Genomic DNA, 92,210 nt, shown 5'->3' with positions numbered 1-92,210 from the left:
CCACACGAATTGCTTGATTCAGTTGTTAAAGAGCGGTTGGTTAAGCTTTCGCTCAACCGAGGCGCGCATTCTACAGCAGCCTCTGTTGCTGTCAAGCGGTTATTTTAAGATGTTTTCAAAGTTTCCTCTGTAACATCAACCACTTGCGCTTTCGATCTCTCGTTAGCGGGAGGCGAATTCTACAGCGTTACACGCTGCTGTCAACACCTCATTTCCTGCTTCGATGACTTGAAGCTGACACCGCCGAAAACCGTACAACTCATTGAATCTCAAGGAGTTTTCCGTTTCGACTGCGCCGGAAGTGGGGCGAATTATAGACAGTTGCGTTTTCGAGTCAAGGGTTAATTGATCAAACCTATCAATTAACCCTGAACCAGCCTTACTCCGCTTTTAGCGTGATGCGCGCAAAAGCCTTCTTGCCGGCCTGACACACATGAGTCGAGCCCAGTACATATATATAGGTGCGATCAACAACCTCACCATCTATACGCACACCACCCGACCCCAGCAGGTCTCGCGCCACGGCAGAATTCTTCACCAGCCCCGCCTTATTAAGGACGGCGGCAATCGGCATATCCTCAGAAGCAGTCAACTCAACCTCTGGCAGATCATCAGGCAGCTCGCCATCTTTCATGCGATTGCCGGCACCACGGTGCGCATTGGCAGCAGCCTCTTCCCCATGGAAGCGAGCCACAATTTCTTCAGCCAGCTTGATCTTGATATCACGAGGGTTAGCACCGGCGTCAACCTCAGCCTTGAATGCATTGATTTCGTCCATGGAACGAAAGCTCAACAGTTCAAAGTAGCGCCACATCAGAGCATCAGGTATGGAAACCAGCTTGCTGTACATCACACCTGGCGCCTCCTGGATACCGACATAGTTACCCAAGGATTTGGACATCTTCTTGACGCCATCCAACCCTTCAAGCAGAGGCATTGTCACAATGCACTGTGCTTCCTGGCCGTAGCCACGCTGCAGCTCACGCCCCATCAGCAAGTTGAATTTCTGATCTGTACCACCAAGCTCCACATCTGCCTTTAAAGCCACAGAGTCATAACCCTGTACAAGCGGATAAAGAAACTCATGAATAGCGATAGGCTGATTAGTGGTGTAGCGCTTATCAAAATCGTCGCGCTCAAGCATACGAGCAACGGTGTATTGAGAGGTAAGACGAATGAAGTCTGCTGGCTTCATTTGATCCATCCAGGTGGAGTTAAAAGCCACCTCGGTTTTGGCAGGATCAAGAATCTTGAATACTTGGGTCTTGTACGTCTCGGCATTATCGAGCACTTGCTCTCGCGTCAACGGCGGACGCGTAGCACTTTTCCCGCTTGGATCGCCAATCATCCCGGTGAAATCCCCTATAAGGAAAATCACGTGATGACCCAGCTCCTGGAACTGACGCAGCTTATTAATCAGTACGGTGTGCCCCAAGTGCAGATCCGGTGCTGTAGGGTCGAATCCAGCCTTAATACGCAACGGCTGACCGCGCTTGAGCTTCTCAACCAATTCAGACTCGACCAGTACCTCTTCGGCACCACGCTTTATTAGCGCTAGCTGCTCTTCTACCGACTTCATATCAGACCCGTAAGGCTCAAATTCAAAGGGAACCAACATACAAGATCAGAGACTAATTACAAGTTTTGACCGGCATACGGCCCACTATCCGTCGGTGAATAGCTCGTAGACTTGCTTCAAGGGTGATTTGGTTATATTTTATACAGTTATTTCATCTTCACCGTGCCAGTCATCTTTTCCAATTCATCCTTTATTCAAAGTCAAATTATCTATGACCAGTCAGCCGCCTAAAGCGCCACCGCTTTATCCGAAGACCCACCTGCTCGCAGCAAGTGGTATCGCCGCCCTTCTAAGCTTGGCTTTGCTGGTATTTCCTTCCAGCGAAGTTGAAGCCAAAAGAACGAACCTCAGCCTTGAGCTGGAAAGCCCTGCTGAGCAACTGACACAAGAACAAGACGCTTCCGATCTCGTTCAAGCCACAAATGAAGTGAGTCCGCCTCCATTTGCCGAAATTGACCCGCCTCAAAACTCCACGGTTAAAGCTGAAGAAGACAAATCTCCCAGCCACCGCGAAGTCCTCGTAGCCAAAGGCGATACGCTCTCTACGCTTTTCGAGAAAGTCGGCCTGCCTGCGTCTGCAGTGCATGAAATTCTGGCCAGCGACAAGCAAGCCAAGCAGTTCAGCCAATTGAAACACGGGCAAAAGCTCGAGTTCGAAATGACCCCAGACGGCCAGCTGAACAACCTTCACAGCCAAGTTAGCGACCTTGAAACCATAACCCTCAGCAAAACCGCTAAAGGCTATTCATTTCGTCGTGTAACGACATTGCCGACAGTACGCTCTGCTTATGTGCACGGCGTCATTACCAGCTCCCTTTCTGCATCTGGCCAACGCGCAGGATTACCTCACAGCCTGACAATGGATATGGCCAAGGTATTCGGCTACGACATTGATTTCGCTCAGGACATTCGCCCTGGCGATCAGTTTGAAGTGATCTATGAACAGAAGGTCGTCAACGGTAAAACCGTAGGCACTGGGAACATTCTTTCTGCCCGTTTTACCAACCGCGGCAAAACCTTTACAGCAGTGCGCTATACCAACAAACAGGGCACAAGCAATTACTACACCGCTGATGGCAACAGCATGCGCAAGGCCTTCATCCGCACACCTGTGGATTTCGCCCGAATCAGCTCGCGTTTCTCAGCAGGTCGCAAACATCCAATTCTTAACAAGATTCGTGCACACAAGGGCGTCGATTACGCAGCCCCACGTGGCACGCCAATCAAAGCAACCGGTGACGGCAAGGTACTCCTGGCGGGACGCCGTGGCGGCTACGGCAACACCATCATCATTCAGCATGGCAATACTTACCGTACGCTTTATGGCCACATGCAAGGCTTTGCCAAAGGCGTGAAGACGGGCGGCTCCGTGAAGCAAGGCCAAGTGATTGGCTACATCGGAACAACTGGACTTTCGACCGGCCCTCATTTGCATTACGAGTTCCAGGTCAACGGCGTACACGTTGACCCTCTTGGCCAAAAGCTACCCATGTCTGATCCGATAGCGAAAGCAGAACGTACGCGCTTCCTGCAGCAAAGCCAGCCATTGATGGCTCGCATGAATCAGGAAAAGGCCACCCTCCTGGCCTCGAGCAAGCGCTAAGCAATGGCTCTCTATATAGGCGTGATGTCCGGAACCAGCCTTGACGGTATGGACATCGCGCTGATTGAACTCGGGGCGAACATTACACTGCTGGCCACTCATTACATCCCTATGCCCGAAGACCTCCGCAGCGAGCTGCTGAGTCTATGTGCCAGCGGGCCGGACGAAGTGGCACGTAGCGCCATTGCAGAAAACCACTGGGCAAGGCTAGCTGCCCAAGGGGTCAATGACCTGCTCTCGCAGCAAAAACTCGCCCCTGAACATATCCGCGCCATAGGTAGCCACGGTCAGACCATACGTCACGAGCCCGCCCAAGGCTGGACAGTGCAAATTGGTAATCCCGCTTTACTGGCTGAGCTAACAGGCATAAGCGTGGTCAGCGATTTTCGGCGCCGAGATGTCGCCGCCGGCGGACAAGGAGCACCTCTTGTTCCTGCATTCCATGAAGCCCTGTTTACACATGGATCCGCTAATCGTGCGGTATTGAACATTGGCGGCTTCAGTAACTTAAGCCTGATAACAACAGAAAAACCTGTCGCAGGATTCGATTGCGGCCCAGGGAATGTTCTGCTTGATGCCTGGATACAAGATAAGAAGGGTGAGCTGTACGACCGCAGTGGTCAGTGGGCAGCCAGTGGCGATATAGAACCACTGCTTCTTGAGTCTCTGCTGCGCGACCCTTTCTTCCAGACCCAAGGCCCAAAAAGTACCGGCCGAGAAGTATTCAACCTCAAGTGGCTGAAACAGCATCTACTGGCTCTGCCTAGCTTTGCCGCTAAAAACGTCCAGGCAACCCTCCTTGAGCTCACCGCATTGACCATCGTGCAGTCACTGCAAGCGGCTCAGCCACACACAGATGAACTCCTTGTTTGCGGTGGAGGCGCTCACAATGCGGCACTCATGACTCGCTTGAAGCAATTGCTCCCGGACACTGAGGTCAATAGCACAATGGCCAGAGGTGTTGATCCTGACTGGGTTGAAGCCATGGCTTTTGCGTGGCTTGCCCACTGCTGCCTTGAAAACATCCCCACCAATCGCCCCAGCGTTACGGGCGCACACGGCCTGCGTGTACTGGGCGCGATCTATCCGGCCTGACAACGGCCCACTAAAGGCCAGTTAGCAAAACGCCGCGAATCTACGCGGCGTTGAGTGTGACACCTACTCTGTGCAATCAGATCGAAAACGAAGACCCACAACCACAAGTAGTGGTGGCATTAGGGTTTTTGATTACGAAACGAGAGCCTTCCAGACCTTCCTGATAATCCACCTCGGCACCTGCCAAGTATTGGAAGCTCATTGGGTCAACCACCAAGCTAACGCCCTCGCGCTCAACAATGGTGTCGTCATCGGCTACTTCTTCATCGAAAGTAAAACCGTATTGAAAACCGGAACAACCGCCGCCCGTTACGAAAACTCGCAACTTCAGACGATCATTACCCTCTTCATCGACCAGGCTCTTCACCTTGTGCGCAGCACCTTCAGTGAATTGCAAAGCCATGGGGGTGAAGGATTCGACGCTCATGCTGACTATCTCCCGGCGCTGTGCCGCCATAATGCGTGATGACGCGCATTATCCGCTTCTCCCAGAAAAGCGGTCAACTATTTGAAGAGCAGCGGCAAGTTTTCAGCAACAAGCTGCAAGCTAGAAACCGAAAATTCTCTTCCCTAGCAGCTTGCAGCTGCTTCTAAGGCAACATCCCTGCATGAGAAAGGCCAAGACGCTCGTCAAGACCGAATAGGATATTCATGTTCTGAACAGCCTGACCCGAAGCCCCTTTGACCAGGTTATCGATAACCGACAGCACGACAACCAGATCTCCTCCTTGCGGACGATGTACCGCAATCCGACATACGTTGGCACCCCGAACACTACGGGTTTCCGGATGACTGCCCGCAGGCATCACGTCGACAAAAGGCTCATTGGCGTAGCGCTTCTCGAACAAAGCTTGCAGGTCGACAGCATGGTCAACCACCGTCGCGTAGAGCGTGGAGTGAATACCACGGATCATCGGGGTCAAATGCGGCACAAAGGTCAAGCCGACATCCTTACCGGCTGCACGGCGCAAGCCCTGACGAATCTCGGGTAAATGCCGATGCCCTTTAACGGCGTAGGCCTTCATGCTCTCTGACGTTTCGGCATATAACGACCCCACGCTGGCACCACGTCCTGCGCCACTTACACCGGACTTACAGTCAGCAATGAGCATGGAGGTATTGGCCAGCCCTGCTTCCAGCAAAGGCAGGAAGCCCAATTGAGTTGCCGTTGGATAACAGCCCGGCACAGCAATCAATCGAGCTTGCTTGATTTGCTCGCGATTAACCTCTGGAAGACCGTAAACCGCTTCCTTCAACAACTCAGGTGCACCGTGCGGCTGACCGTACCACTTGGCCCACTCATCGGCGTCCTGCAAACGGAAATCAGCGGAAAGATCGATTACCTTGGTGCCTGCTGCCAGTAGTTCACCTGCCAGCGCATGGGCGACGCCGTGGGGCGTGGCGAAAAACACAACATCACAGGCAGCCAGCGTTTGTGTATCCGGGACACTGAAAGCCAAGCCGTCGTAATGACCGCGCAGGTTGGGATACATATCGGCAACTGGCAGGCCCGCTTCAGATCGAGAAGTGATTACAACCACCTCAGCCTGGGGATGCTGAGCCAGCAAACGCAGTAATTCGACTCCGGTGTAACCCGTGCCGCCGACAATACCGACCTTGACCATAACCTGCCCTCAACGAAACAACTGGAAAGCCTCTGATAATAGGGACAGAGCGCCCATGCGACAACTGCCAAGGTGACTCCCGGGCGCTCTACTACTACTATTTGCCCTACCGTGAACCTGGGAATAACTAAAAATGCTTTATCTATGGCTCAAGGCCTTTCATATCATCAGCATCGTCTGTTGGTTTGCCGGGCTGTTTTACTTACCACGCCTGTTTGTTTACCACGCTCAAAGCGAAGACTCTGTCAGCAAAGAGCGATTCAGCCTGATGGAGCGCAAGCTGTATCGCGGCATCATGGGCCCAGCAATGATCGCCACACTCATCTTCGGCGGCTGGCTGCTCTACCTTGCTCCAGGCTTCCTCAGCCAAGGGTGGATGCACGCCAAACTGACGCTGGTATTTCTGCTCATCGGTTACCACCACATGTGTGGCGCACAGGTAAAACGCTTTGCCCGTGGCGAAAACACTCGTAGCCATGTGTTCTATAGATGGTTCAATGAAGTACCGGTGCTGTTCTTGATTGCTATCGTCATTCTGGTGGTGGTCAAACCGTTCTAAAATCCCCCCCTTCTGCGAGGTCTTCAATGTCACTGCCCGTCCAGCTTGAACAATGCTTGCGTCTGCCGGTAGTGGCAGCCCCCATGTTTCTGATTTCCAATCCACAACTCGTGCTGGCCTGTTGCGCTAATGGCGTTGTAGGCAGTTTCCCTGCACTCAATCAACGCGAGAGCAGTGGTTTCAAGGCATGGCTGGAGGAAATTGAGGCGGGTCTGGCCTCATTGAAAAATCCAGCGCCCTACGCGGTTAACCTGATTGTGCATAACAGCAACCCGCGCCTACAGGCTGATCTGGCGATCTGTATCGAGCACAAAGTCCCCATCGTCATCACCAGCCTGGGTGCAGTGAAAGAAGTTGTAGATGCTGTTCACAGCTATGGTGGCCTGGTGTTCCACGACGTCACTACCCGACGCCATGCCGAGAAGGCCGCTGAAGCAGGAGTCGATGGCTTGATCGCCGTGGCGGCAGGAGCGGGCGGACATGCAGGCACATGGAGCCCTTTTGCCCTGGTGGCTGAAATTCGCCAATTCTTCGACAAAACGGTGTTGCTTGCAGGTTGTTTGAACCATGGCCACGAGATCTTGGCGGCGCAAGTCATCGGGGCGGATCTTGCCTACTTAGGCACGCGGTTTATAGCTACACAAGAAAGTCATGCACCTGACGAATACAAACAAATGGTTCTGACATCCCGAGCAGTCGACATCGTTCACACTGCTGCCGTTTCGGGTGTACCGGCAAGTTTCATGCGCCAAAGCCTCGAAAATGCAGGCTTTGACCTCGCCACATTGCAAGTTAAAAGCGAGAGCAGCACCGGTACCCGGCTCAAACCACTCAACGACGAAGCAAAAGCATGGAAGACCGTTTGGTCTGCTGGCCAAGGCGTAGGTGCCATCAATGATGTGCCTACTACGCAGCAGTTGATCACTCGACTCGATACGGAATACCGCGAAGCTATAAAGCGGGTGAATCGACTTCCTGATTGCTAAGCATCTTATTGAGACTCTGAGCCCGCCCTTTAGGCGGGCTTTTTTTTGAACGATAAATCTCCCCCAGTAACAAGGAAGCCTAGATGTCAGAACATGACCTGCAAACGCCCCCTGAAGTGCAGTACGCAAAACTGGAGTTTCTTGGCTTTGAAGCTCGGATAGGACGTTTACGCCTTATCGTTTGGCAACTGGGCTTGGCATTAATTTATCTGTCCTTATGCTCAGTTGGTCTTTTGATGGGATTGCAGTCGCCGATCATTTCTCTCGGGATTATCGGGGTCGGATCTATTCTTTATGTAATATTTAGCATCAGAATTACCGCTCAACGCTTGCACGACTTAAATTATTCCGCGTGGATGTTGCTATTCCAACTGGTGCCTATCGCCAACCTGATCTTCGGAATCATGGCGGTAGTGATGCCTGGCACCCCAGGCTCGAATCGCTTTGGAGCCCCTCCTCCGCCAAACAGCCGGACAGTTAAAATCGTAGGCTCGATTTTTGTCTTCATCTACTGTGTATTCATTGCCGGCATTGGTGCAATTGCAACCTCTCCACTGGCCTACATTTTCATCAGCGCAGTGAACAGCTTGAGCCTGTAGACTCTGTTTCTTTAAGAACGCGTTAACGCCAGGGACGTCATTGTCACCGGACAGCACCGTTGCGATGGAGAACAGCATGACCCGTTACGCTTTAATCACTGGTGCTTCCAGCGGTATCGGCCTGGCCTTGGCTGAAGCCTTGGCACGCCGTGGCCGCAGCCTGATTTTAGTGGCCCGCCAACGTGACGCACTCGAAAGCATTGCGCTCGAGCTGACCCAACGTTTCGGCGTCGAGGTGTTGTTCCGGGCCTGCGATCTGGGCGAACCGTTGCGTCTCTCTGGCTTTCTGCTGGAACTTGAAGAAGGTGATCGTCAGATCGACCTGCTGGTCAATTGTGCTGGCATTGGCACCTGTGGCCCCTTCCTGGCGCATGACTGGAGCGCGGAACAAGACCTGATCGAACTTAACATCCTCGCGCTTACCCGGTTGTGTCACGCAATCGGCAATATGATGGCGGTGCAAGGTGGTGGGCAAATTCTCAATGTGTCTTCCATCGCGGCCTTTCAGCCTGGTCCGTGGCTGAGCACGTACTACGCAAGTAAAGCGTATGTCCTGCACTTTTCCGAAGGTTTACGTGAGGAAGTAAAGAAAACGGGCATCAAAGTATCGGTGCTTTGCCCTGGCATTACCCGTACTGGCTTTTTTGAAGCGTCCAAGATGAATGCAGAGGCGATCAAGCAAAATTCCGCTTGTATGACCCCCGAAGAAGTTGCGCTTTACACGGTGCGCGCGCTGGAAAAAAACAAAGCACTCATTATTCCGGGTCGACGGAATCGCTGGCTAACACGCATCCCGCGTGTGCTGTCACGATGGATGACACGAAAAATAGCGGCCTCTGTGAACAAATCCTATTGCCCCCGTTAACGCGACTGGGCGTAACTCGCTCTGCTGAGTACACTCAGACCGGACTTCACTCACGGAGACACTGCTTTGGATACCCTGTTTACCAAGATTATCAACCGTGAAATACCTGCAAAGATCATCTATGAAGATGATCAAGTACTCGCTTTTCACGATATAGCTCCACAAGCACCGATTCATTTTTTGGTTATCCCCAAAAAACCGATCCGTACCCTCAACGACCTGACCGAAGAGGACAAGCCACTGGCAGGGCATATCCTGTTCACTGCCCAACGGCTCGCCAAAGAGCTGGGCTGCGAAGACGGGTTCCGGGTGGTAATGAACTGCAATGAAAAAGGCGGACAAACGGTCTACCACATCCATATGCACGTTCTGGGTCAACGTCAGATGAACTGGCCGCCGGGCTGATTGAACGCTGCGCCATACCGTGGGTGCACTGCTGCGCCCACGTCTGCAGAACATCCCGTGCAGCCCCTTGCACCTGGATTGGGGTAAACTGGCCTCCGTGATTTTTTCCGGAGGTAAGCATGACTACCCAACGTCACTACTCGCCGATTGACCGTCTACTGTTACAAGCCGATACCGCGATGCGCACATTGCTGCCCTTCAGTGGCCAACCTCACCGCCCGTCGCCCGCCATTGTAAAACCCGAGCACCCGCTGGATGACAAGGCAGCACGCCATGTTGCCGGATTAATGCGCATTAACCATACCGGCGAGGTCTGCGCCCAAGCGCTGTATCAAGGCCAGGCCTTGACCGCCAAGCTGCCACAGGTACGCGAAGCAATGGAGCACGCGGCCGAAGAGGAGATCGATCACTTGGCGTGGTGCGAGCAGCGTATTCGCCAATTAGGCAGCCACCCTAGCGTGTTAAACCCTCTGTTTTACGGCATGTCTTTCGGGATTGGCGCAGTGGCGGGTTTGATTAGCGACAAAGTAAGCCTGGGGTTTGTAGCAGCGACCGAAGATCAAGTGTGCAAACATCTTAATGAGCACCTTGAGCAACTCCCTGCCGAAGACGAAAAGTCTCGCGCGATTCTCGAGCAAATGCGCATAGACGAAGCCCACCATGCTGAATCCGCATTACAAGCCGGTGGCTTCCGCTTTCCCGCGCCAGTCAAATTTGGTATGAGCCTGATGGCCAAAGTCATGACTAAAAGTACCTACCGCATTTAACGGTCAGGCATTATCTGTCGCGCCAGAAGCAAAAAAGGCGACTACCTTTCGGTAGTCGCCTTTTTAATAACTGAAATTTTACGCCATGTTCCTGGCATAAAAGATTTCGAGCATTTCATGCTTCACGCGCTCGGTCACCTGAGCCCGTTGTTCAACCGATAGATTGCTGGTCGCATCGCCGAACAAGTAGTTGTCCAGTTCAAAGTCTTTAAGCAACATCTTGGTGTGGAACAAGTTCTCTTGGTACACATTCACGTCGGTCATCTGATAACCGTCACGGGTGTCTTCAGAAAGGTAATTCTGAATTGAATTGATCTCGTGATCGATAAAGTGCTTTTTACCTTCAACGTCACGGGTAAAACCACGCACGCGGTAATCGACAGTCACGATATCTGAATCAAACTGATGGATCAGATAGTTGAGAGCTTTAAGCGGTGAAATAACGCCGCACGTCGACACATCAATATCCACACGGAACGTCGCAATCCCATCGACCGGATGAATTTCCGGATAGGTATGCACCGTGATATGACTTTTGTCGAGGTGAGCCAGAATGGTCTCGGGCAGCGGACCTGGGGATTCTTCAATTTGGCTTTCGGTCGGAATCACCGGCTGCTCTGAAATCAGAATTGTCACGCTGGCGCCCTGGGGATCGTAATCCTGACGAGCGATGTTCAGGATGTTGGCACCAATGATATCAACCACATCTGTAAGGATCTGCGTCAGGCGTTCTGCATCGTACTCTTGATTGATGTACTCAACGTATGCCTGCTGGTCTTGCGGGGTTTCCGCGTAGCAGATGTCATAGATGTTGAAGCTCAAGGTCTTTGTCAGGTTATTGAACCCGTGGAGCTTGAGTTTGCTTTTCACCGTTATAAAACTCTCTATGTCGATGCGGCTCGGCCGCGTGATCCAGCATGCCCGTCAAGTGCGTGGACGCACCTGCGTAGGACGGTTAACACCTCTTCGCGATGGCGATTTTGGTTATCTGTTCGGGCATGTGACCGGAAATATTCCCGGCCACGACCCTTAAAAAAGTGGCGCATTATGCAGACCTCGGCGACCGTTCACCAGAGCCTGCAATGCATTTATGAAAATTGAATGATCACTCAGCCCAATTCAACAATTTCATAATCGTGGCTAATGGCTACACCCGCAGCGCCCAACATGATCGACGCAGAGCAATACTTCTCCGCTGACAGTTCAATTGCACGTTTAACCTGAGCTTCTTTAAGACCACGACCTTTAACGACAAAGTGCAGATGGATCTTGGTAAACACTTTCGGGTCTTCAGTGGCACGTTCGGCTTCAAGGAACGCTTCACAACTTTCAACGGCCTGGCGTGATTTTTTGAGAATGCTGACCACGTCAAAGTTGCTGCATCCGCCAAGACCCAGCAGAAGCATTTCCATCGGTCGTACACCTAGATTACGACCACCGCTCTCGGGCGGCCCATCCATCACGACGACGTGGCCGCTGCCTGACTCGCCCAGAAACATGGCTTCGCCAGCCCATTGAATGCGTGCCTTCATCACCCAGACTCCACTGCTTTAAAAGGGGCGCCAGCTTAGCACAGCGTCCAAAATACAGGGCTGACCACGCATATACCTTTAACCTACACGATGTAAGGAAAATTCTGCCTACCGGACAGAATCTGTCTGTTAAGCTGGCGCCAATTCACTGGCGCCAGCCAGCCAGCGCTCTCTATAAAAATAGATCCAGCCCCTACTGTGCATGCTTTTGGGAAACAACCATGGTTGCTTTTACCCCCCTATCCAAGATCAAAAACCTAGACAAATTTTTGACTCAATGCCAACGCAAACGCTATGCGGCCAAGAGCAACATCATTTGCGCGGGCGAACAGTCACACACACTGTTCTTCATTATCAAAGGCTCGGTAACCATTGTGATCGAGGATGATGGCAATCGTGAAATGATCATCGCCTACCTAAATTCGGGTGATTTCATTGGTGAGCTGGGTTTGTTTGAACACGCCGGACAGATACAGAAACGCAGTGCCTGGGTTCGAGCGAAGACCGAGTGTGAAGTTGCGGAAATTAGCTATGCGAAATTCAGAGAATACGCACAACAAGAACCGGAAATTCTTTTCGCTATAAGCGAACAAATCGCACAGAGATTGCGAAACACCACGCGCAAAGTGGGCGATTTGGCATTCTTTGACGTCACAGGTCGAGTGGCACGCTGCTTACTTGAGTTGTGTAAACAACCCGACGCCATGACTCACCCGGACGGGATGCAAATCAAAGTAACCCGACAGGAAATCGGTAGAATTGTGGGCTGTTCGCGAGAGATGGTGGGGCGTGTGCTCAAAGATCTGGAAGAGCAGAATCTGGTGAGCGTCAAAGGTAAAACCATGGTGGTATTTGGTACACGCTAAAGGTCGAAGACAGGCGCCAGTATTTGTTGGTAGCTGGCGCTCAACCGCTCAAAGAAATCGGGATTATTAAACACTTCGTGTAATGCGATATGGCTTTCGGCCCGACAGTTTGGCTCAAGGCCGCAGCGCTCATTGAAACGATTGACGGCAGCCACCATCGACTCTCGCTCGTTTTCTACCAGTAATGCCCCGTGAACCAGACCGACAGGCCGCTGACCGCCTTGGCTCTGACGCCAGCGTTGGGCCGTCCCCACCAGCTTGCGCCCATTAAGATTGACGTTGTAGCGACCGTCACAAAATGCGCCCTCAACTTCGCCAACAGAAGCCTGCGCACCCAACTCGGTCAGTAACTCGCAGAGCGGATTGCACAAACGCAGATAAGCCGTCTCAATGCGGGCACGATCGTCCTCACTGCGAGGCGGCGCGTAAACCAGAGCGATATTGATTGTTGAAGGGGATTGCGGCACAGGTTCGCCGCCCGTCTCACGCAACAGAATCGGCCAACCACTAGCCGCCAGTTCAACGCTGGCTTGCTCAAAGTCGGGTAAGCGACTCAAACGACGCGGCATGACTAACGCCCTATCAGTGGGTTGCCAGAACAGCAGGCCCGCACGGCGCTCCCCTGCACACACCGAAGCCAACAAATCCTGCTCTGCTTTAAGCCCGGCTTCGACGGTGAGTGCCTGGATGAGTGTCATTAACATCCCTGATAGCTACCAACAGGCGCGGCCCAAGGGGCAACGGAAAATACCCTGGCGCAGGCTCTTTCAAGCCTGCGCCAGCGACTAAAAAACTGCGCGGCGTATCAATCCAGCGTAGAACCTGTGATCTGGATGTTGCGCTCAGGGAAGAACAAACGTTGCAACTCGTTCCCCGGATTTTCAGCACGCATAAAGGCTTCACCCACCAGGAATGAATAAACGTCACTGATTTCCATCAGCTCAACATCCGCCCGATTGAGAATTCCGCTCTCGGTAATCACCAGCCGATCACGCGGGACACGTGGCAACAGGTCAAGAGTGGTTTCCAGGCTGACATCAAAGGTGTGCAAATTACGATTGTTAATCCCCACCAGCGGTGTATCAAGGATTTTCAGTGCCCGTTCCAGCTCAGCGCCGTCATGCACCTCAACCAGTACATCCAGACCCACACCTTTGGCAACCGACGCCAATTCAGCCATTTTCACGTCATCCAGCGCGGAGACGATCAAGAGCACGCAGTCAGCGCCCAACGAACGGGCTTCGACAATCTGATACGGGTCAATCATGAAATCTTTGCGGATAACAGGCAGTTTGCAGGCTGCACGAGCTTGTTGCAGGTAAGCGTCAGCACCTTGGAAGAAGTCAATGTCAGTCAGCACGGACAAACAGGTCGCACCGCCGGCTTCATAGCTTCTGGCAATGTCGGCAGGCACGAAGTCCTCGCGAATGACGCCTTTGCTAGGGGATGCCTTTTTAATTTCGGCAATCACCGCAGGCTGCTTCAACTTGGCCTGCGCCAATAGAGCCTTGGCAAAGCCGCGTACAGGGTCAGCCTGAGCTGCCATACGTTCAAGTTCAGCCAGACTCACCCGCGCGCTGCGCTCGGCGACCTCCTGAACTTTTCGCGCCAGAATTTTTTCCAGAACGGTAGGCACACTCATGCTTCATTCTCCTGTTTGAAAACAGCGGTAAAGGCACCCAGCTCTTCAAGTTTCTCTCGAGCCAACCCGGTATGCAGCGCATCGTGTGCCAACGCCACACCTTCTTTAAGTGTGTAGGCAAGGTCTGCCGCATAAAGCGCAGCACCGGCATTGAGCACGATCATGTCGGCTGCTTTTTGTCCGGCCTCTGTTTTACGGCGCCCCAAGGCGTCACGAATCAGCTCCAGAGATTGTTCGGGGCTGTCTATCACCAGACCAAACAGGCTCTGACTCTTGATACCAAAATCTTCGGGCTGAACCCAATACTCAGTAATTTCGCCTTTACGCAGCTCTGCAACATACGTTGGCGCTGCAAGGCTGAACTCATCCAGGCCATCTTGCGAATGCACCACCAACACATGTTTGCTGCCCAAGCGTTGCAACACTTCAGCCAAGGGACGGCACAACGCCTGATTGAACACCCCGACCACTTGATGCACAACGCCGGCCGGATTCGTAAGCGGGCCAAGCATATTAAAGAGTGTGCGCATGCCCAAATCGCGTCGGGCAATGGCTGCGTGCTTCATTGCACCGTGATGGCACTGGGCAAACATAAAACCAATACCCACGCTGTCGATGCAGCGAGCCACTTGAACCGGAGTCAGATTGAGGTAGACGCCTGCTGCTTCAAGCAAATCAGCGCTGCCACTTTTACCCGACACTGCGCGGTTGCCGTGTTTGGCGACCGTGCAACCAGCGGCTGCGATAACCAATGCAGAGGCTGTAGAGACGTTGAAAATATTCGCACCATCCCCGCCGGTGCCGACAATATCGACCACACCGTCGAGGGTTTTGAGTTCAACCTTGTCTGCCAACTCGCGCATCACCGTTACGGCACCGACAATTTCGTCGATGCTTTCACTCTTCATGCGCATGCCCATCATGAAGGCGCCAATCTGCGCTTCGGTGCATTGACCGGTCATGATGTCGCGCATCACATCGCGCATCTCTTCAGTGCTCAGATCGAGATGTCCGACGATGCGGGTCAGGGCTGTCTTGATATCCATAAAAAGTCCTTAGCGCATGCCGCCGGTTTGTTTGAGGAAATTGGCAAACAGCTCATGGCCTTGCTCGGTCAGGATCGACTCAGGGTGAAATTGCACCCCTTCGATGTTCAGCGTTTTGTGACGCAAGCCCATGATCTCGTCTACCGAGCCATCAGGTTGCTGCGTCCAGGCCGTCAACTCCAGGCACTCGGGCAAGGTATCGCGCTTGACCACCAAAGAGTGATAACGGGTCACGGTCAGCGGGTTGTTCAGCCCTTGAAATACACCCTTATCAAGGTGATAGACCGGGCTGGTTTTGCCGTGCATCACTTCTCTGGCACGCACTACATCGCCGCCAAAAGCCTGGCCGATGGATTGATGCCCCAGGCATACACCCAGAATCGGCAGCTTGCCGGCGAAATGCTTGATGGCTTCAAGCGAGATACCCGCCTCATTCGGTGTACACGGACCCGGCGACACTACGATGCGCTCTGGTTTGAGCGCTTCGATCTCAGCCACGGTCAGTTCGTCGTTGCGCACCACCTTGACGACGGCACCCAGCTCGCTGAGGTACTGCACTACGTTGTACGTAAAAGAGTCGTAATTATCGATCATCAACAACATGGCAAAGCTCCTCAGGCGTCAGTCGTGGGGGTTTGTTCAGCGAGCGCTACCGCGCGAAACATCGCACGGCGTTTGTTCAGCGTCTCTTCCCACTCCAGCGCAGGCACCGAGTCAGCCACAATGCCGCCACCCGCTTGCACATGCAGCTCACCGTTTTTGATCACTGCGGTACGAATGGCAATGGCCGTGTCCATGTTGCCATTCCAGGCGAAATAACCCACTGCCCCGCCATATACACCACGCTTGACGGGCTCCAGTTCGTCGATGATTTCCATCGCCCGAATTTTGGGTGCCCCGGACAAAGTGCCCGCGGGCAGAATGGCACGCAGCGCGTCCATTGCCGTCAGCCCGCTTTTAAGCTGACCCGTAACGTTGGACACAATGTGCATAACATTGGAGTAACGCTCGATTACCATTTTCTCGGTGAGTTTGACCGAGCCGGTTTCAGAAACGCGCCCCGTGTCGTTGCGCCCAAGGTCAATCAGCATCAAGTGCTCGGCGATTTCCTTGTCGTCACTCAACAGGTCTTTTTCCAATGCCAGATCGGCTTCTTCGGTCGCACCCCGAGGGCGCGTGCCGGCGATCGGTCGCACGGTAATCAGGTTGTCTTCTACCCGTACCAGCACTTCTGGCGAACTGCCCACCACGTGGAAGTCACCAAAGTTGAAAAAGTACATATAAGGTGTCGGGTTGAAGCAGCGCAGCGCACGGTACAAATCGATCGGCGCAGCCTTGAAGTCGATGGACATGCGTTGCGACGGCACCACTTGCATGCAATCACCCGCAAGGATGTAGTCCTTGATGGTGTCGACAGCTTTTTCGTAGTCGTCCTGCGTGAAGCTGGAGCGAAACACCGGATCAGCCGCTTGCTGGCGGGTGAAATCCAGACCGCGTCGAGGTGCCATCGGCTGACGCAACTGTTCAAGCAGCGCCTCAAGACGGGCCTGACCTTCTTCGTAAGCGTCTGGCTGAGCAGGATCAACCAGCACAATCGCGTGCATCTTGCCGGCCAGGTTGTCGAATACCACCACTGCATCCGACACCATCAACAGAATGTCCGGCACGCCCAGTGGATCAGGGTTCGGGCATTTACCCAAACGCTTCTCCACATAGCGCACACAGTCATAACCGAAGTAACCCACCAGGCCACCATTGAAACGCGGTAAACCCGCAATGGTCGGTACGTTGTAACGGGCTTTGAAAGCTTCGACAAACGCCAGTGGGTCTTCGGATTCGTGTGCTTCGATTTCTACACCATCCTGGGTCACCCGGATCTGGTGCTCATGCACACGCAACACGGTGCGGCACGGCAAGCCAATGATCGAGTAACGGCCCCACTTCTCACCGCCCTGCACCGACTCCAACAAATAGGAGTTGGGCTGATCGGCCAGTTTCAGGTAGATGGACAGCGGCGTGTCGAAGTCGGCCAGGGTTTCGCGGGCCAACGGGATACGGTTGTAGCCAGCAGCGGCCATGCGCAGGAATTCTTCGCGGATCATGAGGTGCCTCGTGGTCTGAGGGTAAAACGGTCAGGTGTGCAAACGTGCCGACTCAGCGGCCAGATTCAAGTCAGGCGCGCCAACGCCAACGGGCCAGGGCCTTGATAACTTTCATCCAGAGTTTGCGAGTGACCACCACGATGGAATCTCTTCGAGAGGGGTGAACGGAATTGCCCAACGTTATATCAGGTGCAGAATCTAAGCAACCGGCTATCAGCTCTTGCAGGTTGTCGATGACCATATCCGGCGACTCTTCTTCAATCGGACGACCGTGATTGTAGCCATAACTCAGTGCCACGCAGCGTACGCCAGCGGCTTTGGCAGCCAGCACGTCATTGCGTGAATCGCCGATAAAAAGTGATTCTCGTGGTGTCACACCCGCCATTTTCATCACAAATAACAGCGCAGCCGGGTCGGGTTTTTTTTGCGGCAGGGTATCGCCGCCGATAATCCAGCGAAAAAACCGTCCCAGCTTGAGTTCATCCAGCAAGGGGGCGACGAAACGCTCAGGCTTGTTGGTGATCAGGGCCATTTCAACGCCCTGTTTTTGCAACCACTTGAGGCTTTCACGCACCCCCGGATAGACCGTGGTGTGTCCATGACCGCCCTCGTAGGCCGTCATGAAAATCTCCAGCGCTTGCTCGGCTTCGGCGTCATCAACGCCCGATGCCTCGATATTGCCCGCCAGTGCGCGGCGCACCAACATCGGTGCACCGTTGCCAATCCATATCCGCACGTTTTCTATACCGGCGGGTGGGCGACCGAGCGTGTGTAGCATCGTTTCCACAGCAGCGGCCAGATCCGGCACGGAATCAATCAGGGTGCCGTCCAGATCGAACATCACCAGCTTGGGCAGTTGCCCTTTAAGCAACTGCTCGAAGCGACTCATGGGCGCGCCAACGCAAGCTCGGCGCGCATTTTCTGGATGACTTCTTCGTAGTTCGGGGTGTTGAAAATCGCCGAACCGGCGACGAATGTATCAGCACCGGCCTCTGCGATTTCACGGATATTAGCCACGTTGACGCCGCCGTCGATTTCCAGGCGAATATCACGGCCCGACGCATCGATCAGTGCGCGCGCTTCACGCAGTTTGTTCAGCGTGCCGGGGATAAACTTCTGCCCGCCAAAACCTGGGTTAACACTCATCAGCAAGACCATGTCGACCTTGTCCATTACGTACTTGAGCACGTCCAGCGGCGTGGCTGGATTGAACACCAGACCGGCCTTGCAGCCACCTTCGCGGATCAATTGCAAAGAGCGGTCGATATGCTGGGTCGCTTCTGGGTGAAAGGTGATAAAGGTCGCGCCGGCTTCGATAAAGTCGCCGATGATGCGATCAACGGGGCTGACCATCAGATGCACATCGATGGGTGCGGTGACGCCATACTTGCGCAGGGCCGAACACACCATCGGGCCAATGGTCAGGTTGGGGACGTAGTGATTGTCCATGACATCGAAATGCACGATATCAGCGCCAGCGGCGAGCACATTGTCGACTTCTTCGCCAAGACGGGCGAAATCGGCAGAGAGAATCGATGGGGCAATAGCGAAGGGCTGCATAACGCACCTTTAATGAGCAAAACACGGTGGCGCGCATTGTATACCGCCGACCCGTTCGCGCTATACATTTCCCCCCGTAGCAGTTGCCGAAGGCGACGTTCGGCCGCAGGCCGCAAACCCTGAAGATCCATTTTTCATGACAGGTTGGTATCACCCATTTCACGAGCGCTGCGCACTCGGACGCAGCCTTCGGCAGCTGCTACGAGGTGGTGTAATACTTGGTCAAGGGTTGCTTCAGTGGCAAGTATGTAAGTGATCTAGGTTAAGAAAATCAATCACGGAGGGCAATGGATTGCCAACGTCAAAGAACGCTTACCGCCTGCGTATCGGCCGCCACTCTGAGCAGGGCCGCCTTTATCTTCTAACCAGTACCACCCAACAAAGACGGCCCATTTTCAAGGACTTTCATTTAGGCCGTCTTGTTGTGGAGCAATTCAGGCAGGCGCATGACGAAGGGGTCGTGACATCCAAGGCTTGGGTTGTGATGCCTGATCATTTCCATTGGCTGATCGAACTTAATGATAAAACGCTCGCAGAAGTGATGTGCCGCGTGAAGTCGCGCAGCAGCGTAACGGTTAATCAGGCTTGCCGGTCATCCGGCCGACTGTGGCAAAAGGGTTATCACGACCGAGCTTTACGCGATGAGGAGGATATAAAAGACATCGCCCGCTACATCATCAAAAACCCGATCCGCGCACGATTGACCACGCGAATCGGTGATTACCCCTTATGGGATGCTTGCTGGATGTAAGCCTTACGCCTGCGCCGTGCGCAGTTTCTCACTGCGACCGCGCAACCATTCCAGCGTGAGCAGCAACACGACCGAAAAACCGATCAACAACGTCGCTGCTGCAGCGATGGTAGGGCTGAGGTTCTCGCGGATACCGCTGAACATCTGCCGTGGCAAGGTCGCTTGCTCAGGCCCGGCCAAAAACAGCGTTACTACCACTTCATCAAAAGAGGTGGCAAAGGCAAACAGCGCACCGGATATGACACCCGGCGCAATCAGCGGCAATGTCACCCGGCGAAACGCTGTCAGCGGTGAAGCGCCCAAGCTCGCCGCCGCTCTGACCAGGTTGTGGTTGAACCCTTGCAAGGTCGCTGACACGGTAATGATCACAAACGGAACACCCAGCACGGCGTGCACAACGATCAGCGAAAAATAACTGTTGCCCAACCCCAACGGGGCGAAGAACAAATAGCTGGCCACACCGATAATAACCACCGGCACTACCATGGGCGAGATCACCAGCGCCATGACCAGCGCTTTGCCGGGGAAGTGCCCACGGGTCAGGCCGATCGCCGCGAGCGTACCGAACACCATCGCCAGTACCGTCGCAGCAGGGGCCACGATGACGCTGTTTTTCAACGCCCGCATCCATTCCGCAGAGCCAAAAAAGTCCTGATACCAATGCAATGAAAATCCTTGCAGCGGGTACACCAGAAAACTGCCCGAGTTGAATGACAGCGGGATGATCACCAACACCGGCAAAATCAGGAACAGCAAAATCAACCCGCACAGGATGCGCAAACTGTAAAACCACACCCGCTCAATCGGGGACATGTAGGGACTCAGCATCGCAACCTCCTCAGCTCAAACGCAGGCGTGTGGCGCCTACCAGCCAGTTGTAAATCAGGTACAGCACCACGGTCGCCAGCAGGAGCAAGCCGCCCAACGCTGTCGCCATCCCCCAGTTGATGCTCGTGTTGGTGTAAAACGCCACGAAGTAACTGACCATTTGATCATTCGGACTGCCCAACAACGCCGGGGTTATGTAGTAGCCAATCGCAATGATGAACACCAGCAAGCAACCCGCGCCAACACCCGCGTAGGTCTGCGGGAAATACACCCGCCAGAAGCTGGCAAATGGATGACAGCCCAGTGAGATGGCCGCGCGCATGTAAGTGGGAGAAATACCTTTCATCACGCTGTAGATCGGCAAAATCATAAAAGGCAGGAGGATGTGCACCATCGAGATGTAGACCCCGACCCGGTTGAACACCAACTCCAGCGGTTGATCGATCAGGCCCATGCTGATCAACGCGCTGTTGATCAGGCCGCCCGATTGCAGCAACACAATCCAGGCCGCGACCCGCACCAGTACCGACGTCCAGAACGGCAACAACACCAGAATCATCAGCAAGTTGCTTTGACGCGCCGGCAAGTTAGCCAACAAATACGCCAACGGATACGCCAGCACCAGACAGATGCAGGTAATCACAAACCCCATCCAGAAGGTGCGGGCAAAAATATCGAGGTAGATCGACTGATCCGGCGTCGCCTGAGCGATTTCGCCCAGATCATCGATACGGTGATCGACTGCTGCCAGCAGGTAAAACGGTGTGACGCTTGAGATGTTGCGCTTGATGGCCTGCCAATACGCCGGGTCGCCCCAGCGCTCATCAACATTTTCCAATGCATCTTTATAAGATTCGGGGGCAGTCTTGAACGGTAAAGCCTTCGCGGTTTTCATCAGCAAGCTGCGGTAGCCGGCCAACTCCATGTTCAGGCGCTTGGATAAATCCCCTAACACTTGATTTTTGCGCGCCTCAGCCAAGTCTTCGCTGAGTGCCCGGTAAACCGGCTCCGCCGGTAAGCCTTTACCGTCCCAACCCGCCACCGCCACGACCGTGCGCGGCAAACCCTCAACCACTTCAGGGTTGCCGACGCTTTTGTAGAGCAGTGCTGCGATCGGTACCAGAAATACCAACAGCAAAAAAATAACCAACGGCGCAATCAGGGCCTGTGCTTTCCAGCGGTTCACCCGCTCGGCATGCGCAAGACGCTTCTTCAACGTGGGGCTGGAGACCTCGTTCAGGGGAACGGCGATGGCCATGGCAAACTCCGGAAATCTTTAAACGATGGCGGCGCGATCCTTGCGGGCGCGCCGCGTATCAGCGCTGCTTACTTGGCAGCCCAGGCGTTGAAACGCTGCTCCAGTTGCTCGCCGTTATCAGCCCAGAAGCTGACGTCAATCTGCACTTGGTTGGCAATGTTCTGCGGGGCGGTCGGCATCTCGGCTTGAACATTTTCAGGCAGTAATGCCATCGCATCCTTGTTCGCCGGGCCATACGCGATGTTTTGCGAATAAACGCTCTGCTGTTGCGGTTGCAGGGTAAAAGCCATGAACTTCTTCGCGGCCGCGGCCTTGTCAGCACTCAGGCCTTTAGGAATAGCCCAGGCATCGAAATCATAGATGCCGCCATTCCAGACAATCTTGAGGTTGCTCTCTTTTTGCACGGCAGCGATTCGGCCGTTGTAGGCAGAACTCATCACCACGTCACCAGAGGCCAGATATTGCGGCGGCTGTGCGCCCGCTTCCCACCATTGAATGCTTGGCTTGAGTTCATCCAGTTTTTTAAAGGCGCGGTTCTGGCCATCTTTACTGGCCAACACGGTGTACACATCCTTGGGTGCAACCCCGTCCGCCATCAGCGCGAATTCGAGGGTGTACTTGGCGCCTTTACGCAGGCCACGTTTACCGGGAAAGGTTTTGGTGTCCCAGAAATCAGCCCAACTGGTGGGGGCGGTTTTTAGCTTGTCGGCGTTGTAGGCCAGTACGGTCGACCACACAAAGAAGCCGGCGCCGCATGTCTGGATGGCACCTTTTACGTACTGCTCCGGATTACCGAACAGCGCCGGGTCCAGCGCTTCAAACATATCTTCATCACAGCCACGGGACAGTTCAGGCGATTCAACCTCGACCAGATCCCATGAAATACTTTTGGTATCAACCATGGCCTTGATTTTGGCCATTTCACCGTTGTACTCACCGGCGATGATTTTGCCATCCCCTTTGGCTTCCCAAGGGGCATAGAACGCTTTGACCTGTGCGGCCTTGTTCGCACCGCCAAACGAGACCACGGTCAGGTCGGTGGCCGCCAGTGCATTGGCGGCGAACAGCAAGCCCAAACTCAGGGCCGTTAACTTAAAGGTTGCTTGCATCGTTACTCTCCACAGGGTTGGTGAAGCCGGGGCGATTAATTCGCCTCTATGAGGGGGTCCAGCGCACGTACGTGTTCAACATGCCAGCCCAGCGGTACCACATCCCCAACCGCAAGGGTCGGGTCCAGCTCGGCAATCGGCTGTTTCACAAAAAAATCGGTCTTGCCGCAGACTTCCATCCGTACCCGAACGTGGTCGCCCAGGTAGATAAATTCTTCGACCCTGCCCGAAAACCGGTTAGCGCAGGACTGGCTGGAGCCGTTGAGACTGATGCGCTCGGGACGAATCGACAACGTCACCGGATCGCCCGTACGCCCGACATTCACCGCCAACGCCTGGACCTTTTCACCACGGCTCAATTCGATAACGCAGCGATCACCCTCCTGACTGTGCAAGCGGCCATTGAGGCGGTTGTTTTCGCCAATGAAATTGGCCACAAAGGTGTTTTTCGGTTCCTCGTAGAGACTGCGCGGCGGAGCGATCTGCTGGATTTCCCCTTGATGGAACACCGCCACCCGATCCGACATGGTCAAGGCTTCACCCTGATCGTGGGTCACGTACACCACGGTCACGCCTAGACGTTGGTGCAGGTGCTTGATCTCCATTTGCATGTGCTCACGCAGTTGTTTGTCCAAGGCACCCAAGGGTTCGTCCATCAACACCAGTTGCGGCTCGAACACCAATGCCCGCGCCAGCGCCACCCGTTGTTGCTGGCCGCCGGACAGTTGAGCCGGATAGCGCTGAGCAAAGGCATCGAGTTGAACCATGCTCAATACGCGCTTGACCCGCTCACTGATGTCCGTTCGATTGAGGCCGCGCACCGACAAGGGAAACCCCAGGTTTTCGGCCACGGTCATATGCGGGAACAATGCGTAGTTCTGAAACACCATGCCGATGTCACGCTTGTGCGGGGGCACGTTATTGATCGCACGCCCTGCCAGCAAGATTTCACCGGCGGTGGGCGTTTCAAAACCGGCCAGCATCATCAGGCTAGTGGTTTTGCCCGAACCGGAAGGCCCGAGCAAGGTCAGGAACTCGCCTTTGCGAATGTCCAGATTGAGGTCTTTGACGATCAGGTTTTCGCCGTCATAGCTTTTTTGCACGCCACGAAAGCTGACCAAAATATCATTCGACCCAGCGCTTGCACCGACCTCACCCATAGCCACACCTTCTGTTTTGGACTGCTGTGGCTCAAGCCTAAAGAAGCCGTCAGCCCACAGAAATCGGGGCACAGGAGAGAATGTCATCAGCAGGATGGAAGGGTTGTTGTAGGGGATCCCCTACAGGAATGTCGTAAATGGAACGCTGGATACAGCCGCGCTCAACAATAAGGCTGAAGATCGTGTTGAAAGGGTCGTAAATAGACACGCAATATCGAATCCACAGCCCCCGTAGCAACTGCCGAACGCTGCGTCCGATTGCGTAGCGCGATCGTAAAACGGAGTACACGGGCGTCCTGACACAATGCGCCAGAGGGTGTTTTACGGCGACTTCGTCGCCGGACGCAGCCTGCGGCAGCTGCTACGAGAACAGGTGTTAAACCAGCTTATGCTCCATCGCGTATTTCACCAGCTCGGCCAGTGAGGTGATGTTGAGTTTTTGCATTAACCGCGCTTTGTGGGTGCTGATGGTCTTACTGCTCAATGCCAATTGTTGGGCGATGTCGTTGACGTTGGCGCCTTGAGCCAGTCGCTCGAACACTGAAAATTCACGCTCGGACAGAGACGCGTGTAAAGGGCGTTCATCGGTCAAGCCCACCTCGAAAACCATGCGATCCGCCAGTTCCGGGTCGATATAGCGCCCACCGGCTGCCACTTTTCGAATCGCCGTCAGCAGTAACGCCGGATCGCTGTCCTTGGTCGCATACCCCGCCGCCCCGAACTTCAGCGCCCGGGCAGCCATTTGCGCTTCGTCATGCATCGACAGCACCAAAATGGCCGGTGGGTTGTTCAACGCGCGTATACGCGGAATGGCTTCCAGCCCATTAACGCCAGGCATGGAAATATCCAGAAGCACCACCTCACAAGGCACATGGCGCAGGGTTTCCAGCAATTGCTCGCCATTACTGGCTTCACCCACCACCAACAAGTCTTTGGCCAGGCCAATCAATTGCTTGATGCCCTCGCGCACAATGGTGTGATCTTCAGCTACCAGTACACGAATCACGGCTACTTCCTTATCAATGATCACTAAAGGCGTTGGGTTAACGGCACTCGCACACTCAACAGGGTTCCCTCACCGGGCTGGCTGTGCAGGGTCAAGGTGCCTCCCAGCATCAATACCCGCTCGCGCATACCGACCAAGCCAAAGGAGGTCGGGCGGTCGTTCACGGGTATAAACCCCCGACCGTCATCGCTGATGCTCAGGCACAGCGTTTGCCCCTCAACACACAAGGTCAACTCAACGGTATGCGCATGCGCATGGCGCATCACATTAGTCAGCGCCTCCTGCAAAATTCTGAACAGCCCGACTTCTTTGGCGGCACTGAGCGGCGGCAAATGCTCAGGCACCTGCACCAGACAGGGAATGTTCGTACGCGCCTCAAAGCGTCTGGCCTGCCACTCAATGGCAGAGCTGATCCCGGCATCGAGAATGGGCGGACGCAGCGCGGTAGCCACGTCTCGCACCAGCTGAAACAACTGGGCAATCAGTTTTTTCATGCTGTTGAGCCGCTCGCGCAACCCCGGATCAAGGTCGGCATAGGCCAATTCGCACATCGAGGTTTCCAGCTTGAGTACGGTCAGCATCTGACCCAACTCATCATGCACCTCGCGGGCAATCCGGGCCTTCTCTTCTTCGCGCACGCTTTCGAGGTGGGCCGACAACTCACGCAATTGACCGCGGGAACGGTCCAGCTCCAGCTCGATGCGTTTGCTGTCGCTGATGTCCCAAACGATGCCATCCCATACCACGGTGCCATCGCCAAGACGCCGGCTGATCGCTTTGATCTCAGCCCAGCGTTGCTGGCCTTGACGGGTCACAATCCGCCCTTGCCACGACCAGTCACTGTCACTGTCCACCGCTATGTCCTGCACTCGATGGTAATCCGCCTTGTCATCCGGATGCACCAGACTGCGTAAACCCACCTCACGCTGACGTAACGTCGCTGGCGAATAGCCCGCCAGGTTTTCGCTGCCTTCGCTGATATAAGGAAAATCCAGTTCACCGGTCAACAAAGAGCGCTCCAAACGGAACACCAACCCCGGAACATTGGCCGCGATCCCTTGCAAGCGAGCATCACTTTCCTGCAGAGCCGCTTGTACACGGCGCCGCTCGGTCACGTCATTGAGGTACACCACGAGGTATTCCGCATCCTTGAAGCGCAGAAAGCTCAAGGTCACGTCGGCCGGAAACTCACTGCCATCGGCCCGCACGCAATGCGTTTCGAAGCGCTGCACAGCGATGTCATCGGCGCGCGCGCGCCGCCATAACGTCAACCAGCGATCCATCGTCAGGCCGGGTTCAAAATCCTTCAAAGGCCTGTCCAGCACCGCGCCCGCCGAGCAACCCAACAGGTCTTCGGCGGCCTTATTGGCGTAGCGAATGTGACTGTCCCAGTTGACCCAGAGAATACCCACCGGGCTTTGATCAATTGAAAACTGGGTCAAACGCAAGGCTTCAGCGCTGGCGGCACTCTGTACGACCTCTTCACGCGCCTTCAGCAAAGAATGCTCCAGCGCACTCTGTTGCCGGCGCTGCCACACCACAAGGGTGAGGCTCGCCAGCAACAGCGCACCGATGAGCATACAGAGGCTCTGCCAAAAGCCGGGCGACTGACCCGCATGCGGGTATTTAGGTTGTAGCCACTGGCTGTGTAGTTGTTCCATATCGCGGGGAGGAATCGCATGCAGCCCACGTTCCACAATGGCAGCCAACTGCGGCCAGTCCTTGCGCGTGGCTACTCGCAGCAGTTGCGGAAACCCTACATCGCCCACCACCGCCAGACCTGCAAATTCGGGCTCTGCCGAAAGGCGGGCCAATTGAGCTTCGTCGATCACCGCATAAGTGGCCTGCTGACTCAGCAACAACTGCAAGGCCTGACGCTCCAGCGGGACGCCTTGTAAATTGAGCCCAGGGTAACTGGCGCGTAAAAAGTCAGCCGTAACACCGGGCATGCGCACTGCCACACGGGTTTGGCTGTCAATGCGCTCAAGGTCAACCGTTCCACCGCCAGTACGCTCCCCCACAAGCAACTGCGGAACTCGCATATAAGGATCGGAAAACAGCCACAAATGTAAGCCTGCCGGGGTCTGTGTCAAACCCGGTGCAAGATCGATCTCACCTCTACGAGCGGCCTGCTCAAGCTGTGCAAGATCAGGATAGTTACGCCAGACCAGCTCGATGCCCAAGCTCTGCGCCAGCCATTTCATCAGCTCTACATTCGCCCCGGACAAGCGCTGCATGCGCTGGTCGAATGTGGCATAGGGCGCCTGCAACACCAGCCCTACGCGCAACTCTTTATGCTGCGCCAGCCACTGCTGTTGTTCGGTATCCAATTGCGCGGCAGGTATGGACGCAGCCTGGCCTATCAAGGGCAGTGATAACCAGCCGATAACCAACAGACAGCAAAAACGCTTCATCTGAATACTCACACCCTGACAAATACTGACCAACCCATTAGGGTCTGTTCCCGTTTCATTGCAGCCACGACGCGGCTTGCAATGAAAAGGGAACAGACCCTAGGCTACCGGGATTACTCCTGGCCTGGACTAACCGATGTCTTTTTACCGTCTGGCACTTGCAACCGTGTCTCTGTCGTTGATGCTGCCCTGCGCACTCCCTGTGCTGGCCGCCGATGCGCCCCCCGAAACCGAACCCACGATTGCCGAGCCAGAAGTTCGCCCATTGCTGCAAGAACGCAGTCAAGAAGACGCAACCGCCCTTGAGCGGCAAGTGGCGCAAGACGAGCAGCAACTGTTGCAAGCAGGCCAGGACAGCTTTCTTGCACTCTGGAAGCCGGCCAACAGCAGCGAGCCCAGTGGTGCCGTGATCATTGTTCCGGGTGCCGGCGAAAACGCTGACTGGCCCGTCACTGTCGGCCCATTACGACGCAAACTGCCGGACGCCAACTGGGCCAGCCTGAGCCTGAGCCTGCCCGACATGCAGAGCACCGCCAGCCAGCCTCGCCCTGTCGAGCAAGAGAAACCTCCTACAGAACCCGCGCCGAACAGTAGCAGCAAAGACGCCAGCACCACAGCCAAACCCATCGAGCAAGCCGCCAGTGCTGGCACCGACAGCACCGCAACACCCTTGCAAACAAGCGAGTCATTCAAGGCCATGATCACCGCCGATGCTGCGCGAATCTACGCACGCATTGACGCGGCCCTGGCCTTTGCCCAGCAACAAAACATGCGCACGGTCGTGTTGCTGGGCAACGGCACCGGCGCTTACTGGGCAGCCCGTTATATCAGCGAAAGGAAACCGCCACAGATCGCCAAGTTAATCCTGGTGGCTGCCGCAACGCCTGATCAGGTGAAGCCAGAATTGAGCCAACTGACTCCCAACCTCACGGTGGGTTTACTCGATGTCTTCTATAAAGACACCGTGCTGGCACGCAAGAGCGCTTTGCAACGCCTGCAAGCGAGCAAGCGAGCGAACCGGCAGAATGTTGTTCAAGTAGGATTGATCGCCATGCCCGGCAACCGGGAAGCAGAGCAAGAGCAGTTAATGCGCCGAGTGCGAGGCTGGCTCAGCCCGAAGCCAGCCGCTAACGAAAGCCACGCTGCTCGCGAATAAGCGCGTAGGCGTGATGTAGCTCACGGGTTGTTTCCGTGGCCTCGCGCACTTGAGCTGCGCTGGCCCCGCTGCCGGCCACTTTGTCCGGGTGGTGACGACTGAGCAAACGCCGGTACGCACGCTTGATTTGAGCCGGCTCGGTATTGGCGGTCACGCCAAGTAACGCCAGCGACGCTTGATAGGTGCCACCCCGAGTTGCCGGTGGCCTTTTCTGGGGGCCGTAATCCGCGCCAAGGGCCTGCACTTGTTGAGCGCTCCACCCCAACCATCGCCCCCAGAGCAGAATCAACTCACGCTCTTTTGGGTCGACTCGGCCGTCCGCCCACATCATCCGGAAACAGGCACGCAGCACACCTTCAGCCGCATGCGGTTGGCTGCTCAACCGCCGCAAGTACCCACGTAGAGAGTCGCTTGCGCTCTTGCCGCGGCTGAATGCGACAATCGCTCTTTGCTGCGCGGGGCCGCTCATATCGAGCAAGCGCATTTCCTGACGCGCTTGCTCGATATGCTTGTCCACCACCCGCCCACCGCTTTTGGCCAGACGCCCCAGCAGCACAAACAGCAGCTCATCATTACGCAGCGCTGGCCGACCGCCCAGGCGCTCTCGCAAATGCGCCCAACTGTGCAGCTGCAGACGACGGTCCAGCGTCTGCCCCAATAAAGCGCCCAACATGGCCCCCGGAATGCTGGCTATTAAATAGCCGGCACCGGCTCCGATCAGAGTCCCTGGCCACAGCATCTTAGTCCTTGCCCTTAATCAACGATTCAACCTCAGCTAAACGCTCATGAGTGCCTACATCTACCCAATGCCCCTGCAAACGCTCGCCTGTCACGCGCCCGGCCGCCATGGCATTGCGCAGTAACGGTGCCAGTTTGAAGGCACCCGCTTCGGCACCTTCGAACAACGCCGGGCTCAGTACGGCAATACCGCTGTAGGTCAGGGTGTCACTACCCGGCTGGGCATCGAGCACCTGTGTACCCGCAAGGCAGAAGTCGCCCGTGGGGTGGTGCGCCGGGTTGTCGACCAGCACCAGATGCGCCAGCCCCGTCAAAGGCGTGCGCAGACCGGCGAAGCTGTAGTCGGTCCAGATGTCACCGTTGACCACTGCAAAAGGTTTATCGCCCAACAGTGGCAATGCTTTAAAAATACCGCCGCCGGTTTCGAGCGGTTCTCCTTCGGCCGAGTACCGAATGCTGACGCCAAAGCGCGAGCCATCGCCCAGGTGGTCTTCTATTTGCTGGCCCAGCCAAGCGTGATTGATCACGATCTCGGTAAAACCCGCCGCCGCGAGTGCTTGCAGGTGGTACTCGATCAATGGCACGCCGCCCACGCGCACCAGTGGCTTAGGTGTGTGCAGGGTTAAAGGACGCAAGCGTTCGCCCTTGCCCGCGGCCAAAATCATCGCTTTCATTGCACGGCCTCAGGCGACGCTGGCAGGCTGGCGAACAACTCAGCCAGCTCGGCCAATTCCGGGCGGCGCGCTACAACGGCTTCTATATAAGAGAAGAAGCGCGGCACATCGGCCAGATAACGCGGTTTGCCGTCGCGGTGGCAGATGCGGGCAAAGATACCGATCACTTTCAAATGCCGCTGCACACCCATCAGATCGCTTTCACGCCAGAACGCATCAAAGTCGTCGCCCACGGGAATACCCAGTGGCGCTGCCAGTTGCCAGTAATCTTTGAGCCAGGTGTGCACACGCTCCTCTGGCCAGCTGAGAAAGGCATCCTTGAACAGGCAGGTGATGTCATACGTCACCGGGCCATACACCGCGTCCTGAAAATCCAGTACGCCGGGGTTAGGAATACTGAGCATCAGATTGCGCGGCATAAAGTCGCGGTGCACCAAAACTTGGGGCTGCGCCAGCGCACTGTCGATCAACAGCGTGCTAACCCGCTGCCAGAGAGCCTGTTGCCGCTCATTGAGCTCAATGCCCAAGTGGCGACGCACATACCATTCGGGGAAGAGCTCAAGCTCTCGACGCAGCAAGGCCTCGTCATAGCAGGGCAACGGCGCATCCATCGGCAACTGCTGGAAGGCCAGCAACGCCTCAATGGCGTCCTTGAACAAACCTTCAGCGTTGTCGCTGTTGATCACGTCCAAAAAGGTTTTATTGCCCAGATCGTTAAGCAACAGGAACCCGCGTTCCAGGTCTTGAGCATAAATTTTCGGGACATTTATCTCGCTGATTCGTAATAAATCGGCAATGTCGACGAAAGGTTTGCAGTTTTCCTGGGGGGGCGGCGCATCCATCACAATAAAACTGCGGCCCTCGCCCTCCCAGCGAAAATAGCGCCTAAAACTCGCGTCACTGCTGGCGGCAGTCAACGTGGCCGGGGGTACAGCGCCCCAACCCTGCGTCGAAAACAAGGTTGCCAACTGCTCATCGAGCCAAACTTTCAGGTGTTGCAAGCGTACATCTTGGTCAGGCATTACAAGGGTCTCCGACGGCGCTAGCCGTCAAGCGGGTCATGCTTTATTATCCAGAATCTTTTCCAGACCATCGATAGGCGTGCGGTCCCCCACCGCGGGCTGATGGCACGCAGGAAGCCCGGACTAATAAGATGGCATTGAAATCCCCCGCGTTTCGTAAAAAATTTCCGTTGCTGGTAACCGGCAGTTTGCTGGCCATGCAACCCCTAGCCATGCCGTTCGCTGTTGCCGAGGAGCAGTATGACTGTTCCGTGTCGGCTTCGGGAGGCTGGGATTGCACGCCGAAAACGACGGCTGCGCAATTACCGCCCCGTCCAGCGCACAGCACTGCTGTGGCCGATGCTACAGGCGAGGTGAGCGAGCAAGAAGCTCCTGTCCCGCTGGTAACGTCAGCCAAGGGCCGTGGCCTGCAGGCACGCAGTGCCGACTACAGCCACCTTGACTGGGTGCCTCGCGACAAGCTCACGCCTGCACAGCTGGCCGAAACCGGGCCTTATTGCTCGGGTTCGTATGTCGAGCCTATTCGTCCGGGCATGAATGACACCACCAGCAAAAGCGACTCGCCGACGTTTGTGGGCGCCAAAGCCTCCCGCTATGAGCAGGAATCGCAGGTTGCAACCCTGGCCGGTGACGTTGTGATGCGTCAGGGCAGCATGCAGGTCGAGGCCGATGAAGCCAGCCTGTATCAGGCAGAAAGCCGCGGCGAACTCAATGGCAACGTCCGTCTACGTGACAACGGTGCACTGATCGTCGGCGATCACGCTGACGTTCAGCTGGACACCGGCGCTGCCAAGGTCGACAACGCCGAGTACATCTTGCACAAGTCGCGCATCCGCGGCAGTGCGCTGTATGCCAAGCGTGCTGAAGACGCCATCATCCGTCTCAAGGACGGTACGTACACCACGTGCGAGCCGAACAGCAATGCCTGGCAGCTCAAAGGCAACAACATCACGTTGAACCCGGCCACCGGTTTCGGTACGGCCACTAACGTGACGTTACGGGTTAAAGACATTCCGGTCTTCTACACCCCGTATATCTATTTCCCGATCGACGATCGCCGCCAGTCCGGTTTCCTGCCGCCGTCTTTCAGCAGCAGCACCGACACCGGCTTTACGCTCGTGACCCCGTACTACTTCAACCTGGCGCCAAACTACGATGCCACGTTGTACCCGCGTTACATGACCAAGCGCGGTCTGTTGATGGAAGGCGAGTTCCGCTACCTGACAGAGTCCAGTGAAGGTCAGTTTGGCGCCGCGTACTTGAACGACGACGAAACCGAACGTAAGGATCAGTCGGATTACACCGACAAGCGCTACATGCTCAACTGGCAGCACAAGGGTGGCCTGGATTCGCGTGTATTGACGGAAGTCGACTACACCAAGGTCAGCGACCCGTACTACTTCCAGGATTTGCAAACCGATCAGATTGGCGTTGAAAACCGCGACTACCTGAACCAGCAAGCGGCCGTCAGCTATCGTGGCGACTCGTACACGGCCAGGCTGAACGTGCACGCCTACCAGTTGTCGACCGTGACCCAGATCACGCCGTACAACCAGATGCCGCAGCTCACCTTCAATGGTGCCCTGCCGTATCACCCGGGTGGCGTGAACTTCAACTACAACACTGAGCTGGTGCGGTTCGAGCGCGATCTGGAAAATGGTGATTACACCAACGAAGATGGCACTGTAGCCCCACGTCTCGACAACAACGTCAGGGGTCTGGCACGCGCCAACGGCACCCGTCTGAATCTGGCACCGTCCATGAGCTTGCCGATGACGGCTAGCTACGGCTATGTGACGCCGACCCTCAAGTACATGTACACCCAGTACGACCTTGACTTGGATAGCAAGGGCAAGAGCACGCTGGCTGCTGGCGACAAATTCGACAGCTCGGTCAACCGTAGCGTCCCTATCGCCAGCGTCGACAGCGGCCTGTACTTTGACCGCAACACCAACTGGTTCGGCACCAACTATCGCCAGACGCTGGAACCGCGTGCGTTCTACCTGTATGTCCCTGAGCGCAATCAGGAAGACATCCCGGTTTTCGACACCAGCGAAAGCACGTTCAGCTACTCCTCGCTGTGGCGCGATAACCGCTTCTCCGGCAGTGACCGTGTAGGCGATGAAAACAAACTGTCGCTGGGCTTGACCAGTCGCTGGATCGAAGACAACGGCTTTGAACGCCAGCGTATCAGCATCGGCCAGGCGTACTACTTCAAGGACCGCAAGGTTCAGTTGCCGGGTATCAGTGCAGATCGCTCGGACTCGACCTCCAGTGTTTCGCCATACGCGCTTGAGTATGCCTACCGCTTTAACCGCGACTGGCGTGCAACTGCCGATTACAACTGGGACCCGGAAACTCACAGCCCGCGTTCTGGCAGCGCGATGATGCACTACCAGCCTGAAGACAATCCGAACAAGATCGTCAACCTCGGCTATCGCTATCGCAACGACCAGGTTCGCTATGACCAGTACACCGGCAAGTGGACCGTGGGCGGTGGCGACTACGGCACCAAAGGCGAGCCGGGTTACATCAAGGATTACTACAAAATCCAGCAGCACGACTTCTCGGTTATCTGGCCGATCGTGCCGCAATGGAGCGCTATCAGCCGCTGGCAGTACGATTACAACCGCAACCGTACCCTGGAAGCCTTTGGTGGTTTCGAGTACGACAACTGCTGCTGGAAACTGCGTCTGATCAGCCGTTATTGGGTCTCCAACGACGAGTACACCCAAGAAGCCCCTCAAAACGAGAAGGGCGATCATGGTCTCTTCCTCCAAGTTGTGCTGAAAGGTCTCGGTGGCGTAGTCGGCACCAAAGTAGAGAGCTTCCTCGACAAAGGCATCCAAGGTTATCGTGAACGTGAAGATCAAGCTTTCTGAGTGTCTGCGCCCGCTATTGCTGGGCGCGTTGTTCCTGGGTACTGCGGCTCACGCCGCGGTACAGCCCCTTGACAAGGTCGTGGCCATCGTCGACAACGACGTGATCATGCAGAGCCAACTCGACCAACGGGTCAAGGAAGTTCAGCAAACCATTGCCAAGCGTGGTCAGGATGTCCCTCCTGCCAGTGTTCTGGATCAGCAGGTACTTGAGCGTCTGATCGTCGAAAACCTGCAATTGCAGATCGGCGAACGCTCTGGCATCCGCATCACGGACGAAGAGCTGAATCAGGCCATCGGTACCATTGCCCAGCGCAACAACATGACCGTTGACCAGTTCCGTCAGGCACTGGCCCACGATGGTCTGTCGTATGAAGACGCGCGTGAGCAGGTGCGCCGCGAAATGATCATCAGCCGTGTGCGCCAGCGCCGAGTGGCTGAGCGCATCCAGGTGACCGATCAGGAAGTGAAGAACTTCCTCAAGTCGCCAATGGGTGCCATGCAGCAGTCCGACGAATACCGTCTGGCCAACATTCTGATTCCAACGCCTGATCGCGCGAGCTCGGAAGATATTCAGGCAGCAGGCAAAAAGGCCGTCGATATCTACAACCAGCTCCAGCAAGGCGCGGACTTCGCCAAACTGGCCATCGCTTACTCCAGCAGCGACAACGCGCTGGAAGGCGGCGACATGGGCTGGCGTAAAGCAGCTCAATTGCCACCGCCGTTCGATGAAGAACTGAGCCGGATGAACGCAGGCGATGTAACCAAGCCTGTCCGTATCCCGACGGGTTTCATCATCCTCAAAGTGAACGAAAAGCGCGGCGGTAACACGGTTGTGACGGACGAAGTTCATGTTCGCCACATTCTGGTCAAACCGAGCGAAATTCGCACCGAAGACGACACCAAGAAGCTGATCGACAAAATCTACGACCGCGTCAAATCGGGTGAAGATTTCGCGACTCTGGCCAAAACTTACTCGGAAGACCCAGGCTCAGCCCTCAACGGCGGCGACCTGGACTGGATCAACCCGCAATCGCTGGTTCCAGAGTTCCGCGAAGTCATGGCAAACACTCCGCAAGGCGTGCTGTCCAAGCCATTCCAGACTCAATACGGCTGGCATGTACTGGAAGTACTCGGTCGTCGCGCAGTCGACAACACCGCCAAAGCCAGCGAGCAGCAAGCCATGAACACCTTGCGTAACCGCAAGTACGATGAAGAGCTGCAAAACTGGCTGCGTCAGATCCGTGACGAAGCCTATGTAGAGATCAAGTTGCCAGGCGCCGACTCGCAAGAGAGCGCTAACCAGGCAGCTCAGTGAAAACACAGCGTTTTGCACTGACACCCGGAGAACCGGCAGGCATAGGTCCCGACCTGTGCCTGCTACTCGCCTCGCAACGCCAGCCGCACCCCCTGATTGCCATCACCAGCCGCGACCTGCTCCTTGAGCGGGCTGCGCAACTGGGTGTGTCGGTCAGTCTGCTGGCGGTCAAGCCCGCTGACTGGCCTGATGAGCCTGCACCGGCCGGTAGCCTGTATGTATGGGATACCCCACTTCACGCCCCGGTCATCGCAGGCACGCTGGACAAGGCCAATGCAGCCTTTGTACTGCAAACCTTGACCCGTGCCGCACGTGGCTGTGTCGAAGGCGATTTCGCAGGCATGATCACCGCGCCTGTCCATAAAGGCGTGATCAATGAAGCCGGGATTCCGTTCTCCGGCCACACTGAATTTCTTGCAGACCTGACTCAGACCGAGCAAGTCGTGATGATGCTCGCCACGCGAGGACTGCGCGTGGCGTTGGTCACCACTCACCTGCCCCTGCGTCAGGTCAGCGATGCTATAACCCCCGAACGCCTGATGCGGGTCACCCGCATTCTGCACGCGGATCTACAACAAAAATTCGGTATTGCCCAGCCGCGTATTCTGGTCTGCGGGCTCAACCCCCACGCCGGTGAAGGCGGCCATTTGGGCCATGAAGAAATCGACATCATTGAACCTACACTTGAGCGCCTGCGCAGCGAGGGCATGGATTTGCATGGCCCGCTGCCTGCCGACACTCTGTTTACCCCAAAATATCTGGAACACTGCGATGCAGTGCTGGCGATGTACCACGACCAAGGCCTGCCCGTGTTGAAATACAAAGGCTTTGGTGCCGCCGTTAACATCACGCTGGGCTTGCCGATCATCCGCACGTCTGTCGACCACGGCACAGCCCTGGATCTGGCGGGCAGCGGCAAAATCGATACCGGCAGCCTGCAAGTCGCGCTGGAAACCGCCTACCAGATGTCCGAGACCCGTTTATGACTGAGCAATTCCAACACAAAGCGCGCAAACGCTTTGGTCAAAACTTCCTGCACGATGCAGGCGTAATTGACCGCATTTTGCGTTCCATCAACGCCAAAGCGGGTGATCGCCTGCTGGAAATCGGCCCGGGCCAGGGTGCCTTGACCAAAGGTATTCTGAACAGCGGCGGCCAGCTCGATGTTGTTGAACTCGACAAAGACCTGATTCCAATCCTCAACCAGCAGTTCGCGGGCATGAGCAACTTCACGCTGCATCAAGGCGATGCCCTGAAGTTTGACTTCAAAAGCCTCAACGCCGCGCCCCGCACGCTGCGCGTAGTCGGCAACCTGCCCTACAACATCTCCACGCCGCTGATTTTTCATCTGCTGAAAAATGCCGATCTGATTCGTGACATGCACTTCATGCTGCAAAAAGAAGTGGTTGAGCGCATGGCAGCAGGCCCTGGCGGTGGAGACTGGGGCCGCCTGTCGATCATGGTTCAGTACCACTGTCGCGTCGAACACCTGTTCAACGTTGGCCCGGGTGCGTTCAATCCGCCGCCAAAAGTCGACTCGGCGATTGTCCGTCTAGTGCCGCACGAAACCCTGCCTCATCCAGCCAAAGATCATCGCCTGCTGGAACGCGTCGTTCGCGAAGCCTTCAACCAGCGTCGCAAAACCCTGCGCAACACGCTCAAAGCCCTGCTCAGCAACGATGAAATCGAAGCCGCTGGCGTCGATGGCAGCAAGCGTCCAGAACAACTCGACTTGGCCGCCTTCGTGCGCCTGGCCGACAAACTCAGCGAACAACCCGTCCCAGCGCCCGCTGCCGACTGATCGCCGAGCACCCTAGCGGTACCAGCCTAAGGTCTGTTCCCGTTTCATTGCAGCAGCGACGCGCATTGCAATGAAACGGGAACAGACCCTAGACTCAGGCATCAGTTAAATCCCGAACTGTGTCTTCGCTTTCAAGTAAGGCCTCTCGCATGTCCGATCCCCGCTATCAGATCGACGTCAGCGTCGTCACGCGTTACCTGTCAGAACAGTCCCAGCCAGACCAACAGCGCTTCGCCTTTGCCTATACCGTCACGGTGCAGAACAATGGCTCGCTTCCCGCACAATTGCTTTCCCGCCACTGGGTAATTACAGACGGCGACGGTCATGTGGAAGAAGTCCGCGGTGCTGGTGTTATCGGTCAACAACCTCTGATCGCCGCAGGTCAGCAGCATGTCTATAGCAGCGGCTCGGTCATCGGCACTCGTGTCGGCAATATGCAAGGCAGCTTTCTCATGCGCGCCGAAGACGGAGAGCAGTTCAAGGCGCTTATTGCGCCTTTCCGCCTTGCGATGCCCGGAGCCCTGCACTGATGGCGGTCTATGCTGTTGGCGACCTGCAAGGCTGCCTGCAACCGCTCAAATGCCTATTGGCGCGCGTAGCGTTTGACCCTGCCAAAGACACACTCTGGCTAGTGGGTGATCTGGTCAATCGTGGCCCGCAATCACTGGAAACCCTGCGTTTCCTGTATCAAATGCGCGAATCGCTCGTGTGTGTGCTGGGCAATCATGACCTGCATCTTCTGGCCGTGAGACACAATGTCGAACGCCTGAAAAAAGGCGACACCCTGCGCGAAATCCTGCAGGCACCCGACTGCGACCCACTGCTGGACTGGCTGCGCCAGCAACCCTTGCTGCATTACGATGTGGCACGTAATACCGCTCTGGTGCATGCCGGAATTCCGCCGCAGTGGTCGTTGAAAAAAGCCCTCAAATACGCCAACGAAGTCGAACAAGCGCTGCGCGACGATAACCTGTTAGGGCCATTTCTAGACGGCATGTACGGCAACGAGCCGGCAAAATGGGATAACGACCTCAGCGGGGTCACACGCCTGCGAGTTATTACCAACTATTTCACACGCATGCGTTTTTGCACCCGCGATGGCAAACTCGACCTCAAAAGCAAAGAAGGTGTCGGCACTGCACCGCCTGGCTATGCACCGTGGTTCAGTTACAAAGAACGTAAAACTCAAGACCTCAAAATCATTTTCGGGCATTGGGCTGCACTGGAGGGCAACTGCAAGGAGCCCGGGATTTTCGCACTCGATACCGGTTGTGTCTGGGGTGGCTCCATGACCCTGCTCAACGTCGACACTGGCCAGAAACTGAGTTGCGATTGCGATGACCTCGGCCTTGCCAATACGTTGCCCACCCCACCCTCTCTCCCCTTGGGCGCCGGCTAAGCCCGCCCGCTGTCAGGCTACAGGAACTCTACATGAACGAATTCAAACGCATCCCGCCTCAAGAAGCCCAAGCCCTGCGCGAGCAAGGTGCTGTTGTGGTGGATATCCGTGACCCACAGGCTTTCGCCGCCGGGCATATCAGTGGTGCCAAACACCTCGACAACCACTCCCTGCATGATTTCATTGCCAAAGCCGATCTGGACCAGCCACTGATCGTTGCCTGCTATCACGGCAATTCAAGCCAAAGTGCTGCGGCGTACCTGATCAGTCAGGGCTTTAGCGATGTCTATAGCCTCGATGGCGGATTCGAACTATGGCGTGCAACTTATCCACAAGAAACGGCCCAGGATTCAGCCGAGTAAAATTTTTATTAACGCCAAGCCCGCGTGATCAGTGGGCTTGCGCCATGCCTGACCAACGGTCAAGCCCAACAAATCACGCATCTCCCCTTGACCTCTCCAATTACCAACTATCCTTTACCTCAGGCCATCCAAATCTGGGGAGAGCCGGTACACCGGTGAGTGGATTATCAGTAGTAATTTCAACGGGTTAGACCCATTGATGGTGTCCTGGGGGGTACACAGCAACTGCAATGTTGCTGCATGCCAGCACTCGAGCTGACCGATCAATCGCCGACTCCACGTATCGAGCGAGGTGACGTCATGAGTATTTTTAGCCACTTCCAACAACGCTTTGAATCCACACGCCAGGAAGAGCTCACGCTCCAGGAATACCTTGAGCTGTGCAAAAACGATAAAAGCGCTTACGCCTCAGCCGCTGAAAGGCTGCTGCTGGCCATTGGTGAACCGGAACTGCTGGACACTTCGACCAACTCTCGCTTGTCGCGAATCTTCTCCAACAAAGTGATTCGCCGTTATCCGGCCTTTGAAGACTTCCACGGGATGGAAGAATGCATTGACCAGATTGTTTCTTATTTCCGCCATGCTGCGCAGGGCCTGGAAGAGAAGAAACAAATTCTCTATCTGCTGGGCCCGGTGGGCGGCGGTAAATCATCACTGGCCGAGAAACTGAAACAACTGATCGAGAAAGTGCCCTTCTATGCGATCAAAGGCTCACCCGTCTTCGAATCGCCACTGGGCTTGTTCAATGCCACTGAAGACAGCGCCATTCTCGAAGAAGACTTCGGTATTCCAAAACGCTACCTGAGCACCATCATGTCTCCGTGGGCGACCAAACGGCTGGCAGAGTTTGGCGGCGATATCAGCCAATTTCGCGTGGTCAAACTCTACCCCTCGATTCTTAACCAGATCGGCGTCGCCAAAACCGAACCCGGTGACGAAAACAACCAGGACATTTCAGCCCTGGTCGGTAAGGTTGATATTCGCAAGCTCGAAGAATTCCCGCAGAACGACGCCGATGCCTATAGCTACTCGGGTGCTCTGTGCCGGGCCAACCAAGGCCTGATGGAATTCGTGGAGATGTTCAAGGCGCCTATCAAAGTATTGCACCCGCTGCTGACCGCTACCCAAGAGGGTAACTACAACAGTACCGAAGGCTTGGGCGCGATTCCGTTTACCGGCATCCTGCTCGCCCACTCCAACGAATCGGAGTGGCACACCTTCCGTAACAACAAGAACAACGAAGCGTTTATCGACCGGATCTACATCGTCAAAGTGCCGTATTGCCTGCGCGTCAGCGATGAAATCAAAATCTACGACAAACTGTTGTTCAACAGCTCGCTGGCCAAAGCCCATTGCGCGCCCGACACCCTGAAGATGCTTGCGCAGTTCACGGTCCTGTCACGCCTCAAGGAGCCGGAAAACTCCAACATCTACTCCAAGATGCGGGTTTACGATGGCGAAAACCTCAAAGACACCGACCCGAAAGCCAAATCGATTCAGGAATACCGCGACAGTGCGGGCGTCGACGAAGGCATGAACGGCCTTTCAACCCGTTTCGCCTTCAAAATCCTGTCCAAAGTGTTCAACTTCGACCCTCACGAAATTGCAGCCAACCCGGTGCACCTGCTTTACGTGCTGGAACAACAGATCGAGCAAGAACAATTCCAGCCTGAAACCCGCGAACGTTACTTGCGCTTCCTGAAGGAATACCTGGCCCCGCGTTATATCGAGTTTATCGGCAAGGAAATCCAGACTGCTTACTTGGAGTCGTACAGCGAGTACGGGCAGAACATCTTCGACCGCTATGTGCTGTACGCAGACTTCTGGATTCAGGATCAGGAATATCGCGACCCGGAAACCGGAGAAATCCTCAACCGCGTAGCCCTCAACGAGGAGCTCGAAAAAATCGAAAAACCGGCTGGCATCAGCAACCCGAAAGATTTCCGTAACGAAATCGTCAACTTCGTGCTGCGTGCTCGCGCCAACAACAACGGCAAAAATCCGACCTGGCTCAGCTACGAAAAACTGCGGGTGGTCATCGAGAAGAAAATGTTCTCCAACACCGAAGACCTGCTGCCGGTCATCAGCTTCAATGCCAAAGCGAGCAAAGAGGATCAGCAAAAGCACAACGACTTCGTGACCCGAATGGTCGAACGGGGTTACACCGACAAACAAGTACGACTGCTCTCCGAGTGGTACCTGCGGGTCAGGAAATCGCAATAAAAGCAGCAGCAAGCTCCTAGCTTCAAGCTGCAAGAGAACAGCGCAAACCCGGGTACCCGGAAACCGCTTCTACTTGCAGCTTGCAGCTCACCCCTTGAAGCTGCCCGGAGGGCCCCATGAGCTATGTAATAGACCGACGCCTGAATGGCAAGAACAAGAGCACGGTAAACCGTCAGCGCTTTCTGCGGCGCTACCGTGACCATATTAAAAAGGCCGTTGAAGAGGCCGTAGGTCGCCGGTCCATTACCGACATGGAACATGGCGAACAAATCAGCATTCCTGGGCGGGATATTGACGAGCCCGTGCTTCATCACGGCCGCGGCGGCAAACAAACCGTGGTACACCCCGGCAACAAGGAATTTACCAGCGGCGAACATATCCAGCGCCCACAAGGCGGCGCCGGCGGGGGCGGTGGACCTGGTAAAGCAGGCAATTCCGGCGAGGGCATGGATGAGTTCGTGTTTCAGATCACCCAGGAAGAATTCCTGGAATTCATGTTTGAGGATCTGGAACTGCCGAACCTGGTCAAACGCCACCTCACCGGCACAGACACCTTCAAAACCGTGCGCGCGGGCATCAGCAACGAAGGCAACCCGTCACGCATCAACATCATTCGCACACTGCGTTCAGCCCACGCGCGCCGCATTGCCTTGTCCGGTAGTAGCCGGGCCAAACTCAAGGAAGCCAAAGCCGAACTGGAGAGACTCAAACGCGATGAGCCCGACAATTTTGGCGATATAAAAGATATCGAGAGCGAGATCGAGAAGCTCAGCGCACGTATCCATCGCGTTCCGTTTCTAGACACCTTTGACCTCAAGTACAACCTGCTGGTCAAACAACCCAACCCCAGCTCAAAAGCAGTCATGTTTTGCCTGATGGACGTTTCAGGCTCCATGACTCAGGCCACCAAAGACATCGCCAAACGCTTTTTCATCCTGCTGTACCTGTTCTTGAAGCGCAATTACGACAAGATTGATGTCGTGTTCATTCGCCATCACACCAGCGCCCGTGAAGTCGATGAAGAAGAGTTTTTCTACTCAAGGGAGACCGGCGGCACCATTGTTTCCAGCGCCCTGAAACTGATGCAGGAAATCATGGCCGAACGCTACCCCACCAATGAATGGAACATTTACGCCGCCCAGGCTTCGGACGGTGATAACTGGAACGACGACTCACCCATTTGCCGTGACATTCTGATCAATCAAATCATGCCGTTCGTGCAGTACTACACTTATGTAGAAATAACCCCACGCGAACATCAGGCTCTCTGGTACGAATACGAACGCATCAGCGATGCGTTTTCCGACACCTTCGCACAACAGCAACTGGTCTCGGCCGGCGATATTTATCCGGTCTTCCGTGAACTCTTCCAGCGCAGGTTAGTGACATGACCGCCAAAGAGAATAAACGCCAGCCCCTGTCCACCGGCTCAGAGTGGACCTTTGAACTGATCCAGGCCTATGACCGGGAAATCGGTCGCCTGGCCGAGCGCTATGCGCTCGATACCTACCCCAACCAGATCGAGGTCATCACTGCAGAACAAATGATGGATGCCTATGCCTCTGTGGGTATGCCTCTGGGCTATCACCATTGGTCCTACGGCAAACATTTCTTGAGTACCGAGAAATCCTACAGCCGCGGCCAAATGGGACTGGCTTACGAGATCGTCATCAACTCCGATCCTTGCATTGCCTACCTGATGGAAGAAAACACCATTTGCATGCAGGCACTGGTAGTGGCCCATGCATGCTATGGGCATAACAGCTTCTTCAAGGGCAATTACCTGTTCCGAACCTGGACAGATGCCAGTTCGATCATCGATTACCTGGTATTCGCCAAGCAGTACATCATGCAATGCGAAGAGCGCCACGGCATTGATGCGGTCGAAGACCTGCTCGACTCGTGCCACGCGCTCATGAACTACGGGGTCGACCGCTACAAGCGCCCCTATCCGATTTCAGCTGAAGAGGAGCGTCGCCGGCAGAAGGATCGTGAAGAGCACCTGCAAAAGCAAATCAACGATCTGTGGCGAACTATCCCCAAAAGCGCTGACAAGTTCAGCGAAAAGGACAACATGCGTTTTCCTGAAGAACCCCAGGAAAACATTCTGTATTTTATTGAGAAACACGCCCCGCTGCTGGAACCGTGGCAGCGCGAAGTCGTGCGCATCGTGCGCAAAATTGCCCAGTATTTCTATCCACAGCGACAAACCCAAGTGATGAACGAGGGCTGGGCCACGTTCTGGCACTACACCTTAATGAACGACCTCTATAACGAAGGCCTGGTGACAGAAGGCTTCATGATGGAGTTCCTGATTTCCCACACCAGCGTAGTCTTTCAACCGGGCTTTGACAGCCCGTACTACAGCGGCATAAACCCCTATGCGCTGGGGTTTGCCATGTATTGCGACATTCGCCGCATTTGCGAAAACCCCACCGAAGAGGACCGCCGCTGGTTCCCCGACATGGCGGGTAGCGACTGGCTGTCGAGCATCAAATTCGCCATGAGCAGCTTTAAGGATGAAAGCTTTATCCTGCAATACCTGTCACCCAAGGTGATCCGCGACCTGAAATTGTTCAGCATCATGGATGACGATCAAAAGGACGACCTTCTGGTGCCGGCCATTCACGATGAGAACGGCTACCGGATTATTCGTGAAACATTGGCCGCCCAGTACAACCTGGGCAATCGGGAACCCAATATACAAATCTGGAGCATTGACCGGCGCGGAGACCGTTCATTGACCTTGCGTCACCAACAACATGATCGCAAACCCTTGGGCGAATCGACCGACGAAGTCCTCAAACACCTGCACCGCCTGTGGGGTTTTGATATTCATCTCGAAACGGTACAAGGCGATCAAGTCATGAAAGTCCACCATGTGCCCCCTAAAGGAGACGCTGGCATCGGAGATTATGGCCGTCTGGATATGAGCGCTATTCACCTGTAACACACGGAGCCTCCGTTAACGGCGTACAGGGGCTATCCTGTGCCGCTAACGGAGGTTTTTTATGCAGATTTATAAAGTTGGCGGCGCAGTACGTGATCGCTTGCTGGGCAAACCCGTAACAGACATTGACCGGGTCGTCGTAGGCGCAACCGCCGAGCAGATGCTGGCCCAAGGGTATCGCCCTGTAGGCACTGACTTCCCGGTGTTCCTTCACCCTAAAACAGGTGAAGAATACGCACTGGCGCGTACTGAAAGAAAAAGCGGGCGCGGCTATGGTGGATTTGTTTTCCACGCCAGTCCCGACGTTACGCTGGAGCAAGACCTGATACGTCGAGACCTGACCATCAACGCAATGGCCGAGGACGACGCGGGCAATGTCATTGATCCTTACCACGGCCTGCGCGATCTTGAAGATCGAGTTTTACGCCATGTTTCTCCGGCATTTGCCGAGGATCCCTTGCGAGTGCTGCGGGTGGCCCGTTTTGCGGCCCGCTATGCCGGTCTTGGCTTCAGCATCGCACCTGAAACCCTGGAACTGATGCGCCAACTGTCGCGCTCAGGCGAACTGCATGCACTGACCCCAGAGCGCTGCTGGAAAGAAATCTCCCGAGCCTTGATGGAAGATCAACCTCAGGTATTTATTGAAGTTTTGCGTCGCTGTGAGGCGCTCGAAGTGTTGTTGCCTGAGGTCAATGCTCTCTTTGGCGTGCCGCAACCACCGGCACATCACCCCGAAATCGACAGCGGCCTTCATACCCTCAGCGTGCTCGAGCAGGCGGCCTTGCACCGTCAACCCCTCACTGTGCGATGGGCTTGCCTGCTGCACGATCTGGGCAAAGGATTGACACCCGAGGACCAATGGCCCCGGCATATTGCCCACGAACATAAAGGGTTGCGGCTGATCACTGCAGTCAATGAGCGCTACAAAGTGCCGCGTGACTGTCAGGAGCTGGCGCTATTGGTGGGCGAATACCACACCCATGGTCATCGCGCTCTGGAACTCAAGGCGTCAACACTGCTGGAACTGCTTCAACGTTTTGATGTGTACCGTCGGCCACAGCGCTTTGAAGAGTTTATTGTGGCGTGCGAAATGGACGCCAAAGGACGTCTGGGGATGGAAAACCGGCCTTATCCGCAGGCTGATTACCTGCGCGGTGCGGCACGGGCCGCTCAGGCCGTGGCAGTTCAGCCGCTGCTGGAGCAAGGATTCAAAGGCCCACAGCTGGGTGAAGCGCTGAAGCATGAACGACTGAAAGCACTGCAAACCTACAAAGAGACCGCAAAAGCTCAGGCGGGAGTGCCCCATTCCTCGTAATCGCTGACAAAAGCTGCGATCGAGTGCCAAACGGTCGCTAAATAGGGCACCACTTCGTGTCGCTTCTGCGAGCCCTGGTCGTCGATCGCAGCCTTCGTACTTCGTCAGCGGCTATGCTTCGTCGACAGCATCGAGCCTGGCGTCAACTGCTCGCCCCGCCATTCAAAAGCGGCTGGCGCAAGTACTTGGTCTATCTGGGCCTCTGCCCAAATCTGGGCCAGGGGCTTACCCTCAACCGGATGAATCTTTTCGGGTGCGATCAATGCCAGTGGCCACAATACAAAAGCGTTGGTCAGTATCTCTGCCCGGGGCAAGGTCAACCCATCAAAATTACCGACCAGATCGCCGTAAAAAAGCACGTCGATATCCAGCGGCAAACCTTTGCGATCCTGGGCATAACGCCCATTATCTGCCTCGATCAGCTTCAAACGTCGACTAAGCTCAAGCAATGGCAAATCAGTTTTGGCCGCCACCACCAAATTGAAAAAAGGCCCGCTTTTGATACCCACAGGCTGACTTTCGAACACCGGCGAACAGCGCATGTCCTGCAAAAAACCAGCAAGTGCATCAAGCCCTGCGCATAGATTTTTTTCACGCTCGACATTGCTGCCCAGGCCAAGGTAAACCTGAGTTAGCGACATCCGCGCTCAATCTCCACACCCACACCTGAAGCCGCTGCAACTGCACCCGGCTTGGTCAATTTAAGGCGCAACCACGGAATATTGAATTCGCTCATCAATACCTCAGCCAAACGCTCGGCAAAGGTTTCAACCAACTGAAATTGCGCCTCTTCGGCAAACACCTGAATACGCGTGGAAACACTGGCGTAATCCAGGGCAAGCGTCAGGTCATCACCAGCCGCAGCGGGGCGGTTATCCCACGCAAAACTCAGATCAAGCCGCAGGCATTGGCGGATGCCACGCTCCCAGTCATAAGCACCAATCACGGTGTCAACTTCCAGGCCTTCGATAAACACTCTGTCCAAGCACTCTTCTCCGCAGCACGACAAGGGCGCAATGCGCCGTTAGAATCAGGGCATCCTCGCCCGGAATAGTTAGCATGTTTTGGTTACTGGCGATCCTCGCCTACCTGCTTGGCTCTCTGTCCTTCGCCATTTTGCTCAGCCGCCTGACGGGCAGTCCCGACCCGCGAATGAGCGGCTCAGGCAATGCCGGCGCGACCAACATGTTGCGTCTGGCCGGCAAAAAACTCGCCATCCTGACCTTGCTGGGCGACCTGTGCAAAGGCCTGTTCCCCGTCCTGTTGGCCAGCCAGCTCGGGCTTTCAATGCAGCAACAAGCCTGGATCGGTACCTGCGCCGTGGTGGGCCACATGTACCCGCTGTACTTCCGCTTTCGTGGAGGCAAGGGGGTCGCCACTGCTGCCGGCATGTTGCTGGGGCTTTACCCGCCAGCGGCATTAATGGCTGTCACCGCATGGCTACTGACCTTCCAGCTGACCCGCACCAGTTCACTGGCGGCACTGATTGCCACCCCGCTGACCCTGCCCTTGTTCGCCTGGCTAGCACCCACAGCCCTGCTACCCATGAGCGCGTTGACGGCACTGATCGTGTGGCGACATCGCAGTAATTTACGCGACCTTATGGCTGGGCGCGAACGGCATTTCTGAATCAGACAGATGAAAAATACCCAGCTTCATCTGCCCACCCTGACTCACAAAGGCTTCAACTGCTCCATCGGCCAGCGCGCCTGTACGCTGATCGCCAGACTTTCGTGCTGTCCCGCCTGCAAGCGCTGACAACCGGCAAACGCAATCATGGCACCGTTATCCGTGCAGAACTCCGGGCGAGCGTAGTAAACATGCCCATTCATGCCACCGAGCATTTTTTCGAGTGATTCGCGCAACGCCTTGTTTGCACTCACTCCGCCCGCAATCACCAGACGCTGCATGCCAGCTTGCTTCAATGCGCGCTTGCACTTGATGGTCAGCGTCTCGACCACCGCTTGCTGGAAAGCCAGGGCGATGTCACAGCGAGCCTGATCAAGATCATCGCCCGCCGCGACACAGCGCTGCCACGTATTCAAGGCGAAGGTTTTAAGACCGCTGAAGCTGAATGCCAGCCCTGGACGATCTGTCATTGGCTTGGGGAACACAAATCGCCCCGCAACACCCTGAGACGCCAGACGCGCGATCTCTGGCCCGCCCGGATAGTTTAGCCCCATCATCTTGGCTGTTTTGTCGAACGCCTCCCCGGCAGCATCATCGAGGGTTTCACCGAGCAACTCATATCGGCCAATACCGTCAACACGCACCAACTGGGTATGACCACCCGATACCAACAAAGCGACGAACGGAAACTCCGGCGGCAGCTCTTCCAGCATCGGAGCCAGCAAGTGGCCTTCCATGTGGTGTACGCCAAGGGCCGGAATACCCCAGGCAAAAGCCAGCGCCTGAGCGCAAGAGGCCCCAACCAGAAGGGCCCCGACCAATCCAGGACCTGCTGTGTAAGCGATGGCGTCAATCTCTGTAGGCACACAATCGGCCTCAGCAAGAACCTGACGAATCAAAGGCAGCATGCGACGCACATGATCGCGTGAGGCAAGCTCGGGAACGACACCGCCATAAGCGCGGTGCAGATCAATCTGACTGAACAGTGCATCGGCCAAAAGCCCGCGTTCACTGTCGTAGAGCGCGACGCCGGTTTCGTCGCAGGAAGTTTCTAATCCCAGTACTAGCATGGGTTTACGCCTTGTAGAGGCTAAATTCGAAGGCGCGCATAATAGTCGCCACTCCCGCCCCCGGCTAGCGGTTTTCGATCAGAGGCTTTGCATTCCGGGCGATGAGGGGTTAACATCCGCAACCCTTAAAAACCGACGTCTTCCAACGCGATTTTGCCTTGAGACGTTGACCCCGGTAATGAATGAAGGTAGCTCTGGATGCCAGCCGTCAAAGTAAAAGAGAACGAACCCTTCGACGTAGCTCTGCGTCGTTTCAAGCGCTCCTGCGAAAAAGCCGGTGTTCTGGCTGAAGTTCGCAGCCGCGAATTTTACGAGAAGCCGACTTCTGAGCGTAAGCGTAAAGCAGCAGCTGCTGTTAAGCGTCACGCGAAGAAAGTTCAGCGCGAGCAGCGCCGCGCCGTTCGTCTGTACTAATACACAGACGTTCGTTGCATGCTTCTGCCAAGCCCGGCCTAAAGCCGGGCCGTAGGCAGTTGCAGCAAGTTACACGCAACACTGTCAAGGCCGCAGATGCGACCGCGACAAAACGCTTTATCACGTCAGACCTGGCCTAATAGCCAGCGGTGCACGTCTTTACTGACGAGCCTTCCAAGGCTACCGACGAGCACACCCCTCTGATTCTCCTCAAAGACGATCAGCCCAAGGCACTCCTCACGTGCCTGCTTATTGAGCTATCCGAGGCCAGCCATTGGCCAACAGCGGAACTCAGAGCGCTACACCTACCGAAGCCATTTACACTGATTACTTAATGATCAGCGGTGTTTCGACAGATACACTTCCCCCACATGATTGAGCAGACGTCTTGCAACCCGGCAAAGCCCTTGCCTGCACGCTTTGATGACCACGCCTTTTATGCAGGTTAATGCTGCGCAGTGATGACGAGAACGCCATGGCCGGGCTAATTCCCCAGAGCTTTATTGACGACCTTCTGAACCGTACCGACATCGTCGATGTCGTTAGCTCACGCGTGCAAACGAAGAAAGCCGGCAAGAACTACACCGCCTGCTGCCCCTTCCACAAAGAAAAAACGCCGTCTTTCAGCGTCAGCCCGGACAAACAGTTTTATTACTGCTTTGGCTGCGGCGCTGGCGGTAACGCCCTCGGCTTCATCATGGACCACGACAACCTGGACTTTCCCCAGGCCGTCGAAGAACTGGCCAAAGCCGCGGGCATGGAAATCCCCCGAGAGGAGAGTGGACGCCCGCACAAACCGCGGCAGCCCACTGACTCTCCGCTGTACCCGCTCCTTACTGCTGCGGCTGAGTTTTATCGCCAGGCCTTGAAGAGCCACCCCGCCAGAAAAGCGGCCGTGGACTACCTCAAAGGCCGTGGCCTGACCGGCGAAATAGCCCGCGATTTTGGGCTAGGATTCGCACCGCCAGGCTGGGACAACCTGTACAAACACCTGAGCAGTGACACCCTCCAGCAAAAAGCGATGATTGACGCCGGCCTGCTGGTCGAGAATGCCGAAACCGGCAAGCGCTATGACCGCTTTCGTGATCGCGTGATGTTTCCAATCCGCGACAGCCGCGGCCGCATCATCGCATTCGGCGGCAGGGTGTTAGGCGACGACAAACCCAAATACCTGAACTCCCCTGAAACCCCGGTCTTTCACAAAGGCCAGGAGTTGTACGGGCTGTTCGAAGCGCGCAAGTTTAACCGCAGCCTCGATGAAATCATTGTGGTCGAGGGCTACATGGACGTCATCGCACTCGCCCAGCAAGGCTTGCGCAATGCCGTGGCCACGCTGGGTACCGCCACCAGCGAAGAGCACATGAAGCGCCTGTTTCGGGTCGTGCCCAGCGTACTGTTCTGCTTTGACGGTGATCAGGCGGGTCGCAATGCCGCCTGGCGCGCACTTGAAGCGACATTGCCATGCCTGCAAGACGGCCGACGCGCCCGGTTTCTGTTTCTGCCCGAAGGCGAAGACCCGGACACCCTCGTGCGCTCTGAAGGCACCGATGCATTCAAGGCCCGAATAAACCAGCACGCACAACCGCTGGCCGATTACTTCTTCCAGCAACTGACCGAAGAGGCCGACCCGCGTTCGCTCGAAGGCAAGGCTCATATGGCCACCCTGGCAGCACCGCTGATCGACAAAGTACCCGGCGCCAACCTTCGAACATTGATGCGCCAGCGCCTTAGCGAGATCACCGGCCTGACCAGCGAGACCGTCAGCCAACTGGCACAAAAAGCCCCCGCGCCGTCCCAACCTGCCTATGACCCGGGCATCGATTACGATGCCATGCCGGATTACAGCGACTTCCAGCAACCGGACACGTACCTCCCCCAGCAGGAATGGACACCCAAGAAACCCGGTGCTGCCGGCAAGAAATGGGAAAACAAACCCTGGGACAAAAAAGGCAAACGCGGCGGGGAGCGTGAACAAGCCTGGATTCCTGTCGGGGTTGAACCCCCTACGCTAACGGCCTTACGGACTTTGCTGCACCACCCGCAATTGGCAAAAAAAGTTGAAGATGCGGGGCACTTTGCCGCAGAAGACCAGACAAACAATCAACTACTGATTGCTCTGGTAGAGGCCGTACAGAAAAATCCTAAGCTAAGCTCCATACAGTTGCTGTCCCGCTGGCATGGGACAGAACAAGGCCGATTACTACAAAGGCTGCTGGAAAAGGAATGGCTAATTGATGCCGACAACCTTGAACAACAGTTTTTTGACACCATAACTAGCCTGTCAGCTCGCCAACGCGAGCGAAATCTAGAGCAACTTCTTCGAAAAGCACGTCAAGGCGAGCTCAGTAGCGAGGAGAAGCAACAGTTACTTGACCTTCTGGGTCGTAACAATTGCGCAACAAACCCGACCTCAACTGGCGCGTGAGGTCATAGCTAAGGTATAATCCTCGGCTTGTTTTTTTGCCCGCCAAGACCTTCAGTGGATAGGGTGTTATGTCCGGAAAAGCGCAACAGCAGTCTCGTATCAAAGAGTTGATCACCCTCGGCCGTGAGCAGAAATATCTGACTTACGCAGAGGTCAACGACCACCTGCCCGAAGATATTTCAGATCCGGAGCAAGTGGAAGACATCATCCGCATGATTAATGACATGGGGATCCCCGTACACGAGAGTGCTCCGGATGCGGACGCCCTTATGTTGGCCGATGCCGACACCGACGAAGCAGCTGCCGAAGAAGCAGCTGCAGCGTTGGCGGCTGTAGAGACCGACATTGGTCGTACTACCGACCCAGTACGCATGTATATGCGTGAAATGGGCACGGTAGAACTGCTGACACGTGAAGGCGAAATTGAAATCGCCAAGCGTATCGAAGAAGGCATTCGTGAAGTGATGGGCGCTATCGCGCACTTCCCTGGCACGGTTGACCATATTCTCTCCGAGTACACTCGCGTCACCACCGAAGGTGGCCGCCTGTCCGACGTTCTGAGCGGTTATATCGACCCGGACGACGGTATTGCGCCGCCCGCAGCTGAAGTACCGCCTCCTGTCGACCCTAAGGTTAAAGCCGAAGGCGATGACGAAGAGGACGACAAGGAAGAGAGCAGCGACGAAGAGGAAGAGGTCGAAAGCGGCCCTGACCCGATCATCGCAGCACAGCGCTTCGGTGCCGTCTCTGACCAGATGGAAATCACGCGCAAGGCACTGAAAAAGCACGGTCGCGACAGCAAGCAGGCAATTGCCGAGCTGGTTGCGCTGGCTGAGCTGTTCATGCCGATCAAGCTGGTCCCGAAGCAATTCGAAGGCTTGGTTGAACGTGTTCGCAGCGCTCTGGAGCGCCTGCGTGCACAAGAGCGTGCCATCATGCAGCTGTGTGTACGTGATGCACGTATGCCGCGTACTGATTTCCTGCGCCTGTTCCCAGGCCATGAAGTCGACGAAAGCTGGAGCGAAGGCCTGGCCAAAGGTAAAAGCAAATACGCTGAAGCCATTGGTCGCCTGCAACCGGACATCATCCGTTGCCAGCAAAAGCTGTCTGCTCTGGAGGCTGAAACTGGCCTGAAGATTGCCGAGATCAAGGACATCAACCGTCGCATGTCGATCGGTGAGGCGAAAGCCCGCCGCGCGAAGAAAGAAATGGTTGAAGCCAACTTGCGTCTGGTGATTTCCATCGCCAAGAAGTACACCAACCGTGGCTTGCAGTTCCTCGACCTGATCCAGGAAGGCAACATCGGCTTGATGAAAGCGGTAGACAAGTTTGAATACCGTCGCGGCTACAAATTCTCGACTTATGCCACCTGGTGGATCCGTCAGGCGATCACTCGCTCGATCGCCGACCAGGCCCGCACCATCCGTATTCCGGTGCACATGATCGAGACGATCAACAAGCTCAACCGTATTTCCCGCCAGATGCTGCAGGAAATGGGCCGTGAACCGACCCCGGAAGAGCTGGGCGAACGCATGGAAATGCCTGAGGATAAAATCCGCAAGGTATTGAAGATCGCTAAAGAGCCGATCTCCATGGAAACCCCGATCGGTGATGACGAAGACTCCCATCTGGGCGACTTCATCGAAGACTCGACTATGCAGTCGCCAATCGATGTGGCCACCGTTGAGAGCCTTAAAGAAGCGACACGTGACGTACTCGGCGGCCTCACAGCCCGTGAAGCCAAGGTACTGCGCATGCGTTTCGGTATCGACATGAATACCGACCACACCCTTGAGGAGGTTGGTAAACAGTTCGACGTTACCCGTGAGCGTATTCGTCAGATCGAAGCCAAGGCGCTGCGCAAGCTTCGCCACCCGACGAGAAGCGAGCACCTACGCTCCTTCCTCGACGAGTAAGACCAAAACCCCCGGCCCTGCCGGGGGTTTTGTTTTATGCCTGATACCCCTCCCCCGCGCTACAGTCCGACTACACTCCTGGCTTTGGAGTGTATTACGAGAAGCGCATGCCACGATCGCTTGCTGTCCTGTTCCTGTCATTTATTGCTTGGACGACTGAAGTTGGCGCATTAACGCTCACCGATGAAGAACAGCACTGGCTCAACGATCACCCACAACTGCGTCTTGGCATCGATGCCTCATGGCCGCCATTCGAGTTCCGCGATCAGGATGGCCTCTATACAGGTCTGGCCGCTGACTACGTAACGCTGATCGAAAAACGTTTGGGCGTAACAATCAAACCGGTTGAACCCCATAGCTGGACCCACGTACTTGAAATGGCCAAAGCCAAGGAAATCGATTGGCTATCGGGCATCATGTCCACCCCCGAACGCCAAAAAAGCCTTGCCTTCACCCGCCCTTATCTCGACTTCCCCATCGTCATCCTCGCCCACAAAGACGGACCAGCGCCTCACAGCATTAAAGAGCTGTATGGTCTCAAAGTCGCCGTGGTCGAAAACTATGCACCCCATGAATTGCTTCAAGCCCAGCATCCCGACTTGAACATTGTCGCGCTTCCCAACGTAAGTTCCGCTCTTCAGGCGTTAGCCACCGATCAAGTGGATGCCATGGTCGGGGACTTGGCCTCCAGTGTTTGGAGCATGCGCCAACTCAAGCTCAACGGCCTTTATGTCAGTGGCGAAACGCCCTATCGGTACCAACTGGCCATGGCCACCCCGAAAGACGAGACCCTATGGGCAGGGATTCTCGACAAAGTACTGGCTGACATCACCCCCGCCCAGACAGAGGCCATACAAGAGCGCTGGATAGGCTCATCAAGCGACTACTCCCCGGTGTGGCATACCCTGCTGACCTATGCCCTGCCTGGCGTATTGTTACTGATGACCGTGCTGATCGTTGTCATTCGTATCAATCGCCGCTTGAGCAGCGAAATCTCTCGACGCATTGCCCTCGAGCAAGCGCTACGTAGCAGCGAATATCACTACAGAGGCCTGATAGAAAGCCTTTGCGCGATTTCTTGGGAAGTTCGTTTGGATAATTACAATTACAGCTACGTGTCTCCACAGGCAGGAGCTTTGCTCGGCTATCCGCTAAGCGACTGGCTACTTGAGGGTTTCAGGAGCCGTCTTGTTCACCCCGACGACCTACAGTGGGTTCACGCTTATTGCGATGAGGAGATCAGTAGCGGACGCGATCACAGCGTTGACTATCGCGTCATAACCGCCCACAGAAAAACCTTGTGGATAAGAGACATTGTCAGCATAACGACCCACAACCAACAGCCCGTGCTGCGGGGCTTGATGATCAACATCAGCCAGTCAAAAGAGACCGAAGAAGCGCTACGCCTTTCTGAAGAAAAGTTCGCCAAAGCCTTTCATGCATCACCTGATGGTCTTTTACTGACCCGACAACGCGATGGCCTGTTAATCGAGGTCAATGAAGGCTTCAGTCATATCAGCGGTTACTGCAGCTCAGACGCCCTGTACCGCTCAACACTGGAGCTAGGGTTGTGGGCCGACCCGCAGCAGCGTATCGAGCTGTTGGCACTCCTTGATCAACAGGGCTTTGTACGTGATTTCCAATGCAGCGTGCGGCATCGGGACGGACGCACATTGCTCTGCGAAATATCCACTCGACCTCTGATGATTGGCAACGAAAACTGCATGCTGACCATCGCCCGCGATATCAGCGAAAGCCAGCTCATGCAGGAAAAACTACTGCAAACGGCAACGGTTTTTGACAGCACGGCTGAAGGCATCATCTTCACAGACCCGCAGCAAAACATCACTGCGGTCAATCGCGCCTTTACAGAAATCACCGGCTATAGCGAGCGTGACGCTTTGGGCCAGTCATCACGCTTAATGGCGTCAGGGCAACATGACAGCGCTTTCTATGTCTCGATGTGGCATCAGCTGTCCAACGAAGGGCACTGGCAGGGGGAAATCTGCAACAAGCGTAAAAATGGCGAGACCTACCCCTGCTGGATGACCATCAGCGCGGTATACGACAGCGACCACAAAATCACCCACTTCGTGGCCGTTTTTGCCGATATATCCAGCCTCAAACACGCACAAGACCGCCTCGATCATCAGGCACACCATGACCCGCTGACTAACCTCCCCAACCGCTTGCTGTTTGAAAACCGGTTGCAACAGGCGCTCAGCGAACCCGATCGGTATGGCCAGCAAGGTGCCGTATTATTTCTCGATCTGGACCGTTTCAAAAACATCAACGACAGCCTTGGCCACCCCATTGGCGACCTGTTGCTAAATGCTATCGCTACCCGCCTGAAAGAGCAGTTGCGGGACATCGACACCGTGGCCCGCCAGGGTGGTGACGAGTTCATCATCTTGCTGCCGGCACTCAAGAACCCCAGCGATGCCGAGCTGATTGCCAACAAGCTACTGGCCTGTTTCAACGCCCCCTTTGTTGCAGGTGAACATGAGCTTTTTATCAGTGCCAGCATCGGCGCCAGTATTTACCCCGATGACGGAACCGACGTCGCCACACTGGTCAAAAACGCCGACGCGGCGATGTACCGCTCAAAGCTTAAAGGGCGCAACCGTATTGAACGCTACACCCATGACCTGACTGCCCAAGCCAGTGCGCGAGTCCTGCTGGAACAAGAACTGCGCCGTGCAATGGAGCGCGGCCAGTTGTCATTGTCTTACCAACCCAAAATCAGCCTGAAAGACCATAGCCTGGTGGGGGCTGAAGCACTGATTCGCTGGAACCATCCTGAACTGGGAAACATCCCGCCTGATCGCTTCATCGTTCTGGCCGAAGAAAACGGCATGATCATCCCCATCGGCGATTGGGTACTTGAGCACGCCTGCCAACAATTAAATGCCTGGAAACAACTGTATGAGCCCTTCGGGCCCGTGTCCGTCAATTTGTCGGGCACACAACTGCGCCAACCCGCGCTGCTGGCACGCATTCAAGAGCTGCTCAAAAGTTACTCCCTTGAGCCAGATGCATTACAGCTGGAAATCACCGAAAACTTCATCATGAGTCAAACCGAAGAAGCGCTGGACGTCTTGCATAAGCTCAAGCAGCTTGGCGTACAGCTGGCCATTGATGACTTCGGCACCGGGTATTCCTCCCTCAGTTACCTCAAACGTTTACCGCTCAACACGCTGAAAATCGACCAGTCATTTATCCGCGGGCTCCCGGAAGATGCCGATGATGTCGCCATCGTCCGCGCCATCATTGCACTGGGGCGCAGCATGCAGCTGACCATCATCGCCGAAGGTGTAGAAACCCAGGCACAACAGGATTTCCTGGCTAAAGAAGGCTGCGAACAGATACAGGGTTACCTCGTCAGCGTGCCGTTATCTGCGGAAGAGTTCGCAGCTTCCTTTCTTCGTATGTCTATTTCAGACTTTTCGGATAGCACTGACGCTAAACCATCGTTATAATCCGCGACCTACTGAGGGCCTATAGCTCAGTTGGTTAGAGCAGGGGACTCATAATCCCTTGGTCGTAGGTTCGAGTCCTACTGGGCCCACCATACTCAAAGCCGCGCATTGCGCGGCTTTCGTGTTTCTGGAGTGGTCACTGTTTTTACAGTCCTACGCTCCACCCCTATCAAGCAGACAAAGTGCCGGTTCGCCAGCCCTCCGCAATCCCCTCCCCTATGGCTACACCTCAACCGTCCTTCCATGACCGGCGTGATGCGCAGGACAGGTCTCGACGTCCCTGTGCACACGGGAAAAAAATACAAAATAGGCTAGAGTTCAACGCTGCGCAGCGTTCGCACATGGGGTGGATAGCGGACGCTGCACATGGCCCGCAGACCCTCAGGCTTAGATATCGGAAGCTACAGAAGCGGCCTTGGGGTTACGGGCCTTGAGATGTGATTTGCACAATGGCCTACCACACAATCACATATGACGTTTTCCGGCCTCGGACTATAAGTGTCTGGCATGGGTCAGGCATAAAGCGGGCGCGGAACCTAAAGGAGATGGAATGAAAAGCAAAGTTAAAAAGGGACATGTGTTTTTGATTATTTTTATTGCGTTTGCTGTGTTCAGTTTCTTGATGACTAACTGGGATCAATCGTTGTGAGTTCCTGAACTCCACGTAAGGGGAACTTGGCAGAGCTTGCCCGCATAGGCTCGCTCAGCTGCAAAGCGCAATCACCGACAGCCCTGTACCATGAACATCCACATCGCTCATGCCACAGGAATCCCCCTTGTCCGATACTCGCCCACCCGCGCTGGATGAAATCGACCGTCAATTGATTGCCGCCTTGCAGCTCAATGCCCGTGAAAGCGTGGCGATGCTGGCTCGTCAGCTGGGCATCGCGCGCACAACGGTGACCTCGCGCTTGGCACGACTGGAGAAGACCAAGGTGATCACCGGATACGGCGTGCGTTTGGGCCAACGCCTGATCGATGGCGGTTTGCAAGCCTATGTAGGGATCACGGTGCAGCCCCGCTCCGGCAAAGATGTGGTGCGACGCTTGAGCGCAATGGCTCAGGTGCAACAGCTTTGTGCGGTGAGCGGCGAGTTCGACTACGTGGCATGGCTGCGCAGCGACTCCCCCGAGCAACTGGATCAATTGCTCGATCAGATCGGCAGCGTTGAGGGCGTCGAAAAAACCACGACGTCGATCATCCTCAGCAGCAAAGTGGATCGTAAATAACGCATTACGACTACCAACCTCGTCATATTGACTAAAAAAAAGCCATTCCGACGACAGTTTGCGTCTTATTAACGAGTTCTACGCTCCCTATCATGGTGCCTGTCTTTTCCTATACTCAGCGTTAAGCGCGGGTCGCCAGCAAGGTCAGCCATGAATAAGAAGAATCGTCACCCTCTGGACGGCAAAAAACCCGTCACCATTTTCGGCCCGGACTTCCCCTTCGCGTTTGATGACTGGATCGAACATCCGGCGGGCCTGGGCAGTATTCCCGTTGAGAAGCTGGGTGCTGAGGTGGCCATTGTCGGTGCGGGCATGGCCGGCATGGTGGCGGCGTACGAATTGATGAAACTGGGCCTCAAGCCCGTGGTGTATGAAGCCTCGAAAATGGGCGGGCGTCTGCGCTCACAAGCCTTTGAAGGCAGCGAAGGGGTAATCGCTGAACTGGGCGGCATGCGCTTCCCGGTGTCCTCAACGGCGTTTTACCACTACGTCGATAAGCTGGGGCTGGAAACCAAACCTTTTCCCAACCCGCTAACCCCCGCGTCAGGCAGCACCGTGATTGACCTTGAAGGCCAAACCTTCTACGCCCAAAAACTCTCGGACTTGCCTGCATTGTTCCAGGAAGTTGCTGACGCTTGGGCCGATGCACTGGAAGCAGGGTCACGCTTTGGCGATATTCAACAAGCTATCCGTGACCGTGACGTGCCTCGCCTGAAAGAATTGTGGAACACCCTGGTGCCACTCTGGGATGACCGCACGTTTTACGACTTCGTCGCCACGTCAAAAGCCTTCGCCAAGTTGTCGTTCCAGCATCGCGAGGTGTTCGGTCAGGTAGGGTTTGGCACAGGCGGCTGGGACTCTGACTTCCCAAATTCCATGCTCGAAATTTTCCGCGTGGTCATGACCAACTGCGACGATCATCAACACTTGGTAGTCGGCGGTGTAGAACAGGTGCCACTGGGCATCTGGCGTCACGCGCCTGAACGCTGCGCCCACTGGCCCGAAGGCACCAGCCTTAGCTCGTTGCACCATGGAGCACCGCGTACCGGGGTCAAAAGCATCAGCCGCAGTGCAGACGGACAGTTTTCGATCACCGACAATCTGGGTGTCACCCGCCCTTACGAAGCGGTTCTGGTCACCTGCCAAAGCTGGCTGCTGACCACACAAATTGAGTGCGAGGAGTCGCTGTTCTCGCAAAAAGTGTGGATGGCGCTGGACCGTACGCGCTACATGCAATCGTCGAAAACTTTCGTCATGGTCGACCGTCCTTTCTGGAAAGACAAAGACCCTGAGACTGGCCGCGACCTGATGAGCATGACGCTCACAGACCGCCTGACCCGCGGCACTTACCTGTTTGATCACGGCGTTGACAAACCGGGGGTGATTTGTCTGTCGTACTCGTGGATGAGCGACGCTCTGAAAATGCTGCCGCATCCTGTCGAAAAACGCGTCAAGCTGGCGCTCGATTCCTTGAAGAAGATCTACCCTAAGGTGGATATTGCCAGCCGCATCATTGGCGACCCGATCACCGTGTCATGGGAAGCTGACCCGCACTTTCTCGGCGCTTTTAAAGGCGCGCTGCCGGGCCACTATCGTTACAACCAGCGTATGTACGCACACTTTATGCAGCAGGATTTTCCACCCGAACAACGTGGTATTTTTATTGCCGGTGATGATGTGTCCTGGACACCTGCGTGGGTCGAAGGCGCCGTACAGACCTCATTGAACGCGGTATGGGGCATCATGACCCACTTTGGCGGCAGCACTCACGCCGCAAACCCCGGCCCTGGCGATGTGTTCAATGACATCGGCCCCATCGCCCTGCCGGATTGATCGCCCCACAGCAGGAGCACTTTATGCGCGTCGCGCTTTATCAATGCCCGCCTTTGCCACTGGATGTGGCGGGCAATCTGCAACGACTGCACACCATCGTCTTGCAGGCCAAAGACAACGTAGACTTGCTGGTCCTGCCTGAAATGTTTCTAACGGGCTACAACATCGGCGCCAAAGCCGTCGCCGAACTCGCGCAAGCGCAGGACGGCGACGCCGCACAGCAGATTGCCGAATTGGCGAAAGCCAATAACATGGCCATCGTTTACGGTTACCCCGAACGCGCCGAGGACGGGCACATTTACAACAGCGTGCAGCTGATTGATGCCCAGGGCCAAAGCCTGTGCAACTACCGCAAAACGCATCTTTTCGGTGAGCTGGATCGCCTGATGTTCAGCCAGGGGCCCGATGCCTTTCCGGTCTTCGATCTGGAAGGCTGGAAGCTTGGCTTGCTGATTTGTTATGACCTTGAGTTCCCGGAAAACGCCCGCCGTCTGGCCCTGGCGGGTGCTGAGCTGATTGTGGTACCCACGGCCAACATGGCGCCTTACGAGTTCATTGCAGATGTCACTGTGCGCAGCCGCGCCTTCGAGAATCAGTGTTATGTGGCCTATGCCAACTATTGCGGGCGCGAGGACGACATTCAGTACTGCGGCCATAGCAGTATCGCAGCGCCTAATGGCGTACAGATCGCACTGGCCAACGACGAAGAAATGTTGATTGTGGCCACGCTGGACAGTCAGCAATTGCTCGATGCCAAAGACGGTAATTTTTACCTGGCCGACCGTCGCCCTGAACTTTACAACGAGCTGACCAAGCGCTGATCCGCTAGCATAGGTACTTCTCTGTTGCGGAAGTGCCCATGCCTGCGCTGAACCACCCTCACGCCCAACGTTTGACCCTGAATAACGGTCTCACCCTTTCTGTGCGCCAAGAACCGCGCCTCAATCGCTGCGCAGCCGTTTTGCGCGTAGCAGCAGGCAGCCACGATGTGCCCGCGGCTTGGCCGGGGCTGGCGCACTTTCTGGAACATCTGCTGTTTCTCGGTACAGAGCGCTTTGCCGCCCAAGACAATCTGATGGCCTACGTGCAGCGTCACGGCGGCCAAATCAACGCAAGAACCAGCGAGCGCCATACCGACTTCTTTTTCGAACTCCCGCCCAGCGCTTTTGCGGGTGGCCTCGAACGCTTGTGGGACATGCTCGCCCACCCGAGCATGAACAAAGAAACGCAACTGCGCGAACGCGAAGTGCTGCACGCCGAGTTTATCGCCTGGACCCGTGAGGCATCGGCCCAGCGCCAACTGGCGCGGCTGCAAGCGCTGAACCCGGCGCACCCGCTCAGGGCTTTTCATGCCGGTAATCGTTACAGCCTGCCGATCCCCCGCCCGAGCTTTCAACAGGCCTTGCAGGATTTTTATCAGCAGTTCTACCAAACCGGGCAAATGACCCTTAGCTTGGTTGGCCCGCAATCAGTGACGGAGCTTGAAGCACTGGGCGAGCATTACAGCGCCGTCTTGCACACCGGCAAAGCTGTACCGCAGATCGCCCCGCCCGCCCTGATGAGCACAGGTGAACACGCCTATCACCACATTGACGGGCAGCACCTGAGCCTGATGTTTGCCTTCGACCCGTTGCCGCCCGAATCGGCTCAGGCACTGGCGTTTCTCTGCCACTGGATCAACGCCGACAAACCGGGCGGACTCGTCGCAGCGTTACGCCAGCAACACCTGATCGACACCCTCAAAGCCAGTCCTGTTTATCAGTTCGAAAGTCAGGCACTGCTGCAAATCGAGTTCAGTGCTGCCAGCGACATTGCTGAACACGCTTCCAGCATTCGGGACACGTTTTGCGACTGGCTGTCGTTCTTCAGTGCTCAAGCCGAATGGCCGACCCTGCGCGACGAATACCATCGGCTGCAACAGCGTCAGCAAGCCGTGAGTGGTGCATTGGAACTGGCCCGCCGCGACGTAGAGCAACACACTCTCCAGTTGTCGGATCTAGGCGTCACCGCACTCAAAAGCGCACTGCAACAGATGCAACCCACAGCGCGTCATGGGTCAGCACACGACTGGCAATTGCCAACGCCGAACCCGTTTCTCAAGGTGCCGGATGAACCCGTCAGCGCAGGCTTGATTCGTGGGCAGACCAGCGCGCATCGAGGCTTGCGTACCTTTGCTCAAGATCGGTTGCGAGATCGACGCGCCCCGTCTGCCATGAGCTTTAGCTCAGCCATTGCTGCGCACAACACAGAGGCGTCGATTTATCTGCGCTGGAGCCTGCCGGGGCAATTGGACGATGTGCTGCTGGTACGTCTGCAAAGCAGTTTGCGCTCACTGCAACAGGATGCGCGCCAGGCGGGAGTTGAGGTGGTGCTGAGCGCATCAGGGACACACCTGCTGCTCAAAATGCAGGGCTTTCACACGCCTATGCCCACCATTCTGGAGCACGCTCTTCGCTCACTCGTCGCGCCGGGTACATACGACGCTGCACCAGCGCCTACCCTGATGCCCATTCGCAACCTGCTTAAGCGTCTGCCCGAGATTCATCAACAGGGGGCAGCGCCCGAGGTCAGCGATCTTGAGCAGTGCTGGGCAACCGCGCAATGGGAAGGGTTAGCCGTCGCCTTGCCCGCATCGACCCAAGCTGTAATGACAAGTGTCTTGAGCAAAGTTCCTGGCACGCCAAAGGCGCAGCATTCAGAGCCGCCAGCATTGCGGCACACTTGGCACGTCGAACCCGGCGACTCCAGCGAACAGGCCCTGTTGGTGTATTGCCCGGCCCCCATCGGTCATCTGGCTGACGAAGCCGCATGGCGGTTGCTCGCGCACCTGGCCCAAACACCGTTCTATCAGCAACTGCGAGTTGAGTTGCAACTGGGCTATGCCGTATTCAGCGGTCTGCGGCAAATTAACGGCCAAACCGGCCTGCTGTTCGGCGTGCAATCACCTCACGCCTCTGTGGCTGAAATCCATGCGCACATCGAAGCGTTTATCACCGCACTGCCGGCATTGATCACCGTGCTGGATGAAACTTCTTTCACGCAGGCGCGCACCTCCTTGGCACAACAATTTTCGAGCGCGTCACTGGGGGCGCTCCAGGCCGCAGAGCTACTGTGGCACGCCAAGCTGGCCGGCCATCCGTCGGATTACCTGACAGCCCTCTACAACGCGCTTATGACGCTGGATCAGGCCACTACACTGTCTGCAGCACAGCGCATTGCCCAAGCCGAAAATGGCTGGCTGTGTTTAGCAACACAAGCAGCGCCTGAAGCGTTTTATCAAGGAAAAAGCTGATCGTTACCAACCCTGCAATGAGCTTTCTTCCACATCAGGCGTTCAAAAAGCGTCAAATTTAGTAACATAGCCACCTAAGCTTTTGAACAGCCCCTCCGGGAGCTGGACTAATCAAGAGACACCCATTCACCCACCTGCTGAAGGAGTCACGAAATGGCTTGGACTAAACCTGCTTACACCGACCTGCGTATTGGCTTTGAAGTCACCATGTACTTCGCAAGCCGTTGATCTGTTTTGGCTCTTCCATAGAGAGCTGAGCAGAGCAACCCAACGCCTCGGTTCGCCGGGGCGTTTTTATTTCCAGATTTGCAAGAGAACACGCCATGTTTGTCCAGATTTTAGGTTCCGCCGCTGGCGGTGGTTTCCCGCAGTGGAACTGTAACTGCGTCAACTGCGCGGGTTTTCGCGATGGCACGCTGAACGCCAAGGCACGCACCCAGTCATCGATTGCCATCTCCGATGACGGCGTCAACTGGGTACTGTGCAACACCTCGCCCGACATCCGTGCGCAACTGCAGAGCTTTGCCCCGATGCAACCGGGCCGCGCTCTACGGGATACCGGGATCAGCGCCATCATTTTGATGGACAGCCAGATCGATCACACCACCGGCCTTTTGAGCCTGCGAGAAGGCTGCCCGCACGATGTGTGGTGTACCGACATGGTGCATGAAGACCTCAGCACCGGCTTCCCGCTGTTCAACATGCTCAAGCACTGGAACGGCGGCCTGAACTGGCACCGTATTGAGCTGGAAGGCTCATTCACCATCCCCGCCTGCCCGAACCTGCGCTTCAGCCCGTTGCCTTTGCGCAGCGCCGCGCCGCCGTACTCGCCGCACCGCTTCGACCCGCATCCGGGCGATAACATTGGCCTGATCGTTGAAGACCTGCGTACCGGCGGCAAACTGTTCTACGCACCGGGCCTGGGCAAAGTCGATGCGCCGTTGCTGGAAATCATGGCCGGCAGCGATTGCCTGCTGGTGGACGGCACGATGTGGGACGACGATGAAATGCAGCGCCGTGGCGTTGGCACACGCACTGGCCGTGAAATGGGTCATCTGGCCCAAAACGGCCCCGGCGGCATGCTCGAAGTGCTTGAGCAGTTGCCTGAGCAGCGCAAGGTGCTGATTCATATCAACAACACCAACCCGATCCTCGATGAAGACTCTGCCGAGCGCGCCGAACTGGCCCGCCGGGGTGTTGAAGTCGCCTTTGATGGCATGAGCATCGAGCTGTAAACAAAACGATTCGTAGCAGCTGCCGCAGGCTGCGTCCGGTTGCGAAGCAATCGTAGAAAGGCATATCCGGGTTTAACTGATAAACCGCGCGGTCTGATTTCAGGACGGCTTTGCCGCCCAACGCAGCCTTCGGCAGCTGCTACGAAGGCAAAACCAATTAATTTGGAGGCACCATGACCCAAGCCCCACTCTCCACCGCCGAATTCGAAGCAGCCCTGCGCGCAAAAGGCGCGTATTACCACATCTATCACCCGTATCAGGTGGCGATGTATGAAGGCCGTGCGACCCGCGAGCAGATTCAGGGCTGGGTCGCCAACCGCTATTACTATCAGGTCAACATCCCGCTTAAAGACGCCGCCATCCTCGCCAACTGCCCTGACCGGGAAGTGCGCCGCGAGTGGATTCAACGCATGATCGACCACGACGGCGCTCCCGGTGAAGACGGCGGCATCGAAGCCTGGCTGCGATTGGGGCAAGCCGTTGGCCTGGACCCGGATCAACTGCGCTCTCAGGAACTGGTCCTGCCGGGCGTTCGTTTTGCGGTGGACGCCTACGTCAACTTCGCCCGTCGCGCCACCTGGGAAGAAGCCGCCAGCAGCTCGCTCACCGAAATGTTCGCGCCGCAGATTCACCAGTCACGTCTGGACAGCTGGCCGCAGCATTACCCGTGGATTGATCCGGCCGGTTATGAATATTTCCGCACGCGTCTGGGCCAAGCCCGCCGCGACGTTGAACATGGTCTGGCGATCACTTTGCAGCACTACACCACCTACGAAGGCCAGCAGCGCATGCTGGAAATTCTCCAATTCAAACTGGACATTTTGTGGAGCATGCTCGATGCCATGACCATGGCCTACGAACTGGATCGCCCGCCTTATCACAGCGTGACCGACCAACGTGTCTGGCACAAAGGAATCACCCTATGAACTTCGATCGCAGCAAAATCCCGACCTGGCGCCCCGGCTACCGCTTTCAATACGAGCCAGCGCAAAAAGGCCACGTGCTGCTATACCCCGAAGGCATGATCAAACTCAACGACAGCGCAGCCTTGATCGGTGGACTGATTGATGGCCAGCGCGACGTTGCCGCTGTCATCGGCGAACTGGACAAACAGTTCCCCGGCGTACCCGAGCTCGGCGCAGACATCGAGCAATTTATGGAGGTCGCTCGTGCAGAGCACTGGATCGAACTTGCCTGAGAGCCCGATGGCGCTGCCACCCAAACCCGAAGTGGGTCTGCCGCTGTGGCTGCTGGCCGAGCTGACGTATCGCTGCCCGCTGCAATGCCCGTACTGTTCCAACCCGCTGGACTTTGCCCAGCAAGGCAAAGAGCTGACGACTGAACAGTGGATCAAGGTGTTTCGCGAAGCGCGGGAAATGGGCGCAGCGCAGTTGGGCTTCTCCGGCGGCGAACCCCTGGTGCGCCAGGACTTGGCCGAATTGATCGCAGAAGCCCGCAAACTGGGTTTCTACACCAACCTGATTACCTCGGGCATTGGCCTCACCGAGCAAAAAATCAGCGATTTCAAAAAAGCCGGGCTGGACCATATTCAAATCAGCTTCCAAGCCAGCGACGAACAGGTCAATAACCTGCTGGCCGGCTCAAAAAAAGCCTTTGCGCAAAAGCTCGAAATGGCCCGCGCCGTCAAAGCCCACGGCTATCCGATGGTGCTGAACTTTGTGACCCATCGGCACAATATCGACAAGATCGACCGCATCATCGAGCTGTGCATCGCCCTTGAAGCCGACTTCGTGGAACTTGCCACCTGCCAGTTCTACGGCTGGGCACAGCTGAACCGCGTCGGCTTGCTGCCGACCAAAGAACAGCTTGTCCGGGCCGAGCGCATCACTAACGAATACCGGGCCAAACTTGAAGCCGAAGGGCATCCCTGCAAGCTGATATTTGTCACCCCTGACTATTACGAAGAACGCCCAAAAGCCTGCATGAATGGTTGGGGCAGTATCTTTTTGACAGTCACCCCTGACGGCACAGCGCTGCCGTGCCACGGCGCACGGCAAATGCCGGTCGAGTTCCCCAACGTGCGCGACCACAGCATGCAGCACATTTGGTACGACTCGTTTGGCTTCAACCGTTTTCGCGGTTACGACTGGATGCCCGAGCCTTGCCGCTCGTGTGACGAAAAAGAAAAAGACTTCGGCGGCTGTCGTTGTCAGGCCTTTATGCTCACGGGCGATGCCAGTAACGCAGACCCTGTGTGCAGCAAGTCGCCACAGCATGACCTGATTCTCAAGGCGCGCGAAGAAGCCGAGCACGCCACTCAGACCATCGAACAACTGGCCTTCCGAAATGAACGAAACTCCCGTCTCATCGCCAAAGGCTGAACCTTTCAGCGCCGCACTCGCCGTCGCCGCGGGGATCGATTTCGCCGAGTTGCGGGTCGGCTCTGCTGGCCTGTTCTGGAATGAATACCGGCCCCAAGACGCGGCTTGCCGCCTCTGGCACTGGAGCGATGGCCAGGCCCACTGCCTGACGCCTGCGGGCTTCAGCGTGCGCAGCCGAGTGTACGAATATGGCGGCGGCGCCTTCTGCCTGAGCGATGACGGTGTGGTGTTCGTCAATGAGGCCGATCAGCAACTCTACCGTCAGGCACTCGATGGCAGCGCACCACAGGCGCTGACCACGGGGACGTGCCGCTATGGCGATGTGCAGTGGTCTGACGGACGGGTAATGGCGGTCGAAGAACAGGCCGAACAGCACCGGCTGGTCAGCATTCATGCCAGTACCCTTGAGCGTCAGGTACTGGCCGAGGGCGCTGACTTCTACGCAGCGCCAACCTTGAGCCCGGACGGTCAGCGTCTGGCCTGGATCGAATGGAGCCGACCGCACCAGCCCTGGACCGCCACACGCCTGATGCTGGCCGAAGGGCAAATCGACGGTCAGTGGAATGCCGCTCACTGTATCGCGGGCGACTTAAGCGAAGAGTCGCTGCAACAGCCACGCTTTGACGAACACAATCGTCTGCATTGCCTTACCGACCGGGCGAGCTTCTGGCAGCCTTGGGCTGAGTCCGGCGAAGGGCTTGTTCCTGCCCCCGCCAGCGCCGCCGATCATGCGCCTGCACCTTGGCAATTAGGGGCCAGCACCTGGTTACCGCTGGGCGAGCAGAGCTATCTGGCCAGTTGGACAGAAGCCGGATTCGGACATCTGGGTCTGCGTTTAGCCGACGGTACCGTTGAAGACTTCACGGGAGAGTACAGCCGCTTCCGTAGCCTGGCGCTGGATGAAACGTTCATCTATTGCATTGCTGCATCGCCCATCAGCCCCTCGGCCGTCATCGCCATTCGTCGCAGCGACAAACACATGAGCGTTCTGGCCGGCGGCGTTGCGCCTCTGCCTGCCGATCAGATCAGCTACCCGCAAACCCTGCATTACCCTTCTGCGGGCGGCGAGGCACACGGCTTTTTCTACCCGGCAATGAACGTACAGGGTGCGCCGCCGCTGGTGGTGTTTATACACGGCGGCCCTACCTCGGCCTGCTACCCGATGCTCGACCCACGTATTCAGTACTGGACGCAGCGCGGCTTTGCCGTGGCCGATCTGAACTATCGCGGCAGCACCGGTTATGGCCGCGCCTATCGCCAAGCGTTGCACCTGAAATGGGGCGAAGTGGATGTAGAAGACGCTTGCGCCGTTGTCAGTCATCTCGCAGCGCAGGGTTTGATTGATGCCAGCAACGCCTTTATTCGCGGGGGTAGCGCGGGGGGATACACCACCTTGTGCGCCTTGGCATTCAAGAACGTGTTCCGTGCGGGGGCCAGCCTTTACGGCGTCAGTGACCCTGTTGCTTTGGCCAGGGCTACCCATAAGTTCGAAGGCGATTACCTGGACTGGCTGATCGGCGACCCGCAACGCGACGCCGAACGTTATGCGGCCCGCACGCCTTTGCTACACGCCGATAAAATCCGCGTGCCGGTGATTTTCTTTCAAGGTGAGTTGGACGCAGTGGTTGTGCCGCAGCAGACCCGCGACATGGTCAAGGCACTGCAAGACAACGGCATTCCGGCTCAAGCGCATTACTACCCGGACGAACGCCACGGCTTTCGAAAGGCCAGTAATCAGGCTCACGCACTGGAGCAGGAATGGTTGTTTTATTGCAATGTCATGCAAAACCGGTAGCCGCTGCCGCAGACGGTCTTATCGTTTAGCGATGATGTAAACCGCGTGCACAACGCCCGGGATATAACCACAGAGGGTCAACAGAATATTCAGCCAGAATGCACCGGCGAAACCCACTTGTAGAAACACACCCAGAGGTGGAAGCAGGATGGCGATGATGATTCTTATAAAGTCCATATTTTCAGCTCCCCAAAATAAAGTGGGCTCATTCAAGCCCGACCGTTAGTCGACTCCGGGCGCGGTTAAAAGGTTCAGTGCCAACTTATCCCCAGGCAAAAAAAACGCCCCATGCCGAAAGAAACAGGCATGGGGCGCGCGGGATACCGCGAGACGGTTCGTTAAATTCTGTGGAGTGGGTGCGATCAGACCGCAACCCCTCGACGGCACTGCAATTGCGCAGTGCGAACGCGGGCAAAGGCCCGGGCCAGACGCAGCAGCATCTCGTCAATATTGCCTTTGCTGACGCACAGCGCAGGCGTAAAACGCAAGCAGTCAGGCTGCGGAGCGGTGATCAGCAAGCCCTCATACAAGGCCGCCTTGACCACGGCATCTGCCGAGTTGTCTGACAGGGTCAAACCCCAGAGCAAACCTTGGCCGCGCAGTTCACCCTGTGCATAACTATTGGCCAGGCGACCCAGTCCTTCACGCAGGTGATGACCGGCTTCGCGAACGTCTTGCAGGAAGTTCTTTTCCAGCAGCGTGTCGAGCACGGCAACCCCGGCGGCGGTCATCAAGGCATTGCCATGATGGGTGCCGCCCAACTCACCCGGCTCCAGGCAACACGCCTTGCCTCGCGCCAGCAATGCCGCCAATGGCACGCCGCCGCCCAAGCCTTTGCCCAAGGTCACAATATCGGCTCGTACGCCGTAATTTTGCTCCGCCAGCAGGGTGCCGCAACGACCCATACCGGTTAGTACTTCATCGAGAATCAGCAAGATGCCCAATTCTCGACAGAGCCGCTCTACGCCCTTGAGGTAATGCTCGGTGGCAGGAATCACCCCGGCTTCACTCTGCACAGGCTCCAGCATGATCGCCACGGTCTGCGCATCAACCGCCGCATGCAACGCGGGCAAGTCATTGAACGGCACATTGATAAAGCCCGGCAGTTGCGGCTCGAAACGGTTATCGAACGTGCCGCTGCCAGAAGCCGACATCGCGCCAAAACTGCGGCCGTGGCAGCTGCGGGTTGCCGTGATGATGCGATGAGCGCCACCGCGATGCAGCTGGCCCCACTTACGTGCCAGCTTGATCGCGCCTTCGTTGGCTTCAGCCCCTGTGTTCAGAAAATGCACCTGATCGCTGCCCGTGCTTTCACACAGGCGCTGGGCCAAGGTCAACATGGCACGGTTATAAAAACCGGCACCCGGGTTCATCAACGACTGTGTCTGATCGGCCATCGCCTTGATCAACACCGCGGGACTGTGCCCCAGACTGTTCACCGCACCACCTTGCGTGAAGTCGAGATAGGCGCGGCTGTCGCTGTCCCACATCCAGGAGCCCTGACCGCGCACAAAGACCTGCGCCGGGCGCTCTACGCTGGGCATCAGATAGTTGACTGGCAGAGAGGTGCTTTCTGGTGGACGCACAGCAACAGCCGCCAGTTGATCAAGACTGGACGTTTGACGACGCAGGTTAAACAGGTTCATGCACGCAGACCTTGTGACCATAAGCAGAGTTAATATGCAACTGTCCTGGTTCTAGCAGGAGCCTTTAACCTCTAACGGGTTTTCAGCTGCGCCTATGTAAAAGAACCTGTTTCAGGTCTTGGGTATCAGACCATTCGGCTCGATCAGCCCAGCGCAATGGGCGTAGACTAGGGGGCAACGGCCTTTTCAGCCATTTCGATTTTTAAGCATTTTCGATAAGTATTACTTATGGATTTCAAGCAACTGCGTTATTTCGTCGCGGTCTATGAAGAAGGCCACGTAGGCCGTGCTGCCGAACGCCTTTCAATCTCGCAGCCAGCCCTGTCCCAGCAGATCCGCCAGCTCGAACATAACCTCGATGTCAGCCTGTTTGAGCGCAGCAGTAAGCGCCTGCTGCCGACCCTTGCGGCCCACACGCTGTACAACCACGCGTTGCCACTGCTCGACGGTTTGCAACGAACCAAAGAAGCGCTCAGCAATTTCCGGGGTCAGGCGTTGCGCACCCTGGCGATTGGCGTCTTGCAAACCGTGCACACCAGCCTGGTGCCACAGATGCTGGAACGGGTGCGCAAGGCCCAGCCTCATTTAGTGGTGCAGATTTACGAGCTGACCGGCATCGAGATTGAACGACGCCTGCTCAATGGCACGCTGGATATAGGCATCAGCTACCTGCCGCCCCGTCAGGGCGGACTACATGGCTTGGTGTTGTATGAAGACGAACTGCAATTGGTGATACCGGCTGATCATCCACTGCGAGAATTCAAGAAGGTGTCTGTGACACAGGCTGCAGAGCTGCCAATGCTGTTGTTGGGTGAAGAGTTCCAGGTGCGACAAATCTGGAAAACCCAATTGGCCAGCTTAGGCCGTCGCCCCCAGGTGCAGGCTGAATTGAACACAATGGCGGGGATTCTCGAGAGTTTGCCGCACACCAAGCTGGCTACAGTGCTACCGGGCCGCTCTCGTCATGAACATGATAATCAGGCACTTCTCTGGAAACCCCTGAGTGAGCCGCGTGTACCGCTGACGGTAGGGCTGGTGTGTCGCGATGTGCAACGCCAGCAAGCCACACTGGGGCTACTGCGCACACTGCTTGAAGACGTGATGCATGATAAAGAAGGTGTGTTGTAGGCGCAGCTTAGAGCCGTCCTAATTGCGCACACCGGTTTTACGACGACCTTGTCGCCGCTTCGGCAGTTATTTCTGGCGCACAAAAAAGAAAACCCCGCCGAGGCGGGGTTTTACAGACTGTTTCCCTGACATCCATTTCACTCCGCCGTCCTGGCAGAATCCTACGTGTCCGTGTTGTTTCTTTGAGCTTCCTGCTCTACGTCCATGGCAATCAGATTACCTGTGGATCCAATCTGGGGATATGGGAGATTGGCAGTGCGTAATGTAAGCAAATGCTTACATTGTGGTAAACATTTTAAAAATGTGATTCATCCAGCAGATAAAGCGACTCGCTGCCAGCCCTTACTGAAGCACTCAAGGAGTGAATACGCGGCAGCAAACGGGCGAAGTAGAAACGCGCAGTACCCAGCTTGCTGACGTAAAAATCCCCATCGGACTCTTTGCCCACTGCAGCTTTCGCCATCATTGCCCACATGTAGGCATACGCGGTGTAACCAAAAACGTGCAGGTACTCAACCGAAGCTGCACCGATTTCATTCGGGTTGTTTACCGAGCGATCCAGTACCCAGGCTGTCAAGGCGTCAAGTGTGTCCAGAGCTGAGGCCAAGGGTTGGGTGAACTCGCTCAAGTCGCTGTGGGACGAGGCGATAAACTGACGAATTTCGTCGGCAAATAAACGGTAATAAGCCCCGCCATTGGCCACAACCTTGCGACCGACCAGATCCAGCGCCTGAATACCGTTGGTGCCTTCGTAGATTTGCGTGATGCGCACATCGCGCACCAATTGTTCCTGGCCCCATTCGCGAATATAGCCATGCCCACCAAAGATTTGCTGGCCATGCACCGTTGTTTCCAGACCAAGGTCCGTCAGGAAAGCCTTGGCCACCGGCGTCAATAACGCCACCAGCGCATCCGCGCGCTCACGCGCCGCCGGGTCTTCACTGAACTTGGCGATATCCAGTTGGTTGGCCACATAGGTCGAAAAGGCACGACCGCCTTCGTTGCTGGCTTTCATGGTCAGCAACATGCGACGCACATCGGCGTGGACAATGATCGGGTCAGCCACTTTGTCTTTGGCTTGAGCGCCGGTTGCTGCGCGACCTTGCAACCGGTCGCGGGCGTATTCCACAGCGTTCTGATACGAACGCTCACCCGAGGCCAGCCCCTGAATGCCAACGCCCAGACGTTCGTAATTCATCATGGTGAACATCGCCGCCAAACCACGGTTAGGCTCGCCGACCAGATAACCCACCGCTTCGTCGAAGTTCATCACACACGTTGCCGAGGCCTGAATCCCCATCTTGTGTTCGATAGAGCCACAGGTGACCGTGTTACGCGCACCCAGGCTGCCATCGGCATTCACCATGAACTTGGGCACCAGAAACAATGAAATGCCTTTCGGGCCTGCCGGGGCATCCGGCAGTTTGGCCAGCACCAGATGGATGATGTTTTCGGTGAGATCGTGTTCGCCACCGGTGATAAAAATCTTGGTGCCGCTGACTTTATAAGAACCGTCTGCCTGAGGTTCAGCCTTGGTGCGGATAATCCCCAGATCAGTACCGGCATGAGGCTCAGTCAGGCACATGGAGCCTGCCCATTCGCCTGAGTACATGTTCGGCAAGTAAGTCGCTTTTAATTCTTCGCTGGCGTGGGCATTGATCGACACGCACGCGCCGGAGGTCAGCATCGGATACAAGCCGAATGCCAGGCTGGAGGAATTAATCATTTCTTCGACTTGGGCCGATACCGACTTGGGCATGCCCATGCCGCCGAACTCAGGGTTACCGCCCACCCCCACCCAACCGCCTTCGGCGTAGGTTCTATACGCGTCGACAAAACCGGCAGGCGTTGTGACCACGGTGTCTTGCCAATGACAGCCTTCTTCGTCCCCACTGCGGCTCAAGGGTGCAATGCTTTTGGCCGTTACCTTGCCTGCTTCTTCAAGAATGGCTTCTACCGTTTCAGCATCAACAGACTCTGCCAATGCAGGCAGTTGCGCCCAAAGAGAAGCAACCTCAAAGACTTCATTGAGGACGAAGCGCATATCGCGCAGGGGCGCTTTGTAATCAGCCATGGCAAACCTCGTGATAGTTAAACGGTAAAGCCCGAAACGGACCGTTGTGCGAAGGTAGCAGTCTAGCTTAACGACGATAGCGATACATAGGGTCAAGCCGTGACTATTAATTAAAATCCAGTCACAACCCTGTAGTCGCTGCTAGCCAAAAAAAAGCCGCGTCCCCCGAAGGAGAAGCGGCTTTTGCAGATCAAGCGCCGGAGCTTAGTAGCCCAGGTCGAAATCTTCTTCTTTCATGTCCATCAGGTTGGCAGCACCCGACAGCATGGTCGCAACGTGTGCACGGGTGCGCGGCAAGATGCGCTGGAAGTAGAAGCGCGCCGTTTGCAGCTTGGCTTTGTAGAAGGCTTCTTCCGAAGTGCCTGCAGCCAGTTTTTCAGCCGCCAGGCGGGCCATGTCAGCCCAGAAGTACGCCAGGCACGCATAACCGCAATACATCAGGTAATCGACGGAGGCAGCACCCACTTCTTCACGGTTTTTCATCGCCGCCATACCGACCTTCATGGTCAGCTCGCCCCATTCCTTGTTCAGTGCAGCCAGCGGGGTGACGAACTCCTGAACAGCTTCGTTGCCTTCGTTGTTCTGGCAGAATTTGTGCACGATCTTGGTGAAACCTTTCAGGGCTTCGCCTTGGGTCATCAGCACTTTACGGCCGAGCAGATCGAGAGCCTGAATGCCGGTGGTGCCTTCGTACAGCATCGAAATACGGCTGTCGCGTACGTTCTGCTCCATGCCCCACTCAGCGATAAAGCCGTGGCCGCCGTAGATTTGGACGCCGTGGTTAGCGGACTCAAAACCGACTTCAGTCATGAATGCTTTAGCGATAGGAGTCATGAAGGCCAGCAGTGCGTCGGCTTTCTTCTTCTCTTCTTCATCAACACCGTACTTGACGATGTCAACTTGCTTGGCGGTGAAGTAAACCATCGCGCGGTTGCCTTCGGCGAACGCCTTGGTGGTCAACAACATGCGGCGTACGTCTGGGTGAACGATGATCGGGTCAGCGGCCTTTTCAGGGGCTTTAGGGCCGGTCAACGAACGCATCTGCAAGCGATCACGGGCGTATTTCAGACCGCCCTGGAAGGCGATTTCCGCATGAGACAGACCTTGCAGGGCAGTGCCCAGACGCGCGGTGTTCATAAAGGTGAACATGCAGTTCAGGCCTTTGTTCGGCGGGCCGATCAGGAAACCGGTGGCGCCGTCAAAGTTCATCACGCAGGTGGCGTTACCGTGAATGCCCATTTTGTGCTCAAGGGAGCCACAGGACACGGCATTGCGCTCACCCAGGCTGCCATCGGCATTGGCATTGAACTTGGGCACGATAAACAGCGAGATACCTTTGGTGCCCGCCGGTGCATCAGGGAGGCGAGCCAATACGATATGGACGATGTTGTCAGCCATGTCGTGTTCACCGGCCGAGATGAAAATCTTGGTGCCGGATATTTTGTAAGAGCCATCAGCCTGAGGTTGGGCTTTGGTGCGCAGCAGGCCCAGATCGGTACCGCAGTGCGATTCGGTCAGGCACATGGTGCCGGTCCATTCGCCGGTAACCAGCTTGCTCAGGTAGGTCTCTTGTTGTTCAGGGGTGCCGTGCTCGGAGATGGTGTTCATCGCACCATGAGACAGGCCAGGGTACATGCCCCACGACCAGTTGGCCGCGCCGACCATTTCGCTCACGGCCAGGCCCAAAGACTCAGGCAAGCCTTGGCCGCCGTGCTCTACGTCGTGAGCCAGACTTGGCCAGCCGCCTTCAACATATTGCTTATAGGCTTCTTTGAAGCCGGTCGGGGTTTTAACACCGGACTCGCTCCAGGTGCAGCCTTCAATGTCACCCACGCGGTTCAGAGGTGCCAACACCTGCTCACAGAACTTGGCGCCTTCTTCAAGAATGGCGTCAACCGTATCTGGAGTAGCGTCCTGGCAAGCCGGCAGGCTTTGATAATGCGCTTCGTAACCGAGCAGTTCGTCACGAACGAAGCGAATATCACGCAAGGGGGCCTTGTAATCAGGCATAGCGATAAACCTCTGCTGATGAAACCTTGGATGAACAACCGCGTGGATTTGTTATAGCGGTCAAACAGGTGTTTGAAACATACGTTTACGCCTATTTATTGTCAAGCAGCGCGATGCCGCCGTTCGTCTCGGATATCAGAATGAAGGTGTCGAAAAAAAGCTGTAGCCGCTGCCGCAGGCTGCGTCCGGCGACGGTGTCGTCGTAAACCCAATGCCTGCGATTTGTCAGATAGATGGAAGGCTCAGGGCTTACGATCGCTTTGCAATCGGAGGCAGCCGCTACGGGTGAAAGACGGGTTAGTCCAGCAAATCCAGTTGCAGATGCTCAGCCACCGCTTTGGCGCTGGCGGACTTCAAACGCGGCACGCGACCCAAACACGGGGCCGGCAAGCGCTCCGCTAACGTGGCGAGGTTTTCTTCAAGGCGTGAGGTCTTCGGGCCAATAATATTAGCCACCCAGCCGGCCAGTTGCAGGCCGTCTCGGGCGATGGCTTCAGCGGTCAGCAAGGCATGACTGATGCAGCCCAGGCGCACACCCACCACCAGAATGACCGGTAAATTCAGCGCTTGGGCCAAGTCCGACAAACTGTCTTGTCCGGACAGCGGCACGCGCCAACCGCCTGCGCCCTCTATGAGGGTGAACTGCGCCTGCTTGTCCAAAATGGCCTGCATGGGGACGAGCAGCGAGTTTACGGTGAGCGTCACACCCACTTCGCGTGCAGCAATATGCGGCGCAATGGCCGGCTCAAAGGCCACCGGGTTCACTTCGTTGTAAGTCAGCGGTATCGAACATTCGGCCATCAGCGCCAACGCATCGGCATTGCGCAGCCCCTTGGACGTAGTTTCACAGCCTGAGGCTACCGGCTTGCCGGCTGCCGTGGTCAGCCCGGCTTCGCGGGCGGCAAACAACAACCCGGCAGCCACCGTGGTCTTGCCCACATCGGTGTCGGTGCCTGTAATGAAGTACGCTGGGTTCATCGCGTTTTCTCCAAAATGCCGTAAACCACCTGATAGGTTGCCGGCAGCCCTAAAGGCTGCCGAAATTGCTCATACGCGCCCACCAACTTCTGAATACGTGCCCGAGTGGTCAAGCCTTCCGGACGCCCAGGATTGAGGTTGTGCGCCCCCAATGCTTTGAGTTCATGGGTCAGTTGGCGTACTTGCGGGTAGTGCAGCACATGGGGCTGAATCTGCAAGCCTAGCACCTTCAAATGGCTGTCGGCGCAGACCCGTTGATAGGTTTCAAGCTCGCGAAAACGATTGACGTGGACCTGCCCGTCCACGGCCCGCCAGCTGTCTCGCAGCTCACCCAACGTGCCGACACACAAACTGGCAAAGGCCAGCACGCCGCCCGGCCTGAGCACACGATGCGCCTCGCTGAGCACAGCGTTGAAATCAGCACACCACTGCAGCGCCAGACTGGAAAAAATCAAATCGCAACTGCTGTCTTGAAGGGGCAGGCATTCGGCGTCACCGGCAATAAAATGCTGCGCCCCGCCCAACGGCCGCGCGTAAGACAACATACCTTGGGCGATATCCAGCGCCAGCCCTTGGCTATCCACAAAATGCTCATTTAAAGCGCGGCTGAAATACCCCGTGCCACACCCCAGATCCAGCCAGCGCTCAGGAACGAAGTCTGCAGGCAGGCGGGCGATCAACTCATGACCCACAGCACGTTGCAACTCCGCTACTCGGTCGTAGCTACTTGCCGCACGGGAAAATGAAACCGCTACCTGACGCTTGTCAGGCAAATGATTGGCCAAGTTCGCACTATTCAAATCAGTCATCACCCAACTCATGTAAAAAAGCCTGAATCGCCGCCGCCAATTCGTGGGGTGCTTCCAGTAAAAAGGCATGGGAGGCCTGCTCAATCAGGCCCACTTCGACATCCGGCAACAACGCCAGCACCTGCGTCGCTACCGTTTCTGGCACCAGCGCATCCAACCCGGCGAACAGGTGCAATTGCGGCCCGTTGAAGGCCTGCAAGGCTGCACGCGTATCCAGCCGGCCCAGCAATTCAAGCGCCGCCACCAGCTTATTGCGCGGCACTGTGGGGGCACCGGCCAGCAGTAAACCGGCAAGCTTGCGCGCATCCACAGCGCCTTGGCTGCACAACCGGCAGAAGCGTTTCAAAAGTGTATTGGGGGCGTCCTGAAAGTTGCTCAGGAACGTGTCGAAAGTGGCGACAGGCATCGCACCGGGCCAATCGTCACGGCACACAAAATTCGGGTTACTGGCCAAAGTCACCAGCCCACAGCAACGGTCGCCTCGCCGTGCGGCCAACTCACTGGCCAGCATCCCGCCCAGGGACCAACCTCCCAGCCAGACGTTGTCGGGCAGTGTGGCATCCAGATCGTCGAGCCAGTCGTTCAGCGTGGCCGAATCCAGCATCGGCAGCGGCTCGATTTCCACCCGCAGGTGTTCGTCCAGGCCACGTAATGCAGACGCCAAGGGTTCCAGAGGTGAAACCCCCAAGCCCCAGCCCGGTAACAGAATCAAGCGATCACGCATCGTCAAACTCCAGCTCGCGCCAACAGTCGTCCAGTACTGATAACAGTAGCTGCACCTGTGCTTCTGTGTGCGCAGCGGACAAGGTGACACGCAAGCGCGCGCTGCCTGCCGGTACCGTTGGCGGGCGAATCGCTGTCACCAATACGCCACACTCACGCAGCCTCTGCGACAGACGCAGCGCCCGGGCACTGTCACCCATCAGGATGGGCTGGATCGGCGTAAAACTGTCCATCAGTTGCAATCCGATTTGCTCAGCACCTCGGCGAAACTGCTGTATCAAGCGATTCAAGTGCTCGCGCCGCCAGTGCTCAGTGCGCAACAGCTCAAGGCTTTTAAGCGTGGCGCACGCCAAGGCGGGTGGTTGGCTGGTGGTGTAGATGTAGGGCCGGGCGAACTGAATCAGGCTTTCGATCAGTTCCTCACTGCCCGCCACAAACGCGCCGCTGGTACCAAAGGCTTTGCCCAAGGTCCCCATGAGGACCGGCACCTGCGCCACGCTCAAGCCGAAATGTTCGACAACTCCGCCCCCCTTGGCGCCCAAAGCGCCAAAACCGTGAGCATCATCGACCATTAGCCACGCGTCTTTCGCTTTGGCTTCGCGGGCCAAGGCAGGCAGGTCGGCCACATCGCCGTCCATGCTGAATACGCCGTCAGTGACCACCAGCGTATTGCCACATGCCTTGGCCAGACGGGTGGCCAGGCTGGCCGCGTCGTTATGCAAATAGCGATTGAACCGTGCACCGCTCAACAAGCCTGCGTCCAGCAAGGACGCATGGTTGAGACGGTCTTCGAGCACCGTGTCGCCCTGCCCCACCAGCGCGGTCACTGCGCCCAGATTGGCCATATAGCCATTACTGAACAACAGCGCACGCGGGCGGCCGGTAAATTCGGCCAGCGCTTCTTCGAGTGCGTGATGCGGGGTGCTGTGGCCGATGACCAAGTGCGATGCACCGCCGCCTACGCCCCAGCGCGCTGCACCGTTTTGCCAAGCCTCGATCACCTGAGGATGATTGGCCAAACCGAGGTAGTCGTTATTGCAAAAAGCCAATAAAGGCTGGCCGTCGACCACCACCTGTGGCCCTTGCGGGCTGTCGAGCAAGGGGCGATGACGGTACAAATGGTCGGCACGACGCGCAGCCAGACGGGCGTTCAGATCAAAAGACATGCTGGCCTCGATAAGCGTTGCGTAGCCACTGCCGCCGGTGCGTCAGTGGCTACGGGAATAGCGGGTTAAACCGCAGCGTCGTAGAACTGCTCGCTGGATTTCTGATCCCGCAGCGCATGCTCAATGGCTGCCTGATGAACCTCGTCGGCGTGGTCCTCATGGGCTTCAGGCAAGATGCCCAGACGCGCAAACAGCTGCATGTCCTTGTCGGCCTGCGGGTTGCTGGTGGTGAGTAATTTGTCACCGTAGAAAATCGAGTTGGCACCCGCCAGAAATGCCAGCGCCTGCATTTGCTCGTTCATCGCCTCGCGCCCGGCGGACAAGCGAACATGGCACAGCGGCATCATGATTCGAGCCACCGCCAACATGCGGATAAAGTCGAACGGATCAACGTCCTCAGCGTTTTCCATCGGTGTGCCGGCCACTTTCACCAGCATATTGATGGGCACCGACTCTGGATGCTCAGGCAGGTTAGCCAGCTGGATCAACAGATTGGCGCGGTCATCCAGCGACTCACCCATGCCCAGAATCCCGCCGGAGCATATTTTCATGCCCGCATCGCGCACATAGCTCAGGGTCTGCAAGCGCTCGCTGTAAGTGCGAGTGGTGATGATTGAGGTATAGAACTCTGGCGAGGTGTCGAGGTTATGGTTGTAGTAATCGAGCCCCGCACCTGCAAGGGCCGCGGTTTGCTCCTGATCGAGCTTGCCCAGCGTCATGCAGGTTTCCAGGCCCAGCGCTTTCACCCCTTTGACCATTTCCAGCACATAGGGCATGTCTTTGGCTGAGGGATGCTTCCAGGCCGCGCCCATGCAGAAACGCGTAGCGCCGATGTCCTTGGCTCGCTGTGCTTCTTCAAGCACCTTTTGCACCTGCATCAACTTCTCTTTGGCCAGGCCCGTGTTGTAGTGGCCCGACTGCGGACAATATTTGCAATCTTCCGGGCAGGCGCCGGTTTTAATCGAAAGCAGCGTTGAAACCTGCACCCGGTTGGCATCGAAATGCGCGCGGTGAACGGTCTGCGCCTGAAATAACAGGTCATTGAACGGCTGAACAAACAGTGCACGGACTTCGGCTAAAGACCAATCGTGTCGCACGTTGGCAAAGGTGCTGGCGCTCATCGGCGTTTCTCTTGTTTATGCTGGACTTGATCCTGAGGCAATCGCCCCAGGCACGGCACGGATGCCCGGCATGTTTAAGGATGCGACATGAACTGTCAACCACATTGGATAAGAGTGGTTTACAAGTGGTTATTTAATGATCAGTACTGTTTATTGTGTGATGAGCGTACCGACACCTCACTGGCCGTATGCACAGCCTGCGAGTTCGAACTGCCTTGGCTCAATGAATGCTGCCAGCAATGCGCCTTGCCCCTGCCGAAAACAGACCTGAGCTGCGGCTACTGCCTCAAACAACCTCCCGCCTTCGAACGTGTGCATGCCCCCTGGTTTTATGGCTTTCCCATTGACACTTTGATCGTTCGTTTCAAGCACAACAGTAAGTGGCCCTACGGACGACTTTTAGCCGAACTTCTAGGCCAATCGCTGCTTGATCACTTCAATGCCGGCAATCAAAAGCCCGACTTCCTGTTGCCGGTGCCCTTGTCCATTCAACGCCTGCGCCAGCGCGGTTATAACCAGGCGGCAATGCTCGCGGGCTGGCTCAGTCAGTCAGTGGCAATCCCCTGTCACGAACAGTGGTTAGTTCGCATCCAGGACACACCGGCACAGCAGGAACTGGATGCTAAAACCCGTAAACGTAACTTGTTGAATGCATTTTGCCTGGCCTCAGACGCACGGGTTCAGGGCGCTCATGTGGCGTTGGTGGATGATGTGCTGACGACCGGCGCCACAGCACAAAGTTTGGCGCTGTTGTTGCGCAAGGCCGGTGCACGGCGGGTGGATGTGTATTGCCTGGCCCGCACGGCAAAGTCCGAGGGGCCATCACAATCGCGGCTTCGCGAGCGGTGAAACATTCCTGTCATACCGGCTGATTAAGGTGACTGCAAAAATCGTCTAAAGCCGAGACTGCCATGAACCTATTAGAAGAAGACCAACCCACCGACCTTGAGCAGCTCATCGGCCTCAGCCGACGTGGTTTTATCGGCGCCGGTGCCCTGTGCGGAGCGGCCCTGTTTTTAAGCGGCGGGCTGCTCAGCCGCAGCGCGCTGGCAGCCAGTGTCAGCGCAGCTTCCAGCCAGTTACTGGGCTTTGACAGCATCAAGGCCGCGACCACCGATAGCATCAGCTTGCCGCCCGGCTATCGCTCATCGGTGCTGATCAGTTGGGGCCAGCCCCTGCACATCGACGGCCCGGCCTTTGACCCCAGCGGCAAAGGCACGGCCAGCGCGCAAGAAGTCCAGTTCGGCGACAACAATGACGGCATGAGTCTGTTCGCCTTCCCTGATGACCCCAACCGCGCCTTGATGGCAATCAACAACGAATACACCAACTATCGCTACCTGTACCCCCATGGCGGCATGCCCACCTCACTTGAAGAGGTGCGCAAAGCTCAGGCCAGCGAGGGGGTGTCTGTCATTGAAATTCAGCGTAAGGGGTCAGGGTGGCAGTTTGTGCAGAACTCGCCCTTCAACCGCCGCATACACGGCAATACGCCGATCCGCCTCAGCGGCCCGGCTGCAGGCCACGCCTTGTTGCGCACGCCAGCCGACAACACAGGCACCCGTGTGCTGGGAACCTTCCAGAACTGCGCCAACGGTAAAACACCTTGGGGCACTTACCTGACCTGCGAAGAAAACTTTACCGATTGTTTTGGCAGCACCGATCACAAACAAAGCTTCAACGCTGCACAGAAACGGTACGGCGCGGTAGGCACCAGCAAAGAGATCAACTGGCACCCCCACGATCCGCGCTTCGATTTGGCGGTCAATCCAAATGAGTTGAATCGCCATGGTTGGGTCGTAGAAATCGATCCGTTCGATCCGCACTCCACCCCGGTAAAACGCACGGCGCTAGGCCGCTTCAAGCATGAAAACGCTGCCCTTGCGCAAACCCGGGACGGCCGCGCAGTGGTCTACATGGGCGATGATGAACGTGGCGAATTCATTTACAAGTTCATCAGCCGCGACAAAATTGATCACGCAAATCCCAAGGCCAATCGCGACCTGCTGGATCACGGCACGCTCTACGTTGCCCGCTTTGACGATGGTGACAAAAATCCCGATCGTCCCAAAGGCAAAGGCCTGTGGGTTGAATTGAGTCACGGTAAAAACGGCCTGGACGCCAGCAACAACCTAACCAGTCAAGCCGAAGTCCTGATTAACGCTCGTCTGGCCGGTAGCATTGTCAACGCCACGCGGATGGATCGCCCGGAGTGGATTGTGGTCAGTCCCAAGGACGGCCAGGTGTATTGCACCCTGACCAATAACGCCAAGCGCGGCGAAGACGGGCAACCCGTCGGCGGCCCCAACCCGCGAGAAAAGAACGTCTACGGGCAGATTCTGCGCTGGAAAGCACACAACGGCGATCACAGTGCAGACACCTTCGATTGGGATCTGTTTGTGGTCGCAGGCAATCCGGTGGTCCACGCTGACCAGCCAAAAGGAGGCTCGGCCAATATCACCCCGCACAACATGTTCAACAGCCCCGACGGCTTGGGCTTTGACGATGCCGGACGTTTGTGGATCCTGACCGATGGCGACGCCAGCAACAGCGGCGACTTTGCCGGTATGGGCAATAACCAGATGCTCTGTGCCGACCCTGACAGCGGGGAAATTCGCCGCTTTATGGTCGGCCCTGTCGGCTGTGAGGTGACGGGCATCAGCTTTTCTCCGGATCAGAAAACCCTGTTCGTCGGCATCCAGCACCCGGGCGAAAACGGCGGCTCAACCTTCCCGGAACACCTGCCCAACGGTAAACCCCGCTCCTCGGTGATGGCCATCAGCCGTGAAGACGGCGGTATCGTCGGCACCTGACCCTCGCCAACTCCGGCATTAAGTCGCCGCCCCGCGACCGGTCTGCGCTAACATGCATGGCCGGACGCGGCAGCCTGCTGCGCGCAGGAGTCAGCATGTCTCATCCGTTTGCAACACTTACCCCAGATCTGGTGCTCGATGCCGTCGAAAGCATCGGTTTCCTCAGCGATGCCCGCGTGCTCGCACTCAATAGCTACGAAAATCGCGTGTACCAAGTCGGCATCGAAGACTCGGAACCGCTGATTGCCAAGTTCTATCGGCCTCAGCGCTGGACCAACGAAGCGATCCTTGAAGAACACCGTTTCACCTTCGAACTGGCCGACTGTGAAGTCCCGGTCGTTGCCCCCATGATTCACAACGGCGAGAGCCTGTTTGAGCACGCAGGCTTTCGCTTTACCCTGTTTCCTCGCCGGGGTGGTCGTGCGCCTGAGCCTGGCAACCTCGATCAGCTGTATCGCCTCGGGCAACTGCTGGGCCGCTTGCACGCGGTAGGTGCGACCAAACCGTTCGAGCACCGCGAAGCGCTGGGCGTGAAAAACTTCGGCCACGACTCATTAACCACGTTGCTCGAAGGCAACTTCATCCCGCGCAGCCTGCTCCCGGCCTACGAATCAGTGGCCCGTGACCTGCTAAAGCGTGTGGAAGACGTGTACGCCGCCACACCGCACACCAACATCCGCATGCACGGTGACTGCCACCCCGGCAACATGATGTGCCGCGACGAGGTGTTCCATATCGTCGACCTGGACGACTGCCGCATGGGGCCAGCGGTGCAGGATTTATGGATGATGCTCGCCGGCGATCGCCAGGAATGTCTGGGCCAATTGTCCGAACTGATGGACGGGTACAGTGAGTTTCACGATTTCAACCCGCGAGAACTGGCGTTGATCGAACCGCTGCGTGCATTGCGCCTGATGCATTACAGCGCCTGGCTGGCTCGCCGCTGGGACGACCCGGCGTTCCCCCATAGCTTCCCGTGGTTTGGCACTGAACGGTATTGGGGCGATCAGATATTGGCCTTGCGCGAACAATTGTCGGCGCTCAATGAAGAGCCGTTAAAGCTGTTTTAACACCACGCCCCGTAGCAGCTGCCGTAGGTACGAGGCTGCTTGCGGCGGCGTAGCCGTCGTAAAATCGGCTCACTGGGACTCTGAAAATCAGGAACTCAGTATTTACGGTCGCTGCGCAATCGTACGCAGCTACTGAAATATTTATAAACAAGGACCCCTGCATGCAAACCGCCAACCCGCGTCGCGGGTACATTTTAGGCCTCAGCGCCTATGTCATCTGGGGACTGTTCCCGCTCTACTTCAAACTTCTGGCCAGCGTGCCGGCGGCCGAGATCATCGTTAATCGGGTGCTCTGGTCCGCCCTGTTCGGCTCCTTGATGCTGCTGGTGTGGAAACACCCCGGCTGGTGGCAAGAGTTGCGCGACAACCCTAAGCGCCTCGCAGTACTGACCCTCAGCGGCCTGCTGATTGCAGTCAACTGGCTGACCTACGTGTGGGCCGTGAACAATGACCGCATGCTCGAAGCCAGCCTCGGCTACTACATCAACCCGCTGGTGAACGTGTTACTGGGCATGCTGCTGTTGGGTGAGCGTCTGCGCCGCCTGCAATGGCTGGCCGTGGGCCTGGCAGTGATCGGCGTGGCCCAGCAAGTGTGGCAAGTCGGTAGCCTGCCTTGGGTTTCACTGGTGCTGGCGCTGAGCTTTGGTTTTTACGGGCTGATTCGCAAACAAGCGCCGGTCAAAGCCTTGCCGGGGTTGGTGATCGAAACCTGGATTCTGGTGCCCATTGCCATTGTCTGGTTGCTGATACACCCCGAAGCCAACAGCGCACACGCCGACTTCTGGGGCACCTCTGAAGCCTGGCTGCTGGTGGCTGCTGGCCCCGCTACCTTGATTCCGCTGGTGTGTTTCAATGCTGCGGCGCGGCATTTGCCCTACACCACGTTGGGCTTTATGCAATACATCGCGCCTACGCTGGTATTGATTCTGGCAGTGACGGTGTACGGCGAGCATTTGTCGGCGAGTACCCTGATTGCCTTTATGTTTATTTGGGCCGGTCTGGTGGTGTACAGCATTGATGCGTGGTTGACCCTGCGCCGACGCTAATCCTCGGTGTTCAACTTGAGTTCAACCAGCAACTCATCTGCCAGGGCTTCGAGACTCTTTTGCAACACCTCCAGCGAGTGCGTCAGCGGCACCGCCAAAATGGCTTCAGCGTGAAACAGCGGCTCGTTGCTCATGGGCGCGGGCCGCACATCCGTCACCAGCCGCTCCAGATTGATCCCTTGCTGGGTCAGCACCCGCGAAATATCACGCACGATGCCGGGGCGGTCATTGCCGACCAGCTCCATGGCGATGGGCTTCCAGGTGCAGGATTGCTCGATGCCACTTTCGGCGAACATCACCTGAATCCCTTCCAGATGCTTTAACGCGTCCAGCAGCTCTTCGTAAGTTTCGGCTGGCACACCCACGCGCAAAATCCCGGCAAACTGCCCGGCCATGCGCGACATGCGGCTTTCCAGCCAGTTCCCGCCATGGGCGGCGATGCAGTCAGCAATGCGCTCGACCTGCCCCGGTTTGTCCGCAGCAAAGACCGTAATCACGAGATGATTCATGGCTGGACTCTCTTATTAAGGGTCGGTTGAGTATAGGCCGCCTTCCACTACCTGTAGCCGCTGCCGCAGGCTGCGATAAGGTCCGCAGAACCTGCACCGGCACTCAGCCCATCACAGGCTCGTTGCTGCGTATCGAAATGCGCCAGAACACAAAATTGTGTACTGTTTTTAGAATTATCTGGAACAACCTGTGTATTTCTTGAGAACATCCTGTTCTTCTGCGTGACCGATAGCGTAAAAATGGTCGCAGAACGACGTGATCAGTCTGATTTTCACATCGCCAATTGATCATGTAGTATGCCTCGGCAAGCACTACATAACTGGCAACACCGCCCGCCAAGGCGTCTGTTTTAACCCGCACGACCCGGCAAGCACGAGCTAACGCAGTGTCAGGCTTTAAATAAAAATGAGTGAGGCAAGCAATGACTGAACACGTTCACGTCGGTGGCCTGCAGGTCGCCAAAGTCCTGTTCGACTTCGTCAACAACGAAGCCATTCCCGGTACCGGCCTCGACGCCGACCAGTTCTGGGCCGGTGCCGACCAGGTTATCCATGACCTGGCCCCCAAGAACAAAGCACTGCTCGCCAAACGCGATGATTTGCAGGCGCGGATCGACGCCTGGCACCAGGCTCAGGCTGGCAAGGCCCATGACGCCGTGGCTTACAAAGCCTTCCTGCAAGACATTGGCTATTTGCAGCCAGAAGCGGCCGATTTCCAGGTAACGACGCAAAACGTCGATGACGAAATTGCCCGTATGGCTGGCCCACAGCTGGTGGTGCCGGTCATGAATGCACGCTTTGCCCTCAACGCCTCGAACGCCCGCTGGGGTTCGCTGTATGACGCGCTATACGGCACCGACGCGATCAGCGAAGCCGATGGCGCTGAAAAGGGCAAAGGCTACAACAAGGTGCGCGGCGACAAGGTGATTGCCTTCGCCCGTGCTTTCCTAGACGAAGCAGCACCGCTGGCTCAAGGGTCTCACGTTGATTCAACCGCCTACGCCATCATCGGCGGTGCCTTGCAGGTCACCCTCAAAGACGGCGCCAGCACTGGCCTGCGCGACACCGCACAACTGATCGGCTACCAGGGTGATGCGGCGGCACCCACCGCCGTGTTGATCAAACACAACGGCCTGCATTTTGAAATCCAGATCGACGCGGCCAGCCCGGTCGGCCAGACCGATGCCGCCGGCGTCAAAGACGTGCTGATGGAAGCAGCCCTGACCACCATCATGGACTGTGAAGACTCCGTCGCCGCTGTCGATGCTGACGACAAGGTGGTGATCTATCGCAACTGGCTGGGCCTGATGAAAGGCGACCTCAGCGAGCAGGTGTCCAAAGGTGGCCAGACCTTTACCCGCACCATGAACCCGGATCGTGAATACACCGCGCCCAACGGTGGCACGGTCAGCCTGCACGGCCGCTCGCTGTTGTTCGTGCGCAACGTGGGTCACTTGATGACCATCGACGCGATCCTCGACAAAGACGGTCACGAAGTCCCGGAAGGCATCCTCGACGGTCTGCTCACCAGCCTGGCCGCGATGCACAGCCTGAACGGCAAGGCCACGCGCAAAAATAGCCGCACCGGGTCGGTTTACATCGTTAAACCGAAGATGCACGGCGCAGAAGAAGCGGCGTTCACCAACGAGTTGTTTGGCCGCATCGAAGACGTGCTCACACTGCCGCGCAACACGCTCAAAGTCGGCATCATGGACGAAGAGCGCCGCACGTCGATCAACCTCAAGGCGTGCATCAAAGCGGCCAGCGAGCGCGTAGTGTTTATCAACACCGGCTTTCTGGACCGTACCGGCGACGAGATTCATACCTCGATGGAAGCCGGCCCCATGGTACGCAAGGCCGACATGAAGTCGGAAAAATGGATTTCAGCCTACGAAAACAACAACGTGGATGTCGGCTTGAGCACGGGCCTGCAAGGGCGTGCGCAAATCGGTAAAGGCATGTGGGCCATGCCCGACCTGATGGCCGCCATGCTCGAACAGAAAATCGCTCATCCGCTGGCGGGTGCCAACACCGCCTGGGTGCCCTCGCCGACGGCCGCCGCCTTGCACGCGTTGCATTATCACAAGGTAGACGTGTTCGCCCGTCAGGCCGAACTGGCCAAGCGCGCTCATGCTTCGGTGGACGACATTCTGACTATCCCGCTGGCCGTGAACCCGCAATGGACGCCCGAGCAGATCCAGAACGAACTGGACAACAACTCCCAAGGCATCCTCGGCTACGTGGTGCGCTGGATCGATCAGGGCGTGGGCTGCTCCAAAGTGCCGGACATTCACGACATCGGCCTGATGGAAGACCGTGCCACGCTGCGTATTTCCAGCCAGCACATCGCCAACTGGCTGCGTCATGGCATTGTCAGCGAAAGCCAAGTGCTGGAAAGCCTTAAACGCATGGCGCCGGTGGTGGACCGTCAAAACGCCAACGATGCGTTGTATCGTCCATTGGCACCGAACTTCGACAGCAACATCGCCTTTCAGGCGGCCGTCGAGCTGGTGATTGAAGGGACGAAGCAGCCGAACGGCTATACCGAACCGGTCTTGCATCGCCGTCGCCGTGAGTTCAAGGCTAAAAACGGGTTGTGAACAAGCGTTAGTGGAAAATCCGATACCCCTCACTTGAGGGGTATTTTTTTGTCTGAATATTCAGAAAGTGGACATTCATGTGCAGTTCGTCTCTTTGATTACTTACCACCCTGCGACCGGATATAAGTGGACTACGCTTACTTTCATCATTGAACATTCACTGTTCAAAACTGCACAAGGTCGATGGTAGGCCGTTAATAATTGAGAGGCATATATGGGTGATTTCATTATTGTGAAAGGTGCACAAATTAAAATGCCAGAAACATTTGGGCCAATTATATTAGTTCCTCCTCCTTTGCACACGCTGGAGGCAACTGGTTACGCGACTATAGAAGGCGCTAAAATCTGTCAGGAGAACGATGAAAAGAAGGTAAAAATCACTACGAAATATACAACCGCCATACATATTAAGCCAGGGGAGGTTTTACTAACTATAGCTGAAGCAAAGACGGCTTCGTATGTGCTCAGTACGCAGCCAGTGATTACTGCTCAAAAATGGACAGTCCTTTGCGCAGTCAAAATTCCGGCAACGGACCCTCAGGGAAATCTAGACTCTACGATCCCGCAACTTCAAGATGTATTCATTATCAACAACCCTAATCAATTCGTGACGGTAGAGTAATCAGTACACCACCGCATAAACTGAAAATGATTGGGCGTTCATGTGTATGACTATACTCCCAACTCCTGTGCAATCAACTGAAGCAGCTTTTGGGTATCAATCGGCTTGAGCAGAAAATCCACCACATTCAGGTGCATGGCTGCAATGGCATCTTTTACCCCGGCATCACCCGACATGATGATGATCGGCAGGCTGGCGCGTGTTGAAGCGCGGACCTTGCGGATCAGGTGCAAGCCATCATGGGGCACCATGCGCAAGTCGGTCAGTATCAGCCCGACCGAGTCGTCGGACGCGAGCAATGCCAACGCTTGCTGTTCATTGCTGGCGGTCAGGCATTTATAGCCTTCCTCCGTTAAAAGCTCTGCCAGCAGCTCGCGCTGTAATTGATCGTCTTCAACGATCAACACACTTTGCCGGGCGATGACCGGGGTGTGCATCACCTCGTTCAAGGCCTTGCGCTCTGCGTCGGTCAAAATATCATGTTCAGTCATGCCGCTCTCTACAGAACCCTGTCCGCTATTTTCTCAGCAGCGTAGTCGTTTATCTCGCGACCACGCCTCCTGTTCACTCAATGCGCTTATACCAAAGCCAGTGGCTTCAATCATCAAGTATCAAACCACACAAATGCCTCTAAACATTCAACATGTTAGCCCCCCTAGACTTACGTCCAATGGGCACCCGCGCGCAGACAAACGAGCATGAGGGGGTAGCAGCACCCTGGGCCGGCACACCCCGCCCCGTCATAACAACAAGGGTTAACCACCTACAACGCGGTAACGGTCATGAGTAAATCGGATGCGTTTCTCCAGGCGGGGAAAACAGCTGTATTGCAGAACATTCACGGCACCATGCAGTTCTTGCAGCGTTTTCCGCCCTTCAACCACATGGAAAACACCCACTTGGCGTTCCTGGTGGAACAATGCCAGCTGCGTTTCTATGGCCCCGGCGAAAGCATCATCCGACCGGCTGACGGGCCGGTAGAACATTTTTACATCGTCAAGCAAGGCCGGGTCGTGGGTGAACGTACTCATCTGGGCAGAGGCGATACCGAAACCACATTTGAAATTACGGCCGGGGAGTGCTTCCCCCTCGCAGCACTGTTGGGCGAGCGTGCTACCCGCACGGAACACCGTGCTGCTGAGGATACCTTTTGCCTGCAACTGGGCAAGGCCGCGTTTATCAAACTGTTCGCCCTGTCCGACGATTTCCGCGACTTTGCGCTGCGTGGTGTCAGCAGTTTACTCGACAAGGTCAACCAACAGGTTCAACAGAAAGCGGTACAGACCCTGGGGACTCAGTACTCCCTCAACACCCGCCTCGGCGAACTGGCGATGCGCCATCCCGTGACCTGTTTGCCCGGAACTTCCCTGCGCGAAGCCGTGCGCCTGATGCATGAGCAACAAGTCGGCAGCATTGTCGTCGTCGATGCCGACAAAGCGCCGCTGGGCATCTTTACCCTGCGCGATCTGCGCCACGTAGTGGCCAGTGGTGTTGAGGACTTCGCCCAGGCTATCGATGTGTTTATGACCCCGGGCCCGTTTTACCTGACCCCCGATCACAGCGCCTTCGATGCCGCCATCGCCATGACCGAACGGCATATCGCCCACGTGTGTCTGGTCAAAAATCAGCGCCTGTGCGGCGTCGTGTCCGAGCGGGATTTGTTTTCATTGCAACGGGTCGATCTGGTGCATCTGGCCCGCACCATTCGTCACGCACCCAAGCTGGAGAACCTGATCAACCTGCGCGGCGAAATTGGCCAGTTGGTTGAGCGAATGCTGGCCCACGGCGCGTCTTCGACGCAGATAACCCACCTCATTACTCAGCTTAATGACCACACGGTGTGTCGCGTCATCGAGTTGGTGCTGGCTGACCGCGGCGACCCTGGCGTGCCGTTCACGTGGCTGTGTTTTGGCAGCGAAGGGCGACGCGAGCAAACCCTGCACACCGATCAGGACAACGGTATTTTTTTCGAGGCTAAAGACGCCACAGAAGCTGCCGAAATTCGCCAGCGCTTGCTGCCCATCGCTCAGCAAATTAACCAGCACCTGGCCGCCTGCGGTTTTACCCTGTGCAAGGGCAATATCATGGCCGGCAATCCTGAACTGTGCTTGTCCCGTGCCGAATGGGCTCGACGCTTTGCAGCCTTTATCCGCGAAGCCACTCCCGAGAATCTGCTGGCCTCCAGCATTTATTTTGATCTGCGCGCCGTCTGGGGAGACGAACAAGGCTGCCAGCAGTTGCGCGCTGGCATCCTCGACCAAGTGGCCGACAATCGCCTGTTCCAGCGCATGATGGCTGACAACGCTTTGCGCCATCGTCCACCCGTGGGGCGCTTTCGGGAATTTGTGCTGGAACGCAAAGGCAGTGACAAAGCCACACTGGACCTCAAAGTTCAGGGCCTTACGCCCTTTGTGGATGGCGCCCGCCTGCTGGCGCTGGCCCACGGCATTGAAGCGACCAACACCCTCGAACGCCTGCGCCAGCTGGTGTCGCTGGACGTCATCGAAGCGCTGGACGGTGCCGCCTATGAAGAGGCGTATCACTTTATCCAGCAAACCCGCATGCAACAGCACCAGTTACAAACCCGGGAGAACCGTCCGTATTCCAACCGGGTGGACCCCGACAACTTGAACCAGCTCGACCGGCGCATCCTGCGTGAGGCCCTGCGTCAGGCACAACGCCTGCAAAGCAGCCTGGCGTTGCGGTACCAGCTATGAGCTTCTGGTCGTGGTTTTTACCCGGTAAAAAACCGCTGCTGAGCCTTGAGCAACAACAACGCTTGCTGCAACTGCGGCCATCACCGGGGCTGAGCGAACGTTCATTGCGCCAACAGCGCTGGGTCGTGGTCGATCTGGAGACCAGCGGCCTGAATCTCAAGCGCGATCAAGTGCTGTCCATTGGCGCAATGGTGATTGAAGACGGCGCGATCGATCTGGGTCAGGCCTTTGAACGCACGTTAATGCGCACCCAGATGCCGCTCAATCCCAGCGTATTGCTGCACGGTCTGGGCCCGAGTGCGATTGCCGCCGGTTGCGACCCTGTCGACGCCCTGCTCGACTTTATGGAATTTGTCGGTGACAGCCCGCTGCTCGCCTTCCATTCCCCGTTTGACCAACACATGCTCGGCCGTGCCCTGAAAGAAAGCCTGGATTATCGCTTGCAGCATCCTTTTATGGATGTCGCGGCACTGGCGCCCATGCTGTGCCCGCAGATCAACCTGCGCGAAGCCGGATTAGACGCGTGGATCAACCACTTCAACCTCCAGGTTGAAGAACGCCACAATGCCAGCGCCGACGCGCTGGCCACCGCGGAGCTGGCCCTGATCCTGTTCAGCCGCGCCCGCGCCCAACACATCGACAGCCCCCAAGCCCTGCAACAGCAGCTAAACCAGTGGCAACGACGCAAACAGGTGCACAGCTTTTAATAAGTACCCCTGACCGTAGCCGCTGACGAGGCACGAGGCTGCGATCGGCGGCAAAGCCGTCGTAAAACCATTCAGCGCACGGTATCCGCTCACAGCACATGCGACGATTGCATCGTCGATCGCAGCCTTCGGCAGCGGCTACATGATCGCAAGCCCCCTCTTGCCATCCGATGAGCGTCAATTGCGCATGGCCAATGGCTCTGACACAATCGCGAATAATTATCGTTAGTTAAAACTTGTATTCGGTGATGCCCTTGTCGTCAGTCCAAAATCCCCACAGCGAACTGGTTGGATCGCTTTACCGCGACCATCGCGGTTGGCTGCTGGCGTGGCTGCGACGCAATGTGGCCTGCCCACAGCGAGCCGAAGACCTGAGCCAAGACACCTTTGTGCGACTGCTGGGGCGCACCGACCTCAAGGCGCCCCGTGAGCCGCGGGCCTTTTTGACCGCCATCGCCAAGGGCCTGCTGTTTGACTACTTTCGCCGCGCTGCGCTGGAACAGGCTTACCTCAACGAACTGATGCAGGTTCCCGAAGCCGAACAGCCCTCGCCCGAAGAGCAGCAGTTGATCCTCGAAGACCTCAAGGCCATCGACGCAATGCTGGGCAAACTGTCGA

82 protein-coding genes and 1 tRNA gene (1 of these 83 cut by a window edge) are annotated in these 92,210 nt (G+C 56.4%); 48 read left to right on the top strand and 35 right to left on the bottom strand.

All coding sequences use genetic code 11. The features are described 5' to 3' along the window. Nucleotides 1–379 precede the first annotated feature (379 nt). Nucleotides 380–1,579: a tyrosine--tRNA ligase gene (gene tyrS / locus EQV93_RS06545; RefSeq protein ID WP_122784205.1), complete on the bottom strand. Its 1,200-nt coding sequence runs from the start codon at nucleotides 1,577–1,579 to the stop codon at nucleotides 380–382. 211 nt (nucleotides 1,580–1,790) lie between these two features. On the opposite strand from tyrS, the gene EQV93_RS06540 reads away from it, so the two are divergent. Both EQV93_RS06540 and EQV93_RS06535 read left to right on the top strand, forming a co-directional pair. Next, nucleotides 1,791–3,182 carry a peptidoglycan DD-metalloendopeptidase family protein gene (locus EQV93_RS06540; RefSeq protein WP_122784199.1) on the top strand — a complete coding sequence of 464 codons (1,392 nt, stop codon included), beginning with the start codon at nucleotides 1,791–1,793 and terminating at the stop codon, nucleotides 3,180–3,182. 3 nt (nucleotides 3,183–3,185) lie between these two features. Further along, the gene (locus EQV93_RS06535; RefSeq protein ID WP_240891157.1) at nucleotides 3,186–4,277 is read left to right on the top strand and encodes an anhydro-N-acetylmuramic acid kinase; all 1,092 of its coding nucleotides are present in this window, start codon (nucleotides 3,186–3,188) and stop codon (nucleotides 4,275–4,277) included. A gap of 76 nt (nucleotides 4,278–4,353) precedes the next feature. Here the strand turns inward: EQV93_RS06535 and erpA are convergent, their stop codons facing one another. Together erpA and argC are read right to left on the bottom strand one after the other, a co-directional pair. Then, on the bottom strand, nucleotides 4,354–4,704 hold the full coding sequence (gene erpA / locus EQV93_RS06530; RefSeq protein WP_003444456.1) for an iron-sulfur cluster insertion protein ErpA: 351 nt from the start codon (nucleotides 4,702–4,704) through the stop codon (nucleotides 4,354–4,356). Nucleotides 4,705–4,867: 163 nt separating this feature from the next. Next, a complete protein-coding gene (argC, locus tag EQV93_RS06525) occupies nucleotides 4,868–5,902 on the bottom strand; it encodes an N-acetyl-gamma-glutamyl-phosphate reductase (protein WP_122784197.1) in 1,035 nt (344 codons plus the stop codon). A 133-nt stretch (nucleotides 5,903–6,035) separates the two neighbouring features. Here argC and hemJ point away from each other — a divergent pair, with 133 nt between their 5' ends. From hemJ to coq7, 6 genes are all read left to right on the top strand, one after another. Then, entirely contained in the window at nucleotides 6,036–6,461 is a 426-nt protein-coding gene (gene hemJ, locus EQV93_RS06520; RefSeq protein WP_122784196.1) for a protoporphyrinogen oxidase HemJ, read from the top strand. 26 nt (nucleotides 6,462–6,487) lie between these two features. Beyond that, nucleotides 6,488–7,447, top strand: coding sequence for an NAD(P)H-dependent flavin oxidoreductase (locus tag EQV93_RS06515; RefSeq protein WP_122784195.1), 960 nt, complete (start codon nucleotides 6,488–6,490; stop codon nucleotides 7,445–7,447). Nucleotides 7,448–7,530: 83 nt separating this feature from the next. After that, the gene (locus tag EQV93_RS06510; RefSeq protein WP_146386087.1) at nucleotides 7,531–8,046 is read left to right on the top strand and encodes a DUF805 domain-containing protein; all 516 of its coding nucleotides are present in this window, start codon (nucleotides 7,531–7,533) and stop codon (nucleotides 8,044–8,046) included. Between the two features lie 76 nt (nucleotides 8,047–8,122). Next, a complete protein-coding gene (locus EQV93_RS06505; RefSeq protein ID WP_122784193.1) occupies nucleotides 8,123–8,911 on the top strand; it encodes an SDR family NAD(P)-dependent oxidoreductase in 789 nt (262 codons plus the stop codon). 66 nt (nucleotides 8,912–8,977) lie between these two features. Further along, nucleotides 8,978–9,316: a histidine triad nucleotide-binding protein gene (locus EQV93_RS06500; protein WP_083369746.1), complete on the top strand. Its 339-nt coding sequence runs from the start codon at nucleotides 8,978–8,980 to the stop codon at nucleotides 9,314–9,316. A 119-nt stretch (nucleotides 9,317–9,435) separates the two neighbouring features. Further along, nucleotides 9,436–10,083, top strand: a complete 648-nt coding sequence (coq7, locus tag EQV93_RS06495) for a 2-polyprenyl-3-methyl-6-methoxy-1,4-benzoquinone monooxygenase (protein ID WP_122784192.1) — start codon at nucleotides 9,436–9,438, stop codon at nucleotides 10,081–10,083. A 78-nt stretch (nucleotides 10,084–10,161) separates the two neighbouring features. Here coq7 and speD read toward each other — a convergent pair whose 3' ends face one another. Both speD and EQV93_RS06485 read right to left on the bottom strand, forming a co-directional pair. After that, nucleotides 10,162–10,953 carry an adenosylmethionine decarboxylase gene (speD, locus tag EQV93_RS06490; protein ID WP_122784191.1) on the bottom strand — a complete coding sequence of 264 codons (792 nt, stop codon included), beginning with the start codon at nucleotides 10,951–10,953 and terminating at the stop codon, nucleotides 10,162–10,164. A 239-nt stretch (nucleotides 10,954–11,192) separates the two neighbouring features. Further along, the gene (locus EQV93_RS06485; protein WP_122784190.1) at nucleotides 11,193–11,615 is read right to left on the bottom strand and encodes an OsmC family protein; all 423 of its coding nucleotides are present in this window, start codon (nucleotides 11,613–11,615) and stop codon (nucleotides 11,193–11,195) included. A gap of 221 nt (nucleotides 11,616–11,836) precedes the next feature. On the opposite strand from EQV93_RS06485, the gene crp reads away from it, so the two are divergent. Continuing rightward, nucleotides 11,837–12,481, top strand: coding sequence for a cAMP-activated global transcriptional regulator CRP (gene crp / locus EQV93_RS06480; protein WP_122784189.1), 645 nt, complete (start codon nucleotides 11,837–11,839; stop codon nucleotides 12,479–12,481). Here crp and EQV93_RS06475 read toward each other — a convergent pair. The 7 genes from EQV93_RS06475 to rpe form a co-directional block, all read right to left on the bottom strand. Further along, a complete protein-coding gene (locus tag EQV93_RS06475; RefSeq protein WP_240891155.1) occupies nucleotides 12,478–13,179 on the bottom strand; it encodes a lipoate--protein ligase family protein in 702 nt (233 codons plus the stop codon). The two genes, crp and EQV93_RS06475, sit on opposite strands and share 4 nt — an antisense overlap. Nucleotides 13,180–13,286: 107 nt before the next feature. Further along, nucleotides 13,287–14,123: an indole-3-glycerol phosphate synthase TrpC gene (trpC, locus tag EQV93_RS06470; protein WP_240891153.1), complete on the bottom strand. Its 837-nt coding sequence runs from the start codon at nucleotides 14,121–14,123 to the stop codon at nucleotides 13,287–13,289. After that, nucleotides 14,120–15,169, bottom strand: a complete 1,050-nt coding sequence (trpD, locus tag EQV93_RS06465; RefSeq protein ID WP_122784186.1) for an anthranilate phosphoribosyltransferase — start codon at nucleotides 15,167–15,169, stop codon at nucleotides 14,120–14,122. The genes trpC and trpD overlap by 4 nt, the downstream gene beginning before the upstream one ends. Before the next feature lie 9 nt (nucleotides 15,170–15,178). After that, nucleotides 15,179–15,772 (bottom strand): aminodeoxychorismate/anthranilate synthase component II, encoded by a 594-nt coding sequence (locus tag EQV93_RS06460; protein WP_122784185.1) that lies wholly within the window; start codon nucleotides 15,770–15,772, stop codon nucleotides 15,179–15,181. An 11-nt stretch (nucleotides 15,773–15,783) separates the two neighbouring features. Further along, complete coding sequence (gene trpE / locus EQV93_RS06455; protein WP_240891152.1) at nucleotides 15,784–17,271, bottom strand: anthranilate synthase component I; 1,488 nt, start codon at nucleotides 17,269–17,271, stop codon at nucleotides 15,784–15,786. Between the two features lie 70 nt (nucleotides 17,272–17,341). Next, entirely contained in the window at nucleotides 17,342–18,160 is an 819-nt protein-coding gene (locus tag EQV93_RS06450) for a phosphoglycolate phosphatase (protein ID WP_146386081.1), read from the bottom strand. Then, on the bottom strand, nucleotides 18,157–18,831 hold the full coding sequence (gene rpe / locus EQV93_RS06445) for a ribulose-phosphate 3-epimerase (protein ID WP_122784182.1): 675 nt from the start codon (nucleotides 18,829–18,831) through the stop codon (nucleotides 18,157–18,159). The genes EQV93_RS06450 and rpe overlap by 4 nt, the downstream gene beginning before the upstream one ends. Before the next feature lie 292 nt (nucleotides 18,832–19,123). Here rpe and EQV93_RS06440 point away from each other — a divergent pair, with 292 nt between their 5' ends. Beyond that, nucleotides 19,124–19,582 carry an REP-associated tyrosine transposase gene (locus tag EQV93_RS06440; RefSeq protein ID WP_122784181.1) on the top strand — a complete coding sequence of 153 codons (459 nt, stop codon included), beginning with the start codon at nucleotides 19,124–19,126 and terminating at the stop codon, nucleotides 19,580–19,582. A 3-nt stretch (nucleotides 19,583–19,585) separates the two neighbouring features. On the opposite strand, the gene EQV93_RS06435 is transcribed toward EQV93_RS06440, so the two are convergent. The 6 genes from EQV93_RS06435 to EQV93_RS06410 form a co-directional block, all read right to left on the bottom strand. Further along, a complete protein-coding gene (locus EQV93_RS06435) occupies nucleotides 19,586–20,410 on the bottom strand; it encodes an ABC transporter permease (protein ID WP_122784180.1) in 825 nt (274 codons plus the stop codon). 10 nt (nucleotides 20,411–20,420) lie between these two features. Then, the gene (locus tag EQV93_RS06430) at nucleotides 20,421–21,668 is read right to left on the bottom strand and encodes an ABC transporter permease (protein WP_146386079.1); all 1,248 of its coding nucleotides are present in this window, start codon (nucleotides 21,666–21,668) and stop codon (nucleotides 20,421–20,423) included. Nucleotides 21,669–21,736: 68 nt separating this feature from the next. After that, nucleotides 21,737–22,777 carry an ABC transporter substrate-binding protein gene (locus EQV93_RS06425; protein ID WP_122784178.1) on the bottom strand — a complete coding sequence of 347 codons (1,041 nt, stop codon included), beginning with the start codon at nucleotides 22,775–22,777 and terminating at the stop codon, nucleotides 21,737–21,739. Between the two features lie 35 nt (nucleotides 22,778–22,812). Continuing rightward, nucleotides 22,813–23,937, bottom strand: coding sequence for an ABC transporter ATP-binding protein (locus tag EQV93_RS06420; RefSeq protein ID WP_122784177.1), 1,125 nt, complete (start codon nucleotides 23,935–23,937; stop codon nucleotides 22,813–22,815). Nucleotides 23,938–24,313: 376 nt separating this feature from the next. Further along, on the bottom strand, nucleotides 24,314–24,943 hold the full coding sequence (locus EQV93_RS06415) for a response regulator (RefSeq protein ID WP_146386077.1): 630 nt from the start codon (nucleotides 24,941–24,943) through the stop codon (nucleotides 24,314–24,316). 23 nt (nucleotides 24,944–24,966) lie between these two features. Continuing rightward, a complete protein-coding gene (locus EQV93_RS06410) occupies nucleotides 24,967–27,357 on the bottom strand; it encodes a PAS domain-containing sensor histidine kinase (RefSeq protein WP_240891151.1) in 2,391 nt (796 codons plus the stop codon). A gap of 136 nt (nucleotides 27,358–27,493) precedes the next feature. Here EQV93_RS06410 and EQV93_RS06405 point away from each other — a divergent pair, with 136 nt between their 5' ends. Next, nucleotides 27,494–28,513, top strand: coding sequence for an alpha/beta hydrolase family protein (locus EQV93_RS06405; protein WP_240891145.1), 1,020 nt, complete (start codon nucleotides 27,494–27,496; stop codon nucleotides 28,511–28,513). On the opposite strand, the gene EQV93_RS06400 is transcribed toward EQV93_RS06405, so the two are convergent. The 3 genes from EQV93_RS06400 to EQV93_RS06390 are packed head-to-tail and all read right to left on the bottom strand — an operon-like array spanning nucleotide 28,485 to nucleotide 30,947. Continuing rightward, nucleotides 28,485–29,252, bottom strand: coding sequence for a DnaJ domain-containing protein (locus EQV93_RS06400; protein ID WP_240891143.1), 768 nt, complete (start codon nucleotides 29,250–29,252; stop codon nucleotides 28,485–28,487). The genes EQV93_RS06405 and EQV93_RS06400 overlap by 29 nt on opposite strands. Nucleotide 29,253: 1 nt before the next feature. Next, nucleotides 29,254–29,925, bottom strand: a complete 672-nt coding sequence (gene murU, locus EQV93_RS06395; protein WP_240891135.1) for an N-acetylmuramate alpha-1-phosphate uridylyltransferase MurU — start codon at nucleotides 29,923–29,925, stop codon at nucleotides 29,254–29,256. Continuing rightward, on the bottom strand, nucleotides 29,922–30,947 hold the full coding sequence (locus EQV93_RS06390) for an aminoglycoside phosphotransferase family protein (protein WP_240891133.1): 1,026 nt from the start codon (nucleotides 30,945–30,947) through the stop codon (nucleotides 29,922–29,924). The genes murU and EQV93_RS06390 overlap by 4 nt, the downstream gene beginning before the upstream one ends. Before the next feature lie 131 nt (nucleotides 30,948–31,078). On the opposite strand from EQV93_RS06390, the gene EQV93_RS06385 reads away from it, so the two are divergent. From EQV93_RS06385 to EQV93_RS06335, 11 genes are all read left to right on the top strand, one after another. Next, on the top strand, nucleotides 31,079–33,829 hold the full coding sequence (locus tag EQV93_RS06385; protein WP_146386073.1) for an LPS-assembly protein LptD: 2,751 nt from the start codon (nucleotides 31,079–31,081) through the stop codon (nucleotides 33,827–33,829). After that, the gene (surA, locus tag EQV93_RS06380; protein WP_122784169.1) at nucleotides 33,810–35,144 is read left to right on the top strand and encodes a peptidylprolyl isomerase SurA; all 1,335 of its coding nucleotides are present in this window, start codon (nucleotides 33,810–33,812) and stop codon (nucleotides 35,142–35,144) included. Before EQV93_RS06385 ends, surA begins: the two co-directional genes overlap by 20 nt. Further along, nucleotides 35,141–36,130: a 4-hydroxythreonine-4-phosphate dehydrogenase PdxA gene (gene pdxA / locus EQV93_RS06375; protein ID WP_240891131.1), complete on the top strand. Its 990-nt coding sequence runs from the start codon at nucleotides 35,141–35,143 to the stop codon at nucleotides 36,128–36,130. Before surA ends, pdxA begins: the two co-directional genes overlap by 4 nt. Continuing rightward, nucleotides 36,127–36,945, top strand: a complete 819-nt coding sequence (gene rsmA / locus EQV93_RS06370; protein ID WP_146426191.1) for a 16S rRNA (adenine(1518)-N(6)/adenine(1519)-N(6))-dimethyltransferase RsmA — start codon at nucleotides 36,127–36,129, stop codon at nucleotides 36,943–36,945. The genes pdxA and rsmA overlap by 4 nt, the downstream gene beginning before the upstream one ends. A 149-nt stretch (nucleotides 36,946–37,094) precedes the next feature. Next, entirely contained in the window at nucleotides 37,095–37,475 is a 381-nt protein-coding gene (gene apaG / locus EQV93_RS06365; protein WP_146386069.1) for a Co2+/Mg2+ efflux protein ApaG, read from the top strand. Then, a complete protein-coding gene (locus tag EQV93_RS06360; RefSeq protein ID WP_122784165.1) occupies nucleotides 37,475–38,344 on the top strand; it encodes a symmetrical bis(5'-nucleosyl)-tetraphosphatase in 870 nt (289 codons plus the stop codon). Before apaG ends, EQV93_RS06360 begins: the two co-directional genes overlap by 1 nt. Before the next feature lie 32 nt (nucleotides 38,345–38,376). Then, nucleotides 38,377–38,706, top strand: coding sequence for a thiosulfate sulfurtransferase GlpE (gene glpE, locus EQV93_RS06355; protein ID WP_146426189.1), 330 nt, complete (start codon nucleotides 38,377–38,379; stop codon nucleotides 38,704–38,706). 300 nt (nucleotides 38,707–39,006) lie between these two features. Next, entirely contained in the window at nucleotides 39,007–40,929 is a 1,923-nt protein-coding gene (locus EQV93_RS06350) for a PrkA family serine protein kinase (RefSeq protein ID WP_240891168.1), read from the top strand. A 116-nt stretch (nucleotides 40,930–41,045) separates the two neighbouring features. After that, nucleotides 41,046–42,320 carry a YeaH/YhbH family protein gene (locus EQV93_RS06345; RefSeq protein WP_146386065.1) on the top strand — a complete coding sequence of 425 codons (1,275 nt, stop codon included), beginning with the start codon at nucleotides 41,046–41,048 and terminating at the stop codon, nucleotides 42,318–42,320. Next, the gene (locus EQV93_RS06340) at nucleotides 42,317–43,879 is read left to right on the top strand and encodes a SpoVR family protein (protein ID WP_122784162.1); all 1,563 of its coding nucleotides are present in this window, start codon (nucleotides 42,317–42,319) and stop codon (nucleotides 43,877–43,879) included. Before EQV93_RS06345 ends, EQV93_RS06340 begins: the two co-directional genes overlap by 4 nt. A gap of 61 nt (nucleotides 43,880–43,940) precedes the next feature. Continuing rightward, nucleotides 43,941–45,194 carry a multifunctional CCA addition/repair protein gene (locus EQV93_RS06335; RefSeq protein ID WP_240891130.1) on the top strand — a complete coding sequence of 418 codons (1,254 nt, stop codon included), beginning with the start codon at nucleotides 43,941–43,943 and terminating at the stop codon, nucleotides 45,192–45,194. A 104-nt stretch (nucleotides 45,195–45,298) separates the two neighbouring features. Here the strand turns inward: EQV93_RS06335 and folK are convergent, their stop codons facing one another. Next, nucleotides 45,299–45,835 carry a 2-amino-4-hydroxy-6-hydroxymethyldihydropteridine diphosphokinase gene (folK, locus tag EQV93_RS06330; RefSeq protein ID WP_240891128.1) on the bottom strand — a complete coding sequence of 179 codons (537 nt, stop codon included), beginning with the start codon at nucleotides 45,833–45,835 and terminating at the stop codon, nucleotides 45,299–45,301. Beyond that, a complete protein-coding gene (gene folB, locus EQV93_RS06325; protein ID WP_122784159.1) occupies nucleotides 45,826–46,179 on the bottom strand; it encodes a dihydroneopterin aldolase in 354 nt (117 codons plus the stop codon). Before folB ends, folK begins: the two co-directional genes overlap by 10 nt. A gap of 74 nt (nucleotides 46,180–46,253) precedes the next feature. Here folB and plsY point away from each other — a divergent pair, with 74 nt between their 5' ends. Beyond that, complete coding sequence (gene plsY, locus EQV93_RS06320; RefSeq protein ID WP_122784158.1) at nucleotides 46,254–46,823, top strand: glycerol-3-phosphate 1-O-acyltransferase PlsY; 570 nt, start codon at nucleotides 46,254–46,256, stop codon at nucleotides 46,821–46,823. A gap of 44 nt (nucleotides 46,824–46,867) precedes the next feature. Here plsY and tsaD read toward each other — a convergent pair whose 3' ends face one another. Beyond that, nucleotides 46,868–47,893, bottom strand: a complete 1,026-nt coding sequence (gene tsaD, locus EQV93_RS06315; protein WP_122784157.1) for a tRNA (adenosine(37)-N6)-threonylcarbamoyltransferase complex transferase subunit TsaD — start codon at nucleotides 47,891–47,893, stop codon at nucleotides 46,868–46,870. A gap of 198 nt (nucleotides 47,894–48,091) precedes the next feature. On the opposite strand from tsaD, the gene rpsU reads away from it, so the two are divergent. The 15 genes from rpsU to EQV93_RS06240 all read left to right on the top strand — a co-directional run bounded on the left by rpsU (nucleotide 48,092) and on the right by EQV93_RS06240 (nucleotide 67,853). Next, nucleotides 48,092–48,307 (top strand): 30S ribosomal protein S21, encoded by a 216-nt coding sequence (gene rpsU, locus EQV93_RS06310; RefSeq protein ID WP_002551877.1) that lies wholly within the window; start codon nucleotides 48,092–48,094, stop codon nucleotides 48,305–48,307. A 475-nt stretch (nucleotides 48,308–48,782) separates the two neighbouring features. After that, entirely contained in the window at nucleotides 48,783–50,732 is a 1,950-nt protein-coding gene (gene dnaG, locus EQV93_RS06305) for a DNA primase (RefSeq protein ID WP_240891166.1), read from the top strand. Between the two features lie 68 nt (nucleotides 50,733–50,800). Beyond that, nucleotides 50,801–52,648: an RNA polymerase sigma factor RpoD gene (gene rpoD / locus EQV93_RS06300; protein ID WP_122784156.1), complete on the top strand. Its 1,848-nt coding sequence runs from the start codon at nucleotides 50,801–50,803 to the stop codon at nucleotides 52,646–52,648. A 107-nt stretch (nucleotides 52,649–52,755) separates the two neighbouring features. Then, the gene (locus EQV93_RS06295) at nucleotides 52,756–56,127 is read left to right on the top strand and encodes a bifunctional diguanylate cyclase/phosphodiesterase (RefSeq protein ID WP_240891125.1); all 3,372 of its coding nucleotides are present in this window, start codon (nucleotides 52,756–52,758) and stop codon (nucleotides 56,125–56,127) included. Between the two features lie 15 nt (nucleotides 56,128–56,142). Then, nucleotides 56,143–56,219 (top strand) — tRNA-Ile (locus EQV93_RS06290). A gap of 684 nt (nucleotides 56,220–56,903) precedes the next feature. Continuing rightward, nucleotides 56,904–57,356 carry an Lrp/AsnC family transcriptional regulator gene (locus EQV93_RS06285; RefSeq protein ID WP_122784154.1) on the top strand — a complete coding sequence of 151 codons (453 nt, stop codon included), beginning with the start codon at nucleotides 56,904–56,906 and terminating at the stop codon, nucleotides 57,354–57,356. A 150-nt stretch (nucleotides 57,357–57,506) separates the two neighbouring features. Further along, nucleotides 57,507–59,189 (top strand): flavin monoamine oxidase family protein, encoded by a 1,683-nt coding sequence (locus EQV93_RS06280; RefSeq protein WP_240891123.1) that lies wholly within the window; start codon nucleotides 57,507–57,509, stop codon nucleotides 59,187–59,189. 23 nt (nucleotides 59,190–59,212) lie between these two features. Then, on the top strand, nucleotides 59,213–60,010 hold the full coding sequence (locus tag EQV93_RS06275) for a carbon-nitrogen hydrolase family protein (protein ID WP_240891122.1): 798 nt from the start codon (nucleotides 59,213–59,215) through the stop codon (nucleotides 60,008–60,010). A gap of 38 nt (nucleotides 60,011–60,048) precedes the next feature. Next, nucleotides 60,049–62,481, top strand: a complete 2,433-nt coding sequence (gene pqqF / locus EQV93_RS06270) for a pyrroloquinoline quinone biosynthesis protein PqqF (RefSeq protein WP_240891121.1) — start codon at nucleotides 60,049–60,051, stop codon at nucleotides 62,479–62,481. A gap of 153 nt (nucleotides 62,482–62,634) precedes the next feature. After that, on the top strand, nucleotides 62,635–62,709 hold the full coding sequence (gene pqqA, locus EQV93_RS06265; protein ID WP_003444522.1) for a pyrroloquinoline quinone precursor peptide PqqA: 75 nt from the start codon (nucleotides 62,635–62,637) through the stop codon (nucleotides 62,707–62,709). A 95-nt stretch (nucleotides 62,710–62,804) separates the two neighbouring features. Beyond that, complete coding sequence (gene pqqB / locus EQV93_RS06260; protein ID WP_146385976.1) at nucleotides 62,805–63,716, top strand: pyrroloquinoline quinone biosynthesis protein PqqB; 912 nt, start codon at nucleotides 62,805–62,807, stop codon at nucleotides 63,714–63,716. Nucleotides 63,717–63,889: 173 nt separating this feature from the next. Further along, nucleotides 63,890–64,642, top strand: a complete 753-nt coding sequence (pqqC, locus tag EQV93_RS06255) for a pyrroloquinoline-quinone synthase PqqC (protein WP_122784149.1) — start codon at nucleotides 63,890–63,892, stop codon at nucleotides 64,640–64,642. After that, the gene (pqqD, locus tag EQV93_RS06250; protein WP_240891118.1) at nucleotides 64,639–64,914 is read left to right on the top strand and encodes a pyrroloquinoline quinone biosynthesis peptide chaperone PqqD; all 276 of its coding nucleotides are present in this window, start codon (nucleotides 64,639–64,641) and stop codon (nucleotides 64,912–64,914) included. Before pqqC ends, pqqD begins: the two co-directional genes overlap by 4 nt. 7 nt (nucleotides 64,915–64,921) lie before the next feature. Continuing rightward, nucleotides 64,922–66,058, top strand: coding sequence for a pyrroloquinoline quinone biosynthesis protein PqqE (gene pqqE / locus EQV93_RS06245; protein WP_167654274.1), 1,137 nt, complete (start codon nucleotides 64,922–64,924; stop codon nucleotides 66,056–66,058). Further along, complete coding sequence (locus EQV93_RS06240) at nucleotides 66,024–67,853, top strand: S9 family peptidase (RefSeq protein WP_240891117.1); 1,830 nt, start codon at nucleotides 66,024–66,026, stop codon at nucleotides 67,851–67,853. Before pqqE ends, EQV93_RS06240 begins: the two co-directional genes overlap by 35 nt. An 18-nt stretch (nucleotides 67,854–67,871) precedes the next feature. Here EQV93_RS06240 and EQV93_RS06235 read toward each other — a convergent pair whose 3' ends face one another. Both EQV93_RS06235 and EQV93_RS06230 read right to left on the bottom strand, forming a co-directional pair. Further along, nucleotides 67,872–68,030 (bottom strand): YqaE/Pmp3 family membrane protein, encoded by a 159-nt coding sequence (locus EQV93_RS06235; RefSeq protein ID WP_122784145.1) that lies wholly within the window; start codon nucleotides 68,028–68,030, stop codon nucleotides 67,872–67,874. A 185-nt stretch (nucleotides 68,031–68,215) separates the two neighbouring features. Next, nucleotides 68,216–69,499 carry an aspartate aminotransferase family protein gene (locus EQV93_RS06230; RefSeq protein WP_240891116.1) on the bottom strand — a complete coding sequence of 428 codons (1,284 nt, stop codon included), beginning with the start codon at nucleotides 69,497–69,499 and terminating at the stop codon, nucleotides 68,216–68,218. A 228-nt stretch (nucleotides 69,500–69,727) separates the two neighbouring features. Here EQV93_RS06230 and EQV93_RS06225 point away from each other — a divergent pair, with 228 nt between their 5' ends. Beyond that, nucleotides 69,728–70,627 (top strand): LysR family transcriptional regulator, encoded by a 900-nt coding sequence (locus tag EQV93_RS06225; RefSeq protein ID WP_240891115.1) that lies wholly within the window; start codon nucleotides 69,728–69,730, stop codon nucleotides 70,625–70,627. 295 nt (nucleotides 70,628–70,922) lie between these two features. Here EQV93_RS06225 and EQV93_RS06220 read toward each other — a convergent pair whose 3' ends face one another. The 7 genes from EQV93_RS06220 to bioB form a co-directional block, all read right to left on the bottom strand. Beyond that, the gene (locus EQV93_RS06220; protein WP_240891114.1) at nucleotides 70,923–72,701 is read right to left on the bottom strand and encodes an acyl-CoA dehydrogenase C-terminal domain-containing protein; all 1,779 of its coding nucleotides are present in this window, start codon (nucleotides 72,699–72,701) and stop codon (nucleotides 70,923–70,925) included. Between the two features lie 204 nt (nucleotides 72,702–72,905). Next, a complete protein-coding gene (locus tag EQV93_RS06215; RefSeq protein WP_122784141.1) occupies nucleotides 72,906–74,711 on the bottom strand; it encodes a phenylacyl-CoA dehydrogenase in 1,806 nt (601 codons plus the stop codon). A 297-nt stretch (nucleotides 74,712–75,008) separates the two neighbouring features. Further along, nucleotides 75,009–75,689, bottom strand: coding sequence for a dethiobiotin synthase (bioD, locus tag EQV93_RS06210; RefSeq protein ID WP_240891113.1), 681 nt, complete (start codon nucleotides 75,687–75,689; stop codon nucleotides 75,009–75,011). Further along, nucleotides 75,686–76,498: a malonyl-ACP O-methyltransferase BioC gene (gene bioC, locus EQV93_RS06205; protein WP_146426177.1), complete on the bottom strand. Its 813-nt coding sequence runs from the start codon at nucleotides 76,496–76,498 to the stop codon at nucleotides 75,686–75,688. Before bioC ends, bioD begins: the two co-directional genes overlap by 4 nt. After that, a complete protein-coding gene (locus tag EQV93_RS06200) occupies nucleotides 76,491–77,222 on the bottom strand; it encodes an alpha/beta fold hydrolase (protein WP_240891111.1) in 732 nt (243 codons plus the stop codon). Before EQV93_RS06200 ends, bioC begins: the two co-directional genes overlap by 8 nt. After that, entirely contained in the window at nucleotides 77,215–78,387 is a 1,173-nt protein-coding gene (bioF, locus tag EQV93_RS06195; protein ID WP_122784137.1) for an 8-amino-7-oxononanoate synthase, read from the bottom strand. The genes EQV93_RS06200 and bioF overlap by 8 nt, the downstream gene beginning before the upstream one ends. A gap of 65 nt (nucleotides 78,388–78,452) precedes the next feature. Further along, nucleotides 78,453–79,508: a biotin synthase BioB gene (gene bioB / locus EQV93_RS06190; RefSeq protein ID WP_122784136.1), complete on the bottom strand. Its 1,056-nt coding sequence runs from the start codon at nucleotides 79,506–79,508 to the stop codon at nucleotides 78,453–78,455. 87 nt (nucleotides 79,509–79,595) lie between these two features. Between bioB and EQV93_RS06185 the strand changes: the two genes are divergently transcribed. The 4 genes from EQV93_RS06185 to rarD all read left to right on the top strand — a co-directional run bounded on the left by EQV93_RS06185 (nucleotide 79,596) and on the right by rarD (nucleotide 84,437). After that, the gene (locus tag EQV93_RS06185; protein WP_240891110.1) at nucleotides 79,596–80,357 is read left to right on the top strand and encodes a ComF family protein; all 762 of its coding nucleotides are present in this window, start codon (nucleotides 79,596–79,598) and stop codon (nucleotides 80,355–80,357) included. 62 nt (nucleotides 80,358–80,419) lie between these two features. Next, nucleotides 80,420–82,321 carry a PhoX family protein gene (locus EQV93_RS06180; protein ID WP_146385956.1) on the top strand — a complete coding sequence of 634 codons (1,902 nt, stop codon included), beginning with the start codon at nucleotides 80,420–80,422 and terminating at the stop codon, nucleotides 82,319–82,321. Between the two features lie 95 nt (nucleotides 82,322–82,416). Beyond that, entirely contained in the window at nucleotides 82,417–83,391 is a 975-nt protein-coding gene (locus tag EQV93_RS06175; RefSeq protein ID WP_122784133.1) for a serine/threonine protein kinase, read from the top strand. Between the two features lie 161 nt (nucleotides 83,392–83,552). Then, nucleotides 83,553–84,437: an EamA family transporter RarD gene (gene rarD / locus EQV93_RS06170; RefSeq protein ID WP_122784132.1), complete on the top strand. Its 885-nt coding sequence runs from the start codon at nucleotides 83,553–83,555 to the stop codon at nucleotides 84,435–84,437. Here rarD and EQV93_RS06165 read toward each other — a convergent pair. Further along, the gene (locus tag EQV93_RS06165) at nucleotides 84,434–84,946 is read right to left on the bottom strand and encodes a glycine cleavage system protein R (protein ID WP_122784131.1); all 513 of its coding nucleotides are present in this window, start codon (nucleotides 84,944–84,946) and stop codon (nucleotides 84,434–84,436) included. The genes rarD and EQV93_RS06165 overlap by 4 nt on opposite strands. Before the next feature lie 422 nt (nucleotides 84,947–85,368). Here EQV93_RS06165 and EQV93_RS06160 point away from each other — a divergent pair, with 422 nt between their 5' ends. Both EQV93_RS06160 and EQV93_RS06155 read left to right on the top strand, forming a co-directional pair. Beyond that, nucleotides 85,369–87,546 carry a malate synthase G gene (locus EQV93_RS06160; RefSeq protein ID WP_240891109.1) on the top strand — a complete coding sequence of 726 codons (2,178 nt, stop codon included), beginning with the start codon at nucleotides 85,369–85,371 and terminating at the stop codon, nucleotides 87,544–87,546. 214 nt (nucleotides 87,547–87,760) lie between these two features. After that, a complete protein-coding gene (locus tag EQV93_RS06155) occupies nucleotides 87,761–88,168 on the top strand; it encodes a hypothetical protein (RefSeq protein WP_240891108.1) in 408 nt (135 codons plus the stop codon). Between the two features lie 50 nt (nucleotides 88,169–88,218). Here the strand turns inward: EQV93_RS06155 and EQV93_RS06150 are convergent, their stop codons facing one another. Further along, nucleotides 88,219–88,659 (bottom strand): response regulator, encoded by a 441-nt coding sequence (locus tag EQV93_RS06150; RefSeq protein WP_122784128.1) that lies wholly within the window; start codon nucleotides 88,657–88,659, stop codon nucleotides 88,219–88,221. A gap of 291 nt (nucleotides 88,660–88,950) precedes the next feature. On the opposite strand from EQV93_RS06150, the gene EQV93_RS06145 reads away from it, so the two are divergent. The 3 genes from EQV93_RS06145 to EQV93_RS06135 form a co-directional block, all read left to right on the top strand. Continuing rightward, nucleotides 88,951–90,885 carry a putative nucleotidyltransferase substrate binding domain-containing protein gene (locus EQV93_RS06145; protein WP_146424815.1) on the top strand — a complete coding sequence of 645 codons (1,935 nt, stop codon included), beginning with the start codon at nucleotides 88,951–88,953 and terminating at the stop codon, nucleotides 90,883–90,885. Next, nucleotides 90,882–91,592, top strand: coding sequence for a 3'-5' exonuclease (locus tag EQV93_RS06140; RefSeq protein ID WP_240891107.1), 711 nt, complete (start codon nucleotides 90,882–90,884; stop codon nucleotides 91,590–91,592). The genes EQV93_RS06145 and EQV93_RS06140 overlap by 4 nt, the downstream gene beginning before the upstream one ends. 248 nt (nucleotides 91,593–91,840) lie before the next feature. Then, nucleotides 91,841–92,210 carry the 5' portion of an RNA polymerase sigma factor gene (locus EQV93_RS06135; protein ID WP_167654272.1) on the top strand. Its footprint extends 155 nt past the window's final position, so only the first 370 of its 525 coding nucleotides appear in the window; its start codon is at nucleotides 91,841–91,843; the stop codon falls past the right edge of the window.

It is taken from the genome of Pseudomonas sp. TMW22091 (assembly GCF_022496705.1).
In the GTDB taxonomy this organism is placed as follows: Bacteria; Pseudomonadota; Gammaproteobacteria; order Pseudomonadales; family Pseudomonadaceae; genus Aquipseudomonas; species Aquipseudomonas saxonica.
This window is presented reverse-complemented; position numbering and strand designations above follow the sequence as displayed.

Bases quoted from the DNA above. Each gene is read 5' to 3' on its own strand.
- tyrS (WP_122784205.1), bottom strand. From the start codon at position 1,579: ATGAAGTCGGTAGAAGAGCAGCTAGCGCTAATAAAGCGTGGTGCCGAA.
- EQV93_RS06540 (WP_122784199.1), top strand. From the start codon at position 1,791: ATGACCAGTCAGCCGCCTAAAGCGCCACCGCTTTATCCGAAGACCCAC.
- EQV93_RS06535 (WP_240891157.1), top strand. From the start codon at position 3,186: ATGGCTCTCTATATAGGCGTGATGTCCGGAACCAGCCTTGACGGTATG.
- erpA (WP_003444456.1), bottom strand. From the start codon at position 4,704: ATGAGCGTCGAATCCTTCACCCCCATGGCTTTGCAATTCACTGAAGGT.
- argC (WP_122784197.1), bottom strand. From the start codon at position 5,902: ATGGTCAAGGTCGGTATTGTCGGCGGCACGGGTTACACCGGAGTCGAA.
- hemJ (WP_122784196.1), top strand. From the start codon at position 6,036: ATGCTTTATCTATGGCTCAAGGCCTTTCATATCATCAGCATCGTCTGT.
- EQV93_RS06515 (WP_122784195.1), top strand. From the start codon at position 6,488: ATGTCACTGCCCGTCCAGCTTGAACAATGCTTGCGTCTGCCGGTAGTG.
- EQV93_RS06510 (WP_146386087.1), top strand. From the start codon at position 7,531: ATGTCAGAACATGACCTGCAAACGCCCCCTGAAGTGCAGTACGCAAAA.
- EQV93_RS06505 (WP_122784193.1), top strand. From the start codon at position 8,123: ATGACCCGTTACGCTTTAATCACTGGTGCTTCCAGCGGTATCGGCCTG.
- coq7 (WP_122784192.1), top strand. From the start codon at position 9,436: ATGACTACCCAACGTCACTACTCGCCGATTGACCGTCTACTGTTACAA.
- EQV93_RS06485 (WP_122784190.1), bottom strand. From the start codon at position 11,615: ATGAAGGCACGCATTCAATGGGCTGGCGAAGCCATGTTTCTGGGCGAG.
- crp (WP_122784189.1), top strand. From the start codon at position 11,837: ATGGTTGCTTTTACCCCCCTATCCAAGATCAAAAACCTAGACAAATTT.
- EQV93_RS06475 (WP_240891155.1), bottom strand. From the start codon at position 13,179: ATGACACTCATCCAGGCACTCACCGTCGAAGCCGGGCTTAAAGCAGAG.
- trpC (WP_240891153.1), bottom strand. From the start codon at position 14,123: ATGAGTGTGCCTACCGTTCTGGAAAAAATTCTGGCGCGAAAAGTTCAG.
- trpD (WP_122784186.1), bottom strand. From the start codon at position 15,169: ATGGATATCAAGACAGCCCTGACCCGCATCGTCGGACATCTCGATCTG.
- EQV93_RS06460 (WP_122784185.1), bottom strand. From the start codon at position 15,772: ATGTTGTTGATGATCGATAATTACGACTCTTTTACGTACAACGTAGTG.
- trpE (WP_240891152.1), bottom strand. From the start codon at position 17,271: ATGATCCGCGAAGAATTCCTGCGCATGGCCGCTGCTGGCTACAACCGT.
- EQV93_RS06450 (WP_146386081.1), bottom strand. From the start codon at position 18,160: ATGAGTCGCTTCGAGCAGTTGCTTAAAGGGCAACTGCCCAAGCTGGTG.
- rpe (WP_122784182.1), bottom strand. From the start codon at position 18,831: ATGCAGCCCTTCGCTATTGCCCCATCGATTCTCTCTGCCGATTTCGCC.
- EQV93_RS06435 (WP_122784180.1), bottom strand. From the start codon at position 20,410: ATGCTGAGTCCCTACATGTCCCCGATTGAGCGGGTGTGGTTTTACAGT.
- EQV93_RS06430 (WP_146386079.1), bottom strand. From the start codon at position 21,668: ATGGCCATCGCCGTTCCCCTGAACGAGGTCTCCAGCCCCACGTTGAAG.
- EQV93_RS06425 (WP_122784178.1), bottom strand. From the start codon at position 22,777: ATGCAAGCAACCTTTAAGTTAACGGCCCTGAGTTTGGGCTTGCTGTTC.
- EQV93_RS06420 (WP_122784177.1), bottom strand. From the start codon at position 23,937: ATGGGTGAGGTCGGTGCAAGCGCTGGGTCGAATGATATTTTGGTCAGC.
- EQV93_RS06410 (WP_240891151.1), bottom strand. From the start codon at position 27,357: ATGAAGCGTTTTTGCTGTCTGTTGGTTATCGGCTGGTTATCACTGCCC.
- EQV93_RS06405 (WP_240891145.1), top strand. From the start codon at position 27,494: ATGTCTTTTTACCGTCTGGCACTTGCAACCGTGTCTCTGTCGTTGATG.
- EQV93_RS06400 (WP_240891143.1), bottom strand. From the start codon at position 29,252: ATGCTGTGGCCAGGGACTCTGATCGGAGCCGGTGCCGGCTATTTAATA.
- murU (WP_240891135.1), bottom strand. From the start codon at position 29,925: ATGAAAGCGATGATTTTGGCCGCGGGCAAGGGCGAACGCTTGCGTCCT.
- EQV93_RS06390 (WP_240891133.1), bottom strand. From the start codon at position 30,947: ATGCCTGACCAAGATGTACGCTTGCAACACCTGAAAGTTTGGCTCGAT.
- EQV93_RS06385 (WP_146386073.1), top strand. From the start codon at position 31,079: ATGGCATTGAAATCCCCCGCGTTTCGTAAAAAATTTCCGTTGCTGGTA.
- rsmA (WP_146426191.1), top strand. From the start codon at position 36,127: ATGACTGAGCAATTCCAACACAAAGCGCGCAAACGCTTTGGTCAAAAC.
- apaG (WP_146386069.1), top strand. From the start codon at position 37,095: ATGTCCGATCCCCGCTATCAGATCGACGTCAGCGTCGTCACGCGTTAC.
- EQV93_RS06360 (WP_122784165.1), top strand. From the start codon at position 37,475: ATGGCGGTCTATGCTGTTGGCGACCTGCAAGGCTGCCTGCAACCGCTC.
- glpE (WP_146426189.1), top strand. From the start codon at position 38,377: ATGAACGAATTCAAACGCATCCCGCCTCAAGAAGCCCAAGCCCTGCGC.
- EQV93_RS06350 (WP_240891168.1), top strand. From the start codon at position 39,007: ATGAGTATTTTTAGCCACTTCCAACAACGCTTTGAATCCACACGCCAG.
- EQV93_RS06345 (WP_146386065.1), top strand. From the start codon at position 41,046: ATGAGCTATGTAATAGACCGACGCCTGAATGGCAAGAACAAGAGCACG.
- EQV93_RS06340 (WP_122784162.1), top strand. From the start codon at position 42,317: ATGACCGCCAAAGAGAATAAACGCCAGCCCCTGTCCACCGGCTCAGAG.
- EQV93_RS06335 (WP_240891130.1), top strand. From the start codon at position 43,941: ATGCAGATTTATAAAGTTGGCGGCGCAGTACGTGATCGCTTGCTGGGC.
- folK (WP_240891128.1), bottom strand. From the start codon at position 45,835: ATGTCGCTAACTCAGGTTTACCTTGGCCTGGGCAGCAATGTCGAGCGT.
- plsY (WP_122784158.1), top strand. From the start codon at position 46,254: ATGTTTTGGTTACTGGCGATCCTCGCCTACCTGCTTGGCTCTCTGTCC.
- tsaD (WP_122784157.1), bottom strand. From the start codon at position 47,893: ATGCTAGTACTGGGATTAGAAACTTCCTGCGACGAAACCGGCGTCGCG.
- rpsU (WP_002551877.1), top strand. From the start codon at position 48,092: ATGCCAGCCGTCAAAGTAAAAGAGAACGAACCCTTCGACGTAGCTCTG.
- dnaG (WP_240891166.1), top strand. From the start codon at position 48,783: ATGGCCGGGCTAATTCCCCAGAGCTTTATTGACGACCTTCTGAACCGT.
- rpoD (WP_122784156.1), top strand. From the start codon at position 50,801: ATGTCCGGAAAAGCGCAACAGCAGTCTCGTATCAAAGAGTTGATCACC.
- EQV93_RS06295 (WP_240891125.1), top strand. From the start codon at position 52,756: ATGCCACGATCGCTTGCTGTCCTGTTCCTGTCATTTATTGCTTGGACG.
- EQV93_RS06280 (WP_240891123.1), top strand. From the start codon at position 57,507: ATGAATAAGAAGAATCGTCACCCTCTGGACGGCAAAAAACCCGTCACC.
- EQV93_RS06275 (WP_240891122.1), top strand. From the start codon at position 59,213: ATGCGCGTCGCGCTTTATCAATGCCCGCCTTTGCCACTGGATGTGGCG.
- pqqF (WP_240891121.1), top strand. From the start codon at position 60,049: ATGCCTGCGCTGAACCACCCTCACGCCCAACGTTTGACCCTGAATAAC.
- pqqB (WP_146385976.1), top strand. From the start codon at position 62,805: ATGTTTGTCCAGATTTTAGGTTCCGCCGCTGGCGGTGGTTTCCCGCAG.
- pqqC (WP_122784149.1), top strand. From the start codon at position 63,890: ATGACCCAAGCCCCACTCTCCACCGCCGAATTCGAAGCAGCCCTGCGC.
- pqqD (WP_240891118.1), top strand. From the start codon at position 64,639: ATGAACTTCGATCGCAGCAAAATCCCGACCTGGCGCCCCGGCTACCGC.
- pqqE (WP_167654274.1), top strand. From the start codon at position 64,922: ATGGCGCTGCCACCCAAACCCGAAGTGGGTCTGCCGCTGTGGCTGCTG.
- EQV93_RS06240 (WP_240891117.1), top strand. From the start codon at position 66,024: ATGAACGAAACTCCCGTCTCATCGCCAAAGGCTGAACCTTTCAGCGCC.
- EQV93_RS06235 (WP_122784145.1), bottom strand. From the start codon at position 68,030: ATGGACTTTATAAGAATCATCATCGCCATCCTGCTTCCACCTCTGGGT.
- EQV93_RS06230 (WP_240891116.1), bottom strand. From the start codon at position 69,499: ATGAACCTGTTTAACCTGCGTCGTCAAACGTCCAGTCTTGATCAACTG.
- EQV93_RS06225 (WP_240891115.1), top strand. From the start codon at position 69,728: ATGGATTTCAAGCAACTGCGTTATTTCGTCGCGGTCTATGAAGAAGGC.
- EQV93_RS06220 (WP_240891114.1), bottom strand. From the start codon at position 72,701: ATGGCTGATTACAAAGCGCCCCTGCGCGATATGCGCTTCGTCCTCAAT.
- EQV93_RS06215 (WP_122784141.1), bottom strand. From the start codon at position 74,711: ATGCCTGATTACAAGGCCCCCTTGCGTGATATTCGCTTCGTTCGTGAC.
- bioD (WP_240891113.1), bottom strand. From the start codon at position 75,689: ATGAACCCAGCGTACTTCATTACAGGCACCGACACCGATGTGGGCAAG.
- bioC (WP_146426177.1), bottom strand. From the start codon at position 76,498: ATGACTGATTTGAATAGTGCGAACTTGGCCAATCATTTGCCTGACAAG.
- EQV93_RS06200 (WP_240891111.1), bottom strand. From the start codon at position 77,222: ATGCGTGATCGCTTGATTCTGTTACCGGGCTGGGGCTTGGGGGTTTCA.
- bioF (WP_122784137.1), bottom strand. From the start codon at position 78,387: ATGTCTTTTGATCTGAACGCCCGTCTGGCTGCGCGTCGTGCCGACCAT.
- bioB (WP_122784136.1), bottom strand. From the start codon at position 79,508: ATGAGCGCCAGCACCTTTGCCAACGTGCGACACGATTGGTCTTTAGCC.
- EQV93_RS06185 (WP_240891110.1), top strand. From the start codon at position 79,596: ATGAACTGTCAACCACATTGGATAAGAGTGGTTTACAAGTGGTTATTT.
- EQV93_RS06180 (WP_146385956.1), top strand. From the start codon at position 80,420: ATGAACCTATTAGAAGAAGACCAACCCACCGACCTTGAGCAGCTCATC.
- EQV93_RS06175 (WP_122784133.1), top strand. From the start codon at position 82,417: ATGTCTCATCCGTTTGCAACACTTACCCCAGATCTGGTGCTCGATGCC.
- rarD (WP_122784132.1), top strand. From the start codon at position 83,553: ATGCAAACCGCCAACCCGCGTCGCGGGTACATTTTAGGCCTCAGCGCC.
- EQV93_RS06165 (WP_122784131.1), bottom strand. From the start codon at position 84,946: ATGAATCATCTCGTGATTACGGTCTTTGCTGCGGACAAACCGGGGCAG.
- EQV93_RS06160 (WP_240891109.1), top strand. From the start codon at position 85,369: ATGACTGAACACGTTCACGTCGGTGGCCTGCAGGTCGCCAAAGTCCTG.
- EQV93_RS06155 (WP_240891108.1), top strand. From the start codon at position 87,761: ATGGGTGATTTCATTATTGTGAAAGGTGCACAAATTAAAATGCCAGAA.
- EQV93_RS06150 (WP_122784128.1), bottom strand. From the start codon at position 88,659: ATGACTGAACATGATATTTTGACCGACGCAGAGCGCAAGGCCTTGAAC.
- EQV93_RS06145 (WP_146424815.1), top strand. From the start codon at position 88,951: ATGAGTAAATCGGATGCGTTTCTCCAGGCGGGGAAAACAGCTGTATTG.
- EQV93_RS06140 (WP_240891107.1), top strand. From the start codon at position 90,882: ATGAGCTTCTGGTCGTGGTTTTTACCCGGTAAAAAACCGCTGCTGAGC.